Here is a 115343-nt window from a genome sequence, read left to right as displayed (position 1 = left end):
ATGGTTCAATGGATGGCGCTAGTAAGTTTGTGCGTGGTGATGCTGTCGCTGGACTGATTATTATGGTCATCAACATTGTCGGTGGATTGATCGTCGGTGTCGTGCAGCACGGAATGGCCGTAGGGCAGGCGGCGGAAAGCTATACGCTGCTTACTATTGGTGATGGCCTGGTTGCTCAGATCCCCGCTCTGATTATTTCTACCGCTGCGGGTGTTATTGTTACTCGCGTGAGTACCGATCAGGATGTTGGTCAACAGATGGTCACCCAACTCTTCAATAATCCGCGGGTTATGGTGCTGAGTGCGGCAGTGATTGGGCTTATTGGGTTGGTTCCCGGAATGCCTAATTTTGTCTTTCTGTTATTCACTGCATCTTTGCTGGGGCTTGCTTGGTGGATGCGTGGTGAACAGATAAAAGAGCCTGCGATGCAGTCTATACCGGCATCAATGGAGAAGCATCAGGTTATTGAAGCCAGTTGGTCTGATGTGCAGCTTGAAGATCCATTGGGCATGGAGGTCGGTTATCGATTGATCCCCATGGTTGACGCGCAGCAAGATGGCGAACTATTGGGTAGAATTCGTAGTATCAGAAAGAAATTTGCTCAGGAAATGGGATACTTGCCGCCAGTGGTTCATATCCGGGATAACCTGGAGCTTCAGCCTGCCAGTTACCGCATATTAATGAAGGGTGTTGAAGTGGGGAGCGGTGAGGCTCATCCTGGCCGTTGGATGGCTATTAATCCAGGGAATGCAGTTGGTTCTTTGTCTGGCGAGGCCACACAAGATCCTGCATTTGGGTTACCAGCGGTCTGGATTGATAATGCCCTGAAGGACCAGGCTCAAGTTCAGGGGTTCACTGTCGTAGAGGCAAGTACAGTGATTGCAACACATTTGAATCACTTAATCGCATTACATGCTAGTGAATTGTTTGGCCGACAAGAAGCCCAGCAATTGATGGAGCGTGTTGCTCAAGAAATGCCAAAGTTGACAGAAGACTTCATCCCAGGCGTTGTGACGTTAACCACCTTGCACAAAGTTTTGCAAAACCTGCTCAGCGAGAAGGTTTCTATCAGGGATATGCGTACTATCATGGAAACGTTGGCTGAGCATGCGCCCGTGCAACCAGACCCTTATGAACTCACCACGGTGGTGAGGGTTGCTCTGGGACGTGCTATCACTCAACAGTGGTTCCCAGGAGATAGCGAACTTCAGGTTATCGGTCTGGAAGGCTCGCTGGAACGCCTTCTTCTACAGGCTCTTCAGGGGGGCGGTGGCCTTGAACCGGGGCTTGCAGACCGACTGCTTGAACAGGCGAAGCAAGCACTACAGCGGCAGGAAATGTTGGGGGCTCCGCCTGTTCTGCTTGTGAACCATGCTTTACGAGCTTTACTTGCACGATTCCTGCATCGTAGTCTGCCAAACATGGCTGTACTTTCTAATTTGGAAATCAGCGATCATCGCCAAATTCGGATGACATCGGTCATAGGGGAAGCTCAATAATGAAAAAGGTGATAGGTTATCTGGCCGCAACAATAGTGTTAGCTCTTCCGCTTTGTGCCATTGCAACACCGGGTAGTTGGAATGGGAGTCAGCCGGGAATAAAACTTGATTACCGTGGTGAAATGATTACGACGTCGGCTTTTGCTCCTAACACAGTGCTTAAGCCGGACGAGACTATTACGACAATATATTGGCGATATGCAATTGATTCAGTGATACCTACTGGATTGGTTGTGAAACTTTGTTCACAATCGCCGCAGCGTTGCGTTGACTTAAATGGAAGTGGCGATGGACAAACTCGAGCATTTGATGGATTAGCTGCTAATAACGAGTTTCGTTTTGTATACTATATTGAGGGAAATGGGCGCATTAATCATACGTTCATTGTCCGCACAATCGATATTGCAGTAAACTATAAGTAATTTTTAATTAAATAGGTATTTGAAATAACTGACTATTTTTAATGGTGAGGAGTCTCTGCTAAATGGCAGAGACTTTTAGAAAGTGATTTTTCTCCCACCAACGGTCATGCCTTTCGACTGACCATCAGGACCATACAGCCCCTGACCATGGCGGGGTTTCAGTATATCAATCGCTTCGTTCGTATATGCAATATGTCGGCTGAGCAGAAGACCATTATGCTTATTCTGATCGTTTAAGCGTCTGGTGAGTTCTTGCACTTGCTGCCAGTAGGCAGATAGCTGAACGATACCATCATAAGGCGCCTGCAGTTTGAGAATGGACTCAGTTTCGTGGCGTCGATTTTCCAAATATTGCATCGTTGCCAGCAAAGACGTCTTATTCTCTGTCACCTGTTGCAGAGCAATATTATTAATATGGCCTGCACAAAGCAGCGTTTGCTCTTCAGACATAACAGTATCAAGATCATGCAGGTTATTCAGCAGTTGTTCTAGGATCGATTGTAGATTTTCCATAGTGTTAATTACCTGCTAAAAAATCCTGCGTTTCTTTAAGTAACGCATCCGCAATTTTTCCTGCATCAATTTTCAGTGAGCCATCACGAATTGCCTGTTTTAGGGTTTCAACGCGGGCCATGTCTATATCCTGCGTACCTGGTTGCATCAATTTTGCCTGTGCATCGCTCAGCTTTACCTGTGTTGCGCTGACTTCAGACTGAGTTTCAGCCTGTTTGCGTTTGGTTTTAGCAATATCGCCAGATTCGCGTTGTTGAATTTGACTGACCGGCTTCAGTGATTGTGTGCGATCAATACTCATAATACATCCCTCTAATTTGAGGATAAATAGTTAATCACCAACGTGTTACGGAATGTTTGTCACATTGGTGTTCAATTTTAAAACGTCGTCAGTAATGACTCTGTAGCTATCATCGGCAAACATGAGCAAATCTTTAATTAATTACTGTGAGATCAGAATAATCCCATCTTCGTTCGTAATTCCGCTGATTATTTGTCCATTTGCTGTTCTAACTCTGACGGCCTGTCCTGCTGCTGCGTTGTTCATGGCTTTCCCTTCGCCATTAATCGTGAAGCCTTCACCTTGGGCGATAATTTGTACAGACTGACCCGCCTTTACGACCCAGGCGCGTCTGATCATGGAGGCAGTAATAACCTGACCAGGTGTGAGATCGCGTAAAAGGACTGCGCCCTGTGCACCTTGTAACGTCAGTATAGGGCGCAACGGTAATAAATCGAGCCTACCTTTCGTCAAACCAATGTCATTTTCTGTCAGTGTTGTCCCACGATTTATAGGCCGTGAACTGGTGACATAGTTCCCTGTTACCTGAACTTCGGTTTGAATGAAACGGCGCTGCTGCTCACAACGTACAGACAGGCTCACATTTCCCCACGCTCTTGTATTCCCGGGCTGCGTGATTTGGGGCGCTTCGCACTGTGGCCATTGCGATTCCGGCGATTTTATCACAACGTTAACGGTATTCGTGCTTCCCTGAAAACGTGAGGCGAAAAATTGATTGATCTGTGCCGGAAGGTCGTTCGCATTGATAGGGGCGCACAAGATGAAAAAACAGAACGGCACCAGGCAGAGATAATAATGTATTGTTTTCATTCCAGTTCAGCTCTCCTGATTCCGATTATGTCGAGCATAAGTGTAACGATGTCAGTGTAAGGTTAAGGCAATAAATAGCACTGCATTTGGTGCCTATTCGTTCGATGGTATAGCCATAATGAGAATTATCCTACCCACTCCAAATTCTAACTTGCGGAGGGAGCATGCTTGATAAATTAGACGCCTCATTGCGGTTTCAGCAGGAAGCGTTGAACTTGCGTGCCCAGCGGCAGGAAATTCTGGCCGCGAATATTGCTAATGCGGATACGCCTGGCTATCAGGCCAGGGATATTGATTTTGCCAGCCAGCTCAGTAAAACGATGGAGCAAGGTCGGGTGAACGGTACGGGTATCGCGCTGAAAACCACATCTGTACGGCATATACCGGCACAGAATTTTCAGCCGCCAGAGCTTGATTTGCTCTATCGCGTACCGGATCAGCCTGCATTAGACGGTAATACGGTCGATATGGACCGGGAACGCACTAATTTTGCCGATAACAGCCTGAAATATCAAACCAGTCTGACCGTTCTGGGCGGGCAGATTAGAGGCATGATGTCAGTCTTGCAGTCAGGTTCATGATCGTAGCGCGATGAGAAGGTAAAGATTCATGTCGTTATTAAATATATTCGAAATTTCAGGCTCAGCGCTCTCTGCGCAATCTCAGCGTCTGAATGTGAGCGCCAGTAATCTGGCTAACGCAGACAGTGTAACGGGTCCAGATGGTGAGCCTTATCGCGCCAAACAGGTTGTATTCGAGGTGAATGCAGCACCTGGGCAGTCAACTGGCGGTGTGCGCGTTGCTAATGTTATCGAAGATCCATCGCCTGCCCGTCTGGTTTACGAACCGGGCAATCCACTGGCTGATGGGCAGGGATACGTTCGCATGCCGAATGTTGACCCAGTGGCAGAAATGGTGAACACCATTTCTGCATCGCGTAGTTATCAGGCGAACGTCGAAGTTTTGAATACGACAAAGTCGATGATGATGAAGACGTTAACGATCGGGCAATAATCGGGAGACGAAATAATGTCTATCACAACTAATGATACTTCCTCAGCAACTAGAACACAGAATACATCGTCGACAACGGCGGTAGAGAAGAATAGCAGCGCCGACCTTCAAAATCAGTTTTTGACGCTTCTTGTTGCTCAGTTGAAGAATCAAGACCCAACGAATCCGATGAGCAACGATCAACTGGTAAGCCAACTTGCTCAGCTCAATACGGTCAGTGGTATTGAAAAGTTGAACACCACTCTGGGCTCTATCTCCGGTCAGATTAATAACAATCAATCTATGCAAGCAACAACGCTGATTGGTCGCAGCGTCATGGTTCCAGGAAAAGAAATCCTTGTTGGTAAGGAAACGAGTACTCCTTTTGGTGTTGAACTGGAAAAAGCGGCTGAAGCTGTCACCGTCACCGTCAATGATGCGACAGGCAAAGCTGTTCGTACGATTGAACTGGGGACGCTTTCTGCTGGAGTTCACTCATTCAACTGGGATAGTAAACTTTCTGATGGTTCGGTTGCACCTGATGGCGCTTATACCTTCACGGTTGCTGCCAGCACCGGTGGGGCGCAGCAGGTTGTTCAGCCATTGAGCTATGCGGTTGTAAATAGTGTTGTTCGCGGTGATAGCGGTGCATTGCTGGATTTAGGTCTGCGCGGCAGAGCCACGATGGATAATGTCAGACAGATTCTGTAACGGTATAAATTTCATAGTATTCCAGTGATACTAACTATCTGGAATATGATTTAATCAATTTATCTGGAGAGCGACATGGGGTTTTCTCAGGCGGTCAGTGGTTTAAACGCTGCATCTAATAATCTGGATGTTATCGGTAATAACATCGCTAACTCAGCAACAGTGGGATTTAAATCCGGGGCTGTCACATTTGCCGACATGTTTGCCGGTTCTAAAGTCGGTATGGGTGTGAAGGTTGCATCGGTATTGCAGGATTTCGGTAATGGTACTGTGACGTCGTCCTCGCGGGATCTAGACATCGCGATTAGCGGCGGTGGTTTTTACCGTCTGCAAGACACCAATGGTTCTACTTATTACAGCCGTAATGGTCAGTTTATGCTGAACGGCCGTAATATCGTCAACGCACAAGGCATGCAGTTGACGGGTTACCCAGTCACGGGTACGCCGCCCGTTGTTCAAACGGGGGCCGATCCCGTACCGTTGACTGTTCCTGATGGTGATATGCTGTCGCGTGCGACAACAGCAGCTACCTTGAAAGCTAACCTGAAATCTTCCGATGCCGTCCCAACAGGCTCTTGGGCCACAACGCCTGGTGCCGAAGGCACCTATAACAGTAAAACAAATCTGACGACTTATGACAGCCAAGGGAACAAACATGATTTCACGTTGTATTTTGTCAAAACGGCAAATAATACGTGGCAAACATATGCCCGAGATGGCTCTATAACACCAGCGGTATATCAATCTGCTGGAACATTGAATTTTGAAGCGAATGGTGCTTTAAGTTCTACTGGTGCCACTGCACATACCCCTTTCACTATCAATCTTACGGGAACGAATGGTGCTGCGAATGGTACTTTCACTATTGATTTAACCGGTAGCGTGCAGCAAAACACGGAATATAGTTACAAAAGCCCGATTCAGAACGGTTATGCTCCAGGGGCACTGACCGGTTTTGCTATAAATGACGACGGCACGATCGAAGGCAACTACAGCAACGGTCAGAAACAACCTCTCGGTCAGATACTTCTTGCTAGTTTTGCTAACCCAGAAGGTTTGTCACCTGAAGGTGATAACGCATGGTCTGAAACGGCAAGTTCTGGTCAGGCTGTTGTTGGTCTTGCGGGCACGGGAAGTTTAGGTAAGCTGATCGGCAAATCCACCGAAAGTTCTAACGTTGACCTAAGTAAAGAACTGGTCAATATGATTGTGGCGCAGCGTAATTACCAGTCAAACGCGCAGACCATCAAAACGCAGGATTCCATTCTGCAAACGCTGGTTAGCCTGCGTTAATTATCCTAACGGGGACATTGCATGGATCACGCGATTTATACGGCAATGGGTGGCGCGAGCCAGTCATTGGAAAAGCAGGCGATTACTGCGAACAACTTGGCCAACGCTTCAACGCCAGGTTTCCGCGCACAACTTTCAGCACTGCGCGCTGTGCCGGTAAATGGGTTGACCCTGCCCACCCGCACGCTGGTTGTTGCTTCAACGCCTGGTGCGGATATGACCGAAGGCGTGATGAATTATACTGGTCGTGCAATGGATGTCGCTTTACCGAAAGAAAGTTGGCTGGCAGTGCAAACGGCTAATGGCGGTGAGGCGTACACCCGTAATGGTAATATGGAGATCAGTGCTGATGGGCAGTTGACTATCCAGGGGCGAGTGGTGATGGGCGACGGGGGACCGATTGATATTCCTCCGCAAGCTCAAATCAGCATTTCTCCTGATGGTACGATTTCTGCTCTTAATGCCGGGGACCCGCCAAATACCATTGCCCAATTAGGTCGTCTGAAGCTCGTCAAGGCTACCGGACAAGAAGTTGAGCGGTCTGATGATGGGCTATTTCGCTTGACGCAACAGGCTCAGCAACAACGTGGTAATGTGCTGCAAAACGATCCTACCGTGCGTATTATGCCGGGTGTGATTGAAGGCAGTAATGTGAACACAGTCGATACTATGGTCGATATGATTGCTAATGCTCGTCGCTTTGAAATGCAGATGAAAGTCATTAGCAGCGTCGATGATAATGCACAACGCGCTAATCAAATATTAGCAATGGGCTAAGCGCCGAGTGCGCACAGGAGTGAATAAATGATCCGTTCTTTGTGGATTGCCAAAACCGGTTTGAATGCTCAGCAAACCAATATGGACGTTATTTCCAATAACTTGGCAAACGTTAGTACCAACGGTTTCAAACGTCAGCGCGCGGTATTTGAAGACTTGATGTATCAAACTGTCCGTCAGCCCGGAGCTCAGTCTTCAGAGCAAACTATGCTGCCGTCCGGTTTGCAGTTAGGGACCGGGGTTCGTCCTGTGTCAACGGAGCGTATCCATACTCAAGGAACGTTTTCCGAGACGGGTAACTCGAAGGACGTTGCTATTAAAGGTCAGGGATTCTTTCAGGTTCAGTTGCCTGACGGTACAACTGCTTATACGCGTGACGGTGCCTTCCAGCTTGACGGTAACGGCCAGTTAGTGACGTCCAGCGGTTATCAGGTTCAGCCTGCCATCACCGTTCCAGCAAATGCGACTGAACTGAATATCGGTCGTGACGGTATTGTCAGCGTAAAATTGCAAGGGCAGGCGGCAACAAATCAGATTGGCCAGTTGACGCTGACGACCTTTATTAACGATAGCGGCCTTGAGAGTATGGGTGAAAACCTGTATCTGGAAACCGCAAGTTCGGGTGCGCCGAATGAATCAAACCCAGGTTTGAATGGCGCGGGTTTACTGTTCCAGAAATATGTTGAAACCTCTAACGTCAACGTGGCTGAAGAGTTGGTATCGATGATACAAACTCAGCGTGCCTACGAGATCAACAGTAAAGCGATTTCTTCTTCTGACCAGATGTTGCAGAAATTGACTCAACTGTAATGTTGTAACTCGTTAATTTCAGTCATGAGAGCGGCTGCTCTGATGGCTTGGTGTTGGCAACATAGACAGTGTTTAACGGGGTAATGAAGATCATAAGCAACCCAGTGAATGGGGTAAATATGGTTTTGATTTACCCCGTGAATATGTGAAATAGATTAATTTAAGGCGATATCCGCAGTGATAATGAATGCAAAGTCGGTTATCAAACCACTCCGCCGACCCCGTCTGTTGGCATTGATCGCGATGTTAGCACTTAACGGCTGCGCCTATATTCCGCATGATAAAGTTGTCACTGGACCTACGACGGCCCAGCCGGGATCGCCAGTATTAGCCGGTCCTAATGGTTCTATTTTTCAGACCGTGCAGCCGATGAATTATGGTTACCAACCGATGTTTGAAGATCGTCGGCCACGCAATATTGGCGACACATTGACGATCGTGTTGCAGGAAAATGTTAGCGCCAGTAAAAGCTCATCAGCGAATGCTGCCCGTAATGGGGCGTCAACATTTGGTGTAACGGTAACACCACGTTATCTCGAAGGGCCGCTAGGTAATAACCGCGCATCGCTGAATGCTACCGGGACGAATGATTTCACGGGACAAGGTGGTGCCAACGCGAATAACACGTTTAGCGGTACGATTACGGTCACGGTCGGTCAAGTACTCGCTAATGGTAACCTGAACGTCGTTGGCGAAAAGCAAATTGCGATTAATCAGGGGACTGAGTTTATCCGTTTTTCTGGGGTAGTAAATCCGAGAACGATTAGCGGTAACAACTCTGTACCATCTACCCAGGTTGCGGATGCGCGCATTGAATATGTCGGTAATGGCTATATCAACGAAGCACAAAACATGGGCTGGTTACAACGGTTCTTCCTCAATGTTTCTCCGTTCTAAGTTTAAGAGGCCTGCCATGCGGATTGGATCATTTTTCACAGTACTGCTGACGTTACTGGCACTGAATATTGCCCCTGTGTCAGCAGAGAGAATTCGCGATCTGGTTAATATCCAGGGGGTACGTGGTAATGCGTTGATTGGTTACGGTTTAGTTGTCGGCTTGGATGGTTCCGGTGACCAGACCATGCAGACACCGTTTACCACGCAAAGCTTAACTAATATGCTCTCCCAGTTGGGGATTACTGTACCTGCCGGCACCAACATGCAATTGAAAAACGTTGCGGCGGTGATGGTAACGGCGGAACTTCCAGCTTTCGGTAGATCAGGCCAGAATATTGATGTCGTTGTGTCTTCACTCGGTAATGCGAAGAGCTTGCGGGGCGGGACGCTGTTAATGACCCCATTAAAAGGGGTGGATAACCAAGTGTATGCCTTGGCTCAGGGAAACGTTTTGGTTGGCGGTGCTGGCGCTTCCGCTGGCGGAAGCAGTGTTCAGGTTAACCAGTTAGCCGGTGGACGAATCAGCAACGGTGCTGTTATTGAACGAGAGTTGCCCAGTACATTCGGCGCGTCAAATACGATTATGCTGCAACTGAAAAATGACGATTTCTCAATGGCGCAGAAAGTGAGTGATGCGATCAATCGCTCTGGATATGGCGGTACAGCGTCTCCGCTGGACTCTCGCACTATTCAGGTCCTCGCCCCACATGGCAATAGTTCTCAGGTTCGTTTCTTGGCCGATGTCCAGAATATTGAGGTCAACGTCGGTATTCAGGATGCCAAGGTCGTGATCAATTCTCGTACCGGTTCTGTCGTAATGAATCGTGATGTAACACTAGATAGCTGCGCTATCGCTCAGGGTAACCTCTCTGTGACGATTAACCAGCAGGCTAATGTCAGTCAGCCTAATACCCCATTTGGCGGCGGTCAGACGGTTGTGACCCCGCAAACAGAGATCTCTGTTCAGCAAGCGGGCGGTGCGTTACAGCGAGTTAATTCCAGCGCCAACCTCAACAACGTCGTGCGTGCACTGAATTCTCTGGGCGCGACGCCGATGGAGCTGATGTCTATTCTGCAGGCGATGCAAAGTGCTGGTTGTTTGCGTGCCAAACTGGAAATTATCTGATGAGTGATATGCAGACGCTGAATAATGCCGCCTATGATGCGCAGTCCCTGAATACGTTGAAGCGTGAAGTTTCAGGTAATCCTCAAAGTAAAGAGGGCATCAGGGCGGTTGCGCAACAGATGGAAGGCGTGTTTGTCCAATTGATGATGAAAAGCATGCGTTCTGCTATTCCGCAGGACGGGCTCTTCAGCAGCGATCAGACGCGTCTGTATACCTCAATGTATGACCAACAAATTGCTCAAGAGATTTCGACTAAGGGCAAGGGGCTTGGGCTCGCAGATGTCATGGTTGAACAGTTGAGCCGACAATCCACTGATGTTACGGCAGCTAAAGCTACTGTGCCCTCGGTTCCATTAACATTTGATGGTGATGTGCTCAAAAGTATGCCAACCATGGCAATGGAGCAGATGGTTCGCAAAGCGCTTCCTAAATTGCCAAGTGCCGGTTCAGCGTTACCATTATCTAATAGCAATTTTGTATCGCAGATTGCCTTGCCCGCCCAGATTGCCAGCCAGCATAGTGGTATACCTCATCACCTTATCATCGCCCAGGCTGCGCTTGAATCTGGCTGGGGGCAACGTGAAATTCCTACTGAAGATGGGCGGCCAAGCCACAATTTGTTCGGCATTAAGGCTGGCGGTAGTTGGAATGGGCCAACAACGGAGATAACCACGACAGAGTACGAGCAAGGCGTGGCCAAAAAAGTAAAAGCCAGCTTCAGAGTTTACGATTCCTATATTGAAGCCATTGGCGACTATGTGAAATTACTGACTAACAACCCACGCTATTCTGCAGTGATGAGTGCAGGAACGGCTGAGCAAGCCGCTCATGCGTTGCAAAAAGCGGGCTATGCAACAGATCCGCAATATGCTCAGAAACTGGTTAGTATGATTCAGCAAATGAAGAATTCAGGTGAGAAAGTAGCTAAAGCCTACACTCATGATTTGAGTCGGCTATTTTGATTTTTTTATTCAAGATTTGTGCTTCCTGACCGATAAAGTAATTAACTTATGTAGCAGATTTGCTGCTTTCAGCATTTAGTTAACTGCGCAAGGCGAGAGAGCCTGTGTAAAAGGAACAACACCCTATGTCCAATTTAATCAACACCGCGATGAGCGGCTTAAAAGGTGCTCAGGTTGCGCTGAGCACCGTGAGTAACAACATTAGTAACCAGGCTGTTATTGGATATAGTCGGCAAAATACGATAATTGAACAAGCGATTAGTAGCAGCACATCGGCTGGATATATAGGCAACGGTGTTAATGTTGTTAGCGTTGATCGCCAATATAATGAGTTTATCAGCAACCAGTTGCGCTCTGCGCAAACGACAAGTAGTTCAGTTTCTACCTACTACGAGCAGATATCTAAGATTGATAATCTGCTGGCCAGTAGTACCACCAGCCTTTCATCAACGATACAGGGCTTCTTTTCGAACCTGCAAAACCTCACCAGCAATTCGGGCGATTCCGCTACTCGCCAAACTGTACTGGGTAAAGCCGAAGGGCTGGTAAACCAATTTAAAGTCACGGATAAATATTTGCGCGACATGGATAGTGGTCTGAATACACAAATTCAAAGCACTGTTGGCCAGATTAATACGTATACCGATCAGATCGCATCGTTAAATAACGAAATCACGAAGCTAATGGGAGCAAATAGTGGCACCATGCCTAATGATTTGCTTGATCAACGCGATGTTTTGGTCAACCAACTGAATAAATTAGTGGGTGTTGATGTCGTTGTTCAGGATGGAACGGTTTATAACGTTGCATTGAAGAATGGCACGAGTCTGGTTCAGGCTGGAACTAGCAACCAATTGGTTGCAATAAGTTCGAGCAACGATCCGACCCGTCTTACGATTGGTTATAAAGACCAAACAGATGATGTCGTTACGTTGAATGAGGGCTCATTAACTGGCGGTTCATTAGGTGGATTGATCTCTTTCCGTTCGGAGACGCTTGATGGGACTCGTAATCAGTTAGGGCAGTTAGCACTGGCATTTGCTGATGCGTTTAATGCTCAACATCAGGAAGGTTATGACCGTGATGGTGTCAAAGGTGGTGATTTCTTCTCATTTGGAAAATCTGTTGTTCTGAATGATTCAAAAAATGGTGGCAATGCGGTACTAACGCCATCTTATACTGATACCAAAGACGTGCAGGCAACGAATTATACGGTTAAGTATGATGGTAGTAACTGGCAGGTTACCCGTTTGTCTGACAACTCGAAATTTACAGCAACGGTCGATACTTCTGATAACAGCCTGAATTTTGATGGCATCAAGGTGGTCATGACGGGGGCTCCCGCAACGAATGACAGTTTCCTACTTAAGCCAGTAAATGATGTCATTATTGATATGAAAGTGGCTATTTCCGATTCTAATAAAATCGCGGCAGCCGCTGCTTTTGATGCAGATGGTAATTCCATTCCTTTTGGTGGTGTGAGTGATAACACCAATGCCAAAGCGTTACTTGCGTTGCAAAATGAAAAAATTGTAGGTAATAAAGCTAGTATTTCCGGCGCATATGCAGGGCTAGCAGGCTCGATTGGCAACCAGACCAGCACGCTGAAGATAAATAACATATCGCAGCAAAACGTTGTTAAGCAACTAACGGCAGAACAGCAGTCTGTATCTGGTGTAAATCTGGATGAAGAATACGGCGATCTGATGCGTTATCAGCAATACTACATGGCAAATGCTCAGGTCATCAAAACAGCACAATCCATATTTGATGCGCTTTTAGCGGCTCGTGGCTAATCTACTGACCATTTGATAAAGAGGAATTGATACCATGCGCTTAAGTACCAGCATGATATACCAGCAAAATATGCAAGGCGTTACCAATGGTCTGGCTACATGGCAAAAAACGGGTGAGCAGTTGTCAACCGGTAAACGTGTCGTGAACCCATCGGATGATCCAATAGCCGCAGCGAATGTGATTATGCTTGGTCAGGCTCAGTCAGAGAATGGACAATACACGTTGGCGAGAACTTTTGCTAAGCAAAGTATGTCATTAGAAGATTCAATCTTGGATAAAAGTATTACTACCATTACCAGCGCATTGACGGAAGTTATTAACGGTGGCGGTATCAGGAGCGACGATGATCGAAAATCAAATGCGATTGCGCTGCGCGGAATGAAGGCTGAATTGTTGAATTTGGCGAACAGTACCGATGGTAATGGTAATTATATCTTTGCTGGTTATCAGACTGATAAGGTTCCCTTTACTGAAGATGCAACTGGCGTTAAATATGTAGGTGGAAACCAGGCTATCTCACAGCGCGTAGATGCGGCCCGAGATATGAATATTAGCCATATTGGTTCTGCGGTGTTCAATGGTGCAACTGGCGATGCGAAAAAAGAGCCAGATGGTAGTATTCAGTCTGATTTATTTGAAACGCTGGATATCGCAATTAAAGCACTCGAAACACCGCTTGCCGGTGCCGATGATGCAACAAAAGCTGATGTTGAGGCCAAATTGGCAACGGCCAATCGTGGTTTAAACAATGCTATAAATAATTTTTCTGCTGTCCGCTCGGAGTTGGGTATCCAACTTAACGAGATCGATAATCTAGACTTCATTGGTAAAGATCGTGATGTGGCCAACCGATCAACGTTGTCAGCATTGGAGGATACCAATTGGGTCGCAGCAATTTCATCTTATATGATGCAACGGGATTCTTTGCAGGCATCTTATACCGCGTTTCAGAGTATGCAGGGCATGTCATTGTTTCAGACGAACCGTTAATGGGGGAAGCTGAGTGATATTTTTTGCATTCAAATTTGGATACGCTTAAACCGGGCGTATTTTTTAGGCATGTTACTTTTTCATTATACTGAATGGTGACATGCCGTTTTTTATTCCCGATCACGCCGAGTTATCCTCTATATTCTCTTTTATACATATACTGTTCGTATGTATTTCTTCCTCACCCCATCTACTAAGATCTGGCATACCATTCATCACATGACGATAAAAACGGTGATCGTGATAAATCACATGTAAAGAAGGGGCGTATCAGAATTGATATGCGAAACGGTAGGTATGTCATTGATGTTACAAGGTAGCGTCGAGTGGAATGATTTTGTGGCCATCAATCTCTACTTCAAGTTCATGCTCGATGAGTAGTTATTTGTTGAACTTGCCTTACTATTAGGAACTTGATAATTGGCTAAGAATATCAGCAAGTAAATCAAATACCTCACTGAATAAATGTTCTGCGAATGGCGGAATTAGCGGGAGTAATAAACCTAATGTCATGATCCCGACGGTAAGGGTGATTGGGAAGCCAACAACAAATATTGATAGTTGAGGTGCCATACGGTTGAGCATGCCTAACGCCAGGTTAATAGTCAGCAACAGAGTTATGATGGGCAGCGCCAGCATCAATCCGTTAATAAAAATCAATCCGCCGGCGCGCGCAAGCGCAAGGAATGCATGGCTATTAATTGGACTGGTACTGATGGGTAGGGTATGGAAGCTATCTGCCAATAGCGAGATCAACCAGAGGTGCCCATCAAAGGTTAAGAACAGTAATATGGCGAGAATATTCAGGAAACGCGCTATTACTGGCATATTTGGACCGCCAGTCGGATCAAAGAAAGTCGCAAAGGCTAGGCCCATCTGTAGACCAATGAGTTCACCTGCATGGCGAATAGCGGCAAATGCCAACTGCATTGACAAGCCGAGTGTTATCCCGATGAGAATTTGCTGTATTAGCAGCCACACGCCTGCGACAGAAAAAATAGGTGTTGTATTGAGCGGTAAATAGGGCGCAACGAGCAGGGTAATCAGCACTCCCAAGCCTATCTTCACTCGGTTACCGATCGCTCTTTCGTTAAAAACAGGCGCAGTACTGATCAGTGCGAGAATTCTGACAAAAGGCCAGAAAAACTGGCTAACCCAATTCGCCATGTCCCAACTGTTAAACGTCAGCATGTTTACCCAATAATATTAGGTAACTGGCCGAATAGCGTACGCATATAGTCCAGCATGAGGTTTAACATCCAAGGCCCTGCGATCACTAAGGTGAAGAATACGGTTAGAATTTTAGGGATAAACGATAATGTCATTTCGTTTATTTGGGTGGCCGCCTGCAAAAGGCTAATAGTCAACCCGCTGAGCAGTGCTGCCAGCAGGGGAGGTGCCGCTAGTGCCAATGCGACTTTCATTGCTTCATAGCCCAGTGCCATCACCGATTCTGGTGTCATAGTCGCATTCCTCTAACTATAAAAACTTTGTGCTAATGAACCGAGTAGCAGTTGCCAACCATCGACTAATACGAAAAGCATGAGTTTAAAAGGCAAAGAAATAGTTGCCGGAGGAACCATCATCATCCCCAGAGCCATCAGTACACTGGCAACAACGAGGTCGATGATAAGAAAAGGAATAAAGACAGTGAAGCCAATCTGGAAAGCTGTTTTTAACTCACTTGTTACAAATGCGGGGAGAAGCACGCGCATAGGTACTGCTTCAGGCCCCTGAATCTCTGGAATTTCTGCCAGTCTGGTAAACAGTGCTAGATCGGTTTCCCGCGTCTGCCGCAGCATGAACTCACGCACTGGCTCCGCGCCGCGTTCAATGGCGACTTCCATACTGATTTGATCCTGACTGAATGGAAGGTAGGCTTCTTCATAAACGCGGTTTAATACTGGCGACATGACAAAAAATGTCAGGAACAGCGTCAATCCCAACAACACTTGGTTTGGTGGCGCAGTGGGTGTCCCCAAGGCATTACGTAACAAACTTAGTACGATGATGATTCGGGTGAAACTGGTCATCATCAGCAATGCGGCAGGGATAAACGTTAATGACGTGAGGAAAACCAACGTCTGTACTGGTAACGTCCAACTTTGTCCGCCATTAGGTAATGGTTGAGTCACAATTCCAGGAAGTTGTGCCCATACCGATGGCGCCATGAACAATAAACTGATGGCTAAACTGTAGCGCAATGCACGAAGCAAAGTAGTGATACGAAAATATTTAGGCAAAGCACTCATTCCGATTTTTCCGGACGCTTTAAAATTTTCTTTAACAGTTGGTTGAAATCTACCGGCGTGCTATCGCCTGCGGATGAACTGTCATTGATTGGTTGTACTGGGAGTGTATGCAGTGGTGTGATTTGCTGAGCCGTAACACCTAACACCAGCCAGGTATTATCAACTTCGACAATAACTACACGCTCACGTTGCCCAATAGGGCAACTGGATACGACTTTTAGCAACTTGTTTTGCTTAGCTTGCGGCACAAAACCGAGTTTACGGGCAAGCCAGGCAATCAATAAAATAAATAACAAAATACCGGCCAGCACGCTACCAACCTGTGTCAGTAGCATGCTGCCAGTAAGTGGTGGTTCGGTAGCAAGAGTCGACTGCTGGCTTGCTACTGAAGTAGGAGATGATACCGAAGCTGTTGCCATTAACGACTCAGGCGGCGCATACGTTCGGAAGGCGTCATGATATCGGTAATACGGACACCATATTTGTCAGAGACGACGACGACTTCACCCTGAGCGATCAAATAGCCATTGATCAGGATATCCAGTGGTTCACCCGCTAAGCCATCAAGTGCAACAACAGAGCCCTGGGTTAGACGTAGGAGCTCTTTTATCGTCATTTTGGTCCTGCCGAGCTCTACAGTGAGTTTGACCGGAATGTCCAATATCAGATCGATATCTTGTAGAGCACCCAGCGGATCATGACCGTCTAGCGATTTAAAAATACCTTCCGTTGTCGCGGCCGGTTTTTCTGCAGCCTGCTGCTCGTTAAATGCATCAGCCCACAGATCGTCCACTGATTCCTTGTCGTCGGACGGTTTCTTGGTGTCACTCATGGGGCTGTTCCTCGTTATCCAGAGAATTCAATATAGGGTTAATCAAATGTTCAACACGTAGAGCATATTGCCCGTTCAACGTACCATATTGGCTGGTCAGTACTGGCACGCCGTCAACATGGGCAACGATTTTTTCAGGTTTGTCGATCGGTAACACATCGCCGGGTTGTAACTTAAGAATTTTGGACAGCCTCAGCGGGATATCAACAAAATTTGCGACTAATTCCAGTTCGGAATGTTGTACCTGTTTAGCTAAGGTATCTCGCCAGCTCTGATCTTCCTGACGTGAATTTTCCAATGGCGGATTTGCGAGTAGCTCGCGCAGCGGCTCAATCATTGAAAAAGGAATACAGATATTAAATTCGCCAGTTAATGAACCGATTTCAACATGAAACGGTGTAGTTACGACAATATCATTAGGAGACGTTGTAATATTGGTAAACTTGACCTGCATTTCTGAACGTACGTATTCGATATCAAGTTTGTAAATCGCATTCCAAGCTTCACCGTAGGCCTCAAGAGCCAAGCGTAACATTCGCTTGACCACGCGCTGCTCAGTATGAGTAAACTCGCGGCCTTCGACCTTTGTCGGAAAACGGCCATCACCGCCGAAGAGGTTATCTACGGCGATAAACACCAAACTTGGCGAAAATACGAATAGCGCAGTGCCACGTAGTGGCTTTAAGTGAATCAAGTTCAGGTTTGTCGGGACCGGAAGGTTCCTGGCAAACTCGTGATAAGGCTGGATCTTGATCCCACCCACGGTGATATCCGGGCTACGGCGCAACAGGTTAAACAGCGCCATGCGGAACTGGCGTGCGAAACGTTCATTAATGATTTCTAATGCCTGTAAACGCTCACGGATAACGCGCCGTTGAGTATTCGGATCATAGGGTTTGACATCCCCATCCGTTTTTGACAACGCACTTGCGTCAGCGTCACTATCGCCGCTGTCGCCATTTAATAATGCATCAATTTCTGCTTGTGAAAGAATGCTATCGCCCATAATGGTTACCGCAGTATAAAGGCCGTGAACAGAACATCAGTAACGACCTGGTTAGGTTGACCAGGAACTAATGGCGGGCTTAGCACTTGCTTAATTTGCTCTATCAGCTTCTGTTTACCCTGCTCATTGGCAAGCGCGATGGCGTCCTGACGAGAAAGTAATAATAACAGTCTGCTGCGAACTTCAGGCAGGTAGTTCGTAAATCGCGTGCGCGTTGCCTCATCTGGCAAACGTAGCGTGAATCCAACATATAACACACGGTCAGGATCATTATCTGCATTGACGAGATTAACGGTAAAAGTATCCAGTGGCATGAAAACAGGCTCTGGCGGTGGCGGTGCTTCCTGCTCAGCCGTTGCCGCATTTTTCTGACTTAATAGCCACCAAGCGGTGCCCGCAGCAGCAGTCGAAGCGAGGGCAACGATAATCAGTAGTATTAGCCAAACAGACCGTTTACGTCCTGGTCGAACTTGCATATCAGACATAGCCAAAGATAGTTCCCGTTACTTATCGATATTTATTGCAGGATGAAATTAACAATAAATAAATGCGTAATGTCGATGATTATCCTGCCTATTGCAATCTTCAATACAGAGAATAGGCAGGGAAAACCGTGCTAACTTATTCGTTTACTTCACTTTCAAGCAAAGATATCAACGCCGTTGACTGATGATGCCATTGCTTTTAGCTGTTCTGGAACGTTTAATGATTCATTCGTACTTTCTGACGAATGATCAAATTGTTGCTGGTAAGACGGACCATGGTTATTGCCATCATTGTTATTATTAGCCATTTGCTGCTGCCAGGCTGATGAATCACTACCGACACTGCTTTGCCCAAGGTTAATGCCGCTTTCAGCCATCGCATTACGTAAGTGTGGTAGCGCAGCTTCCAACGCTGAACGAACCTGGCTGTTTGCTGATACCAAATGAATTTGCGCCTGGTTATCATCGATTTTTAGACTGATGTGCAGAGCGCCCAATTCTTGTGGGTTCAAACGTAATTCTGCTGTCTGCTGACCATTGCGGCTGAACATAACGATCTGTTGGCCCAGTGCGTCTTGCCACTGTGGTGAGCCAAACGGTGCATTCAGTTGTGCGCTTGTTGCTTGAGGTGCTGGGCCGGTGCTCCCCACTGTTGCCGGTTGAATGTGCATCGCCTGGGCTACTGGCGATGTTGCTTGAGACACCCCGTTGCCTACGGCAGAAACAGACTCAAGCGCATTGCGATCGCCAGCAAGGGAATGCGGTGTCGCCAGAGAAAATTTTGCAACATCATCCGCAGACTCGTTCGCAGTCGATGAGGCTTGCTTGGTTACATGTTGCAGATCGCGTGATATATCAGCGCCGTTATCCGGCATTATTGCTGTGCCGAACAGTTTTGCCAGTGTGTTTTTAGCGCTTTCACTCGAACTGCTTGGTACAGCAGATGCGGGAGAACCACTCTGGCGTTTAGCCTCAATGAGCCCCGGAATATTCGTGCCCGTTGTATTACCGGCAGTCGTTGAGATACTAGCGGCGGTTGTTTGCGCCGTCGGCAGTGGCGCTGTTTGCAACATAGCAAGCAGTGCCTGCATTGTGGTTACGTCGTCTGCAGTATTGTCGCTGTCTTTTTTATCCAGACCTTTTAACTTTGCCTGTTCTGTAATTTCTGGATTTTGCTCGCTTGCGCCAGTCAGAGAACTAAATGAAGAAAGTAGGGCGTTTAAATCATCGCGGCTGAGCGAAGCACTATCTTTCCCTAAAGCGTTTAGCAGAACATCTTCGTCCACTTTATCGAGCGTCTTTGTACTCGATGTATCGGCTACTTGTGATATACGTGCTCTCAACAGATCAACAAAATCTTTTGGCAGTTCACCCTGTGTCAGCAAAGAAATAGAAGAACTGCTCGTATCACTGGCAGTGGTAGCTATAGGTAATGCGGACAGATTCATGATTCTGTTTTCCTCTGTGAGGCCCGTTGGGCAAATTCATCCATTTGTTTTTGTTCTATTTTATTTTCTTTGGCAAGCTGCCTTACCAGTTCACGATCTTGCAGTTTTTCAAAGGCGTTCAATCGCTGCTGTTTTTCTTGCCAACTCTTCATTGCTAAATCTAAACGTGATGTCCACTGCGAGAGTTGTTGTCTGTGTTGCTCAATTGCACCGTCCAACGTTCGGATGAACTGCTGATAATTTTGCCAACTATTATTCGCCATACCTGCGGACATCGTCGAGTTCAATTTTTGACGATAGTCATCCAGATAGTTTAACAGCATATTGAGCTGCTGTTCGGCTTGTTGATGTGCTTGACGCACCTGACCTAACTGGCCTGCCGCTTTCTCAACGTCTTTCTGCGCCAGTTCGCGTAGTGTAACCAGCGGTGACTGGGTTTTCATCTGCTCTCCTACTCGTTACGAGGGAAAATAGTGTGCAATGCCTGGCAGGATTCATCATAGTTACTTTGTTCAAACATTCCCTGCTGCAAGAAGGCTTCCAGGTGAGGATAGAGCCGAATTGCCTTGTCAAGCATAGGGTCACTGCCTGCAGCGTAGGCTCCAACACTGACTAAATCACGGTTACGTTGGTAGCTGGATAATAACTGTTTAAACTGCCTTACAGAAGCATAGTGACCTTCATCAATCAGTGCTGTCATCGCACGGCTAATTGATGCTTCAATATCAATAGCTGGATAATGACCAGACTCAGCCAACTGGCGGGATAACACGATATGCCCGTCCAAGATAGCCCGAGCAGAGTCGGCGATAGGATCCTGCTGATCGTCACCTTCCGTCAGAACAGTATAGAAGGCGGTGACTGAGCCACCTCCGTGAATACCATTACCTGCGCGCTCTACCAGCGCGGGTAATTTTGCGAACACAGAAGGCGGATAACCCTTGGTTGCCGGCGGTTCGCCAATAGCTAATGCAATTTCACGCTGTGCCATGGCATAACGCGTGAGCGAGTCCATGATCAGCAGAACGTGATGCCCGCGATCGCGAAAATCTTCAGCAATACGCGTGGCATAGGCTGCCCCCTGCATTCTTAATAATGGAGAGACATCAGCGGGAGCGGCAATAACGACAGAACGCGCTCGTCCTTCTGTGCCAAGGATGTTCTCGATAAAATCTTTCACTTCTCGGCCACGTTCGCCGATAAGTCCAACGACAATGACGTCAGCCTGAGTATAGCGCGCCATCATACCCAATAACACACTTTTACCCACCCCCGAACCAGCAAACAAGCCCATTCGCTGTCCTCGACCCACCGTGAGCAAGGCATTAATGGCTCGAACTCCCACATCTAGAACACTTTCGATTGGTGTTCTCTGTAATGGGTTGAATGGTGGCGTAATCAACGGTGCGCGGTAGCCTGTATCCGGTGCGGGTAAACCATCCAGCGGTTTCGCGCTACCATCCAGCACTCGCCCCAATAATTCAGGGCCTAAGGGTAATTGCTTTCCTTGGCTACTACTGTCTTGGCCAACACGAGCGTAAACACGTGCCCCAGGAGTAATGCCTTCAACTTCTTCAAGCGGCATGAGAAAGAGTTTTTGCCCGTTGAAACCGACAACCTCGCTTTCGATTTCTTCAACCTGAGAACCGTTCTGCCGTTCAATGAGGCAGGTTGCGCCCAATGGCATATGCAACCCTGTTGCTTCCAACACCAAACCTGTTGCCCGAGTTAAGCGGCCGTAACGACGCACTGATGGTGTGTCATCAATGCGCTTCTCAAATGAATCGAGAGAAGAGAGCCAGCGTCCAAGGCGCGAAGTCATCATAGCTCTCCCGGTGCAGCCAAACGGCAAAGTTCGTGCCAACGTGTCGCTAGGCTGGCATCCAGATCGCCTTCTTCTGCACTGACCTTACAGCCACCAGGGTGGAGTTGACCATCAGCCAGCAATCTCCAGCCATGTAAGCTAAGTGTTGGACCCAAATATTGTTCAACGCGTTCTAAATCTGAAGGATGAACGCGCAATTGTGTCTTACCTGAAAACATAGGTTCTTGTTGGATCAACTGCTGTATCTGGCCAAGCAGGGCATTACCATCGCATACCGGAGGTTGCCCCAGAATCTGTTTGGCTGCAGTCAGTGCGAGTTGCATCAGGCGAGCAGGGATCACACTGTCAAGTGTATCCAGCGTCTGTTGGAATTCAGTGACCATATTTTGCATTTGTTCAATGATCGGTTGCTGCTGCTGTAAGGCATTTTGCAAACCCTGCTGTTGCCCTTTAGCTAAACCTTCCTGATAACCTGCGTCATACCCTTGTTGATGACCTTGTGCAAACCCTGTTTCTCTGGCCTGTTGCATTGTGCTTTCGCGCAGAGACGCCATCTCATTCTCTGCGGAAAAGAGGATATTCTCTTCACTGAAATGCTCCATTTCAGGCACATCAGGCTCATCATTGACCTGATAGGTTGGGGCGGACTTTGATGCTGGCTCAGCCAGATCGTTGAGTTGCCAGGGTTGCCAGGCCAGGTTTTTGGGGGCGTTAGACATAAGCATCCTCGCCACCACCGATAATCATCTCGCCGCTGTCTGCCAGTCGACGAACGATAAGCAGTATCGCTTTCTGTTCGTTTTCGACCTGCGACATACGTACAGGACCGCGAGTAGTGAGGTCGTCGCGAAGAATTTCCGCCGCACGTTGAGACATATTGCGCAAGAATTTTTCGCGCAAAGGCTCTTCGGCGCCCTTCAGTGCCAACAGCAGAGATTCGGATTCGACTTCCTGTAGAAGACGCTGAATACTGCGATCGTCCACTTCCACCAGATTTTCGAACAGGAACATTTCGTCGATGATTTTCTGCGCGAGTTCACCATCGAATTCACGTACTGCATCGATAACCGCTTCTTCTTGCTGGGTTTTCATCAGGTTGATAATCTCGGCCGCAGTACGAACACCACCCATCTTACTGCGTTTAAGGTTTTGACCATCCAACAAGCCATTCAGAACGTCTGTCAGTTCTGCCAGTGCGGAAGGCTGAACGCCGCCGAAGGTGGCGATACGCAGCATGACGTCATGGCGCAGACGTTCGTCAAACAGGGCTAGGATATCGGCAGCTTGCGCCCGCTTCAGATGCACCAAAATAGTGGCGATGATCTGTGGATGTTCGTCGCGAATGAGGTCTGCGGCAATCTGCGGTTCCATAAAGTTGAGTGTTTCCATTCCACTTGAGGTGTCGCGGCTTTCAAGAATATCTTCCAACAGGCTAGAGGCTCGTTCTTCACCGAGGGCTTTGACAAGTACGGAACGAAGATAGTCGCCAGCATTAACACTTAACGCCGCGTATTGCTCTGCATCAGCCTCAAATTCCTTAAGTATCTCTACCAACTGCTGGTGCGATACCTGGCGCATGTTGGCCATTGCCAAACTGAGGTGCTGTACCTCTTTGGCTGAAAGGTGGGTAAACACTTCGGCGGCACGATCTTCGCCAATAGTCATCAATAAGATGGCGCTTTTTTCTGTTCCTGTCAGGGTCATAGTTCAGTACTCATCCATTGACGAATTACCAGAGCGACAACGCGTGGGTCGTTCTCCGCCAGTTCACGTATGCGGTTACTTTGCATTTCTGCACTGACGCGTTGCTGAGATTTCCGCTGTTGTTCAATTTCAGAGGTACTGAGGTTAACAACAACATCATCATCATTGCCTTTATTCAGACTGGCTGCAGCCAGTGCTGCTTCTTGTTGCAGTTCTTTTTTCCGCAACTGTGGACGAACCAACTTACGCCACAGGATCCAGGCAACAATCAGAACAAGTAGCCAACGCCCGGCTTCCATCAGGAGATCGAAAAATGCCTGTTTTTGCCAGAAGGGGAGTTCACTAGAGCCTTCGGTATTGTCCATAAATGGCGTGTTAACGACATTTAAGGTATCACCACGTTCAGTTGAAAAGCCCATTGCTTCACGCGCGACCGTTTCAATCTGTTTAATCTGATCTTCCGTCAGCGCTACGGGTTTGCCATCCTCACCAGGAGGTTGGTAATTAACGATAACGGCTGCAGACAAGCGTTTTACACCACCAGTGCTGTGTTTGGTATGCAAAATCGTCTTGTCGACTTCATAATTTGTTGTCGCATCATTACGAACATTTGATGTCTGAATAACGGCATTAGCATTGGCTTGTGTGCCACCTGCATTGTTTTGATTTTGCTGGCCAGCCCCAGCCTGATTGTTTGCATTATTCGGCGGTGTCGCGATAGGGGCTGTTGGCGCTGGTGCGGGCTGATTGGTCAATGCACCAGGAACGCCTCCTACGTTCGGGCCTCCTTTCTGCTCGCTCTGGCTGGTTTGTTGAGAACGAACCGCAGCTTTATCCGGTGGCTGATTGGGTTGATACTGCTCGTCGGTTTGTTCACGAGCGGAAAAATCGATTTGCGCAGTGACCTGCGCATGCACGTTCCCCATACCGACCATTGGCGCAATAATGGATTCTATCCGACGCTGGTACATTGCCTCGACTTCATTGCTATATTTAAGCTGTGCCGCATTCATGTCGCGGCCGCTGCCACCAGCCTGAGTTAACAGGCGTCCGGTTTGATCGACGACAGTGACGTTATCCGGCGGCAGGCCAGCAACGCTGCTAGAGACCATGTAAACGATAGAATTTATCTGCCCTTCGTCTAATGCTCGGCCTGGTTGTAATGTCAGGGTGACAGAAGAAGAGGGCGATTTTTGCTCACGCACGAACAGTGACGGCTTAGGTATGGCAAGGTGAACTCGTGCATTCTGAACGGGACCGAGAGTTTCTATCGTTCTGGATAGTTCGCCTTCCAGCGCACGTTGGTAATTAATCTGCTCGCTGAATTGGCTGATGCCAAATTTTTCTTTATCAAGCAATTCAAAGCCAACCGCGCCCCCTTTTGGCAGCCCTAATTGGGCAAGTCGCAGGCGGGTCTCATAGACATTCGCGGCGGGAATCATGATAGCTCCGCCATTCTCCGCAAAGCGATAAGGAATATTCAGCTTTGTTAATTCGCTGACAATCGCACCGCCATCACGGTCATTTATATTGCTATAAAGAACCCGATAATCAGGGCCTTTAGCCCATAGAGTCAGCGCGACGACAATGGCAATTGTCGCAGCGGCTGCGATCAATAGCGGAATTTTCGGATTGGCGCGTAACCGGTTGAGTATTTCGCCAAAGCTGTTTTTACCGGTAGCGGAGCCGGTTAATGAGGCGTTCATACTCTATCTCTGCTTGGTTGTTGAACGATATACTGAACGTTGTGACGTGACAAAACAGAACTCCCTGATTGCGCAATCAATAAATATTTCGCCTAGGTTTACCGGCATGTCATTATTTTCCGTAAAAGAAAAATCGATGGGTCGATAAGGTGGCATTTTTCACGCTAATTACCTCATTTAGACTAAGTGGGGTATGGTAGGGTATCGCTGTCATAAATGTATATAAAAGCCTAATTAGTAGGGTTCAGCGAGGTAATATGTCGATTCAAGGTATTGATGGCGTTTTACAACAAATGCAGGTCAAAGCTCTACAAGCCTCGGGTACGCCAATAGCCAGGCCGTCGGTAGAACCTGGTTTTGCCAGTGAGTTGAAAGCGGCGATTGATAAGATCAGCGATACGCAACAGGTAGCTCGTGCGCAAGGCGAAAAATTCACCATGGGCGTGCCGGGTGTCGCATTGAATGATGTGATGGTGGATTTGCAAAAGTCATCCATTTCAATGCAGATGGGTATTCAGGTGCGTAATAAACTGGTGTCTGCGTATCAGGAAGTGATGAATATGTCTGTGTAAGATGATCAATTACTGGCAAAAGTATTATCAATATAAATGCCTGCACATGCAGGCATTTATATTATTGCTTTCTTAAACCGCGCTGGTAAGCGCTGTTACTCGGAAAACTCACCATAGGCAGTATTAATGTTTTGCTGTGCAAGCGAATTTTTCATTAGCAAACTGAGGTCATCCATTCTTTTACGTAACAGTTCCTTGATTTGAGATTCATTCTCAAGAATTTCACGTAAAATTCGGCGAAAATGTAGTTGCATGACACTGTCAAGATCGGTTGGGAGCGGTCTTTTAGTGAGATTTTCAACCAATTGGACGTAAACAATCTCCTGATCAACCAATTCATCCCATTGACCACCTGATGCTAATGCAAGAATTTTACGGCTGAGCGTTTGCAGTTGCTGATAATCTTTAAAAAGTTGATGGAGACTGCTCATGCTATTTTTCCTGAGACGGATGATAGTTAGGACCAATTTGACGCCAGGCACTGGCTATGTTTTCCAGTAAAGTTTCAACTTCCTCTATCACCTTCACATCATTGTGGAGGTTAGCGATCATCAGGCGTTGCGTCATATAGTCATACAGCGCTGATAAATTTTCCGACAGCTCGCCACCTTTCTCCATATCTAGCCCAACTTTTAGGCCATTGCTAATGATATTGATGGCTTTTGATAGGGCTGCTCCTTTACCTGGAATGTCACCTTGTTCCAGTAAAATACGGGCACGCACCATCGAACTTTTTGCGCCATCAAACAGCATAACAATAAGTTGGTGTGGGTTTGCACTCATTACCGCACTTTCTACACCAACTTGGGCATAGGCTTGCGTGCCGGTTTTGCTATACATCGCGAGCCCCCTTTTTATTGGCTTTTAGTTAACGCAGCAAATTGCTTGGTTAAAAAGTCGCCTGTGCTATTCAGGTCTGAAACCAGCTTATCTAATTTGGAGAACTGTGACTTGTAGCGAGCGATGGTGTCATCAATACTCAGTTGGGTGCGAACTCTCGTTTTTTCTATCGTTTTTAATGTATCTGCGATACTGTCTTTAGCGATTTGAATTGCGCCTTTTTTGTCGCCCGTACTTGTGTCTAAGACGCCATCCAGGTAGGTATTAACTTGAGTCGCAAACCCGGTTTTTTTGCCATCGCCGACGAAAAACTCTGTTACGCTACTTGATTTTTCAGCCAGTGAGGTTTGCAATTTGGTTGCGTCAATCTCCAACTTACCATCTTTAGGGTTTTGCTTAATACCCATTTCATTTAGCGTGCTGATACTCATTCCGCTTTGTGCGCTAGAGATTTGCGTTTTCAACGTGGTCTGAATACCACGTACCGTACTGTTGCCAAGTAGCACACCATTGCTACTGTCTGGCGTAGCGGTATTAGGATCTGCGGCTGTAAAATGTGTCACATTGCCAATAGTTGTCTGCAGTGAATTATAAGCATCGACCCATTCTTGAATCGCTTTCTTCATCGGAGCGGTGTCGGTGGCAATCGTAAGTTTTTCTGTTGTACCTGGCGCACTCTCAGCTTTTAGGTTCAATGATACGCCGTCAACGGCATCGGTGACGGTATTACTTTGGCGAGTAATAGTAATACCATTTAGTTTAACCACGGCATTTTCAGCAGCAGCTTGCTGTTTCATTGCGCCAGAGCCGGCACCGTCATCTGGGGTATAGTTCAGTTTACTATTTAATAGGGTATCGCCAGTGACGCTAACGGTCATTTTGGCTTGGGTCCCCGTATCTTTTGCAGTAAGCGCTAAATAATAAGTGTTGTCATCGGCTTTGATAATGCTAGCGCTTACGCTACCGTTTGTTTTGTTGATCGCATCACGGATACCCTCTAATGAGGTTTGTTTGTCCGTCAGTTGAATTTCCAACGGTTTTTCTTGACCTGGTTGGCTGATAGTGAGGGTGCGTGTGCCGCCGTCAGTGGTTGTACCAAGTGGGTCTTTGCTGCTGGAAAATTCGGATGAAAGTAAAGAATGTGCCGCTGCCAGATTTTCTACTTCAATGCTGTACGAGCCAGAAGAAGCACTGCTGGACGTGGTTGCGGTAAACGCTTTACTTTCGCCACTTGTTATTGACGTTTTATTAATGCTATTTGCTTTGGCCAAGGCTTCGTTAGCAGATTCCAGCTTGGTCAGCGCGGTTTTCAGCGTATCGAAAGCCGTATCACGGCTTTGATAGGTTTTTTTCTGGTTGTTAACCGGAGTAATGCGTGACTGTTCGAATGTGGTCAACTGATCCAGAACAGCGGTAAAACCGCTGGTGGAGCCTGTAAAGCTGATATTAGCCATAATAATTCCTTTGATGGGTTCCAGACGTCATTAACTCTATATCGGCAACCGTAGTAGAAAGTTTAGTATTACTGAGACAATACGATTCTCATGAAGAACGCAATATTTTTGCTTTGCTGCATGGTTTCATTCTACGAAGAAATTTCTAAAAATAATTAAAGCTTCTTTCAAGCACGCCGATACAGGTTAGGACGGTGATAAAAGCCGTGGGCAATAGCCCGAACTTTAAACCGACCCGAAATCGACTTAAATGCATAATAAGGAATATAATTATGGCAGTTATCAATACTAACAGCCTGTCTCTGACAGCTCAAAACAACCTGAATAAATCTCAGTCTGCACTGGGTACAGCTATCGAGCGTCTGTCTTCTGGCTTCCGTATCAACAGTGCTAAAGACGATGCTGCGGGTCAGGCTATCGCTAACCGCTTCACCGCTAACATCAAAGGTCTGACTCAGGCTGCTCGTAACGCTAACGATGGTATCTCTGTTGCACAGACTACTGAAGGCGCGTTGAACGAAATCAACAACAACTTGCAGCGTATCCGTGAACTGGCAGTGCAGGCCGCTAACGGTTCTAACCAAGATGTTGACCTGGATTCAGTTCAGAGTGAAATCCAGCAGCGTTTAGATGAAATTGACCGCGTATCTTCACAAACGCAGTTCAACGGCGTGAAAGTATTGGCTAGCGACCAAGGGTTGAAAATCCAGGTTGGTGCTAACGATAACGAAACTATCACTATTAACCTTAAAGAAATCAGTTCTAAATCTTTAGGTTTAGGTGGCTTCTCAGTATCTGATAACGCATTACCAGTTTCTGATGCATTGAAACAAGTCGCTGGTGCTGCTTCAACAGATCCTTTACAAAATGTGAATCTTTCTGGGGCCGCAAGCAAATTGGGAGTTAGTGATAACTCTCTGACTTTGCATGCAGTTACTGGTACTGATGGTAAACCTACTAATAATTATGTCGTTAAATCTGGCTCTGATTATTACGCTGCGTCTGTTAACGAAACTACTGGTGCGGTAACGTTGAACGTTGCTAAAGTCGCTTATCAAGATACAGATAACGGAGTTGCTACAGACGTTACGTTATCAAATCAGTTAGTGAAAGTCGGTGTAGATAGTGCCGGTACAGTCACAGGGTATTCTGAGATTCAGGGCCGTAATTTCGCGCTTGCAGCGGGAAGTTTGGCCAATGGTGGTTCGGCGGCTGCAACAGATTTTGATAACACCGGAACCGCGATTAATCTTAGCGGCGCTTCTAAGACTAATGAATTCGCTGGTGTTGCTAGTGTTAATCCTTTAGCGAAACTGGATAAAGCTTTATCTCAGGTTGACTCCTTACGTAGTGATCTGGGTGCGATTCAAAACCGTTTTGAATCTACAGTAACTAACCTGAACAATACGGTAAATAACCTGACCTCTGCTCGTAGCCGTATCCAGGATGCGGATATTGCGACTGAAGTCTCTAACATGAGCAAAAACCAGATCCTGCAACAGGCTGGTACTTCTGTGTTGGCACAGGCTAACCAGGTTCCACAGACCGTTCTGTCTCTGCTGCGTTAATTTCGCGATTAACTCGGTAAACTAAAAAACCTGGGTAGTAATACCCGGGTTTTTTTATTTAAAGAAAAGAGCTTACATGGCATAGTTATCCGGTGATTCGATGTGCGTGGAGTCTGATATAGTGCCAATTAGTCATTTTATCCTCTATTCGATAGGAGATGCACTTGAATACCCCAAACTCCCCAATGGATCCGCCTGACAATGCGATACCGCCCGTAAACAACATGACGGCTCTTATTTCTGACGATATGGCGCAGCACAATCAAGCGATTGCGCAGTCATATGATCGTCAGGTCTATGAATCAGGCGCCTTTTCTTTTTCTTCTCCCGGCCACCTGCGCGCTGCTGCACAGCTTTTTGGGTTGGAGAGTGTTCCGCTGGCTCAGGCCAGAGTGCTTGAGTTAGGGTGTGCAGGTGGGGGAAATCTGTTGCCGTTTGCGCTGGCCTATCCTCAAGCTCATGTAGTTGGCGTTGATTTGTCAACGATGCAAGTCGAGCAAGGGCAGGAATTAGTTGCCGCGCTTGGGATAAAAAATCTGCATTTGCAGGCTATGAGCCTAACCGATATTACCCCTGAATTCGGTGAATTTGATTATATTATTGCCCACGGCGTATTTAGCTGGATTCCGCCAGAAGTGCGTAACGGAATGTTGCGTGTTATGCGCGAGAATTTGTCCCCGAATGGGATCGCCTATATCAGTTACAACACTTATCCAGGATGGAAGGCGGGAGACATTGTTCGTGATGCTATGTTATTGCATAGTCATGGGTTGCAGGATGATGAAACGCGGTTAAATAGTGCCAAGGCGGTATTAAATTTATTATCTAAAGGGATCGCTAGCAATAACGCGATGTCAACAGCGTTAGTTAATGTTGTTAACCATCTCAGTGCACAGTCCGATCATTATATTACTCACGAATACCTTGAAACATTCAATTCTCCCTGCTATTTGCTCGAATTTGCTGATTTGCTACAGCAAAATGGGTTGGAACATGTAGGGGATGCTGAAATTCACACTGAATTAGCAATAATCTATGGGGAGCACGTCCAGCTAAACCACAGTTTGGTCGCTATGGGGCAACCGCGCGTCCTGCGCCAGCAATATCTGGATTTTGCTATTGGACGCAACTTTCGAAAGAGTATTGTTGTGCACCAGCAGCGAGCTGAGCAAGTACGGGTCAGTCCCGATCTTGAACAGTTGGCGGATTTACGTTGGGCTGGGTATTTTGAGGAAACATCACCAGCGGAGGCTACTCCTAAGGGGATGCGCCGCTTTGTTAACCACAATAATAACGATTTGCTCACTCGTAGTAAAACGATGCTGGCGGTGATCCAATCTCTGACGGAAGCATGGCCTGCTACCCTTGATGTCGATACGTTAGCTGCAAAAGTCAAGGTTACCCTGGGCAATAGTGATGATACCGAAATGCGTCAGGCGGTCTTGGCTGAGTTGCAGTTGTTGTTCCGCCTTGGTCGACTACGGTATACATTAGATACTGGCCCATACGATCATTATGATAAAACAGCGGCCATGGCTAAGCCGAAATTGGTAGCCTCTCTGGCTTATCTGGTTGCAAAGCGGCATGAGCAAGGTCTCGGTATCAAAATTCATAACCTCTGGCATGAAACTGTTAATCTAGCCTTGAATGATGCTGAGCGCTTCTTATTACCTAATTTGGATGGCAGTCGCTCAACGATGGAATTACGTACCTTATTACGTGATGCGCTGTATCAGGGATGGGTGCCAAACACTGACGGTATTTACCTTAAAGGGCAACGTAATTTGGATGCAATAGCGGGTGAAATACTCAATAAGTTACTAAAAGTTCTGCATAAAACCGCATTGCTTCTGTCATAACACTGGCTGTCCGCCCAGAGCGGACAGTATTTACACCTATCTGAATGTTTCAGCATATCCCAAATAGCCCCCGTTTTACCTCCCTATTCAGGCGATTGGCTACCCTACCTAAAAGCATAATAGTGTCGATAACACTATCATCGTAGGTATTTGTCACTGTGAGCGATTTGTATACCGCCGAAGGCACAATGGATAAGAATTCCCTTTGGAAGCGCTATGTTCCACTAGTGCGCCATGAAGCCTTGCGTTTACAGGTTCGTCTCCCCGCGAGCGTTGAACTTGACGATCTGCTACAGGCTGGCGGTATTGGCCTGCTCAGTGCGGTCGAACGCTATGATTCGTTGCAAGGTACGGCGTTTACCACTTATGCCGTTCAACGAATTCGTGGCTCGATGCTGGATGAATTACGCAGTCGTGATTGGGCTCCACGCAGCGTCCGGCGTAATGCGCGGGAAGTGGCACAAGCAATGCAACAGGCTGAACAACAACTCGGTCGTACTCCAACGGAGCAAGAAGTTGCGCAGACGTTGAACATCACGCTTGAGGATTATCGTCAGATATTGCTGGATACGAACAATACCCAACTTTTTTCTTACGATGAATGGCGTGAAGAACACGGTGATAGCGCAGAGGCGTTACTGGAAGGCAATGAAGATGCGAATCCATTGCATCAACTGATGGAAGGCAACTTGCGCCATCGTGTGATGGATGCAATTGAAAGTCTGCCAGAGCGTGAGAAGTTGGTGTTGACGCTCTACTATCAGGAAGAGTTGAACCTGAAAGAGATCGGTGCCGTTCTTGAAGTCGGAGAGTCGAGAGTCAGTCAGTTGCACAGTCAGGCGATAAAGCGCCTGCGCGTGAAATTAATGAATGATGTTTAATTGCGCCGCGTAGGAATATTGTTATCAACATATATCTTCAGTCACTGAAGCTACGGGATTATGGTAATTTTTGAATATTGATAAATCAGTATTTAAATGAGAAATGCTACCTGTTTTCATTACACCAGATTCTCTGTCGTAATGAAAAATGCCATCGCTTCACGTTGAGATTATGTATTGTCATGGAATGGATTCATGCACTCATCAATTCGGAAGAAACAGCTACTAAGCCGTTATCTGAAAGACTTCAAACATAGACAGACCAATTGTTCCCAGTGTGATAAAGCGCTCGATCGTGTTTCACTGGTATTTCGCAACCAGCTTATCAATAAAAAATCGATTGGCGGCATCGACAGGCTTATCGATGACGAAATATGGTCTGGCTTGCAACAGGAATTAATCCCACTTTGCCGCTTTTGTAGCGAAATATTATGCAATACCAATGCTAGCTATTTCGATATAAAGGCTTTCACACAATATCTTATCGAACAAACTGAAGTTCGTCATAGCACGATGCGCGAATATGTCATTCGTCTTCGGCGGTTGGATGAGCTGCTGGTCGCAAATAATTATCCTACAGAAACCTTTTCCGGGCACCGTGATGGGGTGCAGCAGCGGGTGTGTGATTACCTTCCTGATATCGAGCAAAATGTTTATCGCAGTGCGTTACGAAAATACGATCAATATCTGAACTGGCAGCGACATTTCTAACGCGCATAATGTGTCAGCTTTCAGGCTGACATTGTCAAACCACAGGATACTGATTATATCCTAAATAGTTTGAGTTTCTGGGTGTCTCTCATTTCATCCCGATGAGCTTACTCAGGTAGGTGATTCGGGTGACTGACAAATCTACAGTAGGCCGATTTGAGCGAAGCGTGTAGCGGCCCTAACGGAACGGGTGAGGCATACGCAAATGTGCTGAGTGGTGCGGCCAACGCACATGGCACTTGAAATATGACGGCTATATACGCAAATGTTATAATAGTGTAAAAAACACTTGCATTGCAGGGGGGAATTATTGCACTGTCATACTACTGAAATCATTCGGCACTAATTTTTAGATACTGGTTAGCGGTAGTTCTACGATGCGATCAATCATTATTCAGTGGAATAGTTGTTGTCACAGTGAGGAACGCGAATGGTAATGTCCTTTTTTGGGCTTTGTAGTCGATGTCAAGATTCTACGTTGCTGACTCGCCGATGCGAGGGATGTTCCTCCCACTTATTTCCAATACTACGCCACTCTCTTTTTATCCAAACTCTCCGTTTATTTTCTTTTTCCATCCATGAATGCTCGGCCCGTTTTTCACTCGGTTCGTGGATGGCCCGTGTGTATTATCTGTCCGCTATTGGCTTAATAAGGAAGCCTAACCTCGTTAGTGAGTTAAACGTCACGCGCTGCAAAGCAGTGCGGTAAGTGAAACAAACTGTAAGGTGCCACTATGGGAAGACAAAAAGCAGTGATCAAAGCGCGTCGTGAAGCAAAACGTGTTATCCGCCGTGATTCGCGTAGCCATCGTCAGCGTGAGGAAGAATCGGTCACTTCTCTGGTACAGATGGGGGGGATTGAAGCAATCGGAATGGCGCGTGAGAATCGTGATAATTCCGTGATTCAAGCTCGTACCGCCGCCCAGGAACATTACTTGTCTGCGATAGAAAACAAACAGTTGATTTTTGCCACAGGTGAAGCTGGCTGCGGTAAAACGTATCTGAGCGCTGCGAAAGCGGCGGAGGCACTAATCCATAAAGAGGTTGAGCGCATTATTGTCACGCGGCCAGTATTACAGGCCGACGAGGATCTTGGTTTTTTACCTGGAGATATCTCGGAGAAGTTTGCGCCTTATTTCCGCCCAGTTTACGACATACTCTTGCGACGGCTGGGATCGTCTTTTATGCAGTATTGCTTACGACCGGAAATCGGCAAAGTCGAAATCGCGCCTTTTGCCTATATGCGCGGGCGGACGTTTGAAAATGCGGTTGTGATTCTGGACGAAGCGCAAAACGTGACGGTGAACCAAATGAAAATGTTCCTGACGCGTTTAGGTGAGAATGTCACGGTTATCGTTAATGGCGATGTGACGCAGTGCGACTTGCCTGCTGGCGTTAAATCCGGCCTGCGAGACGCATTGGAGCGTTTTGTTGAGGATGACATGATTGGCGTGGTTTCTTTCGGTAAAGAGGACTGTGTGCGCTCGGCGCTGTGTCAGCGTACGCTCCATGCCTATGGTTGATGTCAGTGTGGCATGGGAATGAATGTTTCTGTGCTATCACCATAAAAGAAAACGCCCCTGACTTGCGTCAAGGGCGTTTTCTTTTATATGGCGGTGAGGAAGATGTTTTGGCAATCAAGGCCAGTGAGTTAAAGAACAAAAAATACTTTACACAGTAGCGTTCAACACTGGAAACCTATGCTTATCCGTTCATCACTCAAAAAGCCGTTAGCAAAATAACAAAAGCCGATCTTTTAGCGATACTGGAACCCATTTGGCTAACCAAAAATGAAGCAGCCAGCCGTGTCCGCAGTCGTATTTAAAATGTGTTGGATTACGCAAAAGCGAAAGAGTATTTCGATGGGGATAATTCTGTAGCGTGGAAAGGGGTGCTGAAACCACTTTTGCCGATGCCAAGTAAAGTGCAGAACAAAAAGCATCATACGGGTAGGAGCATATTCGGCGTGTTCTCACTGAGAACAGCACCGATTATATGCACTACATATTCCGCGCATTTTTCTGGTGCAGTTTATTGCCCCATATATAAATACAGTGTTAACTATTGGCGATGCGTAATCCTCTGGCTCCTTCCGACGCCATTACTTTTCCTGTTGCGGCTGTTTCCACAAATTCACCCCACCAGCACATCAATACCTTGCGCTGTTCCAGATAGGTGGAGCGGTTATAGGCGCGGCGCACTTCGTTGGTGTCAACGTGGGCGAGGGGGGCTTCGATCACATCTGGCGGAAAGCCTTCTTCATTGGCGGCGGTACTGAAAATGGCGCGTAAGCCGTGGGATACTAGTACGCCTTTGTAACCCATACGGCGCAATGCGGCGTTAGCGGTCTGGCTGTTCATCGGCTGCTTGGGATCTTTACTGGAAGGAAACAGGTATTCTCGGTGTCCGCTGATGGGCTTCATGGCGTCCAGAATGGCTAACGCCTGCGGGGGCAGGGGAATAATGTGATCACGGCGCATCTTCATGCGGCCAGCGGGGATCGTCCAGGTGTTATCTGTAAGGTTTATCTCGCTCCAGCGGGTTTCAGCGGCTTCGGCAGGGCGGGTAACGGTGAGTAGCTGCCATTCAATCAATAAGCGGGTCTGTAGCTCAATGCTGGCGACCGATAGCGTTTTCATCAAGCCAGGTAATGCCTCTGGCCGGATGGTCGGCATATGGGTTTTAACCGGTGTTTGAAACGCTTTGCGGATCTTGGCGGCGGGATTAGCAGTAACCAACCCAGAGTTAACCGCATAATCCATTACCTCGTTAATACGCTGGCTTACCCGTTTGACGGTTTCCAGTTTGCCGCTGGCTTGTATTGGTTCCAGAGCGGTGATGAAGCTGCGGGCGGTAAGCTGGCTGACTGGTGCCGTACCGATGAACGGGAACACGTACTTTTCCAGAGAACGCCAGATATCTTTAATGGTGTTCTCGGCTAACGGTTGAGACTTTTTTAATTCGTACCAATCAGCGGAGACTTTGGCAAAGGTGTTTAGGTTGATGGCTTGCTCTTGTTCGCGCTGCTGTTGCTGGTGGAATTGTGGATCGATGCCTTTACTTATCAGCGCTTTTGCCGCTTCACGCCGTTGTCGTGCTTCGGCCAAAGAAACCGCAGGGAATGAACCAAAGCTGATTAATGCACGTTTCTTCGTATCGGGGCGGTAATAATTAAAACGCCAGATTTTAGAACCGCTCGGTTTCACCAGCAGATACAACCCATCTCCGTCCTGTAGCGTGTATTCCTTCTCGGCAGGTTTGGCGGCTTTGATCTCGGTATTGGTGAGTGGGGTAGTTATACGAGCCATCGTAGTTATACGCTTTTGTAGTTATATGGGGCGGTATAACTAAGCGTATAACTAAACTATCCGGCTGGAAACGTAGCAAACCGATAGATAACAGGCAACAAAAAACCCGCAAACTCAGTGAGAATGCGGGTTTCTGTGGGGTTTCCGGTAGTAAACGATACTAACCGGATATGTATTTGGTCGGCACGAGAGGATTTGAACCTCCGACCCCCGACACCCCATGACGGTGCGCTACCAGGCTGCGCTACGTGCCGATGCTATGGGCATTTATACTACATTTTCCTGACTTTATTGCAATAGCCAGATGGAACGACTGCTTTAGATTTAGGCAGTTAGTTAGCAATAAAGCGCCTTTCGTTCGTTAGTACCTGCAAGAGTAGGGCAAGCTGCGGTTTTTCATCATTCAGCCGATTTCCCGCCATGTCATAAGCCCGATAGTTACCGTTGCTTTCCAACACGATGATCTGTTCCGGCGTCGTGATCAGTAGCGTGCCGGCGTTGCCGTTAATCAGCCACGGGTAGCGTCGCTGGGCAGAAAACAGGTCTTCGCCTTGTGAATAATCATCCGTGTTGTTTTTAACATGGAGTAGGCGCTGCATGAGCGTAGTCATGACGTCTTTGTTGTCCGTCATTTTCGTAATGGTTTGTGCTGGCGTATTCGGCCAGTGAATAATAAGCGGTGTTTGCCATTGTGTGCGAGTGAAACGTGCCGCGTTGTTGGTATTAGCATTCTGGTTTTGTGCGGTTGTCACGATGATGACCGTGTTATCCAGAATGTTCTTTTCCTGCAAAGTACGGATAATTTGACCAATCTGGCGATCAACATCCTGAATATTCATTCGGCTGTTTGGCTCGATGTCTTTGCTGGAAGCATTTTTCGGTGTACTGCTCAGCTCAACGTAAGAGAACCAAGGCGCAGGGTTATTATCACGATTGAGCCATTCTTGCCATTGCGCGATGATGGCATCGCCACTTTGCTGCTGCGGCGCGGGCAAGGAGAAATCAGAAAGTAGTGCCTGGCGATAAAGCGGGCTGTTGAAACCGTTCGCCGAAAATAACCCAAACTGATAACCCTGCTGGCTTAATGCGGCGATCAACGCAGAGGGTTTTCGTGCACTCAGGACGCCATCCATATAGGTCGTCGAGAGGCCGTAAAACAGATTAAACAAGGCGGCATCTGACTGAGAACCTGAGTCGTAATGATCGCTGAAACGCACGTTTTCTGAGGCGAAACGCGACAGATTCGGCATCCGGTCTTGTATGGCGTCGGGGTGCGTATCGTCGATCATCACCATTAGCAGGTTATAACCGCTGCCGCTATCGCGGAAAGTGATGTTATTGAGCGGATATTCGACCGTTATCGCTTCCGGATTACCCTGCTGCGTCAGCCTACGCTGGTATTCCTGCGCATCCAGCAGGCCATGTTTTTCCAGAAACCGTCGTGCCGTCATCGGATAAGATAGCGGTAGATTGGCGCGCTGCATGGTGATCGGGCGATAGAAATTCGCATCGGCCCAAATGTACATCAGGTGCGATGCGAAGAACGCCGAGATGAAAACGCCCGCCAGCGGTTTACCAAAGCTGCGGCGACTTAAACTGCGTAATTTTTGCCAGCACCAGGTGCCAAATAGCATCTCTGCCATAAAAATTAATGGAATGCCGATAAACATCCACTGCCAATCGCGGGCAATCTCCCCCTGTCCCGGATTGACGACGAGCTCCCAAACGGTGCTGTTAAGGTGCAGGTGAAAACGGGTAAAGACTTCAACATCGACTAGCAGTATCGTCAGCCCGGCCGTTGCCAGCGCCGCAGACAAGAACCGTAGCAGGCGCTGCGACATCACGATGAATGTAAGCGGGAAGATGACCAGCAGATAGGCGGCAAAGACGATAAAGCTAAAATGACCGAGCCAGCTAACCAGCGCATAAATTCGACCGAATAGGGAGGTCGGCCAATCGGCAACAAACAGGTAGCGACTACCCAGCCCCAAAGTGAGCAAAATGTTGAATAAGGCGAACCAGTGTCCCCAACTAATCATCTGGGAGACTTTTTCGCGGTAGCGCTGACGGTTGGTTACCATACGTTGGTCAAAACTTAGTGAGCTTTATCGGCTTTTTTAATCGAAGCCTGTAGGGCTTCAGCGAAAGAACGCGCCAGAACCTGACGTTGCGCCGGTGCGATGCTGGTGTTAATCAGGTTCGTCACCATATTACCGAGCACCATCAAAGCAAGATCGGTCGGGGCGTGGTGCTTTTCCAGAACATTGACCATCTCAGAAAGCAGTTGTTCAACGTGTTCGTCACTATAACGGGATGATTGTGGCATAAAATGGCGTATCTCAAGCAGGTAAAGTCGCTTATCTTACCGTATAGGCTTATGCTTTTCCGCACTTTTATCATTAATGCATTTTTATCACTGACGTGATTCCACCAATAACAACTAGTGTAGACGCTTAGCGCGTACAGATGTGACGGCCGCTTTATGTATTGCGGCCTGCTCGTATCAGTGTTTGAATACGCGCCTTGCTAAAAGGAGAGTTTATCATGAGTCTGGATATCGCCCAGATTGCCCTGCATCAGCTAATTAAACGTGACGAACAAGCGCTGGAAATGGTGTTGCGTGATTCCCTGCTGTCGACTAACGCGGCAGTCGAAGAAATGATGGCTGAGCTGCATCGTGTGTACAGCGCCAAGAGTAAGGCCTACGGGCTGTTTAATGAGCAAAGCGAGCTGGCCGATGCGCTGCGGGCTTGTCGCAAAGGGGATGAGGACTTTCTGAGTTTCTCACGCGCCGCGACCGGGCGACTGCGTGACGAACTGGCGAAGTACCCGTTTGCTGAAGGGGGTATCGTGCTGTTCTGCCAGTACCGCTATCTGGCGGTCGAATATTTATTGATATCGGTGCTTAATAGCTGCAACAGTATGCGGGTTAATGAGCAGTTGGATATCAGCACCACGCATTATCTGGATATCAATCATGCCGATATCGTTGCGCGTATCGATCTGACAGAATGGGAAACCAATCCTGAATCCGCGCGCTATCTGACGTTCCTGAAAGGACGCGTAGGGCGCAAAGTGTCTGACTTTTTCATGGATTTTCTGGCCGCGTCAGAAGGGTTGGACACCAAAGCACAAAACCGTGGCTTACTGAAAGCGGTCGATGAGTATTGTGATGAGGCACAACTGGATAAAAACGAGCGCCAGAATTATAGGCAGCAGGTGTATAGCTATTGCAATGAGCAGTTGCAGTCCGGCGAGGAAATCGAGTTGGCGTCGCTGTCGCAGGAACTGCCACCGCTGGGTGAGAAAACCTTTCAACAGTTTTCAGCCGATCAGGGTTACGAGCTGGAAGAGAGCTTCCCCGCCGATCGTGGGACACTGCGTCAGTTGACCAAATTTGCTGGCAGTGGCGGTGGCATCAGCCTGAATTTTGATGCGTTATTACTCGGTGAGCGGATTTTCTGGGATCCGGCGACGGATACGTTGACGATTAAAGGTACGCCACCGAATCTGCGCGATCAGTTACAGCGTCGGACGAGTGGTGGTAAGCAGTAGAAAGAGATCCAGCCCTTTTTTCATTACTCAGAAAAAGGGCTGTTGCTGATAACAATTAGAAATATTTAAGCCAGCGGATGTCTCGGCGACGGGATTTTAAGCGTGCAAACGCCTGAACGGGTGAAAACAGTACGGTCATCAGCACCAAAGTACACACCCACAGTTGCCAGACGGCGGAAAAGCCGAACCACTCCCCCTGATTCTTTCCCCAGATTGCTACCGCAGTTAAATACATACCTTTTAAAACATACAGATGCAGTAGATAGAAAAACATTGGCGCAGCGCCGAAGCTCGCTAACATAACAAGCCAACGCTGTTGCTGCTGACGTTCAAACACCGCAAGCAGGCACAACCCAATAGCGAGCGTCAGGCAGAGGAACAGCAGCGATGGCGGGTATTTCGTGATGCTGAAATAGCTCATAAGTGTCTGTGCGATGGTTTCATTCTGCTGCCACGGTTTATCACCATACAGATTGATGCTGCGCAGCACGAAGAACAGCGTTAGCGTGATTCCGGCCAGAGCGAAGAGGGTTTTCTGACGCTGAAGCGGAAAGACGTCTTTTCGGTATAGCGTGCCAGCCGCGTAGCCAAGTGAAATGACGCCAATCCAGGGAAGAACCGGATATGAGGTCCGCATACGCAATGTCTCGCCGATTTCTATCCAACCGCGATCGTGCAAAATAGCCCAAGGAATCGACCAGATGGAACCTGCGGAAGCATGCAGAGAGTCCAGTAAATTATGTCCTCCTACGATAATAATACCCAATATGAAAACCAGTCTGGCAGGTAGCCAGATCAGCGCGCTGAGGGCGAGCATGCTCATACCAATGGCCCAGATCACTTGCAAATAAATGACCTGCGGTGGGAATTGAAACGTCCACGCGAAGTTGATCAATGTGATCTCAAGGACGATGAGAATTAAGCCGCGTTGGAACAGGAAGAGGGCAGTTTGCCGACGATTTTGTACTTTCTGATGATACAGCGCCGCAGAGAGACCCGTTAAAAAGACAAACACGGGCGCGCACAGGTGAGCCAGCGTGCGGTTGATAAATAACATGGGATCGGTACTGGTGACATCAATGGGGTCGGCGAGCTGGAGGTGTAGATAAAAGGTTTCCCGCACATGGTCTAGTAGCATGAGTACCATCACCAGACCGCGCAGGGCATCGATAGCGATAAGCCGCTGAGATATCTCTCGAGACATGTTCACATTCCTTTGTGAATGAACAAATTTTTATAAAAAAAACGCCGCATAGGCGGCGTTCTTCTTTTCCGGCGTCCCGGAAAACGACTTCAGCGCAAACTAAACGCGAACGAAGTCGATATGAGTCAGTTTAGGCTTGTAAACGTGACGTTGTACAGCCTGAACTTTAACTTGAACTTCTTTGCCATCGATAGACAGGATCAGTGTTTCACCGTAGAAGCCATCTTTAACTTCTTGGTTTTTCACTGAATCGTGATCCAGTTCGATAGATACTGGTGCTTCTGAACCACCGTAAACGATGGCTGGGAATTTACCAGCGGAACGCAGGCGGCGGCTCGCACCCTTACCCTGACCTTGACGTGCTTCTGCTTTGATAGTAATCATTTTCTTCTCTACTTATATAAAGTAATCCTGCTACAGGCGACCCAGCAGCAGGTTGGGTTATTCAGCTTCTGCGAACAAAAGCGGGCTAAATTCTAGCGGAATATGGCTCTGCGGGCAAATGAATCCCAACATTACTCGTCATACTTCAAGTTTCATGTGCGTTGGCAGCGATACTCGGCACACTGGCGTGAGCCTCGCCCCGTTGGGGCCGCTGCAAGCAGCGTTCAAATCTGCTTTTAGCAGATTTGTCTGTCACCCGAATCACTTACCTGAGTAAGCTCATCGGGATTAAATGAGAGACATCCTGTCTCTCACCGGAGGCCAGCCGTTGGCTGGTCAAATTCGTTCCCGACGAATTTGTCCCTCACTTGCCGCCTGCCTGAAACTCGAATTATTTAGAGTATACATTAGCCGCGGAGTTCGTTGGCGCGGCGAAAGCGGCCCTGATAATCAAAGATCTTTTCGCGTATTTGCCAGAATTTCCCGTTTTTACGGGCGACGACAAAGTCGGGAGGGCGCAATAATATCTGCTGTGCGATGACATCGGCGGCATTCTGCCAGTTAAACGGCGTTCCCGGTGCGCGTTGGTGAACACGTAAAAACTGTTGCAGAAAAACGTGGCGCTGCGCGGTGGAGTGTAGGCGAAAACGTTCACTCACTTCGGCACCTTCTTCATCATGATAGGTGATTTTCAGCCATTCTCCTTTTGCATCCTGTCCCTGCTCGAAGCTCATGCCGCTACAGCGTAAAACCAACGCATCTTTCAACTTTAGCGCCGCTTTTAGCATGTCATCGGGGTCAACCAATACTTCATTACACTGGTGGCAGCGCCGTGCGGCAATATCGTTTTCCGCGCCGCAGTGCGGACAGACTTTAAACCGAAACCGAAAATCACACTGTTGGCGTTGCCCATTTTCCGCCATTTCCCAGCCCTGACAGCGCCGGCCATAGTGTTCGATGATATCGCCATCGGGAGTGGTTTTTCCCCAGAACAGATTGGCAAAACTACATTCAGGGCAGAAGACCTGCACTGGCTGGCTGCCAGCATGCGGCTTGCTGTTGCCGACTTCTGGCGTATAGAGATCGTGTGGGTTGCCTGCGTAATCCAGTATCAGGCAGTCCGTTTTTCCCGGGTACAAACGCAGACCGCGCCCGACAATTTGCTGATACAGACTCACAGACTCAGTCGGGCGGAGAATGGCAATAAGGTCGACATGCGGAGCGTCAAAGCCGGTTGTCAGTACCGCCACGTTGACCAGATAGCGAAGAGACTGTTGCTTAAAAGCGTCAATCAACGCATCACGCTCGGCAGGTGGCGTGTCGGCGCTGACCAGCGCAGCCTGACCCGCCGGTAACAGCATCGCAATCTCTTTGGCATGCTCGACGGTGGAGGCAAAAATCATCACGCCGCGCCGTGTTTGCGCATAATCGATGACCTGACTGATGATATGCGGCGTAATGCGCTGCTGGCGTTTGAGTTCGAGATTCAGGTCAGCTTCGCTGAATAGCCCGCTGCTACGGGCGACGAGCCGGCTAAAATCATATTGCACCACTGGCATATCCAACCGGTCAGGCGGCACCAGAAAGCCATGCTTGATCATATAGCGTAGCGGCAGCTCATAGATGCAGTCGCGGAACAAACACTGTTCGTCACCACGTATCATGCCGTGATAGTGATACTGATATATCCAGCCTTTGCCAAGCCGATAGGGCGTTGCGGTTAAGCCGAGTAGCCGTAACTGCGGATTGGTTTTTTGCAGATGCTGGATGATTTGTTGATATTGGCTGTTATCGTCGTCGCTGATGCGGTGGCATTCATCAATGATCAACAGTGAGAACGCATTATCGAACTGGTCGAGGTTACGAGCAACGGACTGCACGCTGCCAAAGACCACTTTTCCCTGGCTCTCTCGCTGTTGCAGCCCCGCAGCGAAGATATCCGCTTCCAAATCCCAGGCACAGTATTTGGCGTGATTTTGCGCCACCAGTTCTTTGACGTGAGCGAGCACCAAAACACGGCCGCGTGCAAGCCGTGCTAATTCGGCGATGACCAGACTCTTCCCTGCGCCAGTAGGCAAAACGATGACGGCTGGTTGGGTATGACGGCGAAAATAGTCGAGCGTGGCGGAAACCGCTTCACGCTGGTAAGGCCGTAGTGTGAATGACATCGCTAATGCTGGCAGATTTTACTGGCGCTGGTGGTGAACCCAGCATCCTGCGGGATAAACTTTCCGCGTTCAGACAGAAATTGCACCAGCATTGAAGCCGTCATGTTTTCGGCGGAACAGGTATGAAAACGCGCGGTGCTGCCGAAACGGGTTTCTATGGTGGTAATTAACTGTTCGGTGGTAAATGATTCACCAGACGCGAGCATCATTTGCAAAACTTCATGACCGTGAATAGATGACATGGGGTTGTCCTTAAAATGTAAGAAATTGCCCCTATTATGCCTGTTGAACATACCCAGCGCGAGGGACTCTCCGCCTGAAAATAGGCTAAAAAGAGCGGCGCACAGACGGTGAATAGCAGGACGAGCGGGCAAAGCCCCGTTATACTATCCGCTCACAATCTAGGGCCTCACGATTTGAGTCCGGCAGTTATTTGATATAGGTAGTCAGTTTTAATGCGATTGGACAAATTTTTATCCCAACAGTTGGAAATTAGCCGTTCACTGGTGGCGCGTGAGCTCCACGCACAGCGCGTTACCGTCGATGGTGAAGTGGTAAAAAGCGGCGCATTCAAGTTATCCCCAGAGCATAACGTTGAATTTGATGGCAACCCACTGAAACAGCAGAGCGGCCCACGTTATTTCATGTTGAATAAGCCTCAGGGCTACGTTTGTTCAACGGACGATCCCGATCATCCTACCATTCTGTATTTTATGGATGTGCCAGTAGCGTACAAACTGCATGCGGCAGGGCGGCTGGACATCGATACCACGGGGTTGGTGCTGTTAACTGACGATGGTCAATGGTCGCATCGTATTACCTCACCTAAACATGAGTGTGAAAAAACGTATTTGGTGACGCTGGAACAGCCGCTGGCCGAGGATACCGCTGCGCAATTTACGGCAGGCGTACAGTTGCATAGCGAGAAGAATCTCACTAAGCCTGCCTCGCTTGAGAAGGTAACGGATTATGTCGTGCGGTTGACGATTAGCGAAGGTCGCTATCATCAGGTGAAAAGGATGTTTGCTGCGGTGGGGAATCGCGTCGTTGAGCTGCATCGCGAGCGTATTGGCGGCATTTCTCTGGATAGCGAACTGGAACCGGGAGAATACCGCGAGTTGAGTGCTGAAGAGGTAGCCAGCGTAAAATAATACTATTCAGAACGACCTTCTTTCTTATCTGGAGTTATTAGTGCAATTACGCCGACCCTCTCATATCGGGCTGATTTTTATTCTTGGCCTGATTTCGATGCTAACGCCATTAGCTATCGATATGTATTTACCGGCGTTGCCGACCATTGCTAACGAGTTTGGCGTGGGAGATGGACATGTCCAAATGACGCTCAGCACCTACGTGCTGGGCTTTGCTATTGGGCAGATGTTTTACGGACCGATGGCAGATAGCCTAGGGCGCAAGCCTGTGATACTCGGCGGCACGCTGGTTTTTGCGTTCGCTGGTGTAGCCTGTGCGCTGGCGCAAACGGTGGAACAGTTGATCTACATGCGTTTCCTGCACGGAGTTTCCGCTGCGGCGTCTGCGGTAGTGATTAATGCACTGATGCGCGATATGTTCTCGCGAGATGATTTTTCCCGCATGATGTCGTTCGTCGTGTTGGTGATGACGGTTGCCCCCTTAATCGCACCGATTGCTGGTGGATGGCTGTTGCTGTGGTTTAGCTGGCATTCCATTTTTTGGGCGATCTCTGGCGCGGCTTTTCTCGCATCAGCGTTGATTTTCTTTTTTATCAAAGAAACGTTACCGCCGGAGAAACAGCAGAAATTTCATCTGCGCACCACCATCGGGAATTTCGCTATGCTGTTTCGCCACAAGCGGGTGTTTAGCTATATGGTGGCGAGTGGGCTTTCGTTTTGCGGCATGTTCTCTTTCCTGAGTGCCGGACCGTTTGTGTATATCAATCTGTATGGCGTTTCTCCTCAGAATTTTGGCTATTACTTTGCCCTGAACGTTGTTTTTCTGTTTGTGGTGACACTGTTTAACAGCCGTAATGTTCGACGGTTGGGTGCTATGGCGATGTTCCGCACGGGACTGGTCATTCAGTTTGCGATGGGGATATGGCTGGTGATTGTCTGCCTGTTCGATCTCGGTTTCTTACCGCTGGTGTTTGGTGTAGCGCTGTTTGTTGGCTGCATTGCGATGGTGGCGTCGAACGCGATGGCGGTCATTCTTGATGACTTCCCTCATATGGCAGGGACGGCATCATCGTTGGCTGGCACGCTACGCTTTGGCCTTGGCGCGATTGTGGGGGTTATTCTCTCACTGGCTTCGTTTAACAGCGCCTGGCCGATGGTGTTATCGATGGCACTTTGTTCTATCGGTGCATTCCTGCTGTATCTGTACGCACACCGTTCCGTTCCGTCCTGATTTTTCCCTTCTCTTCAGGGGCAGGTAAGGTATTCCTGCACCTGAATGTGTTCTCCTATTCTTGGTTTTCCTTCTGACGACGATAGTCTGGCATTCCCTTTTGTTTTGGTAATGTAAAATATTTGACTAAAAAGTGAATAAAGAGGCCAAAAAGGGTTGAGATATTAAATGGAAAAGGTTACATATAGCCGGAAAAGAAGAGCAATTCGTGATCGGCTTGGCATTAATAGCGCTTGCAATCAGGCCTGTTAGCCACTAACACGATATGTAAAACGTGTGTTTGTTGTTTTTTTGTTCACTAAAAGTGGCGAGATATGGTGCGAACACGCTACTATGATAAATATGTTACTATTTTGTGAATTATTACCTGAGGGAAACAGTAGTGGACAGTTTTCAACTTTCGGTAGTTCATCGTTTGCCGCAAAGTTATCGCTGGTTATCGGGTTTTGCAGGTATTAAGGTTGAACCGATTCCGCTGAGCGGCAGAGAAGAAGACAATAACCTGATTGGTCTCAAACTGTTGAGCCATGATGGTGATATCGCATGGGAAATCATGCGGCAGTTGAATCAATCCCTGTCTGAAATACAGGTTGAATGCGCCGTTCTGGAATGGGAAGGCGAACCGTGTCTGTTTTTACATCGTAACGATGAAAGTACTGCAATGTGCCGCTTGAAGAATGTCGGTGTTGCTATCGCAGAATCGGTATCGGCACAATATCCGTTTTAAACCGCAGCGTCAGTAAGGTGGCGCTGCGGTTTTCTCTCGTTTGTTTCCGCTGTTTTTCTGTCGTTCAGGATGAAAACTGTAACAGTTCCCGCGTGTACTGTTCGGCAGGGTGCGTAAATACCTGTTTACATTCGCCCTGTTCGACTACTTCGCCCTGTCGTAACACAATAACCTGATGGCACAGTGAGCGAATAATCTGCAAATCATGACTGATAAACAGGTAGGCGATTTTGTGCTTTTCCTGTAATGACTTCAGCAGTGTCAGTATTTGAGCCTGAACCGTCCTGTCTAGCGACGACGTCGGCTCATCGAGGATCAGCAGCTCCGGTTGCAGTATCAGTGCACGAGCGATAGCGATACGCTGACGCTGACCACCGGAAAATTCAGACGGATAGCGGTAGCGAGTGGTGGGGTCTAGCCCCACTTCCTGCATCACTGCCACCACGCGTTGTTCGCGTGCTTCTTTGCTCAATTTGTGATGGACAGTTAATCCCTCGGCAATAATTTGCTCCACATTTAGCCGCGGGTTCAGTGCGGAGTTAGGGTCCTGAAAAACGACCTGAATCCGGTGACGGAAGGGCAGCATTTGCTTACGGGTGAGTCCTTGTAAGGGCTGACCGTCAAACCCGATATCGCCACGCGATTGAATCAGACGCAGCAGCGCTAATCCGGTTGTGCTTTTTCCTGAACCGGACTCTCCCACCAGACCCAGGCTTTCACCGCGTCGTAAGGTAAAGCTGATATTGTTAACTACCTGCTTTTCATCAACGGTACGGCGCAAAAGGCCACGTTTGATGGGAAATGAAACGTGCAACTGTTCCACCCGCAGGAGCGGTTCATCGTCATTCGCTACCGGCAGCGGCTCACCTGATGGCTCTGCGTCCAGCAATTGGCGCGTGTAAGGATGTTGTGGCGCGCTGAAAAGCTGCTGACAGCTATTGTGCTCCACGGCTTTACCCGCTTTCATCACCGATACATTATCCGCTAACTGGCGGACGATGTTCAGGTCGTGGGTGATGAACAGTAAGCTCATCCCTAGTTCCTGTTTCAGCTCGTTCAGCAATTTCAGTATTTGCGCCTGAACGGTAACATCCAACGCTGTCGTTGGCTCATCGGCAATCAGTAAATCGGGCTGAGTCAGCAGCGCCATCGCAATCATGACGCGCTGACGCTCACCACCGGAAAGCTGGTGTGGGAAATCATTCAACCGATTTTTCGCCTGACGAATACCCACGCGATCCAGGCAGGAGATGACTTCGCTACGGGCTGGATCGGTGCGCATTCCCCGGTGTAATGAAAGCACTTCAATCAGTTGCTTCTCAATACTTTGCAAGGGATTGAGCGACACCATCGGTTCCTGAAAGATCATTGCGATCCGATTGCCGCGTATCTGACGTAGCGTTTTTTCATCGGCATGTAGTAGTGACTGCCCTGCGAAACGGATATCCCCTTGCGGATAAACCACGGGTGGGGAAGGGAGCAAGCGCAAAACTGACAGCGCGGTGACGCTTTTCCCCGAACCTGATTCACCGACCAGCGCCAGAGTCTCACCCGCGTTCACCGCCAGTGAAAGCTGGTCGACAACGCGCTGCTCTTGATCGCCTTTGCGGAAGGCAATACTGAGATTATCTATCTGCAATAAAGGTGAACTGGACATATTAATGCGCCTTGCTGGGGTCAAAGGCGTCGCGTACCGCTTCGCCGATAAAAATGAGTAAGGAAAGCACGATGGAAAGCACCATAAACACGGTAATGCCTAGCCACGGTGCCTGAAGATTATTTTTTCCTTCCAGCAATAAGGTGCCTAATGATGGCGAGCCCATAGGCAGACCAAAACCGAGAAAATCTAGTGACGTCAGTGTGGTAATCGAGCCGCAGAGAATAAAGGGCAGGTAAGTCAGCGTTGCGACCATCGCATTTGGCAGCATACAGCGGAACATAATGGCACGGTCGCTGACGCCCATTGCCTGCGCTGCGCGAATATAGTCAAAGTTTCGGGTACGCAGAAATTCTGCTCTGACCACACCAACCAGACTCATCCAGCCGAACAGCACGGTAATGCCTAATAGCCACCAGAAGTCCGGTTGGATCACGCTGGACAACAGGATGATGAGAAACAGCGTCGGCATGCCGGACCACACTTCGATAAAGCGCTGGCCCCATAGGTCGAGACGTCCGCCGTAATACCCCTGTGTTGCTCCGACGATAATACCAATCACGCTGGACAGGATCGTAAGCGCCAGGCCGAATAACAGTGAAATGCGGAAGCCATAAAGCACCTGTGCGACCACGTCTTTCCCCTGGCTGTCTGTTCCCAGCCAGTTCTGCCAGGAGGGAGCGGACGGGAAAGATGCCGTGGTGGCATAGTTTATGGTGTCGTAGCTGTAGTGGATCAGCGGCCAGATAGCCCAACCGTGGCTACTGATACGTTCGGTGATATAAGGATCGCGGAAATCAGCGGTGGTATCTAACTGCCCACCGAACGTTTTCTCGCTGTGGTCAATGAGCACAGGCGTATAGAGCTGGCTGCCATATTTCACCAGTAGCGGTTTGTCATTGGCAATCAGTTCGGAAAATAGACTGAGGATAAACAACACCATGAAAATCCACAGCGACCAGTAACCGCGACGATTACTTTTAAAACGCGCCCAGCGCGCCTGATTAATCGGGCTTAAGCGGCTCATTAGCGTCCCTCAAAATCGATACGTGGATCCACTAGCGTATAGGTTATGTCGCTGACGATATTCAGCAATAAGCCAATCAGCGTGAAGATATACAGCGTGCCGAACATGACGGGATAATCACGTTGCAGCGTCGCGTCATAACCCAACAGACCCAACCCGTTGAGAGAGAACATCACCTCAATCAACAATGAACCGGTGAAAAACATGCTGATAAAGGTGGCGGGGAATCCTGCAATCACTAGCAGCATGGCATTACGGAATACGTGGCGGTAGAGGATGCTCTTTTCATCAAGCCCTTTAGCGCGCGCGGTAACAACGTATTGCTTACGAATTTCATCCATAAAGGAGTTTTTGGTGAGCATGGTTAAGGTCGCAAAGCCGCCAATCACGGAAGCCACAACCGGCAGCGCGATATGCCACAAATAATCGGTAATCTTGCTATACCACGGTAAGGTATCAAAATTGCTGGAAACCAACCCTCGAAGCGGGAACCAGTCCAGATAACTGCCGCCTGCGAACAGCACAATCAAAATGATCGCAAACAAAAACGCGGGAATGGCATAGCCAATAATGATGAGCGTGCTGCTCCAGGTGTCGAACGGTGTCCCGTTCTTCACCGCCTTTTTGATGCCAAGTGGAATGGAAATCAGGTAGACAATCAGCGTACTCCACAGCCCCAGCGTAATCGAAACCGGCATGCTCTCCTTGATGAGCTGCATCACGGAAGAGCCGCGGAACAGGCTGTCACCGAAGTCAAAACGCACATAATCCCACAGTAGTTTAAAATAGCGCTCATGGATCGGTTTATCGAAGCCATAGCGTTTGGTGATCTCTTCGATGACTTCAGGGTCAAGCCCGCGTGAACCTCTATAAACGTTCTCGATATTGGGGGCACCGCCGGTGCCAGCGCGCGCCATTCCGGCATCCATTCCACTATTGGCGGTATAGCCACTGCCATGCCCCATTTCGATCGCGGCGATGGCCTGATCGACCGGACCACCGGGGGCAATTTGTACAATGAAGAAGTTAATCGTAATAATCGCCCACAGGGTTGGGATGACCAGCAAGAGGCGGCGTAACAGATACGTTCCCATTTTGATTCCTTAACGTCGCTCTGCGGGCAGCGTGGCCGCCTGTTTGGTATCGAACCACCAGCCATCAAAACCCAGCGAATAAGCCGGGCGTACCGCAGGCATAGCAAATTTGTTCCAATAGGCGAAGCGGTCATGGTTGGAATACCACATCGGAATCATAAACTGATTCCAGGTTAATACCCTGTCCAGTGCACGGCCTAATGACAGCAGGGGGGCTTTTTGTCCTTGATGCTTAACGATGTCTTCAATGAGCGAATCGATAGCGGGATCGCTGACGCCGGGTCTGTTATAGGTCGAGTCGATATATTGCGAGCTCCAGCGCATTTGCAGGTCGGCACTGGGGTAGAGGGACGCAGGGTACACCATAGCCGTCATATCATAATCTCGCTTGCGGATACGATTATTGAACTGGGTGCTGTCGATATTACGTACGTTCATGGTAATGCCCAGTTTTTTCAGGCTTTGCTGGAAGGGCAGGACATACTGCGAGTTACCTGCACTGGGTAGCAGCAGTTCAAACGTAAATGGCCTTCCAGTTTGGCGATTGACCAGCTTTTGATCTTTCAATTCCCAACCGGCTTCTTCCAGTAGTTTGAGCGCCTTAAGCCAGTTTTGTCGGTCATAGCCGCTGCCATCGGAGGAGGGCGGTTGATAGCTGGGGCCGAAGACTTCTGCTGGCACTTTGTCTTTGAGTGGCGTCAGCCAGGCCAATTCCTCGGTGCCAGGTTCACCTTTAGCGGCATATTCGGTGTTTTGGAAATAACTGTCGGTACGCTGATAGGTGTTGTAATACAGCGCCTTGTTCATCCAATTGAAATCAAATGCCAGCGCTAATGCCTGGCGTACGCGACGATCCTGAAACAGCGGTCGCTGGATATTGAATGTCAGCCAACGGGTATCCTGAGCGGATTGATTGACCTGATCCTGTTTGATGATATAGCCACGCGCAAAATTGCCGCCTTGATATTGGGCTGCCCAGTTTTTTGGCGATCCTTCCTCACGCAGATCGAAGGCACCCGCTTTAAAGGCTTCCAGCGCGACGCTGTCATCCAGATAATAGTCGTAGCGAATTTTATCGAAATTGTACTGGCCTTTATTTACCGGCAGATCGGCACCCCAGTAGTCTTTCACGCGTGAATAGGTGACATATTGCCCCGTTCGATAGGCGGTGATGCGGTAAGGACCACTAGCCGGAGGCGGATATGAGAGTGGTTCGCTGAATTTATGATGCTTCCAGAACTTCTCCGGCATGATGGGGAGCGTCAGCAGACTGAACATGCGGTTTTTGTCGGGCACGGGAAAATCGAAGCGTACGGTCAGCGGTGCAACGGCCTTGGCGGTAACATCTTTAAAATAGATGCGGAACTGCGGCACGCCCTGCGTCATAAACATGTTGTAGGTGAACGCCACGTCAGCGGCGGTGATCGGTGAGCCGTCATGAAAGCGGGCGTTGGGATTCATTTCTATTTCAATCCAGCGGAAATCCGCCGGGTGGCGTGTTGTCAGCGCGACTAACGGATAATAGCTGCCGGGCTCGTCATCAGAAGACGTAAAGAGCGAATCGTAGAGTCGTTCCGTACGTGCTGCCGCCACGCCACGTAGCGCGAAACGGTTGAAATTGTCAAAGGTACCCAGCGTACTGAGAGTGATGCTGCCGCCTTTGGGGGCATCAGGATTGACATAGTCAAAATGGCTGAAGTTCTCACCATATTTGGGTTCCCCCAACAGTGCGAAGCGGCTGCTGTTTTCAATCGTTTCGGCATGCAGCCCAAAATGGACTGTGCAAAGCAATACGGCAGCGATAACGCGTTTTAACATCTGACGGCAATCTCCTGCGAGTGAACGTTATCTGATTGGGCATCTGATAGAGATAGGCCATATCGTAACGCTGATGATGCCGATTTTATCGGCATAAAGTTCTTGAAATAATTAACATTCCCATTGGGAAGTTGCGTGTTTTCTTTTTATCATGAAATCAGGCAATAAACCTACCTTAATCACGACTCGTTAATGTTTCAGGTTGTTGAGTCAGTCATATTTTGCGCAGTATGCCGAGGGGGGGCGAGGTGATATGCGAGGGGTAGGGATAAAAAAAACGCCGCTTAGGTGCTAAGCGGCGTTAGTGTCGTCTCGTTTCGTTGGCTAATAACAGCACAATACCGCAGCAAGGGACGGGTATTGTTTAGCTGGTTTTTCCTTTATTCAGGACACGGCGTCCTTCTTGATAACGCTTATTCCAGTAGTCTTCCGTCATTTTGGAGATGATGACGCCACTGCTGGTGGAGGCGTGGACGAACTGATCGTTGCCGAGATAAATGCCAACGTGGCGTCCGGTTGAACCCGCACGGAACAGGACAAGATCGCCAACGCGCAGTTTGTTGCGCTGAATTTTCTGGCCTATCTCTTGCTGTTCATAGGTTGAACGCGGTAAATCCATACCAAACTGTTCGCGGAACGTGCGCTGAACGAAAGCTGAGCAGTCAATGCCACGGCGACTATCACCGCCTAAACGGTAAGTAACACCTTTCCAACTGGCATATTGGTTAAGTAATTTGGACTTGATATCCACGTTACGAACCAGTGCTTCAAATTCATCCTGAGAGGCTTGCAGTAAAAGACCATCTTTATCATTAACTGCATGCATATCAGTTTGAGCTTTATGGTTGTATGCACTATTACTTCCACACGCGGAGAGCATCATTGCGACCGCGACGGCAGGCACTGCCCGCCAGATATATCTCAGAATCGGTTGAGACTTGACCATTATTGTTATGTTCCCTTGCTGTCCTTAACGATAAAAATCGCTATGTAGTCTCCCCATTTCTCAGGGGGTATAAATGCCAAACGAAAACGAGACTCAGACTAAATCAGAGTTTCTTCTTAGCCAAACACTCATCAGCGAAAGTGTGCCAGAATGCACATTATTTCTCTTGCTGCGGGTAGTTCAGTGTGCGCTAAAAGGCAAACTTTAACGAGACTACCGCAACAGCAGGAGGATTGCGAGAAGTTTTAACTAATTTATTTATAAGATTTAATGATGTATTCAGCTAAAAAATGTCGATGTAAAAAATCTGAAATCATCTGAATTTATACTGTCGATTTTTTAGGTAATAGCCGGTTTAACAGGGCAATAACCGCATCGCTTGCTGGCGTTAATAACCACCAGCTTAGGCCAACCAGAACAACCGAGAGCGAACCGACAGCAATATCGGTAAACCAATGTGCACCGATCATGATGCGAGGTAATGAGAAAACCACCATGATGGTCAGGCCGATAGCGAAAGCGGTGCGGGTAAAATAGCGCAGCATAAAAGCGGCAAAGATCATCAGCATCATGCCGTGGTCGCCAGGGAAACTGTCCGATGAAGCATCTTTGGTTGGGATACCTGTTAAGTCTGAGACGCGGTTGACGTCGCTAAAGTAGAGCGTCGGGCTGGCATGTTGAACAGGAAGCAGATGTCCCGCCTGATTCAGTACCACGGCGGTTAACAGCATGATGAAGCCGATGATCAACAAACGGCGACGTTCAGCAGGGGTGGCTTTCAGATAAAACGATAAATACAGCACTCCCATCGCAATGAGTGCACAGCCATCAAAGGCGCGATTATTGGTAATAGCGACCAAGTGTAAAAATGCCGGGCTATCAACCAAAAGACGGTTGAAATAGAAAAATATATGGCTGTCGAGCGTGAGCCAGAAACCATGATTTTCTGGTAAATACCAGGAGAAAAACAGACCAATGCCCAAAACATTGAGCGCTAAAATAGAAGAAAGACGAGCAAATGACATAAGGTAAAGCATCCAAACAAAGACGAAAACTCCAGTTTAATCCACGTTAGCTAAACGAGCCTTTAACAGTGACGTTTGTAACGTATTCCATTCCGCTGGTGTTTCATTAATGATTTCGATCCGGCTATCTATCGGTGCCGCCGATCGGGTTTCTATATGAAGATCATGCCCCTGACGATTGACGACGAGCGTCCCTTCTTTTATTCGCATTACCCCTTTAACCCGGCTTACGGGGGAAAGGCGAACCCAGTCCAACAGGGCGGCGGTGTCAAAAGCAGTTTCGGGCTCGAATATCCAACCGCAGGCGTGATAGCCCTGTCCCTGATTGAGGGAACGTCGCCAGGATTGTCCATCCGGTAGCTTCAGCGCGGCCAAACCATTTGTGGGCTTATGCGCATGGTGGTGGGTGCCATCAGGTAGTTCGCGCACGTTGTGTCGCGCGTGATCGAGCTGCTGCCGGTCAACGTTTCCCTGACTGACTTCGATAATTTGCCGACCATCACCACTTGCCTGCTGCCACTGCTGTAATGCCGCGAGGTCGTCGGCGGTATAAGTGTCACGCTTGTTGGCGATAATCATGTCAGCGGCAGCGAGCTGATCGCGGAAATTTTCATTTTCCGTGTAGCGCGTGTCGCTTAACTGACGTGCATCCAGCAGGCACAGCGTCGCCTGCAACGTCAGCCAAGGCTGATAGATATCACTCGTCAGCAAGGAGAGAATTTGTTTCGGATGACCAAGCCCGGTAGGTTCGATAAGCAGCCGATGCGGTTTTTTCTGTTGCAGCAGCATATTCAGGCCAACCTGCATCGGCAAACCATTTACGCAGCACATACAACCGCCGGGAATCTCTTTCAGAACCGCACCGCTATCTGCCAGTAATGCACCGTCAATACCGACTTCGCCGAATTCATTGACCAGCACAGCCCAGACTTCGTCTTTAGGCTTTTGCGACAGAAGATGACGAATCGTAGTGGTTTTTCCACTACCCAGAAACCCGGTAATCACATTGACTTTCGTTAGCATGGCTGGCTCCTATGGGAATGGAAAGTTGAAATGTGCCGGATAGGTCATCCGGCAACACGCATCGTGCTGATGGCGCAGTTGATACTGTTAGTCTGCGCGGCCCATGTAGCGACGTTCTGGGATGTGAATACGGATTTTTTCACCTGCGCTCAGGTATTCCGGGACCGGGATGACCAAACCGGTACTCATGGTGGCGGGTTTGTTGCGTGAGCTTGCTGAGGCACCTTTAATGCCCGGGGCAGTCTCGATGATTTCCAGATCTACCGTTTGTGGCAGTTCCAGCGCGATGATTTGGCCGTCCCAGCTTAATACTTGAATCCCCGGCATGCCGCCTTCAGGGATAAACAGCAGCTCTTCCTCTATTTGATCTTTTTTGAAGAGGTAAGGGGCGTAATCTTCATCATCCATAAAGACGTATTCGTCGCCGTCAATATAGGAGAAGGTCACGGTGCGGCGGGTCAGCGTGATGGTGTCAATAATATCGTCGCCTTTAAAACGCTCTTCCACTTTCAAACCTGTGCGGACGTCCGAAAAACGCATTTTATACAATGTACTGGCACCGCGGGCGCTGGGGCTCTGGACGTCGATGTCCTTTACCAGCAATAACTTGTCATTATAGTTAACAACCATTCCGCGTTTAATTTCGTTCGCTCTTGCCATAAAAATTACCTGTTATAAGGAGTGTGATTTTTGTGGCGACACGTTACTCGCGCCGGAGAATTCAGGCAAGTGATAAGATGAAGGGGGCTTGTGTTGGTTTTTAGCTGCGGGGCTGTTATGGTGGCGATCTCTATCTCTCGTCAGCCCACCGGAGAGCTTACTGATGGACTGTCGCCCCCATTGCGGTGCTTGCTGCATCGCGGCATCGATTTCAACGCCTATGCCAGGCCTGCCTAACGGCAAGCCGGCAAATACACCCTGTATCCATCTTGATGACGCGATGCGCTGCGGGATATTTCATTCCCCTCTGCGGCCTGCGGTTTGCGCGGGGCTAAAGCCGCGTGCGGATATGTGTTTCAGCCATCGCGATGAGGCAATGATTTACCTGCTCAAACTGGAAGCTGACACCGCACCCTAACTTGTGGTGGTCAGACATCTTTGATGCGCCACATACAATAGATGGAGCCGACGATCATCAACAGGGCGAAGAAGAACACGGCATGATAGCTCCAGATTTCGGCAACGATCCCGGCCAGTGAACCGGAGATGATCCAGCCTACGCGCGTGGTGTTGGTAAATAGCGTTGTCGCCGCACCTGCCTGTCCGGGCATTAAATCCTGAAAATAGAGCATACCGATTCCGGCCAGAATACCGATGAAAATGGCGTTCAGCACCTGTAATGCCAGCAGCGCGACTTCGCCATTCAGAAACAGTAGGCCGCCGAAGAACAGTAAACCGGAGGCGACGGCAAGCCGCATCAGGAGTCGTTTACCGAAGCGTTTGGCAACGTAGCCTGCAATCAGCATCACCGGAATTTCCAACCCGGCAGCTACGCCCATCATGATACCCGCCAGTTTTTCCGGTAGATGCAGTTCATGCACCAGATACAGCGGCATATTAATGAGGTAAATCCCGTTGCAGGTCCACATCAAGGTACATGCCACGAACAACAGGAGCGTGTCCCGGCGGTTGCGACGCGGCGATTCCAGCGTGGAAGTCGTTTTCTCCACGGCTTTGGGCATGGACGGCAGAAAGAGTTTGACCAGGATGCCGCACAAGACAAAGACAACGGCGGCGGTCAAATACATCGTCGTGAAGCCGAATCCGAGTGCCAGCGCAAAGGCGATGGGGGGGCCGACAACCCAGGCAAGCGAAATTTGGGCGCGGAGGATGGAGCTGAACATCGCTGCTTCACGACCGGTTTTATCCGCGTGCTCCCGTGCCAGTGCAAAAAGTTGCGGGTTTGCCGTCGAGCCGAAGCTGCTCAATAAGACGCCGATAAAGAGTAAAATAAAGTAATTCCGGTTCCACGCAAACAGCATGCAGGCCAGTGCGCCGAGTAGGCAGCAGACGAATATCAGTGATTTGCGATCGCCCTGACGATCCGAGCGTGTGGCCAGTATTTGGCTGACGATAATGCCGATAACCGCGCTGCCGGTATAAAACATGCCCACCATAAAAGGACGAGCCTGTACTTCACTGGAAAGAAAAAGGCTGAGTGTGGGAAGTTGCAGGGCGCCTGCGGTTCCGGTCAGAAAGGCAATAACTAAAAATGCTGACGAGGTCAGATCAAGCGAACGTCGTGTTGTGTTTGCGGGAGTGAACATAAATTGATAGCGCTTGGAAAATAGGCAGAGACTGTCGAGCGCGACATATTACTCGCGTTTATAATGAAACCGAAATCTTGTTTCATTATTTTTCGTCAGCATGGCTTCAGCTATTTGAGTTTTTTGTTGGCGGGCTGCGCGTCATCCGCGTTAAAATGTGCGTTATGTCAAAATTTTGTTACGTCAGTAGTGTAGAAAGCTTGCATAAATGACGCAATAGAATGAGACTTTTGAAACGTTTCAGCGGGATTTTTTTGAAACGCCCTAATAATCGCCCCATTTTTTTTCTCATAAAAGCTGAAACGATTCAACTTTCAGCGGGAGAGGAGAGCCATGTTCCAGTTGTCACAGCAAGATATTCATTTGGGCGCAGCGGCCAGTAACAAGCAGGAAGCTATCCAGCTTGTTGCTTCAGCATTGACCGATGCCGGGTGCGTTAACGCAGGGTATGTCGACGGCATGCTACAGCGTGAACAGCAAACCTCTACCTATTTGGGAAGCGGCATTGCTATCCCTCACGGCACAACCGATACCCGCGATCTGGTATTGAAGACCGGGGTTCAAGTATTTCAGTTTCCTCAGGGTATCGCCTGGGGTGAAGATCAAACCGCCTATGTCGTGTTAGGTATTGCTGCCCGCTCTGACGAGCACTTGGCCTTGCTGCGTCAGTTGACTCACGTTTTGAGCGACGATCGCGTAGCGGCACGTCTGGCAAGCACCACCTCAGCGGAAGAACTGCGTAGCCTGCTGATGGGCGAGCAGCAGTTGGCGGAGTTCCGTTTTGACACCTCGCTGATTGCGTTGGATGTGGCGACCGATAATCTGTTGACGCTCCAGGCGCTGAACGCCGGTCGCCTTCAGCAGGTTGGTGCAGCAGACGCCAGTTTTGTCAGCACTACCGTCAGCAATAAACCGCTGAATCTGGGACAAGGCGTGTGGTTCAGCGATAGCGCTGTTGGTAACCTCAGCAGTGCGGCTGCGGTGGCACGTCCGGCTGCGCCTTTCAGCGTTGATGGTGAAAATGTGGCCCTGTTGGTAACGGTTGCGGCGGCTGACGATCAGGCTTTTGCATCGATTGACTACCTGAGCAACTTGCTGATTGCGCAAAAAGCGGAACGTCTGCTGACGGCGGATGCGCCGACGCTGCTGGCACTGTTGACCAGCGACGTACCGGAAGAGAGCGAAGTGCTGACGGCAGAATTTACTATCCGTAACGAACACGGCCTGCACGCTCGTCCGGGCACCATGCTGGTGAACGTGATCAAACAGTTCACCAGTGAGATTACGGTGACCAATCTGGATGGCACAGGCAAACCGGCAAACGGTCGCAGCCTGATGAAAGTGGTCGCGCTGGGCGTGAAAAAAGGTCACAAACTGCGTTTCACCGCCAGCGGTAGTGATGCAGAACAAGCGTTGGCCGCGATTGGCGAGGCGATTACGTCCGGTTTGGGCGAGGGGGCAGCATGAGCAGGAGAGTAGCCACAATCACCCTGAATCCAGCTTACGATCTGGTTGGCTATTGCCCGGAAGTTGAGAAAGGCGAAGTCAATCTGGTTCAGACAGCGGGTCTGCACGCCGCAGGTAAAGGTATCAACGTTGCCAAGGTGCTGAAAGATCTCGGGATTGATGTCACGGTAGGTGGCTTTCTGGGTAAAGACAATCAGGATGGTTTTCAGCAATTGTTCAGTGAGCTGGGCATTGCCAACCGTTTCCAGGTTGTGCCAGGACGTACGCGTATTAATGTCAAATTAACCGAAAAAGATGGCGACGTAACCGATTTCAACTTTTCCGGTTTTGAAGTCACACAGCAAGACTGGCAGCGTTTCGTCAATGATTCGCTGAGCTGGCTGGGGCAATTCGACATGGTCGCGGTGAGCGGCAGTTTGCCCGCTGGCGTCGATCCTGATGCGTTTACCGACTGGATGTCGCGTCTGCGCACGCAGTGTCCTTGCATTATTTTCGACAGCAGCCGTGAAGCGCTGGTGGCGGGACTGAAGGCCTCTCCTTGGTTGGTGAAACCAAACCGCCGGGAGCTGGAAATATGGGCTGGGCGTAAATTACCTACGCTGGCTGATGTGGTGGATGCCGCTCACGCGCTGCGTGAACAGGGTATCGCGCATGTTGTGATCTCACTGGGTGCGGAAGGTGCGCTGTGGGTGAATGCATCTGGCGCGTGGCGGGCGTTACCACCTGCCTGTGATGTGGTAAGTACGGTAGGGGCGGGCGACTCCATGGTTGGGGGGTTGATTTATGGCTTATTAATGCGTGAGTCCAGTGAGCACACTCTGCGTTTGGCTACGGCGGTTTCGGCTCTGGCCGTCAGCCAAAGTAATGTAGGTATTACCGATCGTCCTCAGTTGGCCGCGATGATGGCGCGTGTCGACCTGAAACCCTTTAACTGATACAGCAGGAGACAAACAATGAAAACGCTGCTGATTTTGGATAAATCACTGGGCCTGGCGAGAAGCCAACTGGTGAAGAACCTACTCGGCGCTGCCGCTGCGAAAGCAGGGGTGACGTTTACAGAACACGCTAACGACGCTGAACTGGCGATCGTTCTGGGTGCATCCGCTGCGGCGGACAGTGCTCTGAATGGCAAGCAGGTTTATGTCGGTGATATTGAACTGGCTGTTTCACAGCCGGAAGCCTTTTTAGCGAAAGCGCAAGTTGAAGCAACGGTATATCAGGCTGTCGCGTCAGCTTCCGTTCAGCAACCCACGGCGGCCAAGCGAATTGTTGCAATAACGGCGTGCCCGACGGGCGTTGCGCACACGTTTATGGCGGCAGAAGCGATTGAAAGTGAAGCCAAAAAACGCGGCTGGTGGGTTAAAGTGGAAACACGCGGCTCCGTTGGCGCAGGTAACGCAATTACCCCAGAAGAAGTGGAGCAGGCCGATCTGGTGATCGTTGCCGCTGATATTGAAGTCGATCTGGCGAAGTTTGCTGGTAAGAAGATGTATCGCACCTCGACGGGGCTGGCACTGAAAAAGACCGCACAGGAGTTAGATAAAGCGCAGGCTGAAGCCAAAGTCTATCAGCCATCCGGGCAAGCCAGCGCGGCAAGCGCGAGCGAATCTGGTCAGAAAGGCGGGGCAGGCCCGTATCGTCACCTGTTGACCGGCGTGTCTTACATGCTGCCGATGGTGGTAGCGGGTGGTTTGTGTATCGCACTGTCGTTTGTCTTTGGTATTGAAGCCTTTAAACAGGAAGGTACGCTGGCAGCGGCGCTGATGAAGATCGGTGGCGGTTCTGCCTTCGCGCTAATGGTGCCAGTGCTGGCGGGTTATATTGCTTTCTCCATTGCGGATCGTCCGGGGTTAACGCCGGGTTTGGTTGGCGGGATGTTGGCAGTCAGTACGGGAGCCGGCTTCCTTGGTGGGATTATTGCCGGTTTCCTGGCAGGTTATATTGCCAGAGCGATCAACAATAAACTGATTCTGCCGCAAAGTTTGACCGCGTTAAAACCGATCCTGATCATTCCGCTGTTCGCTACGTTGATCACCGGTCTTATCATGATTTACGTCGTCGGTACGCCGGTGGCGAAAATCCTGACGGGCCTGACAGGCTGGCTGCAATCTATGGGCACAGCGAATGCGGTGATTCTGGGTGCGATTCTGGGCGCGATGATGTGTACGGATATGGGCGGCCCGGTTAACAAAGTGGCTTATGTGTTCGGTACCACCTTGCTCAGTAGCCAGATTTACGCACCGATGGCCGCCGTCATGGCTGCGGGTATGGTGCCACCGCTGGCGATGGGTCTGGCAACCGTGCTGGCAAGCAAGAAATTTAACCCGACCGAGCGTGAAGGGGGCAAAGCGGCGTTTGTGTTGGGCCTGTGCTTTATCTCCGAAGGGGCAATTCCTTACGCCGCGCGTGATCCAATGCGTGTTCTGCCTTGCTGTATCGTCGGTGGTGCACTAACTGGCGCACTGTCTATGGCGGTAGGCGCTAAGTTAATGGCACCACATGGTGGTCTGTTCGTACTGTTGATTCCAGGTGCGATTACCCCGGTCATCGGCTATCTGTTAGCGATCATTGCGGGAACGGCGGTAGCTGGCGTGCTGTATGCCTTGCTGAAACGCTCTGATGAACAACTGGCGAAAGCCGCGTAAGCCGGATTGTCGTTACAAATTTCATGATGCAGGAGCGTGGCGGAAAAGTTAACCGTCACCCCTGCAAATTGAAGAAAGCGTAATGCCATAACACAGGGATGTGGATGAGATAGTGCCAGTTGGTATTCACCATCTGGCGCTTTTTTTAGCATTGGGCTTCAGATTTGAGCCAGGCGATTTCGTCGGCCCAGATATCGGGGTTGACTGTTTCCAGAATCATCGGGATACCGTCAAAACGGGGATCTTTCATGATGTAGCTGAAGGCGGTTTTGCCGATATTACCTTCCCCTAAGCTGTGGTGTCGGTCAACGCGGCTGCCGAACGTGCTTTTCGCATCATTCAAATGCATTCCGCGCAGATAGCGGAACCCAACAAGGCGATCGAACTCAGCAAAGGTCGCTTCACAATCCGCTTCTGTCCGCAGGTCATAGCCACCAGCGAAGGCGTGGCAGGTATCGATACAGACACCGACACGGCTTTTATCTTCCACGCCATCAATGATGGCTGCCAGATGTTCAAAGCGAAAGCCCAAGTTACTGCCTTGTCCGGCGGTATTTTCAATCACGGCGGTGACACCGTCGGTTTCCGCCAGCGCGATGTTGATGGATTCGGCAATACGTGCCAGACACGCCGCTTCCTCGATCTGTTTCAGATGGCTACCGGGGTGAAAGTTCAGCAGGCTCAGCCCAAGCTGCTGGCAGCGGGACATTTCATCAATAAACGCGATGCGTGATTTTTCCAACGCTTCCTCTTCTGGGTGGCCCAGGTTAATCAGGTAGCTGTCGTGGGGCAGAATCTGTGCTGGCGTGTAAGCATACTGTTCACAGGCGGTTTTAAAACGGTCAATGATCTCTGTGCTGAGCGGTGCAGCCTGCCATTGGCGCTGATTCTTGGTAAATAAAGCGAAAGCCGTCGCCTTTATCTCATGCGCGCGGATCACGGCCTGATCGACTCCGCCTGCTGCGCTAACGTGCGCCCCGATGTATTTCATGTTGGTCTCCTCTGATCTCGGGGACATTATGGCATCGTCGCGTAGGTTAATGAGACGTTAACAGGGAAATAATTTATCGCTAGCCGAATAAATGCTCGAAGAACAGATATGATTCCCATATCGTCGTTTTGCACCATCGGGTGGCGCTATCGTTTGTAATGTTGTAGGAAGAGCCATAGGTTTGGTGCCTATTCTGACAATATTGAATTGAGGTACTCGCTTATAATCCATGATATTAAAAGAGAAATTGATTATATATTTATAACCTATAAGTATTTTAGATAAAGAGCGCACTATGCATATCACGTTACGTCAGTTGGAAGTCTTTGCCGAAGTCCTGAAAAATGGTTCAACGACACAGGCCTCCGTTGTGCTTGCACTTTCTCAATCGGCTGTCAGTGCCGCTTTGGCAGATTTAGAAGGGCAATTGGGGGTTCAACTCTTCGATCGCGTGGGTAAACGTCTGGTTGTCAATGAGCATGGCCGCTTGCTTTATCCCAAGGCGCTGGCGTTGCTTGAACAATCGATGGAGATTGAACAACTCTTCCGGCGTGACAATGGGGCGTTGCGTATTTATGCCAGCAGCACTATCGGTAACTATTTATTGCCTGCGATGATTGCCCGCTATCGTCATGACTACCCCGACATTCCGCTGGAACTGCATGTTGGCAATACTAAAGATGTCATAACCCGCGTGTCCGAATTTAGTGTTGATTTGGGCTTGATTGAAGGGCCTTGCCATCACCCTGATTTAATTACGCAACCCTGGCTGGAAGATGAGTTAGTGGTGTTTTGCTCCCCGGAACACCTGCTTAGTCGGGGGGCGGTATCATTAGCCGCGCTGGCGGATGCGCATTGGATCTTGCGTGAACGCGGCTCAGGCACGCGCGAAGTGCTGGATCATTTGCTGCTGACGCACCTGTCGCATTTTCATCTGGTCATGGAGTTAGGCAATTCGGAAGCAATTAAGCATGCGGTTCGCCACGGAATTGGCATCAGTTGCCTGTCGCGGCATGTGATTGCCGAGCAGTTGGCGGCGGGCACGCTGGTGGAATTGAAGGTGCCATTGCCTAAGCTCACGCGCACCTTGTATCTGGTTCATCACCGACAGAAGCATCTTTCGAATGTATTGCGGCGTTTCCTGAGTTATTGCTGCGAAACGGTATAGCGGAGCTATTTTCTGCTGCTAATAATCGGACGTGAGTTATTAAGCTCTCTTATAACTCGACGATCTTAACTATCCAGAGCAAGTCTATTTGTTACAATCCCGCCTCGATTTTTAGCACGAGCACGCGGGATAACAATGGCTCAGCACGATATTCAACAAACTACACAGGGCGCACCGACCCTGCGCCGTGAACTGAAAGCACGGCATTTAACGATGATCGCGATTGGCGGATCGATTGGCACCGGGTTATTTGTCGCTTCGGGCGCAACGGTTTCACAAGCGGGCCCGGGTGGCGCACTCTTGTCCTATGCCCTGATTGGGCTGATGGTTTACTTCCTGATGACTAGTCTGGGCGAACTGGCAGCATTTATGCCGGTTTCTGGTTCGTTCTCTACCTACGGTTCCCGCTATGTTGAAGAAGGTTTCGGCTTTGCGTTGGGCTGGAACTATTGGTACAACTGGGCGGTAACCATCGCGGTCGATCTGGTTGCGGCGCAGTTGGTGATGGGGTATTGGTTCCCCGAGGTATCTGGCTGGATCTGGAGCGCCCTGTTTTTGGCACTGATGTTCCTGCTTAACTACATTTCTGTGAAAGGGTTTGGCGAAGCCGAGTACTGGTTCTCACTGATTAAAGTGACGACGGTCATTATTTTCATCGCGGTTGGCGTAATGATGATTACGGGCATTATGAGCGGTGCGGAAAATGCAGGGTTCCACAATTGGCAAATCGGTGATGCACCGTTTGCTGGGGGATTCTCTGCCATGATCGGTGTGGCGATGATTGTTGGCTTCTCTTTCCAAGGCACGGAACTGATTGGTGTCGCCGCGGGTGAATCTCAGGATCCGGGAAAAAATATACCGCGGGCGATCCGCCAGGTTTTCTGGCGCATCCTGTTGTTCTACATCTTTGCGATTCTGATTATCAGTTTAATCATCCCGTATACCGACCCGAACCTGCTGCGTAATGATGTAAAAGACATTACGGTAAGTCCGTTCACGCTGGTGTTTGAGAATGCGGGTTTGTTATCTGCGGCAGCGGTCATGAATGCGGTGATCCTGACGGCGGTGCTGTCGGCGGGTAACTCCGGGATGTATGCCTCTACGCGTATGCTGTTTACGCTGGCGTCGGAAGGTAAAGCGCCGCGCATTTTCGCTAAGCTGTCAAAAGGCGGCGTACCGCGTAATGCGTTGTACGCAACAACCGTGGTAGCGGCGTTGTGTTTCCTGTCTTCTCTGTATGGCAACCAAACGGTTTATTTGTGGCTGCTGAATACCTCCGGTATGACAGGCTTTATTGCCTGGCTAGGGATCGCGATCAGCCATTACCGTTTCCGCCGTGGCTATGTGATGCAAGGTCATGACCTGAATCGTTTGCCTTATCAATCGCGTTTCTTCCCATTGGGGCCGATCTTCGCGTTTGTGCTCTGCCTAATCATCACGTTGGGACAGAATTATCAGGCGTTCCTGGAAGATAACATCGACTGGTATGGTGTGACGGCGACGTACATCGGTATTCCGCTGTTCCTGCTGATTTGGCTCGGTTATAAGCTGTATCGTGGAACAGGCTTCATCAAGTATCAGGATATGACGTTCCCGGATCATAAAGACTAATCGTAAGAGCGCGGTTAACGGGCGACTCCCTGGCGGGCGTCGCTTTTTTTATTGGTTTTTTTCTGTTCTGAAATCATGCTTCACATCCTTCGTTAGGATTTTATTTTTATTTGAATCAAATTTATTCACCTTAATTTATTAAGGTAATCATTCATTAACGAGACCTAATGATTGGTGTTTTTGTTTAACTTGTTGTTTATTAATTGTTTTAAATCTATTTGTTTTGAAATTAATTGTTCATGCAAATGATTTTAATTTTCATTTACAATTAACTCCTGATCATTACAATGTGTTGGACAAAAAAACTCAATGTAATTATTCATTTTTGAGGACACAGAGGCATGGCAATAAATATAAGAAAATCGGTGGCATTGGCACTTGCTACAACCGTATCTACACCTGTTATCGCCGCACAGGACGATACGCTGGTTGTAACGGCTTCTGGCTATGAACAAAAAATCACTGAGGCGGCAGCGAGTATTTCTGTTGTCAACCAGGATGAACTGACGAAGCGTAAATATAACGATCTTGGCGAAGCGCTCAGCGACGTGGAAGGCGTGGATGTGCGTAGTTCAACGGGGAAAACGGGCGGTCTGGACATCAGCATTCGCGGTATGCCAAGTGATTACACGCTGATTCTGGTTGATGGTATTCGCCAGAATGGTTCATCGGATGTCACCCCGAACGGGTTTGGTACGATGAACACCAGCTTTATTCCCCCATTGGCGGCGATAGAGCGTATTGAGGTTATCCGCGGGCCGATGTCAACGCTATATGGCTCTGATGCGATGGGTGGTGTGGTCAATATCATCACCAAAAAAGCGTCGAAAGAGTGGGTTGGGAATATCACGCTGGATCATACCTTCCAGGAAGACAGAGACTATGGCGATGCTTCCAAGTTCTCGATTTATTCCAGCGGTGCGCTGATCGAAGACAAACTGGGACTCGCCCTGCGCGGCAATATTTTACGCCGTGATGCGTCAGAGGTGAAATCTTCAGAGGGCGCTTTACTGAATCAGCGAGGCGCTAACCCTGTAAAATCAGATAACTATTTGCTAGGCGGCAAGTTAACTTGGCTCCTGAATGATAATAACTCTCTATGGCTGGATGGGGAAGTTGCCAACCAGCAATATGATAACAAGGAAAATCAGTTAGGAACGATTGGTGCTACCGGGGGCTATGAGGGCTCCTTGCATTATCAACGTCGCAAGTTAACGTTGGGGAGTGATAATCAACTGAGTTTTGGTTCATGGAACTCTAGCTTGTCTTATAGCGAGACGGATAACAAAGGCCGCCTCATTACAACCGATTCTGTTCCCGCGGGTTCAGCAGCGGCAGGTCAGAAACGTCGTCTGGAAAATACCAACGTTATTCTTGACTCGAAGCTGGTGGCTCCAGTAGGTGAAAGCCACTTGGTTACTATTGGCGGCCAGTATTGGAATGCAACGATGAAAGATGGCGTCGTTTTGGCTAACGATGGGAATAAGTTTAAGCAAGATTCATGGGCGCTGTTTAGCGAAGATGAATGGCGCTTGCTGGATTCATTAGCTTTAACCTATGGCGCACGCTATGAGTATCATGAAACCTTCGGTGGCCATGTTAGCCCACGTGCTTATCTCGTTTGGAATGCATTGGATGACTTGACGATAAAAGGCGGTGTAAGTACGGGTTATAAAACCCCGTCACTGGCGCAACTCCATAACGGCGTTAGCGGGGTAACAAATCAAGGAACGGATACTGTCATTGGGAATCCAAACCTGAAGCCTGAAGAGAGTACGAATACTGAACTGGGCGTTTATTATGAGAACTATACTGGCTTCGCGGCGAATGCAACGCTGTTCAATAATCATTTCCGCAATAAAATTGACAGTTATAGTGTGTCAACTAACCCTGCGATTAGTACCTACCGAAACATTGGCAAGGCAGTGACTCAAGGGGTAGAGCTGGGCTCGAAAATTCCATTGTGGTCAGAGGATTGGACGCTGAATGTAAACTATACCTTTACGGATAGTGAGCAAAAAGGTGGCTTAAACCCAGGAGCGCCTCTTACCAACACGCCGAAGCATATGGCTAATGCCCGTCTTAACTGGAACGTTAATGACAATCTCTCAACGTGGTTGAAAGCAGAATATCGCGACAAAACTGCACGCTATACGCAGAATTATAGTAACTTGCCTGCTTCTCAGAAGGCTGCATATGATGATAAAGGCGCTTACTTTAAATCTTTCACGGTGCTTAATTGGGGTGGTTCCTACAAGGTTTCAAAAGATGTGACCTTGAATGGAGCAGTAAACAACCTGTTGGATAAAGATTTCACCAGTGGTGTGCGCACTTACGGTTCAGGAAGAGGTGCATTTACTACCGCGGATTATTACTCTTTCAACCGAGTTACTTCAGGTTCCGTACTGCCAGGCCGTAACTACTGGGTGTCAGTCAACGTCAACTTCTGATTGCCATCTTTCCCCGAAACGGGTTTCTATCCGTTTCGGGGTGTTAGCATGTCCCACCTATCGACCTACTCATCTACATTTCTGATTCATTCCGCTGACGCTAATTCTGCTTACGTTTCACTGTACGTTTATCTTTTCTATTTTGATTATGACTTGCGGCCCTATTTTTTGTGATATTTCTGAATATCGCCGATAACAATGTCGATGAGTGAAATTCATTATATTAGGTATTGTTAATTGCTTTAATGCTGACTACGCTTCACGTTACGGAGTGATGGATTCCCGATGAGGCAGGAAGTGTAACGTTATTAATGCGTTCGTTGTTCTGCGTCACACAGGGAATTTAATTCATTAGTTTTGTATGAGAATACCTGTCGTGATTGCCGGTTGTGGAGAACCTTGATATCTGCAATCGAAAATCAGTGTATGAATAGCAACCAGGGCGCGATGATGTTAAAAATTACATTTTTGGATAAAGGCTCTCTGCCTGAAACCATTTTCCTGAAAAAGACAAATTTTAGGCGTCCACAATGCCGCCATGAATGGATTGAATATAGCTATACTTTGCCCGATCAAGTTATCGATCGAGCAAAAGACACCCACGTTATCGTCACAAATAAAACCCTACTAACGCGAGATACTTTGGCGGCGTTACCTGCGCTGAAGTTGATTGCGGTGACGGCAACGGGAACTGACAATATCGATCTTGCCGCCGCCAAAGAATTGGGTATCACGGTCAAAAATGTACCGGGCTATTCTACGCAAGCGGTGTCTGAGCACGTTATTGCCATGATGTTCGCGCTAAAACACAGCCTTATGGCGTGGTATCGCGATCAACTGAGCGATCGCTGGGCTAGCCAATCGCAATTTGCTTACTTCGATCATCCGGTTAAGGATATCGCGGGCTCCACGTTGGGCATCATCGGTGCGGGTACGATTGGGCAGGAAGTGGCACGCCTGGCGCAGGCGCTGGGAATGAAGGTGATTTTTTCCGAGCACAGGGGGGCCTCGGTGTGTCGTGCGGGATATTTGCCGTTTGAGGATGTTCTGCGACTGGCGGATGTGATTTCACTCAACTGTCCGCTAAAGGCGAGCACGCAGCATCTGATCAATGCGGAGACGCTCGCATTGTGTAAGCCAACCGCGTTTATTATCAATACCGCCAGAGGGGGACTGATTGATGAGAGTGCACTGGCTGTAGCATTGCACGAGCGCAGTGTTGCTGGAGCTGCGCTGGATTGCCTGACGCAGGAACCGCCGGAGAAAGACAACCCGCTGATGGTGGCGGCGAAAATCCTGCCTAATCTTCTGATTACGCCACATATCTCCTGGACGTCTGCTTCATCGCTGCAACTGTTGATGGAAAAGACGATTGAAAATATTGATGAGTATGCCCAGCAGAACGGACATCGATAATAATGTGTAATTTGATTCAGTCGGGTATTTGGGGATATTGCCGGTAGTGAAAATATGATATTCATCAATTTTAACTGATTATCAAAATTTATTGTTCCATCGCGTGTGTCATTCGCGCTACACCATAAAAAACGAAAGTAGTACATACCGACGTAAAGCAAAACGCTATTATTCTCGTTACACTTCAAGCGACCTGCACATTGGCTACGTTCAGTCACCCGAATCACTGACCTACATCGGTGGTTCGGGATTAAATGAGAAACATTCGAACGCTTATCTTAGTTTTTCATCTTCCTGAAAATGGAATTACTTAGGATGTTTCTGTGATTATTCTTATTTCTGGTGGAAACCTTTATTTATTAATAATAACGACCGTATATATACCCTAAATAATTCGAATTTCAGGTCAGCGGCAAGCTACAGTCCTTTAGGGCGAAACCCACGACGGGCCGAGTATTTGAGTGCAGTCAACACACATGCAACTTGAAGTATGGCGGATATAACGTAATAAGCTGAGTTCGATGATATGTCCTGTGGAAAAGCTGAGCAGATGAGAGACGGCGATCCGCCCCAAACTCGGATGAAAGGGGCGGACGTGAGAAGTATCAGCGTTTCTGGATATACGTCATTGCCAGCGCGAGTGCCAGAACCAGACCTTTGATGATATCCATGGCGTAATAAGGTACGGAGAGCATTACCAGTCCATTCTGCAAGACGCCGAGTATGACGGCCCCGAGCAGCGTACCCAGTGCGTTCGGCTTGCCGGAACCTGCCAGCGAGAAACCGATGTAGGCTGCGGCAACCGCATCCATTAAATAGCCGCCGCCAGCATTGACCTGTGAAGAGCCGATGCGTGATGCGAGTAAGATGCCGCCCAGAGCCGCGAGTAGTGAAGAGAACACATAGGCCTGTACTCGATAACGCGCCGTGCGAATGCCCGCTAGTCGGGCTGCTTCCGGGTTGCCGCCAATCGCGTACATCCGGCGACCGTGCTTGGTAAGGGACAGATATAGCTGCACCAGCACCGTCACTGCCAGCATGATGACAACAATCACTGGCACTTGGCCCAGCGTGGCAAAGAATTCGGGAATGATGCCTTCCGCCATTTCGCCACTGGGCAACACCATGTTCTGCGTGATGGAGCCGCCATAGCTATACGTCATTGCCACGCCCTGAATGACGAACAGGCTGGCGAGTGTCGCCAGCATATCGGGGATCTTCAGCACGACGATGAGAAAAGCGTTGAATAGCCCGACCAGTGTACACAGCAGAAGCGTCAGAACAATCGTGCCAGTGGTGCCGAATCCATGCCAGACAAAGAGGGAGATCACTAACGCATTCGCTAATGAGGCTGTTGATCCCACGGAAAGGTCAAACCCGCCCACGGACAGTGAAATGGAGACGCCAATCGCAATCACCGTAACAATGGCGATAGAACGCAGGATATTAATGATGTTATACGGGTCGAGAAAATTGTCTGATGCCAGTCCGAAGAGGGCAATCAATGCAACAACCGTGATCAGCATGCCCCACTTATAGAGAAACTCGAAAACGTGGTGACGGAAGGGGATCGCCCCGTTAGATGGAAGTGGGTGACTCACGCGGGAGTTCCTCCAGTTGAATATAAAAGTAGGGTTTCTTCGTCAATGTCAGCGGCGTTCAATTCTGCGACAATTCGGCCATCCCATAGCACGCAGACACGATCGCAGAGTCCGACAAGTTCGGAGAACTCGCCTGACGCATAAATAATGCCTTTGCCCTGACGGGCTAGGTTGTCAATCAGCGTGAACAGATCTTGTTTGGCCTTGATATCCACGCCTTTGGTGGGTTCATCAAAAATCAGAACCTGTGCTTCGCTCCGTAGCCACTTGCCGATGGCGACTTTTTGCTGGTTGCCACCCGATAGGCGCGCCAGCTTTTGCGCCGGACCGGTGGTGCGAACCGCAAGCTGTTCAACGATCTGTTTCGCCCAGCGCAGCGCTTTGCCTCGGCTGAATAGGCCCCAACGAGAAAAGCTGTCGGTGGCGGTGATGCTGAGATTCATGGTGACGGATTCATCAATAAAAATACCTTCCTTGCGCCGCTCTTCAGGAACCAGCGCCAGGCCTTGCTCGACGGACTGATGAGGTGAATGCGGCTTCCAGGGTTTACCGCGATATTCCGCCTGCGCGATCTGGCAGGGTTCTGCGCCGAACAGCGCTTTACACAACTCGGTTTTGCCCGCACCAGCCAGTCCGGCAATGCCCAGAATCTCCCCTTTGCGCAGCGTGAGTGAAATATTGTGTAGCAGCGTCTCGTCGTGCAAACCGGTGACCTGAAGCAGTGTCTCTTCTGAATATGCGGTTCGGCGTGGTGGAAAGATATCATCAAGCCGATGCCCCAACATTCTTTCTACAATTTCCTCGCCGCTCAGCCCCTGCATCGCGCCGCTGCTGATAAATTCACCGTCTCGCAGAACGGTCAACGTATCGCAAATTTCGCTCAACTCATGAATACGGTGGGAAATAAACACGATCCCGATGCCCCCGGCCTGTAACCGACGAACCACTTGGAAGAGACGCGCGCTTTCAGCCTGATCTAATGGTGCGGTAGGCTCATCTAAAATCAGGAAGCGGCATTCATGGGATAATGCGCGGGCGAGCAAAATTTGCTGTTTCTCAGCCAGTGAGCAGGTATCCAGCCGTTGACGAACATTAAGGTGAACGCCAAGCTGATCGAGCAGCACCTGCGCCTGACGATATATCTGCGGCCAATTCAGCAGATGTCCGTCCTGTGCCAGCGTGTCCAGCATAATGTTTTCCGCCACGGACAGCGTGGGAACCAGCGCGACATCGACTTCCTGCTGCACCAGATGGATGCCATATCGCTTGGCATCACGCGGCGAATGGACATCGGCCTGCTTGCCATTAATCAGAATGTCGCCCTGATAGTGATCGTAAGCACCCGATAAGATCGTCATGAGCGTGGATTTACCCGCACCGTTTGCGCCAGTCAGGGCATGAATCGAGCCCCCTTCCAGAGTGAAATTAACCTGCTTGAGGGCGTGGAAACCAGAAAAGGAGATGGAAATGTTGCGCATTTCCAGTCGGCTTTGGGAGGTAGGGATCATGGTCGGTAACGCTCTTGGCGATCAAGGTCATGAAATAACGGAAAAGAAAGGTAGCATATATCCCAGAGAATTTAATACAGCTTCATGTCTTTGAAAGACGTTGGCTATGAACGAAAAAGCATAAATTAAATAAAAAAGTTCTTAATCTGCCGTAAGCAAGTGAATAAAATGGAATTATCAATAGGGTAGCGTAGCAGATTCATCTGCCAGACAAACATTAGATAAGATCCGTGCCGCAAACGCGGGGACGGCGAGGAATATTCAAACATGCACACAACGACAGTTCGCGTACAGGTTGGTCCCGCCAACTATTTCTCTTTTCCCGGCGCTATCGATAAGCTACTGGAGTTTTACCCGCCGGACGTGCTGAAAAATGCGCTATGGATCTACGGTGAACGTGCGATCGCAGCGGCTCGGCCTTATTTACCGGTCGAGTTCGATGCGCCGTCAGCCCGACGCGTCCAGTTTGGTGCACATTGCAGCGAGGGGGAAGTCGCAAAACTGGTGGCGCAAGCGGGTGAGGCATGTCAGGTCGTCATTGGCGTCGGTGGCGGGGCGGTACTGGATACTGCGAAGGTCGCCGCGCGCCATATTGGCGTGCCGCTGGTGGCGATTCCGACCATTGCGGCCACCTGTGCGGCCTGGACGCCGCTGTCCGTCTGGTATAACGATGCCGGGCAGGCATTACGCTTTGAAATTTTCACCGATGCTAACCATTTGGTACTGGTTGAGCCGCGGATTATGCTAGCTGCTCCGGTAGAATATCTGCTAGCAGGGGTAGGGGATACGCTGGCGAAGTGGTATGAGGCTGTTGTTCTCAGTCCCCAGCCTGAAACGTTGCCTCTTTCTGTCCGTCTTGGTTTACAGACTGCGCTGGATATTCGCAATGTATTATTGCAACAAAGCGCAGCGGCATTAGCCGCCGTCAAGCGTGGCGAGCTAACACAGGATTTTCTGGATGTCGTGGATGCGATCATTGCCGGAGGCGGGATGGTTGGCGGGCTAGGCGAACGATATACCCGCGTAGCGGCGGCGCATGCAGTTCATAACGGCTTGACGGTGTTGCCGCAAACCGAACGTTTCCTGCACGGCACTAAAGTGGCCTATGGCATTCTGGTGCAGACTGCCTTGTTGGGCGATAGCCAAACGCTGCGTCAGTTGAAGGCGGCGTTTAAGGTGTTTGGTTTGCCGACATCGCTGGCTGAGTTGGATGTGGATATTCGCGATCACGCGGCACTTCAGGCTGTGATTGCCCGTACCTTGCAGGCCGGAGAGTCCATCCACTATCTACCGTTAGTGCTAGATAAAGAGATCTTGCTGGCGGCGTTGACCACCGTTGAGTCTACCGAAGAATAAATGGGTGGGAAGAGGCGGAGAGTTATCTCCGCTCTTGAATATTATTGTGTTTTTTCGTAGGGGAATGAATTTTTGATATAACTGGCGTAGTAACGGTACTTCGTCTTGCTTGCCAGCAGTTCTTCATAAATCATGCGTGCTACGCCGCTATAGAGATAGATGCTTCCATTGAGTAATTCGACTTCCAACTGACTTTTTTCTGCATCGTATCCGACTGAAAACAATTCTGTTGATGACACACGTTTTCTCTGCAAAATTAATCACTCCCAACATATCAATGCCGCATCCTGACGCTATACTCTCCTTTCGAATGCCATAACTATATCGTGTTATAACTCGAAGTCTATCGGAGTAAATTGCAGCATACCGTTATTAGATCGTGAATAACCAGTAAACGCTCACAGAATTTCTGCTCCGCCGCTCATTGAACAATTTGTTATTCATTGTCGATGAAGCGATGTTTTGACCGCACCGTTAATCCTGAGCCAGAGCCCGTTGAAAACTTGGCTGGTTTTCTATCCGCTCAATGTATTGTTGGATATGGGGATAACGGCTGAAGTCCAGACGCGTCTTCGCCAAAATCAACGGAACTGCCATTTGTATATCGGCCCCGCTGAGCGACTCTCCTGCAAACCAACCTTGTGTACTCAAATGTTGTTCGATGAACTGAAGTTGCGTCGTCAGGCGAGGAACAATAAAGGCTTGCTCGATACTTTGCACAATTTTGCGGGCTATGGGGCGGATGAAAAACGGCATCGGCGCGGACTCTGTCTTCGCTAACACCAGGCGCATCACCAGGAGCGGCATGAGCGAACCTTCAGCAAAATGCAGCCAGAAGCGATAATCCAGCAGCGCTTGCCCGCTCTGTGGACGGAGCTTGCCCTTGCCGTAAGTCTCAATAAGGTATTCCACAATGGCCCCAGATTCGGCAATCGTCAGTTCACCATCGGTAATGACGGGGGACTTCCCTAACGGGTGAATCTGTTTGAGCGAGGCGGGCGCGCTAAACGTTTTTGGGTCACGCGCGTAGCGAACAATTTCATAGTCAATGCCCAACTCTTCTAGCAACCAGGTCACGCGAGTCGAACGGGATTTTTCGAGGTGATGAATCTGTATCATCAATATTTCCTTTTTTTGTCTTGGTTCTGTCATTCAGCACGAGCAAGCGCAATCGTTTTTACTGCGAATTACTGTAACAGGGAAGGGAGATAGCACTCGGGAATGTTTGTACCCCGAGTGCGGTTATCAACTAGACGAGCATAGCACCTTTATTCGTATCGCTATTATGCGTACAAATAGTGGGCGTGGAAGCGCAGGTGATCTTCGATGAAACTGGCGATGAAGAAATAACTGTGATCATAGCCGGACTGTGTCCGCAGCGTCAGCGGCCACGCGTGTTGGCTTGCCAATTCTTCCAGTTTCGCCGGTTGCAATTGGTCGGGCAGGAACTGATCGCAATCGCCCTGATCGACCAATAGTGGCAGTTTCTTCTGACTATTGGCCAGCAGATGACAACTGTCATACTGTAACCACTGCGTTTCATCCTCGCCAAGGTAAGCGGTAAGCGCTTTGCGCCCCCACGGAACCTGGCTTGGGTTTACGATCGGTGCGAATGCCGAGGCCGACAGGTATTTCTCTGGGTTACGCAGCGCCAGCATCAGCGCACCGTGTCCACCCATCGAATGCCCACTGATGGACTGACGGTTATTGACGTTAAAATGCTGCTGGATCAACGCCGGTAACTCGCTGCTAACGTAGTCATACATCCGATAATGTGCCGCCCAGGGAGCCTGGGTGGCATTCACATAGAACCCGGCACCCTGACCCAGATCGTACCCGGCATCGTCTGCTACACCATCACCGCGCGGGCTGGTATCCGGCATCACCAGCACCAGACCCAGCTCGGAGGCAACGCGTTGTGCGCCCGCTTTCGTTGTAAAGTTTTCGTCGTTACAGGTTAATCCAGACAGCCAGTAAAGCACAGGCGGTGGGGTGTCATCCTGTGGCGGCGGCAGATAAATGCTGAACGTCATGGCGGTATTCAGCGTTGCTGACACATGGCGGTAGCGTTGTTGCCAGCCGCCAAACATACGGTGTTCTTCCAGCAGTTCCAGTGATGAGTTCATCGCTGTACAGCCTCCTTTTTATTCCTGACCGTGGCGCAATTAACCGAAATGAATCACAGAGCGAATCGATTTGCCTTCGTGCATTAAATCGAATGCCGTGTTGATGTCGTCCAGCCCCATGGTGTGGGTGATGAAGTCATTCAGCGGGAACTCGCCTTTCAGGTAACGATCGACAATGCCTGGCAGTTCGCTGCGGCCCTTCACACCACCGAAAGCAGAACCGCGCCATACGCGACCCGTTACCAGTTGGAACGGACGGGTTGCGATCTCTTCGCCTGCACCCGCCACGCCGATGATGATGGATTCACCCCAGCCTTTATGACAGCACTCTAGCGCGGAACGCATGACATTAACGTTACCAATGCACTCGAAGGAGAAGTCCACGCCGCCATCGGTCAACTCAACAATGACATCCTGAATCGGCTTATCATAATCTTTCGGGTTGATCAGATCGGTGGCACCCAATTTGCGCGCCAGATCGAATTTGCTGGTATTGAGATCGATACCGATGATGCGTCCGGCACCTGCCATTTGCGCGCCGATAATCGCTGATAAGCCAATGCCGCCGAGTCCAAAAATCGCAACCGTATCGCCAGCTTTAACTTTGGCGGTATTCAATACCGCCCCCATACCGGTGGTGACACCACAGCCCAATAGGCAGATTTCTTCCAGCGGCGCGTCTTTATTGACTTTCGCCAGCGAAATTTCAGGCACGACGGTGTGCTCTGCGAAAGTGGAGGTTCCCATGTAGTGGAAAATGGGTTGGCCATTTTTGGAGAAGCGGGTGGTGCCATCCGGCATCAGGCCTTTGCCCTGCGTGGCGCGAATGGCCTGGCATAGATTGGTTTTACCGGAGCGGCAGAATTTACATTCGCCGCATTCTGCGGTGTAAAGCGGAATGACGTGATCGCCAACGGCGACGCTGGTTACGCCTTCGCCAATGGCTTCCACAATCCCGCCACCTTCATGACCCAGGATTGCCGGGAATATGCCTTCAGGATCTTTGCCGGACAGCGTATAGGCATCCGTGTGGCATACGCCAGTGGCGACGATGCGCACCAACACTTCACCTTTCTGCGGTGGCATCAGGTCGACTTCTTCAACCGACAGTGGTTGGTTTGGGCCCCAGGCGATGGCGGCGCGGGTTTTAATCATTTGCATGGTGGTGACTCCTACTCGCATATGGTTATGGGTTGTAAATTGAATGATAGGACGCGCTGGTTCATTACGGTGTCGTCCCTCTTGAACATGGTCGCCAGAGAAAATAAGGCGTTATTCCTGCTGAGAGGATTGCTCAATAATGAGCTTTTTTAATGCCTCAACATTGGGGCCGAAAGCATCGCGCCGCCATACCAACCAGGTGGAAACGATCGCGATGTCGGGAGGTAATTCATGCACCTGAACGCGTGTACCCGCGGGCAGCGATTCAAGGACGGCATGGGGGAGCATGGCTAGCCCGGCTCCGCTGCTTACACAGGCAAGCATGGCGTGGTATGAGTGAATTTCCATGATAGTACCGGGCACGATGCCATCTTGTCTGAACCAATTTTCGAGGCGCTTTCTATAAGAGCTGCCAGGACGAAAGGCAAACAATGTATCCTGGCTGGCATCCCGCGCATGGGTAATCGGCGAGTGTGCAGGGTCGGATATCAACACTAATCGTTCCGCAAAACATGAACACCCATTTAGCTCATCATAGACAACAGGGCCATCGACGAGTGCTGCTGCCAGCGTTCCCGCCCGCACGCGCTCGATAATTTCCCCTGATGTTCCAGTATTCAGGGACAAAGAGACATTGGGGTAACGTTGATGATAAGCCGCTAATAACGTAGGCAAGCGGGTCGCCGCCGTACTTTCTGTCGAACCTAGCGCGAAATTACCCGCGGGCTCGCCAGTGCGCGTCATGCTGATGGCTTCCTCGCTGAGCGCCAGAATGCGTTGTGCATAGCATAAGAAATTGTGCCCAATCGGGGACAAACGCAGACGCTGTTTCTCACGGATAAACAGATCGGTGCCCAACTCCAGCTCTAACTGGCGTAGCCGTGTGGTCAGATTTGAGGGCACCCGATGAAGCTGCTCTGCGGCACGCGCGACGGAGCCCGTTTCGGCGACGAGACAGAACATGCGGAGCTGGGTCAAATCCATAACTTTCTCTTTTTGTAATGAACTATTATCTGATTATTCACTTTTTGTGAAGTGTAGCGGTAAGGCATACATTTCGCAACTGGCTTAGCCCATGTTGATGCTAAGGCAGCGTAAACCCAGCGGAAGGAAATGTGTTCTGGAGGATGAAAATGACGGGCGTAATTATCATCAGGATTAATATCTGGGCGTAGAAAGAGAAGAAAGCGATAAATGATCGCGGCCTAAATTAATAGCACGGAAATCAACGCTTGCAGCCAATAGGAACATATTTTCTAAGAAAGAGGGCCGAATGAAAAAATAAGAATAATCACAGAAAAATAAATTCGGATTTACTGCCGATGAAATAGCGGAGGAAAGAAAATAAATAGATAATTAAAATAAATAGTTAAATGCATAAGTAAATACTTGTAACCAAGCAATAGCCAAAAACTATCATCATTCTTTTTTTTGATCGCATTTGTTGATGGGAAAGCGTAAAGTGCCCGCCCAAAGTGCCGATAATGATAATGTATGGTAAGAATCTCTTATCGTTATTGTAAGGAAATGTATCTTTCTGTCATTAAAGGAAAATAACTCTAACTAATGAGAGCCTCTGCTCTTCATTAAATGACGTAACACCCGGCGTATTTCCAATTAAAAATGTGCAGCCATGTTGCAGAAAGCGCAGAGGAAAATCGCCAGATAATTTATAGGAGTTTTCTGTGAACTTTTTAAAAAATATCACCATCAGGGCAATGCTTTTAACAATATTGGGGCTGTTTCTGATTGTATGGGGTGGAGCATCTTTCTTTACTTCCACTTCATTAAACAGTATGACCAAACTATTGGAATCCAGTGAAACTCAGCGTAAGAACGTTGAGATGCTGGTAAAAGGCAATGACCAGTATTTTCGTACGGTTACTCGCTTGTTGCGCTCGATGGATTTCCAGCAAACGGGCGAAACGGCGGATGCAGAAAAAGTATTTACGTCAGCGACAACGGCGTTAAAAAATACTTCAGATCAACTGAACGCGTTTAAAGCAGTTGGGCATGACGGTGTTGATAAAGAAACGGCGAACAACATGATCGCTGCGTGGACTCAACTGCTGGATAACGGGTTGACGCCGATGCTGAACGCCGCGCGTGATAATCGCCAGGAGGAGTTTCGTCAACTTTTCCGCACCGTGTATCCGCCTCTGAGTGTCGCGTTTGGCAATAACATGGATAAATATCAGACCGCGATTATGTCATCGTCAGAAACGTCAATGAGCGAGGTCTACGGTCTGGTTAACTGGAGTAATTATATCCTGCTGTGCGCGGTGGTTCTTGGATTGTTGATTCTGCTGGTGACGGATCGCTATCTGGTTCACTATCTGGTCAAGCCGTTGAATATGATTAAAGGGTATTTTCAGGTGTTGGCTGCCGGGCAACTTGGCCATCCACTTGACGAATTTGGTCGTAACTGTGCTGGGCAACTGATTCCTTACCTGAAAGAAATGCAGGGAAGTCTGGTTAATACCGTTTCCATCATCCGCGACAGTTCTGCATCGATTCATCAGGGTTCGAGTGAAATCAAAAGCGGCAATAACGATCTGTCTGCGCGCACTGAGCAGCAGGCCGCTGCGTTGGAACAGACGGCTGCCAGTATGGAAGAACTGAGTGCGACGGTGAAACAGAATGCCGATAACGTTCATCAAGCCACGAAGTTGGCGCAGGATGCCTCTGTTGCGGCGAAGAAGGGCGGTGACGTTACGGCAGATGTGATGGCAACGATGGCGAGTATTACGACGAGCTCGAAGAAAATTGCCGATATCACGAGTGTGATTAACGGTATTGCCTTCCAGACCAATATTCTGGCGCTGAATGCGGCGGTAGAAGCTGCTAGAGCCGGTGAGCAAGGCCGAGGTTTTGCGGTGGTCGCGGGCGAAGTTCGCAATCTGGCACAGCGCAGTGCTCAGGCGGCGAAAGAAATCGAAAGCCTGATTACGGAGTCGGTTCAACGCATCAACGTAGGGTCAAGTCAGGTCACACAAACTGGCGAAGCGATGGATTCCATTATTTCCGCGATTACCCGTGTGAACGATCTGATGGGGGAAATTGCATCCGCATCGGACGAACAGAGTCGCGGTATTACCCAGATCGGTCAGGCGGTTACCGAGATGGATGGTGTCACACAGCAGAACGCCTCGTTGGTACAGGAGTCTGCGGCGGCGGCGGCATCGCTGGAAGATCAGGCTCGTCAGTTAACTGAGGCGATATCGGTGTTCCAACTGTCAGGCTCAGAGGCGCATCGTCGTCCACAGCAGCGTCTGGCGGAGAAAACGCCAACTGCACAGAAGCCGATGTTATTAGCGGCCGCTAGCGGTAAGAAAGGCAATGCCAACGATAACTGGGAAACCTTCTGATCATTACATGACAAGCGGCGTCGGGACACCGATGGCCGCAAAAAATTAGGTGATTTATCGTTAAAAGCACTGGGTTTTTCTCCCGGTGCTTTTTTTTATCGCTGAATATTTATTACTGTGCGCTTATTGACGACTGAATGGTGGTTTTTCTGTCTGCCTCGTGACTGCGTACAGGCACGCCTTCTGAGCTTGATCACTTGAATCTATTTCAACAATCATGACATACAATCGCTGGATAATCGTTACTCTCTCAACTAGAGTGTTGACGGCGCTAGGGTCTGACCAAGACCGTGATAGCGCGATAGGCATAGTTACACCTGCAGGAGAATAATAATGTCATTATTAAGTAAAGAAGCCGTTATGGTGCACGAAGCGCTGCTGGCACGCGGTCTGGAAACGCCGCTGCGCGGGGCGTTGTTGGATCGGGATACACGTAAGCAACGTATTGCTGAGCATATGACGGAAATTATGAATTTGTTGAGTCTCGATCTGAGCGATGACAGTCTGGCTGAAACGCCGACGCGTATCGCCAAAATGTACGTTGATGAAATATTCTCCGGTTTGGACTACGCCAACTTTCCCAAAATCACCATCATTGAAAACAAAATGAAGGTCGATGAAATGGTCACCGTGCGGGATATCACGCTGACCAGCACCTGCGAACACCATTTCGTGACGATCGATGGGAAAGCCACGGTCGCGTATATTCCGAAAGATGGCGTCATTGGTTTATCGAAACTTAACCGCATCGTCCAGTTTTTCTCCCAGCGTCCCCAGGTGCAGGAGCGCTTAACGCAGCAGATTTTGGTCGCGTTGCAAACGCTGTTGGGAACGAACAACGTTGCCGTCTCGATTGATGCTGTGCACTACTGCGTGAAGGCACGTGGTATTCGCGATGCAACCAGTGCCACGACCACGACATCGCTCGGCGGGCTGTTTAAATCCAGCCAGAATACGCGTCAGGAATTCTTGCGCGCGGTTCGCCACCATAATTAAGCTCACCCATATTGGCGATGATGAAGCAAATACATGCTGTCATCGCCAAATGGGTCGCTGCCAAATCAGCAAGTCTCTTCGCTTTTTCTCTATTTGTGCATACAATCGCTACTTCGATGATTTTAAAATGTAATTTGTATGCCTTCTCATTCACTATCGTCATCACATTCCGCTTCTTCACGGATCGTTACGCTGGATTTTGCACGCGGCGTCGCCATTTTAGGCATTTTACTGCTGAATATTACGGCGTTTGGCTTGCCCCATGCCGCATACCTAAACCCCGCCTGGCATGGAGAGCCTGCGTTATCTGACGCTTTGGCATGGGCAGCGATGGATTTGCTTGCTCAGGTGAAATTTCTGACGCTGTTTTCTCTTCTTTTTGGTGCCGGGTTGCAACTGCTGTTATCTAGGGGATGCCGTTGGATACACGCACGGCTATTTTGGTTGCTAGTCATCGGTTTTATTCATGCCATTTTTCTGTGGGATGGCGATATTCTGTTTGACTATGCCCTGATCGGGCTGGTGTGTTACCACATCATTAGTCATGCGACGAGCAGTCGACAGCTCATTATCATGGGCTCGCTTCTCTATATGGTGGAGATCGTCGTCCTGTTTGTGTTGAACCATATCTTGACGCTGCAGCCGGGGCGATTCTGGTTGCCGAGCGTGGCGGATATCACCTATGAAACTTACTGGCGGACATTAGGTGGATTCGAAGCATGGAAAAATCGTTTTGATCTCTTAACGGAAAGCCTTTTATCGTTGGGGGTGCAATATGCTTGGGTATTAGCGGGAACGATGTTGTTGGGGGCCGGATTGATGCGCAGTGGCTGGTTGAAAGGTGAGTTCAGTACCGCCCACTATCGCAAGGTTGCCCTATGGCTGATTCCGCTGGGCGTGGCAATTAATAGTATTGGCATAGTAGGTCAGTGGCTGGTGGGTTGGGAATATCGTTGGAGCGGCTTGTTATTGCAGATTCCACGTGAACTGAGTTCACCAGTACAGGCGGTAGGGTATCTTGCGCTGTGTTATGGCTTTTGGGCCACGCTGTGCCAATGGCGAATCACGTATTGGATTACGGACATCGGGCGTATGGCGTTAACCAACTATTTGTTGCAGACGCTGATTTGCGTGATGTTGTTTAACCAGTTTGGCCTGTTTATGGCCTTCAGCCGCCTGCAACTGCTGGCACTGGTCCCTGCCATTTGGGTCGTCAATTTGGTCTTTTCCCACTACTGGCTGCGCTATTTCCGCCAAGGGCCGCTTGAATGGTTATGGCGCAAACTCACCAATGCAGTAGGGAAAACGGCGTAAGAAGGCAGGCTAGGGTGCGGCTTGCTCGCTTTGTGGTGCGGGTTCCGGTGTTATACCCGTTGGTTGGCCAGCTTTAGGCTGATTAACTGGCGAGGTCAGTACCTGTTCCGGCAGGACGGCAGGGTAATCTGGCGCATCTTCGGGAATAGTATGCTCTGCTGGAATCGGCACCTGCGGTCCTAAAAAACGTGGCTCGCGTTTGAGAACATACAGATCGAATAGTGCACCCAAACGAGCGCCAAATTCACGAATCCGCACGATCATCATATTTTTGGGGGAAGGCACCGCGTAACACTGTGCCTGAATACCGAGGTGCAGCGCGATGAATAACGCGCGCTCACAGTGAAAGCGCTGGGTGATGATGGTGAAATCGTTGGTATCGAACACCTTGCGCGTTCTGACGATGGAATCCAGCGTGCGGAAGCCAGCATAGTCCAACACGATATCTGAAGGTGGTACGCCTGCGGCGATCAAATCGCGGCGCATCGTCATCGGCTCATTGTAGCTTTGCAGCGCGTTATCACCGCTTAATAGCAGATAGCTGACTTTACCGCTGTTATAAGCGTTAATTGTCCCCTGCATACGAAACTGGTAATACTGATTAAGCATACCGGTACGGTAGTACTTTGCCGTTCCCAATACCACGCCGACCTGACGTTTCGGCAAAGTTTGAAGCTCATCGTAAATGAATGGTGCCGTTTTCCAACTAATCCAGCGATCGAGCGCAAAAGCGGAAAGCAGCAGCACGCTAATGAGAGCTAACAAACCAAATATCAGGCGTTTCCACATGCTTATGCCTCGGATAAGGCGAATAGATTCATCATGCTTCAAGGCTACTTTACCTGACAGGGGGACGCAAGGCTCAGGCGAAGAATGGGCGGTTTATTGATTGAATTTTCAGCATTCAGGCTGGGGTGAGGTGAAAATAAACGCCAGCTTTTCGGATAGAAAAGCTGGCGGGTGAGAACATTAAACGCGGCTACCCCATAGATCGTATTCGTCTGCGTGCTCGATTTTCACTTTGACGATATCACCGACCTTAACGCCCGTTTCGCCGTTCAGATAAACCGCGCCGTCAATTTCGGGGGCGTCAGCCATACTGCGGCCAATCGCGCCTTCTTCGTCGATTTCATCGATCAGCACCAGCACTTCTCGGCCAATTTTATCCTGCAAACGCTGGGTAGAGATCGCCTGCTGCAATTGCATGAAGCGGTGGAAGCGTTCTTCTTTAACCTCTTCCGGCACCTGATCGGGCAACGCATTTGCCGATGCACCTTCGACAGGACTGAATTTGAAACAGCCTACGCGGTCGAGTTTGGCTTCCTGTAGGAAATCGAGCAGCATCTGAAAGTCTTCTTCCGTCTCGCCGGGGAAGCCAACAATAAAGGTTGAACGCAGCGTTAAGTCCGGGCAGATTTCGCGCCAGCGCTTAATGCGCTCCAGCGTTCTTTCTACTGCGCCGGGGCGCTTCATCAGTTTGAGGATCTTCGGGCTGGCGTGCTGGAGCGGAATATCCAGATACGGCAGAATTTTGCCTTCCGCCATTAATGGGATCACATCGTCTACGTGCGGATAAGGGTAGACATAGTGCAGACGCACCCACACGCCCAGCGACGCCAGTTGTTCACACAGGCTGGCCATGCTGGTTTTGACCGGCTGCCCGTTCCAAAAGCCGGTTCGCTGCTTCACATCCGCACCGTAAGCCGAGGTGTCCTGAGAGATCACCAGCAGCTCTTTTACGCCAGCATCGACCAGACGCTTCGCTTCATCCAGCACCGAGCCGATCGGACGGCTATCCAAATCGCCACGCATGGAAGGAATGATGCAGAACGTGCAGCGGTGGTTACAACCTTCTGAAATTTTCAGATACGCGTAATGGCGCGGCGTGAGTTTTACGCCCTGCTCGGGGACCAGGCTGGTAAACGGGTTGTGCGTTGGTTTGGGGACGTATTGATGTACGTGCGACAGCACCTGCTCGTAGCTGTGTGGGCCAGTAATTTCCAGAACTTTGGGGTGCACTTCGCGTATTTGATTTTCTTTGGCACCCAGACAGCCCGTTACGATAACTTTACCGTTCTCATTCAGCGCTTCGCCGATGGCTTCCAGCGACTCTTGTACGGCGCTGTCAATAAAACCACAGGTATTGACGATCACCAGTTCAGCGTCGTCATAACGTGGCACGACCTGATAACCTTCAGTACGCAGTTCGGTCAGAATCCTCTCGGAGTCGACGAGGTTTTTCGGGCAGCCGAGGGAAACAAAGCCGATACGGGGTTGTTGCATATTATTCGCTCACAAAATAGACAGAAAATAAAAACCGGAGGATTCTACACCATAGTTGATTATCCTTACAGTCAGTGGTGTAGAACTCAGCATTTTATCGCTGTGACGGTAGATGTCTTTAATGACGGATTTCTTCAATAAATGTAAACCTTGCCTCGCTTTTTTGCACAAACACCGCCTGCCGCCTAAATTTACAGAACTTTTGTTGGATGGAGACAACGCGATGTCCTCTTGCCTGATGCTTAGCAATTCTGCTTCACACACTGTGTTACGACGATTTTCTACTGCGCCACATTGGTTGCTGCTTAGCGCAACGTTGCTGTTTTCCAGCCAGCTATTGGCGGTGGAACCGAAGGTGACGGAATTACAAGATAAGCTGGATCACCCGTGGTCATTAGCGTTCTTACCGGAAGAACAGGGGATTCTGATTACGGAACGCGCCGGGAATCTACGCTTATGGAAAGCGGGCAGTGCGCTGTCTGCACCGATAACGGGAGTACCGGAAGTTTTCGCGAAATCACAGGGGGGATTACTGGAAGTCGCACTATCACCGGATTTTGCGCAGAATCGACGCATCTACCTGAGCTTTGCTGAAGAGGGGAACGATGGTAAAGCGGGAACCGCTGTCGGTTATGGCAAACTTTCTGAGGATAATAAACGGTTAGAGAATTTCACAGTCTTCTTCCGTCAGGAACCGAAACTGTCGACGGGTAACCATTTCGGCGGCAAGCTGGTTTTTGACCGAGAAGGGCATCTGTTTATTGCGCTGGGTGAAAACAATGAACGCCCGACCGCACAGGATCTGGATAAGTTACAGGGAAAAATTGTTCGCCTGACGGCAGAAGGCAAAGTGCCGTCCGATAATCCGTTTGTGAACACGCCTAACGCGCGGCCGGAAATCTGGTCTTACGGGCACCGTAATCCACAGGGGTTAGCGATTAATCCGTGGTCTGGCGTACTGTGGGAAAATGAGCATGGCCCGAAAGGCGGCGATGAAATTAACATCCCTAAAGCAGGCGCAAATTACGGCTGGCCAATTGCGACACACGGCATTAACTATTCCGGGCTGAAAATTCCAGAAGCAAAAGGAAAAGAGATCGCAGGGATGGTGAATCCTGATTTCTACTGGGAGAAATCACCGGGCATCAGCGGCATGGCCTTCTATAACAGCGATCGTTTCCCGCAGTGGAAAAACTCAGTCTTTATCGGTGCGCTGGCAGAGAAGAATCTGATTCGGTTGACGCTTGATGGTGACAAGGTCGCCTCACAAGAACGTTTGCTGGGCGAGCGTGGTGAACGTATCCGTGACGTAAGGCTGGGGCCGGACGGCTACCTCTATCTGCTGACCGATCATGATAACGGCAAATTGCTGAAAGTCGGACTGGAGTAAAAAATCAGGCACCTTACGGTGCCTGAATTCACTTAAGACAGCGGGATCATAACGTGTTTCTGATACGCCGAACGCTCGGTGAGTTGCTGATACCAGCGTTCCAGATGAGGATGTGCCTGCCGTTCAATTGGCATATTCAGCCAGCCGTAGACAACGCAGCCTAACGGAATATCGCCAATGCCAAACCGATCGCCGGATAGCCACGGCTGATTAGCCAGAACGGTATCGACAATACCGAACAGTCGTTCACATTCAACGATGCCTTTCTGTACCAACGTCATATCACGTTTTTCTGGTGCGATGCGTACCATATTAATGAACACTGGACCGAAAGAGGCCGCAAGCGAGCTAGTCCAGTCCATCCACTTTTCAGCATTTGCACGCTTACCGGCATCGGTGAGATACAGCGAGTTTTGGCCGTACTGCGCCGCCAGATAACGCACGATGGTATTGGATTCCCACAGCACCAGATCGTCGTCCTGCAAACAGGGGATAAGGCCATTAGGGTTCATCGCCAGATAATCGGCATCATGGTTACGGCCGAATTGCCCGCCAACCGCAATATGTTGATAAGGCAGCGCGAGTTCCTCCGCACACCACAGGACTTTCTTGACGTTGGTCGAATTATCACGACCCCAAATCGTTATCATACCTACCTCTTTCTTGGTTAAGCCATTCTCGGTTATCCGCGACAGCCGATGAGAAATAATGATATGCCTTTTTAGTCTTTATGATTTAACTTGTCATTCTTAATAATGACAGCAAGTTACATTCAGACAGGAAAGTTACACAATGAAATTGACGCATTCTGTTCGCGCCGTTCTGGGCATCACTCTGCTTGCCGCCGGTATGCAACTTGCTGTGGCGAGCAGCGATCCGCAGACGATCACGTTTGGCGTGGCACCAGGGCCTTATGGTGACATGGTAAACCTGGCGATCAAACCTGAGCTGGTGAAAAAAGGCTATAAGGTCGTGGTGCGTGAATTCAGCGATTACGTTCAGCCCAATCTGGCACTGGCCAACGGCAGCATCGATGCTAACCTTTTCCAGCATACGCTCTATTTAGAAAAATTTGCCGCCGATAAAGGGTTAAAAATTTCTCCGCTGATTATCGTACCGACGGCCAGCATGGGTTTCTATTCGAAGAAAATCACATCGCTGGATGCGCTGAAAAAAGGGGATGTGGTCACGCTCTCTAACGATGCCACCAATCTGGCGCGCGGCCTGCGTTTCCTGCAATCGATAGGGCTGGTTACGATTAAGGCCGATATCGATCCGACCAAGGCTTCTGAAAAAGATATTCTTGAAAATCCACGCGGGCTGGTCTTCAAACCGATGGAAGCGGCGCAATTGCCGCGTACTCTGGATAGCGTGACGGCATCGCTGGTGAACGGTAATTTCGCACTGGCATCCGGCATGAAACTGTCGTCGGCCATCAAGCTGGAAACGCTGGACGAGAACCTGAAAAACATTATTGCCGTGCGCACCGACGATCTCGATAAACCATTCGTTAAAGACACCAAAGCGATTGTGGAGTCACCCGCGTATGCTGCGGTGATCAACGATCCTGCATTGATGTATAGCCAATTCCAGAAGCCTGAGTGGATGCAGGCGAAAACGCCAGCGCCCGCCCAGTAAAGCTTCAGGTTGTACAACATACCATTTGGCCGGTCGATGACCGGCTTTCTTCTTGTGCGCCGAGCATGGTGCTGTCTGTTGACCGTGGTGATTAATAGAGGACTTGGAGGTGCAAGTCCTCTACACATCCGCTGAGGGGAAGTGTTAGCTAAACGGCAAGGATATTCATCGAGAGGTGAAATCTGAAGGTAGATAACCTTGGCGTACTGGCGTTAAAACCGTGGCTGAAAGAAAACTGGATAAGCATCAAAAGTGCATTGATGACAGGACATTATCTGCCCCGCGCGATACGCAAAATGGATATCCAAAAGCCAGATGGCGGCGTGAGAACATTAGGTATCCCGACGGTATCTGTTTGGCACGGTATTGGTGAATATCATTCGTTCTATTCCTTTCGTTATTCTGCTGGTGTTGCTGTTGCCGCTTACGCAGATTTTGTTGGGCAATACCATTGGTCCCGTGATTGCGCTGGTTATTCTGGTGCAGGTAGTACAGACCTTAGGTGACTGGTTATCGAAACGTGCAGATAAGCGCGAACGCCGCTGAGGGTATTTTCATGCGAGGCATGAGGAAACGTTGAACTGTTATCGCTCCTCGTGCCATTTGCTATTTTTTGGTGACCTTGCCGACTGCATTTTCAGATATTCCTTACTTCTCTCTAAGTCCTTTTTTTATCAGCATTTTTTTAGACGCTTTCATTTCTTTGACTATCTTTACAGAAGGAACGGTTTTCATCCCAGAGATGACGCGTTACCTTTACATGTTACTAAAGTTTTCAAAACATATTGAAAATTAAGATTTTTTAACGACTGATGGACATTGCGGCGAACTCATGAAAACAACCCCTTTCCTGACCAGACTCACGTCTTTTTCTGTAGGTACGGTATTGCTTGTTGGTGTGGTGCCATTTACCTCTGCGGAACAGTTGCCTGCGGTGCCGCAGATTGACGCCAAAGCCTTTATCCTGATGGATCACGCCAGCGGTAAAGTGTTGGCGGAGAGCAACGCCGACGAGCGCCTTGATCCTGCCAGTCTGACCAAAATTATGGCGAGCTATGTGATTGGGCAGGCGATAAAATCCGGTAAAATTCGCCCGACGGATGAAGTGACCGTCGGAAAAGATGCCTGGGCAACGGGTAACCCAGCGCTGCGTGGTTCGTCGCTGATGTTCCTTAAGCCGGGCGATCGCATCCCCGTTTCTGAGTTAAATAAAGGCATTGTCATTCAGTCAGGTAATGATGCCAGCATCGCGCTAGCGGATTACGTGGCGGGCAGTCAGGATGCGTTTGTCAGCCTGATGAACAATTATGCGAAAGCGCTTAACCTGACGAATACGCATTTCCTTACCGTACATGGCCTCGACGCGGCAGGGCAGTACAGCACCGCGCGCGACATGGCGCTGTTAGGACAGGCGCTGATTCGAGACGTACCAGAAGAGTACGCGCTGCACAAAGAAAAAGAGTTCACCTTTAATAACATTCGCCAGCCTAACCGTAACCGTCTGCTGTGGAGCACTAATCTGAATGTGGATGGTGTAAAAACCGGCCATACCAACGGAGCGGGACACAATCTGGTGGCCTCGGCAACGGAAGGCAATATGCGCTTGATTTCCGTGGTGCTGGGGGCGCAAACGGATGCCATTCGTTTTCGTGAAAGCGAAAAACTGCTTACATGGGGCTTTCGCTTTTTTGAAACGGTAACACCTATCAAGGCGGATGCGCCTTTTACTACACAACGGGTGTGGTTTGGCACGGAGAAAGAGGCACGGCTTGGCGTGGCGCAGGACGCCGCGCTGACCATCCCAAAAGGGCAGATGAAGAATCTGAAAGCCAGCTTCACGTTGAACCAACCGCAGCTTTCTGCACCACTTACCAAGAATCAGGTGGTCGGCACCATCGATTTCCAATTGGATGGCAAAAGTATCGGCCAGCGTCATCTGGTGGCGATGGATGATATCCCCGAGGCGGGTTTCTTTAGTCGCCTCTGGGATACGGTGATGATGAAGGTGCAGCAGTGGTTCGGTGGGTTATTCGGTTAATCCCCTGAGTGGATTAACTGAATGCCGTTGTTGGAGAAGTGGCGTAAGTACTGCTCGTCCGGGGCGCTGTTGGAAATGACTGTATCAAACAGCGTCATCGGGCCAATACAGGCGCGTTTTATCTGACCGAACTTACTGCTATCTGCCACAAGAATGATTCGCTGTGCGGTCGCCATGGCGCGTTGTTTCATGCCCAGCTCGGCAAAGTTAAAACAGGTTGCTCCTGCGTTAAGTTCGATACCCGCCGCAGAAATAAACGCTTTATTCGGACAGATGTTGTCCAGCTCGCAGCGTTGGTTAAGCGGAGTAAAAATCGCGTTATCGGGGTGATATTCCCCACCGCATAAAATCACTCTACATGCCTTTTTTTCCTGTAGCGCCAAAAAGGTGTTCAGAGAATAGCAAATTGCGGTAAAAGGCAACTCATCAGGAATCGCATCGATGATGAAGGGAATGGTGGTGCCACAATCGAAAAAAACGGTATCGTTTGCCTCCACCAGATGAGAAGCGGCGACACCGATGGCCTGTTTTTCTTTTACGTGCTTGGTCTGTTGGTCGGAGACAAAATAGTGAGTGGCACCGTTATTCTTCAGATCGCTAACGACGTAGCCGCCGAGCAGTATGACGCTGGTGGCATCTGCATTCAGATCGCGGCGCACGGTCATCTCCGATACGCCGAGTAGCTGCGCGGCGTCTTTAAGATGGAGTTTATCGGTTTTCTTTAATGCCTGAGCCAGTCTGCCGATTCGTTCGTCGCGCCGCGTTTCCATAAAATTCCCTGCTAATAAGCTATTTTTGTTGTTAGTAGTTTCCTGCTGCGGCAGCGTCACCTGAAACGATAGCAACGCCCGAACTCGTGCCGATACGTGTGGCACCAGCTTCAATCATTCGTTGTGCCGTTTGGCGATCGCGAACCGCGCCGGAGGCTTTTACCCCCATCTCGCTGCCGACCGTGTTGCGCATCAGTCGAACATGTTCTTCGCGCGCGCCGCCGGTGCTGAAACCGGTAGACGTTTTGACGAATGCGACATTCAACTGACGGCACATTTCACACACCAGCACGATTTGTTCGTCATCAAGCAGACAGGTTTCCAATATTACCTTCAACGGTATAGCGGCGCAAACCTCACGCACGGCCTGAATATCTGCTTTGACGGCGTCAATCTTTCCGCTTTTCAGCCAGCCGACGTTAATCACCATGTCTATTTCCTGAGCGCCAGCGTCAATAGCTGCTTTGGCCTCAAAAGCCTTGCTAGAGGTCAGTCCTGCGCCGAGAGGGAAACCGATCACGGAGCACACTTGTACCTCTGAATCTTTCAGTTTCTCAGCGACTAAGGGAACGTAACCGGAATTAACACAGACGGCATAAAAACGGTGCGCTATCGCTTCTTCGCACAGCGTGATGATTTGCTGTTCGGTGGCATTTGCTGCCAGCAGTGTGTGGTCGATATAGCGTGCATAGTCAGTCATGGCGAATCCTTGGTGGTGTCGATAAAAAATCGGATGCAATGATTATGACACTCAATGATTTTAATGTCGCAAAAATAACAAAGAAATTAATTTTTGTTATTTTAATAACAAAAAATGAAGTGAATGTGATAGCGGATGTGTGGATATCGGGAAATAGGTAAGAGGTATACTCTAAATAATTCAAATTTCAGGAAGGCGGCAAGCGAAGGTCAAATTCGTCGGGAACGAATTTGACCAGCCAAAGGCTGGCCTCCGGTGAGAGGCAGGATGTCTCTCATTTCATCCCGATGAGCTTACACAGGTAAGTGATTCGGGTGACAAATCTGCCGGGAGCAAATTTGAACGTAGCCAACGCACATGCAATTTGCAGTATGACGAGTATAAGGCAGAAAAGAAAACGCCCATCGTTCTTGAACCTCAAAGGCGGGAACGATGGGCTTCCTCAATAAGGGGAATCAAAGAAAAGCAGTGGCACTTATTCAGACTATAGGCCAAATAAAAAGTTCTGACCCTTCTCGAAAAAATTCACAATTTTTTACCTGTTTTTAGCCGGGTAATTCAGGCCAGATAACCACGATAAGTGAGCCTGCTAATGTGAGTAGCACGTTAGCGATGGCATAGGTACCCGCATAGCCGAGCGCAGGAATATTACTGCGTGCCGTATCGCTGATGATCTCCATGGCTGGCGCGCAGGTGCGAGCGCCCATCATGGCACCAAACAGCAGCGCACGGTTCATTTTCAGTACATACGCGCCGAACAGAAAACAAATTACCACCGGCACCAGGCTGACAATCAGCCCTGAAGCCAGCATCTGGATGCCGACTTCTCCCAGGCTGCTGTTGATGGTGCTACCGGCGCTTAGACCAACCCCCGCCATAAAGACCATCAAGCCAAATTCTTTGACCATATTGAGGGCACCCTGCGGAATATAGCCAAAGGTAGGGTGGTTGGCGCGCAGGAACCCCAACATAATACCCGCGAAAAGCAACCCGGCAGCGTTACCGATGCCGAATGTGAAATTGCTGAATTGGATGGTGATCAGCCCGACCATCACGCCGATAACGAAAAAAGCGCAGAAGGCCAAGAGATCGGTGACCTGACTGTGGATAGAAATAAAGCCGATTCTGTCGGCAATACTTTTCACCCGGCGGGCGTCACCGCTGACCTGCAAGACATCACCTTTATTCAGCACGACGTTATCGTCGATCGGCATTTCGATCTGGCTGCGGACGATACGGTTAAGGAAACAGCCGTGATCGGTCAGCTTCAACTGGCTCAGGCGCTTGCCGACGGCATTGTGATTCTTGACGACGACCTCTTCCGTCACGATGCGCATGTCCAGCAAATCGCGGTCGAAAACCTCCTTACCATCGCGGAAATTGGAGTTCAGACGAGAGTGTGCATCGGGGTAACCGACCAGCGCGATCTCGTCGCTGATTTGCAAGACGGCATCACCGTCGGGGTTTGCCAGGATTCCGTTGCGTCGAATGCGCTCGATGTAGCAACCGGTCTGACGATAGATCCCCAGTTCGCGCAAATTTTTGCCCGCCGCCCAGTCAACCAGTTCTGGCCCGACGCGATAGGCGCGAATGACTGGCAAATACACTTTTCTTTGGCTGTCTACATCCAGCCCGCGCTCGCGTGCAATTTGCTGCGCACTGGTCGGGAGATCCTGATGCTGGAGTTTAGGTAGATAGCGTGCACCAAAAATGAGACTGACCAGCCCAACCAGATACGTTAGCGCATAGCCTAGGCTTAAGTGATCTTGTTCAACACCGAGTTGACCACCCAGACTGGCGGTATTGCGCAACGTGTCACCCGCACCGACCAATACTGGCGTTGATGTCATGGAGCCGGCCAGCATCCCTGCTGTCAGGCCGATTCCCCAGCCGAAGAGTTTGCCTAAGCCTAATGCCAGTAACATGGCGCTGCCGACCATCACCAGCGCCAGCATGAAATAATTTTTTCCGTCGCGGAAGAAAATGGAAAAGAAATTCGGCCCGGCTTCCACTCCGACACAAAAAATAAATAACATAAAACCGAGACTCAGCGCTTCGGTATTAATCGAGAAATGTTGTTGCCCGAGTAATAAAGAAACCACTAAAACGCCAATAGAATTACCGAGTTGTACTGGGCCGAAGCGCAACTTCCCTAGACAGAGTCCTAATGAAAGAACCACGAATAAAAGCAGGATGTAATTACCGTTTAACAAATCAGCGACGTTTATATTCATGGAGTGTAACTTGTTGTTTACCAGTAAGTTCTTGATGTTATTCATTATAGCGGCTAGATTTAGCCATGAAATACATGAATTCCCGTGACGGTATGCAATACACGTCTGCTGAAAGGAATCAGCCTCACCAAGTATAATTTATCCGATAAAAATTGTTCAGTGTAATTATTGTTTAATTTAATGATTGTGGTGTCGCTGTTGATGAAATACGGCGGGTTATCGTCTTTTTCTGCGAGCAACCTGAGCGTCGAATAAATCGTAGCGAAGCCTCATGTTTTTCATATCGGGGAATAGATACACCCTAAATAATTCGAGTTTCAGGCAACCAACGCACATGCAATTTGAAGTATGACGGGTATACCAATCATTTTTACCATACCGCATGTTCTTGGTATCGGGTTGATGCAGGTTGGGAGGCATATTGATAGGGGCGGTTTATGACACGAAATAAAGGTTGGATCAGCGCGATCTGCTGTTTTCTATTATTCACCATAGTGTTTCTCAGTCAAAAAATTGACGTATCGGATGTCGCGGTGAACGACGGATTGCGCGGTAGTCCGGGTATGCTGCTCTTCCTGCTGCCGGGTATGGTTGCCTGTCTTCTTTCTGCACGTGGCCGCTTGCTTTACCCGCTGTTTGGTGCACTGGCGGCGATGCCCGTGTGCTTATTGGTACTTCACCTGTGGAATACGCCGATGCGTTCTTTCTGGCAAGAACTGGCTTATGTGATGAGTGCGGCCTTTTGGTGCGTATTGGGTTCACTGGGCGCACTGTGTTTGCGTAGCCTATATCGACGTTATCTTCGTTGAGTAGGGATTGTAGACGATCCCATAAAATAAAAAAGCGCGGACATTCGCCGCGCTCTTGTCCGGTCAGTCTGATGATTATGACTGGAACAGGGACAGGTGTTCTTTGGCATAGGCTTCAAAATCGGTGCAGCCGCCAATATGTTTTTCATCCAGGAAAATCTGCGGTACGGTTTCAACCGGCTTGCCTACCGTCTTGGATAAATCTTCTTTTGAGATGCCTTCTGCGTGGATGTCTACATAGCGGAAGCTGAAGTCATCACGTTGTTCGGTCAGTTTCTCTGCCAGTTCTTTCGCACGTACACAATAAGGGCAAGCTGGGCGCCCGAAAATTACAGCGAACATGTAAACTCCTTTGTAAAATAAAAAATGTTCTCATTCTGGAAACGCATAGCGTGACGCTGCTTATACATAAGGTCACGGCCAAAAGTGTTACGGTTAATGAGGATACTGTGAATGGCGCTACTATGCCCGCAATCATCGATGAAAAAAAGTAGTCATTGCCTGTTACAACGATTTGTTCAATCTATTAGGTTACACCCAACGAACCAAATAGATGTACTTTACCGACCCAAGGATACCAGTGTGACACCGACCATTGATTTGCTACAACGCCACCGTTCTATTCGTGCGTTTACGTCTCAGACCGTGACGGATGAACAACGCCACGCCATCATTACTTCCGCACAGAGCGCGTCCAGCTCCAGCTTTTTACAATGCAGTACGATTATCCGCATTACCGACCCTGTCGTGCGCGAAAAGCTGGTTCACTATACTGGCGAGCAAGGTTATGTGGCTCAGGCCGCGGAGTTTTGGGTCTTCTGTGCCGATTTTCATCGGCATGTGGAGATCTTCCCACAGGCAGAAGCCGGGCTGGCCGAGCAATTGCTGATTGGCTGTGTCGATACCGCTATTATGGCGCAGAATGCACTGGTCGCTGCTGAATCGCTAGGGCTCGGTGGCGTTTTTATCGGTGGGATCCGCAATCGCATTGCTGACGTGACGCAGTTACTGCAATTGCCGACGCAGGTGATACCGCTGTTTGGCTTGTGTCTGGGGCACCCGGATGCCGAACCGTTGCTGAAACCGCGCATGCCAACAGCCATGATGCTGCATGAGAATGCTTATCAGCCGCTCGATCGCGATGTGTTGGCACAATACGATAAGCAAATGGTGGAATATTACCTGCAGCGCACCGGTCGCCGTCGTGAAAGCTGGAGTGAACACGTTGAACTGACGCTGAAAAAAGAGTTACGCCCATTCATGCTGGACTACTTACATCAACAAGGATGGGCGATACGCTAGTATCGGTAGGATATTTATGAAGATAGCCATTCTGTCTCGTGATGGAGCGTTATATTCCTGCAAACGCCTGCGTGAAGCCGCTGAGGCGCGTAAGCATAGCGTTGAGATTATCGATCCGCTTTCCTGCTATATGAATATTAATCCGGCGGCACCGTCGGTGCATTACCGTGGACGCCGGCTGGATAAATACGATGCGATTATTCCGCGTATTGGTTCACAGATTACATTTTATGGCACGGCGGTATTGCGCCAGTTTGAAATGCTGGGGAGTTACCCGCTGAATAATTCTGTTGCGGTGATTCGCGCCCGTGACAAACTTCATTCACTACAATTGCTTGCCCGCGAAGGGATTGGCCTGCCGATTACCGGATTTGCTCATTCGCCGGATGATACTGGCGATCTGATCGCGATGGTGGGTGGTGCACCACTGGTCGTAAAGCTGGTCGAGGGTACGCAGGGGATTGGCGTGGTATTGGCGGAGACGCGTCAGGCGGCGGAAAGTGTAATTGACGCCTTTCGCGGGCTGAATGCACATATTCTGGTGCAGGAATACGTGAGTGAAGCGCAGGGTAAAGATATCCGCTGCCTTGTGATCGGTAATCGGGTGGTTGCGGCGATAGAACGGCAGGCGAAAGCGGGGGAGTTTCGTTCAAACCTGCATCGCGGCGGGTCGGCGAATAACGTGAAAATTACCGCGCAGGAGCGTGCGATTGCTATCAAGGCGACGAAAACGCTGGGGTTGGATGTAGCGGGGGTCGATATTTTACGCGCAGAACGCGGGCCACTGGTAATGGAAGTGAATGCTTCGCCTGGGCTGGAAGGGATTGAAACGACGACTGGGTTCGATATTGCTGGCATGATGATTGAGTTTATTGAGCAAAATACTCAGAGGCGTGTCGCAACATCGACAACAATAAATAAAAGTTAGCTTTCTGAAACCGAGACTGCGCCGTAAAATACGGCGCTTTCCATTGGTGCGTGGGCATTGGCAGCGGTCACGATTGCGTTCCGCCGTGCGGCGGAACGAGGAAAACGGGTCGTGGTGCGCTTTTATCATGGCATCGTTGCACAATATTCCGTAAGCTATGTGCCGTTTTTAAGATGGTTTCTGTTTTGAGACTGTTTCTGTTTTAACATCGCTTCTGCGCGAGTGATGTTCTCTTTTCAACAATGCTGTCTTTACGGTGGCAAGTATGAGGCAAACATGATGGATTCACTCATCGTCCCGGATTTGGCTATGCTACGGCGGTGGCTGGATCAACTAAACATACTGTATTTCGAGTGTGATTCCTGTCAGGCACTTCATCTTCCTCATATGCAAAATTTTGATGGCGTGTTCGATGCGAAAGTTGATCTGGTGGACAACGTGATCTTGTTTTCCGCACTTGCCGAAGTGAAGCCCAGCGCACTTATCCCTTTGGTTGGCGATCTAAGCCAAATCAACGCCAGCTCTTTGACCGTCAAGGCGTTTATCGACGTTCAGGACGATAACCTGCCGAAGCTGATTGTTTGCCAGTCGGTTAGCGTTGCCGCAGGTATGGCATTGGAACAATTCAGACATTTTATGCAGCAATCAGAAGAACAAATCTCAATGGTGATCCTTGAGGCTAGCGCTAATAATCTGCTGTTTATCGGCGAAGAAGAAGAGGGCTCTGCTGCCAGAGTTACGACCTCACATTTGCATTGATACGGTTGCTGCCAACGGCAGCAATTGGTTTTACTTATTTTCCTTTCACCGCCATTTATTCTGGCTATTTCACATTATTGCCAGACATTTCTCTTTGTTTTTCGCTAAACGCCCTCATCACATCGATAAAATGTGAATAAATAATCGTTAAAACCCATTTTTTACGTTCGAGTATGGTGTGCATGATGTTGTGGGGTTATGCTTTATTCCTGTAAGCGACAGACTGTCGAATCAGGGCTATGTCTGTGTCTGAGCGAATAAAAATCGGTGCATATTCATTCACCGGTTTGATAGCGCGGCAGGCTATAGTTTGTATCGGAACGATACATATACACTCCCATGAATCACCCCCTTGAATGGAGGAAGGAACGGATGTTCACCCAACGTAAAAAATGGCTATCGGGTGTTGTTACCGGCTTGCTGATGGCCGCGTCCGTCACCGCATCTGCGGAAGAGAAAACGCTGCATGTTTATAACTGGTCCGACTATATCGCACCAAACACGTTAGCCAATTTCCAGAAAGAAACCGGTATTAAGGTCGTCTATGACGTGTTTGACTCCAACGAAGTGTTGGAAGGCAAGCTTATGGCGGGCAGCACGGGTTTTGATCTGGTGGTGCCTTCTGCCAGTTTCCTTGAGCGCCAGCTCTCAGCGGGAGTTTTTCAGCCATTAGACAAAAGTAAGCTACCGAATTACAAAAATTTGGACCCTGAGCTGATGAAGTTGATTGCTCAGCACGATCCCGATAACAAATATGCTTTACCTTACCTGTGGGCGACCACGGGTATTGGCTATAACGTCGAGAAAGTCAAAGCGGCGCTGGGTGCCGATGCGCCTGTTGATAGCTGGGATCTGGTGCTGAAGCCAGAGAATCTGGAAAAGCTGAAAAGCTGCGGGGTTTCTTTCCTGGATGCGCCGGAGGAGATCTTCGCCACCGTATTAAACTATCAGGGTAAAGATCCGAATAGCACCAAACCGGGTGATTACAGCACATCAGCGACCGATCTGCTGCTGAAACTGCGTCCGAGCATTCGTTATTTCCATTCGTCGCAATATATCAACGATCTGGCGAACGGCGACATCTGCGTTGCTGTTGGCTGGGCTGGCGATATCATGCAGGCAGGGAATCGTGCGAAAGAAGCGAAGAACGGCGTCAATATCCAATACAGTATTCCGAAGGAAGGGGCGTTGGCATTCTTTGATGTCCTCGCTATCCCGAAAGATGCTAAAAATCTGGATGAAGCCTATGCGTTTCTGGATTACCTGATGAAGCCGGAAGTGATGGCTGAGATCAGTAATCACACCTATTACGCCAGCGGTAACCTGGCATCCTTGCCTTTGGTGAACGAAGAAATTCGTAACAACCCAGGTGTCTACCCGCCTGCGGATGTGCGTGCCAAAATGTTTACGCTCAAGGTGCAATCTCCTCAGATCGACCGTACACGTACTCGTGCATGGACCAAGGTTAAGAGCGGCAAATAGCCTTTTGGGTCTGACTGCTTTTTGGATCCGAATAGTTACCCAAGAGCTTGATGATTGCTGCTTTCGGCAACCAAAGAATGGATGGGTATAAAATACTCTAAATAATTCAAGTTTCAGGCAGGCAGCAAGCGAGGCCCACGATGGGCCGAGTATTTAAGAGAAGCCAACGCACATGCAACTTGAAGTATGACGAGTATTAATGTGGCAAAGAACAGGCGGAGATACCGCCTGTTCGCGCTCTATATTGTGTCACACGGCTAGACGCAAAAACGCCTAATCGCGGCGTCAGCGGTGTGACTTGTTCTGCTTTTGCCGGAGAGCAATGCGAAGTGAATGACGCGATCCCACGCCCTCAATCAAAACCTCAAAAAGCGGCTACGCCGCTGCTGGAAGTGCGTAACCTGACGAAGTCGTTCGATGGTCAGGCCGCTGTCGATGATGTCAGCCTGACGATTTATAAAGGCGAAATTTTTGCTCTGCTGGGCGCATCTGGCTGTGGGAAATCCACGCTGTTGCGTATGTTGGCCGGTTTTGAGCTCCCTACGCAGGGGCAGATTTTTCTGGATGGTCAGGATTTGTCATTGGTGCCGCCTTACCAGCGTCCCATCAATATGATGTTCCAGTCTTATGCGCTATTCCCACACATGACGGTGGAAAAGAATATTGCGTTTGGTTTGAAACAGGACAAGCTACCGCGTGCTGAAATCAAAGATCGTGTCGAAGAGATGCTGTCGCTGGTGCATATGCAGGAGTTTGCCAATCGTAAACCACATCAACTTTCCGGCGGTCAGCGCCAACGTGTTGCGCTGGCACGTAGTCTGGCGAAGCGTCCAAAACTGCTGTTGCTGGATGAACCGATGGGGGCGCTGGACAAGAAACTGCGCGACCGCATGCAGCTTGAAGTAGTCGATATTCTGGAACGCGTAGGGGCGACCTGTGTGATGGTGACGCACGATCAGGAAGAAGCCATGACCATGGCAGGGCGTATTGCCATCATGAATCGCGGTAAGTTCGTACAGATTGGCGAGCCCGAAGAGATTTATGAGCACCCGAATACACGTTTCAGTGCGGAATTTATCGGCTCGGTCAATATGTTTGAAGGGATATTGCAGGAGCGTCAGGACGAGGCACTGATCATCAAAAGTCCTGGATTGGTGCATCCGCTGAAGGTGGATTCGGATGTCTCGGTAGTGGATGGCGTTCCGGTTTACATCGCGTTGCGCCCTGAAAAAATCATGCTGTGCGAAGAGGTTCCGGCTGACGGCTGTAATTTCGCGGTGGGCGAAGTTGTGCACATCGCTTATCTGGGCGATTTGTCGATTTACCACGTCAGGCTCAACAGTGGGCAAACTATCAGCGCACAGTTACAAAATGCCTACCGCTATCGCAAAGGTACACCGACCTGGGGAGATGAGGTTCGGCTGTGTTGGGATGCGGATAGCTGTGTGGTTCTGACGGTGTAACGAGGAAGAATGTCATGACTTTATTTCCCGAACGCCACACGGCGGAACCACCGGGCAAGGCTAAACTCTGGCTGCGTGTGCTGATGGCGCGTTGGCGTCAAAAACACGGGCGCAAGCTGGTTATCGCGCTGCCGTATGTGTGGCTGTTGCTGCTGTTTATGTTGCCGTTCCTGATCGTGTTCAAAATCAGTTTCGCAGAGATGGCGCGTGCAATTCCGCCTTATACCGATCTGGTTTCCTGGATGGATGGCAGGCTGGATATTTCCCTGAATCTTGGGAATTACCTGCACTTGTTGGACGATCCGCTGTATTTCGATGCCTATATGCAATCGCTTCAGGTTGCGGCTGTATCAACGCTGTGCTGCCTGTTTATTGGTTATCCATTGGCCTGGGCTGTCGCGCACAGTAAACCTTCAACGCGTAATATCCTGCTATTACTGGTTATTCTGCCGTCATGGACGTCATTTCTGATCCGCGTCTACGCTTGGATGGGGATTCTGAAAAGTAACGGTATCCTGGGTATCCTGAATAACTTCCTACTGTGGCTGGGTGTGATTGATGAACCGTTGGTTATTTTGCACACCAATCTGGCAGTTTACATTGGCGTTGTGTATTCCTATTTGCCGTTTATGGTGTTGCCTATCTATACCGCGCTGACGCGGCTGGACTACTCACTCGTGGAAGCGTCATTAGATCTGGGCGCTAGGCCACTGAGAACCTTTTTCAGCGTGATCGTCCCGCTAACGAAAGGCGGAATTATTGCAGGATCGATGCTGGTGTTCATCCCGTCGGTGGGAGAATACGTGATTCCCGAACTGCTCGGTGGTCCAGATAGCATCATGATTGGCCGTATTCTGTGGCAGGAATTCTTCAATAACCGCGATTGGCCGGTGGCATCCGCTGTCGCGATCGTCATGCTGTTTTTGTTGATTATGCCGATTATCTGGTTCCATAAACATCAGAGCAAAACCGCGGAGGGTGACGCGTGAATAATTTACCTGTTGTTCGCTCGCCGTGGCGTATTGTGATTTTAGTGCTGTGCTTTACCTTCCTCTATGCGCCGATGCTGATGCTGGTGATCTATTCGTTCAACAGCTCCAAGCTGGTTACCGTATGGGCTGGGTGGTCGACGCGCTGGTATATCGAGCTGTTTCACAATACGGCGATGATCAGTGCAGTGCTCTTGAGCCTGACGATTGCTGCCGCTTCGGCAACAATGGCTGTGATCCTTGGGACTATCGCCTCTGTCGTGATGGTGCGTTTTGGTCGTTTCCGTGGGGCTAATGGTTTTGCGTTTATGCTGACGGCACCGCTGGTGATGCCGGATGTGATTACTGGTCTGTCGCTGCTATTGCTCTTTGTTGCCTTAGGCCATGCGATTGGGTGGCCAGCGGAAAGGGGGATGTTCACTATCTGGCTGGCGCATGTGACGTTCTGTACCGCGTATGTCACCGTGGTGATCAGCGCGCGCCTGCGGGAACTGGATCGCTCGATCGAAGAAGCCGCGATGGATTTGGGTGCGAACCCGCTCAAAGTCTTCTTCATTATCACGGTGCCGATGATTGCTCCTGCGCTGCTTTCCGGCTGGCTGCTGGCGTTTACGCTGTCGCTGGACGATCTGGTTATCTCCAGCTTCGTGGCGGGGCCGGGTTCGACAACGTTGCCTATGCTGGTGTTCTCCAGCGTAAGAATGGGCGTTAATCCACAAATTAACGCATTGGCTTCTCTGATATTGTTAGTCGTTGGTATTATTGGATTTATCGCCTGGTGGTTTATGGCAAGAGCGGAGAAGCAGCGTTATCGTGATATGCAAAAAGCGAGACGTGGCTGATTCGATTTCACTCCATAATTTGCTAGCCTAGCGAAAATTTCCAGCAACGCCGCCAGAGGATGGGGGCGTTGTTGTTTTATATGGCTATCACGTTTTACATCCGTACCACGTTTTATATTGGCATCGACGTTTATATTGGTGCTGTATTTTTGGCCGTTCAATGGCCGCATGAAGGGAGATCGTTGAAATTCTGTATACGAAGAAGGAAATGACGCAACGCAAAGTTTATGCCCCGGTGCCAGTGATGGTAGCGGGGATTGCGATTATTGCTACCCGTCTTTTGGGGATTGTGTTGTTGGTATGGGAGTTAGGCCTAAGTGATTTAAGCGGCTGGATTGGCAGCACCTCGGAGGCCTGGGATTCGACGCTGGTAGTATTGTTAGCGCTCGTTATCGTCGGCGTTGAAATTCGCTGTGGCTTTGCCGTTTTGGCCGGTGCGAACTGGGGACGATGGGGTTATGTCGCCTGTCAGGGGCTGGTGGTGTGCTATCTGCTTCTCGCATCCCTGAGCGAATTTATGCCAGCGATATTCCATATTTCAGGGGAAAATAACGCTGCTGTGCTACATCAACTCCTGCTACAAAAGATCCCGGATCTTCTGGTGATGGCTTTACTGTTTCTGCCACGACGCAGTAAGCGATTTTTCCTGCGCCAGAAATAGAGATGTCTCTCCTGAGCCAGTCGGCTGCTGGCGTCGCCCATAAGAGAACGAAAAGGTCGCAGGGTGATGCCGTCAGGGTGGTATAATCCTTCCATTCTGTATTTCTTCTTATAGTTAGATTGTCTATGCATTGTGCCCGCTACAGCACGGGAACCTGTCGTTCCTGCCAATGGCTGGAAAAAGCCTACCCACAGCAATTGTCTGATAAGCAGCAGCACCTTGAAGGCTTGTTACAATCACATGCCGTACAGCGCTGGCTACCCGTGCAGCCTTCTGTGCAGTCTGCATTTCGTAATAAAGCCAAAATGGTGGTGAGTGGTAGCGTGGAGCGCCCGCTGTTGGGGATGTTACACCGTGATGGAACCGCAGTGGATCTCTGTGATTGCCCGCTTTATCCGTCCAGTTTCTTGCCTGCTTTCGACGTGCTTAAAGCCTTCATTGCCCGTGCGGGGCTGACGCCTTATAACGTGGCGCGCCGACGTGGAGAACTGAAATACCTGCTGCTGACGGAAAGTACGCAGCGCGGTACGTTCATGCTACGCTTCGTCTTACGCTCGGAAACCAAGCTGGCACAGCTACGTGCCGCATTGCCCTGGCTACAGCAGCAGTTACCCCAGCTTGAGGTGATATCCGTCAATATCCAGCCAGTGCATCAGGCGATTATGGAAGGGAAAACGGAGATTATCCTGAGTGACGCTGCCGCGCTGGCCGAACAGTTTAATCAGGTGCCGCTATATATTCGTCCGCAAAGCTTTTTCCAGACGAACCCGCAGGTAGCGGCTACTCTGTATGCGACGGCACGTGACTGGGTCGCTGAGTTGAATATTACCAGTATGTGGGATCTGTTTTGCGGAGTAGGGGGTTTTGGTCTGCACTGTGCATCACCCGAGATGCGTTTAACTGGCATTGAAATCAGCGCCGAGGCGATAGCCTGCGCTCGTCGCTCTGCGGAACAGTTAGGGCTGAAGCAAGTGGAGTTCCAGGCGTTGGATTCCACGCAGTTCGCGACGGCTAAAGCGGAAATACCTGAGCTGGTGCTGGTTAACCCGCCGCGCCGTGGTATCGGCAGCGAACTGTGCGCCTACCTGAGCCGGATGGCACCGGACTACATTCTCTATTCCAGTTGTAACGCGGAAAGCATGGCAAAAGACATGACGGAACTGGCGAATTACCGCGCGTTGCGCGTACAGTTGTTCGATATGTTCCCGCACACGGCGCACTATGAGGTGCTGACGTTACTGAAGCGTGCTTGATGAGCGATAACTATATGTAATAAAAAATATCTTGGTGGCAATTTACTACGTTGTTGTATCCATGTTCGACAGTATGAAAGTTTCGGGCGTGTCAATTCTGGTGCCTTTCTATGATTTCATCACACGCCCGACAAGGAGCGCTCAATTGCCGCAGCTCCTTGACCATTGGCTTTTGGCGTGAATTGCGCCGCTGCGCGGTGCCTTCGGCGATCGTTCCCGCTTTTCGAGCCGCCAGTGACGTGTTTACTCGCCCCATAAATAATGGGGCTCACCCTTCGGGCCAGCACAAGTGCTGTTCAAAAACGTCTCTGACGTTTTTGTCCGACGCGGCACTGTCTTTCGCGGCGTCCTGCCGCTCACTCGACGGTAACGATCACCTCAGCGCAATTTTTACGCCCGGACGACAAAAAGCGGCGTTATATGCATGATTTCATATGATACTACACCGCGCAGATCGAACCTTATTGCGGGAACCATTTGTCATTGATGGTTTTGTACGTGCCGTCCGCTTTGATTGCGTCCAACGCGTTATTCAGTTTCTCCAGCAGCGCCTTGTCATCGGGACGAACAGCGATGCCCAATCCAGTGCCGAAGTATTCGGCGTCAGTCACGTGTTCGCCCACCGTCGTTAACTCAGGGCTCGTCTTAATCCACTCGTTGACGACGGCGGTATCGCCGAATACGCCGTCGATACGGCCATTTTTCAGATCCAGTACCGCGTTTTGGTAGCTGTCATAAGAGACAGTCTGCACTTCTGGGTGCTTATCGTGCATGTATTTCTGGTGCGTTGTACCGTTTTCCATACCAATACGTTTGCCTTTCATCGCGGCAAAGTCGCTGAATTTTCCTTTTTGCGCGATAACCACGGCAGAGTTGGCATAGTAAGGCTGGGTGAAAGTGACCTGCTTGCTGCGCTCCGGCGTGATATCCATACCGGAAATCACCGCGTCATAGCGACGGAATTTCAGCGCAGGGATTAGGCTGTCAAACGCCTGATTGGTGAACGTACAGGTGGCTTGCATTTGCTTGCACAGCGCTTTCGCCAAGTCCATATCGAAACCGACAATTTCGTTGCTGGCATCCAGTGACTCAAAGGGGGGATAGGTGGCTGATGACGCAAAACGGATGGTGTCTGCGGCGGTGGCGCTGAAGGCGATTCCTGCCAGTAACGTGGCGAGCACTAATTTTTTCATTACCTACTCCTGTCGGTTTTTCTTATAGTGTATACCCATCATATTTCAAGTTGCATGTGCGTTGGTTGCGCTTACATACTCGGCCCGTCCTGGCCTCACCCCTTCGGGGTCAGCGCAAGCGCTGTTCAAAACGCTAACGTTTTGTCCTGAAACTCGAATTATTTAGGGTATATAGTTGCGCGGAAGGATTCCGGCGTTATGGTAATTACCATGCCATTTATTGAATTTATATGCAATTAAAATGATTATTAAATCGATTTATTGCATGTCTTTACATCAGCACGCCATAAAAAAGCAGGCTATTAAAGCCTGCTTTTGAAGAGGGTAAGGGTCAGTTACGACGTTCGAATGCCAGTGAGCGGCGTTCAACCCAGCGCATCAATAATGTCAGTAACCCATTGACACAAAGGTAGATAATTCCGGCTGCGCCAAACACCATCACATCATATGTGCGGCCATACATCAGTTGGCTGTAACCCATGACTTCCATCAGTGTGATGGTATAAGCCAGCGATGTACTCTTAAATACCAGAACGACTTCATTTGAATAAGAAGACAGCGCACGTTTAAATGCGAACGGCAGTAAAATACGTAATGTCTGCTTCTGATCCATTCCCAAGGCTGCGCAGGATTGCCACTGTCCGGCGGGAATGGCTTTTACCGCCCCATAGAACAGTTGCGTAGTATAAGCGGCACTATTGAGCGCCAGCGCCACCATCGCGCACAGCCACGGCTGTGAAAGTAGGTTCCACAGCCAGGGAATTTGCTGAATAGCGGTAAATTGCCCTGGGCCGTAGTAAATCAGGAAAATTTGTACCAGCAGCGGCGTACCGGTAAACAGCGTAATGTAGACCTTTGCCAACAGCGATACGACAGGGGTTTTGAGCGTCAGCACGACGGTCAGCAGCAGTGATAACACCAACGCGACGACAATGGAGACGGCGGTTAACGTCAGGCTGGTATGCAGGCCTTTTAATAGCTCAGGTAAATAAGCGAGCATCAGGACGGTCTCCGCTCAAAACGCGTGGTGTGTAGGTCAATGCGTTTCAGCACATACTGACTTAACAGCGTAATCACCAAATAGATAGCCGCTGCGACGACGTACCAGGTAAAGGGTTCCTGCGTTCGTGTAGCAATGCTTTTGGTTTGCAGCATCAGATCGTTAACGCTAATCAGCGAAACCAGAGCGGTATCTTTCAGCAATACCAGCCACTGATTACCTAATCCCGGCAGGGCGTGACGCCACATCTGCGGCATGATCAAACGGAAAAAGATCGCGGCTTTACTAAGCCCCAGTGCCTGACCCGATTCCCATTGTCCTTGTGGTACCGCTTTTAGCGCACCGCGTAGCGTTTGGGATGCGTAGGCCGCATACAGCAACGCCAGCGCAATCACGCCACACAGAAATGGGCTGATCTCAAACATGCCGATATCCAGCTTTACCGGAATCTGCACAATCAAAAGGTTCAGGGTAAAGCCATCCGCCAGCATCATCAGCAGTTGGGAAGAACCGAAATAGATAAACAGCACCACCAGAATTTCGGGCAGGCCGCGCAATAATGTGACTACCGCTGTGCCCGTCCAGCTAACGGCTTTCCAGCGTACGGTTTCCCAAACGGCAAACAGCATCGCCAGCACAAGACCGAGCACCAGTGCACAAACGGCAAGGCCGACGGTCATCCCGGCGGCGCTTGCAAGAGGTTGAAATTCAATCATTGAGTGTCAGATTACTGCTGAAACCATTTTTTGTAGATGGTCTCGTAAGTCCCATCCTGCTTGATTTTGTTGAGCGCATCGTTGAATTTTTTCAGCAGCTCATCGTTATTCTGACGCACGGCGATACCCAGGCCGATACCGAAGTAACCTTTATCCGTCACGCTTTCACCGACGGAGGCCAGCGTATCGTTCTGCTTCAGCCATTCGTTAACCACGGCAGTGTCACCGAATACTGCGTCCAGACGGCCATTTTTCAGATCCAGTACTGCATTCTGGTAGCTATCGTAAGGCACAGTTTTAATGTCGCTGTGTTTTTCCATCAGGTATTTCTGGTGGGTTGTGCCATTTTGCACGCCAACGCGCTTGCCTGTCAGCGCCGCGACATCGGCAACTTTCCCTTTCTGAGCGATAAACAGGGCGGCATTATCATAGTAAGGCTGAGAGAATGACACTTGCTGCTGACGTTCAGGGGTAATATCCATCCCTGCGATAACGGCTTCAAAACGACGGAACTTGAGGCCTGGAATCAGGCTGTCGAAAGCCTGATTGCTGAACGTGCAGTTTGCCTGCATTTCTTTGCACAGTGCATTAGCCAGATCGATATCAAAACCCTGAATCTGGTTATTGGCATCGACAAACTCGAACGGAGGGTAGGACGCTTCGGTTGCAAAACGAATAGTGTCTGCGGCGTTAGCGGAGACAGCACCAGCGGCGAATAAGGCTGCGACAATCAATTTTTTCATTATCATTTTCCTGATAGTAATCAATGTGACAAATAACCAGCGAATTCAGGCGTCTGCGGCTGCGTAAAGTGCGTTGCATCCCCTTGTTCAACGATGCGGCCATTTTCCATATAAACGACTCGACTGGCCGTCTTACGAGCAAATTCGACTTCGTGGGTCACGATCACCTGCGTAATACCGGTTTGCGTCAATTCACGGATGATGTTGACGACCTGCGCGGTAATTTCTGGATCCAAAGCGGCAGTGGGTTCATCAAATAACAGAACCTGAGGTTCCATCATCAGTGCGCGCGCAATCGCGACACGCTGCTGCTGTCCGCCAGAAAGATGAAGAGGAAAGCGATCGGCAAAGTCATTAAGGCGCAGGCGCGTCAGCAGTTTGTCTGCTCGCGCTTTGGCTTCTTCTTTACTCAGCCCCAGCACGCGGCAGGGGGCTTCAATCAGGTTCTGCACCACGGTCAGATGTGGCCATAAATTATATTGCTGGAACACCATGCCGACGTTCTGACGCAATTCACGGATCGCACCGTCGGACGGCGTGTGCTGAAAATCAAACTGATTACCGGCGATAGAAAGCGTGCCAGAGCGTGGCATCTCCAACAGATTAAGAACGCGTATCAACGAGCTTTTGCCCGCTCCGCTAGGACCGAGAAGAACCAGCGTCTCACCCGCAGGACACTCTAGGGTGATATCAAATAGCGCCTGGTATGTGCCGTAGAAACAGTTAATGCCGTTTAGTTGAATACTCATGCGTAAGAATTGAATAGACATTGATGCGGCGAATGTTAACGTTGGCAGAATAGTTATGCAATCACCGTGGGTTAAAATTTGCCAATAAGCGATTTATTGGTTAAATAATAGCACAAAATAATGGCTTACGGCTTGGTGGCACGGTTTCCCATTGCGGGTTTCGCAGAGCCGTACTGATATGCAGTAATAAAGGAGACAACATGCAATTATCCACTACCCCGAATCTGGAAGGTTTCACGATTACTGAATATTGTGGCGTCGTGACTGGCGAGGCCATTCTGGGGGCGAACATCTTTCGTGACTTTTTCGCCAGTATTCGTGATGTCGTCGGTGGCCGTTCCGGTGCCTATGAGAAAGAGTTGCGTAAGGCAAGGCAGATTGCGTTCAAAGAGTTGCAGGAACAAGCCGAGGATTTAGGCGCAAATGCGATTGTGGGTATTGATCTCGACTATGAAACTGTTGGGAAGGATAGCAGCATGTTGATGGTGACGGTCAGCGGTACGGCAGTGAAGGTTCGCCGCTAGCAGGTGAAAGGATAACGCGAGGTGGCGAAAAATAAACACAATGGTGAAATCACAATGTTGAAATGGGCGAGTTGCATCGTGTTGGGGCTGTTGGCGGGATGCCAATCACTCCCTTCCTCGTTGCAGGAACAGAATAATTATGTACTGGAGACCGCATTGCAGTCGCGGGCTCAGGAGTCCCGTATCCGTTTTTTGGTGATTCACTACACGGCAGAAGATTTTGCCACTTCGCTGAATATTCTGACTGATGAGCACGTCAGCGCCCATTATCTTATCCCCGCACACCCGCCGTTGCAGCACGGCAAGCCGCTTGCGTGGCAATTGGTGCCTGAATCTCAGGCTGCCTGGCATGCGGGAGCCAGTAGCTGGCGCGGGTTTAGCCGGTTGAATCATTCTTCTATCGGTATTGAGATCGAAAACGCAGGTTATCAGCGCACGCTGACAGGCTATACGTGGGCGCCGTTCACCGCTTCGCAGATTCAGCTCGTAACCGCGCTCGCCCACGATATTGTCGAACGTTACCAGATTGCGCCGCAGAACGTGGTGGCGCACAGTGATATTGCGCCACAGCGGAAACAAGACCCTGGGCCGCTTTTTCCCTGGCAGATGCTAGCGCAAGCGGGCGTGGGGGCCTGGCCGGATGTGCATCGTGTCACTTTCTATTTAAATGGACGACCGCCGATGCAACCGGTGGATGAAGCTATTTTGCTGGAAAAGCTGGGGCGCTATGGTTATTCGGTGCCGGAAACGATGACGGCGCGTGAGAAGCGACAGGTGATCGCCGCTTTCCAAATGCATTTCCGACCTGATAACTATCAAGGTCAGCCAGATGCGCAGAGCGAAGCGATCGCTGATGCATTGCTGGAAAAATACGGCAGCCGCTAAACCGCATCTTTCTCCGCCAGTTTTGCAATACGCGCCGCCATGCCACGGAAGATAAACAGGTGAGCGGGCATCATCAAAAACCAGTAGACCAGCCCGTTAAACCCAGAGGGATGCCAGCGGGCGCGAACATCCACTGTTCGATGAGTACCTTTATCCGTGATAGTAAAATTGAGTTTACCCAGCCCCGGTGCTTTCATGCCGAATAACAGTATCAACTGACGCTGTGGCTTGATCGAGATAACCTTCCAGCCGTCAATCTTGTCGCCGACTTCCAGCGTCGGGCGATCGGGGCGTCCGTAAGTCACGCCGTTGCCACAAAGATCGTCCAGTCGGGCCCGAATATTCCACAGCGTATTCGCGTAAAAATAGCCTTCCTTGCCACCGACCTGCTGGATGATCCGCCAGAGTGCCTGACTGGATGCGGACGTCTCAAGCGTATGGCCCGCCTGTTTGGGGTAAAAACCGTAATTCGGTTTCCAGCGTGCGCGGACTTCGGTGTCATCGCCCCAGTCGGCCTGCTGTACGCTCTCCATTTCGCTTTGTAGCGTGAGGCGCACGGCGTCATCAAAGCTCATCAGTTTTTGTGGAATCAACGCCTGTAGTGCGTGGCCATCGGCCTGTAAATCGTGTTTTAACCCTTGAATCAAGGCGCGGGCGATGGATGGGGGAACCGATGTCACCAGATGCAAGAACCAGACAGACACCAGATGCGTTGGCATGGGAACGGGGATCAGCAATCTGCGTTTGCCACTGATCTGAATGAAGCGCTCGAACATGGTTTGATAGCTGATGTATTCGGGGCCTGCGGCATCCATGATGCGATTCTCTGTCGCCGGGTGATGCACGATATCGATCAGATAAACCAGCAGGTTTTCCAGCGCAATCGGCGATGATTTAGAGCGTACCCAGCGCGGCGGCGTCAGCACTGGCAGGTTGTAGACCATATCGCGCATGATTTCGAACGCTGCCGACCCGACACCGATAATAATGCCTGCGCGTAGCTCCGTGACAGGAATGCCGCTACTGCGTAATACATCACCGGTGATCTGGCGCGCCAACATGTGCGGTGAGGTGTCATCCTTCGCCTGAAGCGAGCCCAGATAGATAATCTGTTTTACGCTGCTGGAGGCCAGCGCCAGCAGCAGATTCATGGCAGCCATGCGCTCTCTGGCGACGAAATCTGCGCCGTCGCCCATGCTGTGCACTAGATAATAGAGCGTCTCTGCGCCCCACAGACCATCAGGCAGGCTTTCTGGCTTGGTGAGGTCAACCTGTTGACAGTCGACGCCTGGCCAGTTCCGTGAGGAGAGGGACTCGGTATTCCGACCGGCAGCAATCACTCGTTTGCCCTGTTTGCTCAATCGCTCGGTTAAATGGCGGCCAATGTAGCCAGTTGCGCCCAGGATCAGGATCGGGGCTGATGGGGATGTCATGCGGCAGTGGCTCCATAGCAAAATATAACCATGGCTTACTATAACGGGGAAAAAGAAGAAAGTGAGGAAAAGTGTGTGACAACAGGGGGATATTTAACATGACCTACCTGCCCGATAGCAGGTGCTATCAGGCAGAAGGGGGTAAAACGAGGAGGGTATCAGGCCAGAACGGTGTCGCCTTGCAACTGGCAACTACAGGCCAAAACATAACCTTGTTCGATCTCGGCTGGTGTTAGCGTCATAGTACTGCTGGTGGTGTAATTGCCGGACAGCACGCGGGTTTTACAGCTCCCGCAAACACCGGCACGGCAAGCGGCAAGAACCTGCACCTTATTGGCCTCCAGCGCGGCTAGCAGGCTGATGCCCACTGGCACACGCAGATTCTTCAGCGGACGACTGATGGTCAGCGTGAGCTGATCGGCATCCTCATCTACGATTTCATCTGCCGGGCGGAACTGCTCTTTAAAGATGCGGTTTGACGCTACGCCAAGCTGTTGACTCAGGGTTTCAATCTGGTTCATGTACGGCGCGGGGCCACAGGTCATCACGGTGCGGCTGGTGATATCCGGCACGCGTTCGACAAGTAGATCGCCGCTGACGCGTCCGGCGAGGAAACCGGGTGCCGCGTCAAATTCTGCCATCAATGTAAGATGCAGTTGCTGCGGGTAACGCTGCACCAGATCTTGCCATTCGTTGGCAAAAATCACCTGCTGCGGGTTGCGCACGTTGAAGATAACGTGGATATCGGTTTGCGGTTTGTTTGCCAGCAGCCAGCGGCACATCGACATAATCGGTGTGACGCCGCAGCCTGCTGCGGCCATCAGGTAACGATCGCTGACTGCGTTGGCGCAGGTAAATTCGCCCTGAGCATCGGACAGCCACAGATAATCACCGACTTTTAGCGTTTGAGTCAGCCAGCGGGAACCGACGCCGTCATCCAATCTTCTCACCGTCAAGGTAATGAAACGGCTGAGGCCCGGCGAAGAAGAGATCGTATAAGCGCGTAACGTCTCCTCGCTGTTAGCGATGCTGACGAGTGCATACTGACCCGGTTGATACGGATAAAAATCATGATTAACCAGTGATATCGTCCAGACATCCGGCGTTTCCTGGGTAATCGAGTGCACCTGCATGCGGTTAGAACAAAGCGGTGTCGGCCCAGCGTGTGGTACTGGCATCGTCATAGTCAATCTCCATAACAAACGGATACGGTGAAGCGTGTAAAGATAGCGGCCCATAAGACGGTGGGCTTAGCGTGAGGCATCAGTGCTGATACCTCACGCCGCGTGACGAGGAACGCGCTCCTCCGTCCGCGTTGATTCATCAAGCGGCCAGAATGGTGTTCATGTCTTGTTCAACGGTGGTAATCGCCCGCATACCGAATTTGTCGTTCAGAATGGCAAGCAGATTGTCCGTCAGGAAGCCCGGTGCAGTTGGCCCGGTGTAAATGTTCTTCACGCCGAGAGACAGCAGGGTTAGCAGGATGACAATGGCTTTCTGTTCAAACCACGACAGTACCAGACTCAGCGGCAGGTCGTTGACGCCGCAGCCCAGTTTTTCCGCCAGTTTGACGGCTAGAATAATGGCCGCGTAGGCATCGTTACATTGGCCGACATCCAGCAGACGTGGCAGGCCTTCCAGCGTACCGAAGTCCAGTTTGTTGAAACGGTATTTACCGCATGCCAGTGTCATGATCAGGCAGTCTTGTGGAACGTTCAGCGTAAAGTCGGTGAAGTAACTACGCTCTTCACGGCTGCCATCACATCCACCAACGAGGAAGACGTGGCGCAGTTTTTTCTGTGCAACCAGGTCGATCACGGTATCGGCGGCGCTCAGTAAGGTTTCACGACCAAAGCCGACGGTGATCATGTGCTCAATTTCGCTGTACGGGAAGCCAGCCAGACCTTGTGCCTGTTTGATCACCGGGCTGAAATCGTCGCCTTCCAAATGGTTCACGCCCGGCCAGCCGACGATGCTGCGCGTCCAGATACGATCGCCGTAGTTGCCTACGTTAGGATCGATAATGCAGTTAGATGTCATGACGATCGCGCCAGGGAATTTGGCAAACTCAGTCTGTTGGTTCTGCCAGCCGCTGCCGTAGTTGCCTGCCAGATGCTTGAATTTTTTCAGCTCTGGGTAACCGTGTGCAGGCAGCATCTCGCCGTGCGTATAAATATTCACGCCAGTGCCTTCGGTTTGCTCCAGCAGCATACGCAGGTCTTTCAGGTCATGACCTGAAATCAGAATGGCTTTGCCGGCAATCGGGCGCACGTTAACAGAGGTCGGCTGTGGGTGGCCGTAAGCATCGGTTTCGCCACGGTCGAGGATTGCCATGACGTTGAAGTTCATTTTACCGATGCCCATTGCGTTGTTCAGCAGGGTATCGACATCGGCTGGGTGTGTGCCCAACCACGCCATGAAAGCATGATATTCGGCATAGAGTGCGTTGTCATACTGACCAAGAACGTGGGCGTGCTCCATATAGGCTGCTGCCCCTTTCAGGCCGTAGAGGTTCAGCATGCGTAAGCCGTGAACGTCATCACCGATGCTGGCTTTATCGCTATCCAGCGCAAAGTCTTCTGCCTGTTGCAGTAAGGTCGGAATATCGTTGCCAGCGAGTTGCAGTGCCGCCATTGGGTGATCAACGGTCACCGTTGCGTCGTGTAGGCGGCAGCGAACTGCCAGCGATTCACGCAGCGTGATGGCTTCCTGTGCGTAGCCAATAATACGTTGGGAATCGAAATTAACGTTGGTCAACGTAGAGAAGAAGGCGCGTGGCGCAAAACTGTCGACATCATGATCGATAATATCCAGCTCGCGTGCTTTCAGCGCCCAGGCAGAAAGCCCTTGCAACACAGCGACCAACAGGTCTTGCAGGTCGGAGGTTTCTGCGGTTTTACCGCACATGCCCTGCGCGTAAGAGCAGCCGTTTCCAACAGGGGTACGAATCGTTTGTTCACATTGCACACAAAACATAATGACTTCCTTTTTTTAAGTTGCATTTAAAATGCTTGTTTAAAGCATAGTGTCAGCCGAGGCAGGTAAAAAGGCTTTTTTACTGCAACTTTAGGTAAATTTGATTTAGCGCAAGTTTGGCGATGGGCAATGAAAATCACTCTCAATCACAGCCGATAAACGAGGAGGAAAACGATGATGCGAGAGCGCTTAGGAGGTAAAGAATGCCATCAATATGGGGGCTGCGAGGCTTAATAAAAAACCGTGCACGATGGCAGCCGGTACGATATCGACACCCGCGCTGCGCTGCAATACGGGCAACGTGAAATCCATCGACGTCGCGCCGCAAAGGCCTAATGCACATGAGCGGTTGCACTGCGCCAATGCCGGAACCAGCATAATGGCCAGCAGTTCGCGAATCAGGTCGTTGAAAAACGCCGCGCTGCCGATGACAGGCCCGAGGGCGTCGGTCAGCAGAATACCTGATAGCGAATACCACCCATAGCCGGATGCCATCGCCAGACCGGTTTTCAGCGGAAGTCCCAGCATCCACGCGGCAAGCAGGCCGCCGCCGAGTGCGCTGATTCCGACGATGAGCGCAATGACCAACCCGCGACGGTTTAATACGATCTGACGCAGCGTCATCCCGCTGTTACGCAATTGAATACCGACCAGAAATAGCAGAAAAATCAGCGCGTATTCGCTGCCTTGGCTGGCGTAAGTGAATCCTGACCATTGTGTTAATCCCAGCAAAAATCCACCGAAGACCACGCCGCAGAGAGTGAACGATTCAAGGA

General features: G+C 49.7%; 109 protein-coding genes, 1 tRNA gene and 2 pseudogenes (2 of these 112 running past the window's edge). 52 read left to right on the top strand and 60 right to left on the bottom strand.

Annotated elements, in window-relative coordinates; translation table 11 throughout:
* Positions 1–1499, top strand: the 3' portion of a protein-coding gene (gene flhA / locus A8F97_RS09530) for a flagellar biosynthesis protein FlhA (RefSeq protein WP_033071337.1). 583 nt of this gene lie to the left of the window's left edge; only the last 1499 of its 2082 coding nucleotides appear in the window; its start codon lies off the left edge, out of view; it ends in the stop codon at positions 1497–1499.
* Positions 1499–1921: a flagellar protein FlhE gene (locus A8F97_RS09525; protein WP_025918915.1), complete on the top strand. Its 423-nt coding sequence runs from the start codon at positions 1499–1501 to the stop codon at positions 1919–1921. The genes flhA and A8F97_RS09525 overlap by 1 nt, the downstream gene beginning before the upstream one ends.
* Before the next feature lie 75 nt (positions 1922–1996).
* Here A8F97_RS09525 and A8F97_RS09520 read toward each other — a convergent pair whose 3' ends face one another.
* The 3 genes from A8F97_RS09520 to flgA form a co-directional block, all read right to left on the bottom strand.
* Entirely contained in the window at positions 1997–2434 is a 438-nt protein-coding gene (locus A8F97_RS09520) for a flagella synthesis protein FlgN (protein ID WP_014699514.1), read from the bottom strand.
* A gap of 4 nt (positions 2435–2438) precedes the next feature.
* Positions 2439–2735: a flagellar biosynthesis anti-sigma factor FlgM gene (gene flgM / locus A8F97_RS09515; protein ID WP_014699515.1), complete on the bottom strand. Its 297-nt coding sequence runs from the start codon at positions 2733–2735 to the stop codon at positions 2439–2441.
* Positions 2736–2876: 141 nt separating this feature from the next.
* Complete coding sequence (gene flgA / locus A8F97_RS09510) at positions 2877–3545, bottom strand: flagellar basal body P-ring formation chaperone FlgA (RefSeq protein ID WP_014699516.1); 669 nt, start codon at positions 3543–3545, stop codon at positions 2877–2879.
* 164 nt (positions 3546–3709) lie between these two features.
* Between flgA and flgB the strand changes: the two genes are divergently transcribed.
* From flgB to flgL, 11 genes are all read left to right on the top strand, one after another.
* Complete coding sequence (flgB, locus tag A8F97_RS09505) at positions 3710–4126, top strand: flagellar basal body rod protein FlgB (RefSeq protein WP_014699517.1); 417 nt, start codon at positions 3710–3712, stop codon at positions 4124–4126.
* Positions 4127–4154: 28 nt separating this feature from the next.
* Positions 4155–4559 carry a flagellar basal body rod protein FlgC gene (gene flgC, locus A8F97_RS09500; RefSeq protein WP_005970694.1) on the top strand — a complete coding sequence of 135 codons (405 nt, stop codon included), beginning with the start codon at positions 4155–4157 and terminating at the stop codon, positions 4557–4559.
* Positions 4560–4574: 15 nt separating this feature from the next.
* Complete coding sequence (flgD, locus tag A8F97_RS09495; RefSeq protein WP_014699518.1) at positions 4575–5249, top strand: flagellar hook assembly protein FlgD; 675 nt, start codon at positions 4575–4577, stop codon at positions 5247–5249.
* 75 nt (positions 5250–5324) lie between these two features.
* Positions 5325–6542: a flagellar hook protein FlgE gene (gene flgE / locus A8F97_RS09490; protein ID WP_014699519.1), complete on the top strand. Its 1218-nt coding sequence runs from the start codon at positions 5325–5327 to the stop codon at positions 6540–6542.
* Positions 6543–6563: 21 nt separating this feature from the next.
* Positions 6564–7319, top strand: a complete 756-nt coding sequence (locus tag A8F97_RS09485) for a flagellar basal body rod protein FlgF (protein WP_005970689.1) — start codon at positions 6564–6566, stop codon at positions 7317–7319.
* A gap of 27 nt (positions 7320–7346) precedes the next feature.
* Positions 7347–8129, top strand: coding sequence for a flagellar basal-body rod protein FlgG (gene flgG / locus A8F97_RS09480; protein WP_014699520.1), 783 nt, complete (start codon positions 7347–7349; stop codon positions 8127–8129).
* A gap of 183 nt (positions 8130–8312) precedes the next feature.
* Positions 8313–9026: a flagellar basal body L-ring protein FlgH gene (locus A8F97_RS09475; protein ID WP_014699521.1), complete on the top strand. Its 714-nt coding sequence runs from the start codon at positions 8313–8315 to the stop codon at positions 9024–9026.
* A gap of 16 nt (positions 9027–9042) precedes the next feature.
* Positions 9043–10152, top strand: a complete 1110-nt coding sequence (locus A8F97_RS09470; RefSeq protein WP_025918917.1) for a flagellar basal body P-ring protein FlgI — start codon at positions 9043–9045, stop codon at positions 10150–10152.
* Positions 10152–11114 (top strand): flagellar assembly peptidoglycan hydrolase FlgJ, encoded by a 963-nt coding sequence (gene flgJ / locus A8F97_RS09465; RefSeq protein ID WP_015730274.1) that lies wholly within the window; start codon positions 10152–10154, stop codon positions 11112–11114. The genes A8F97_RS09470 and flgJ overlap by 1 nt, the downstream gene beginning before the upstream one ends.
* A 125-nt stretch (positions 11115–11239) precedes the next feature.
* Positions 11240–12910: a flagellar hook-associated protein FlgK gene (gene flgK / locus A8F97_RS09460; RefSeq protein ID WP_033071338.1), complete on the top strand. Its 1671-nt coding sequence runs from the start codon at positions 11240–11242 to the stop codon at positions 12908–12910.
* Positions 12911–12944: 34 nt separating this feature from the next.
* Positions 12945–13901: a flagellar hook-associated protein FlgL gene (flgL, locus tag A8F97_RS09455; protein WP_014699525.1), complete on the top strand. Its 957-nt coding sequence runs from the start codon at positions 12945–12947 to the stop codon at positions 13899–13901.
* 405 nt (positions 13902–14306) lie between these two features.
* On the opposite strand, the gene fliR is transcribed toward flgL, so the two are convergent.
* The 13 genes from fliR to fliF form a co-directional block, all read right to left on the bottom strand.
* Positions 14307–15092 (bottom strand): flagellar biosynthetic protein FliR, encoded by a 786-nt coding sequence (fliR, locus tag A8F97_RS09450; protein WP_014699526.1) that lies wholly within the window; start codon positions 15090–15092, stop codon positions 14307–14309.
* A gap of 2 nt (positions 15093–15094) precedes the next feature.
* On the bottom strand, positions 15095–15364 hold the full coding sequence (fliQ, locus tag A8F97_RS09445) for a flagellar biosynthesis protein FliQ (RefSeq protein ID WP_005970673.1): 270 nt from the start codon (positions 15362–15364) through the stop codon (positions 15095–15097).
* A 12-nt stretch (positions 15365–15376) separates the two neighbouring features.
* The gene (gene fliP, locus A8F97_RS09440; protein ID WP_181021283.1) at positions 15377–16072 is read right to left on the bottom strand and encodes a flagellar type III secretion system pore protein FliP; all 696 of its coding nucleotides are present in this window, start codon (positions 16070–16072) and stop codon (positions 15377–15379) included.
* Positions 16073–16149: 77 nt separating this feature from the next.
* Positions 16150–16572, bottom strand: a complete 423-nt coding sequence (fliO, locus tag A8F97_RS09435; protein WP_014699528.1) for a flagellar biosynthetic protein FliO — start codon at positions 16570–16572, stop codon at positions 16150–16152.
* Positions 16572–16985 carry a flagellar motor switch protein FliN gene (gene fliN / locus A8F97_RS09430; RefSeq protein WP_005970667.1) on the bottom strand — a complete coding sequence of 138 codons (414 nt, stop codon included), beginning with the start codon at positions 16983–16985 and terminating at the stop codon, positions 16572–16574. Before fliN ends, fliO begins: the two co-directional genes overlap by 1 nt.
* The gene (fliM, locus tag A8F97_RS09425) at positions 16978–17991 is read right to left on the bottom strand and encodes a flagellar motor switch protein FliM (protein ID WP_014699529.1); all 1014 of its coding nucleotides are present in this window, start codon (positions 17989–17991) and stop codon (positions 16978–16980) included. The genes fliN and fliM overlap by 8 nt, the downstream gene beginning before the upstream one ends.
* Positions 17992–17996: 5 nt before the next feature.
* Positions 17997–18476 (bottom strand): flagellar basal body-associated protein FliL, encoded by a 480-nt coding sequence (gene fliL / locus A8F97_RS09420; RefSeq protein ID WP_005970662.1) that lies wholly within the window; start codon positions 18474–18476, stop codon positions 17997–17999.
* Between the two features lie 155 nt (positions 18477–18631).
* Positions 18632–19924: a flagellar hook-length control protein FliK gene (locus A8F97_RS09415; RefSeq protein ID WP_033071339.1), complete on the bottom strand. Its 1293-nt coding sequence runs from the start codon at positions 19922–19924 to the stop codon at positions 18632–18634.
* Positions 19921–20367 (bottom strand): flagellar export protein FliJ, encoded by a 447-nt coding sequence (gene fliJ, locus A8F97_RS09410; protein ID WP_014699531.1) that lies wholly within the window; start codon positions 20365–20367, stop codon positions 19921–19923. The genes A8F97_RS09415 and fliJ overlap by 4 nt, the downstream gene beginning before the upstream one ends.
* A gap of 8 nt (positions 20368–20375) precedes the next feature.
* Positions 20376–21746: a flagellar protein export ATPase FliI gene (gene fliI, locus A8F97_RS09405; protein ID WP_005970656.1), complete on the bottom strand. Its 1371-nt coding sequence runs from the start codon at positions 21744–21746 to the stop codon at positions 20376–20378.
* On the bottom strand, positions 21746–22468 hold the full coding sequence (fliH, locus tag A8F97_RS09400) for a flagellar assembly protein FliH (protein WP_033071340.1): 723 nt from the start codon (positions 22466–22468) through the stop codon (positions 21746–21748). The genes fliI and fliH overlap by 1 nt, the downstream gene beginning before the upstream one ends.
* Positions 22461–23453 carry a flagellar motor switch protein FliG gene (fliG, locus tag A8F97_RS09395; RefSeq protein WP_005970652.1) on the bottom strand — a complete coding sequence of 331 codons (993 nt, stop codon included), beginning with the start codon at positions 23451–23453 and terminating at the stop codon, positions 22461–22463. Before fliG ends, fliH begins: the two co-directional genes overlap by 8 nt.
* Positions 23450–25159 (bottom strand): flagellar basal-body MS-ring/collar protein FliF, encoded by a 1710-nt coding sequence (fliF, locus tag A8F97_RS09390; protein ID WP_014699533.1) that lies wholly within the window; start codon positions 25157–25159, stop codon positions 23450–23452. Before fliF ends, fliG begins: the two co-directional genes overlap by 4 nt.
* A 257-nt stretch (positions 25160–25416) precedes the next feature.
* Here fliF and fliE point away from each other — a divergent pair, with 257 nt between their 5' ends.
* A complete protein-coding gene (fliE, locus tag A8F97_RS09385) occupies positions 25417–25731 on the top strand; it encodes a flagellar hook-basal body complex protein FliE (protein WP_014699534.1) in 315 nt (104 codons plus the stop codon).
* A gap of 95 nt (positions 25732–25826) precedes the next feature.
* Here fliE and fliT read toward each other — a convergent pair whose 3' ends face one another.
* From fliT to fliD, 3 genes are read right to left on the bottom strand one after another with little or no spacing between them, the layout of a single operon-like run.
* Positions 25827–26162: a flagella biosynthesis regulatory protein FliT gene (gene fliT / locus A8F97_RS09380; protein ID WP_005970647.1), complete on the bottom strand. Its 336-nt coding sequence runs from the start codon at positions 26160–26162 to the stop codon at positions 25827–25829.
* Between the two features lies 1 nt (position 26163).
* The gene (gene fliS, locus A8F97_RS09375; protein WP_014699535.1) at positions 26164–26571 is read right to left on the bottom strand and encodes a flagellar export chaperone FliS; all 408 of its coding nucleotides are present in this window, start codon (positions 26569–26571) and stop codon (positions 26164–26166) included.
* A gap of 14 nt (positions 26572–26585) precedes the next feature.
* Positions 26586–28025, bottom strand: coding sequence for a flagellar filament capping protein FliD (gene fliD / locus A8F97_RS09370; protein WP_025918922.1), 1440 nt, complete (start codon positions 28023–28025; stop codon positions 26586–26588).
* A gap of 269 nt (positions 28026–28294) precedes the next feature.
* On the opposite strand from fliD, the gene A8F97_RS09365 reads away from it, so the two are divergent.
* The 6 genes and pseudogenes from A8F97_RS09365 to A8F97_RS24615 form a co-directional block, all read left to right on the top strand.
* Entirely contained in the window at positions 28295–29593 is a 1299-nt protein-coding gene (locus A8F97_RS09365) for a FliC/FljB family flagellin (RefSeq protein WP_162939897.1), read from the top strand.
* Positions 29594–29757: 164 nt separating this feature from the next.
* On the top strand, positions 29758–31452 hold the full coding sequence (locus A8F97_RS09360) for a class I SAM-dependent methyltransferase (protein WP_025918924.1): 1695 nt from the start codon (positions 29758–29760) through the stop codon (positions 31450–31452).
* A 158-nt stretch (positions 31453–31610) separates the two neighbouring features.
* Entirely contained in the window at positions 31611–32333 is a 723-nt protein-coding gene (locus A8F97_RS09355) for an RNA polymerase sigma factor FliA (protein WP_005970637.1), read from the top strand.
* A gap of 195 nt (positions 32334–32528) precedes the next feature.
* Positions 32529–33044 carry a flagella biosynthesis regulatory protein FliZ gene (fliZ, locus tag A8F97_RS09350; RefSeq protein ID WP_014699539.1) on the top strand — a complete coding sequence of 172 codons (516 nt, stop codon included), beginning with the start codon at positions 32529–32531 and terminating at the stop codon, positions 33042–33044.
* 734 nt (positions 33045–33778) lie between these two features.
* On the top strand, positions 33779–34567 hold the full coding sequence (gene phoH, locus A8F97_RS09345) for a phosphate starvation-inducible protein PhoH (RefSeq protein ID WP_005970633.1): 789 nt from the start codon (positions 33779–33781) through the stop codon (positions 34565–34567).
* A gap of 98 nt (positions 34568–34665) precedes the next feature.
* Positions 34666–34989 (top strand): annotated as a pseudogene (locus A8F97_RS24615) (phage integrase central domain-containing protein); the annotation flags it as partial.
* A 112-nt stretch (positions 34990–35101) separates the two neighbouring features.
* Here the strand turns inward: A8F97_RS24615 and A8F97_RS09340 are convergent.
* The 4 genes from A8F97_RS09340 to A8F97_RS09325 all read right to left on the bottom strand — a co-directional run bounded on the left by A8F97_RS09340 (position 35102) and on the right by A8F97_RS09325 (position 38678).
* Entirely contained in the window at positions 35102–36352 is a 1251-nt protein-coding gene (locus tag A8F97_RS09340) for an integrase domain-containing protein (protein WP_033071341.1), read from the bottom strand.
* 177 nt (positions 36353–36529) lie between these two features.
* A tRNA-Pro gene (locus A8F97_RS09335) sits at positions 36530–36606 on the bottom strand.
* A 78-nt stretch (positions 36607–36684) separates the two neighbouring features.
* On the bottom strand, positions 36685–38433 hold the full coding sequence (gene yejM, locus A8F97_RS09330; protein WP_033071342.1) for an LPS biosynthesis-modulating metalloenzyme YejM: 1749 nt from the start codon (positions 38431–38433) through the stop codon (positions 36685–36687).
* Positions 38434–38447: 14 nt separating this feature from the next.
* Positions 38448–38678: a YejL family protein gene (locus tag A8F97_RS09325; protein ID WP_005967239.1), complete on the bottom strand. Its 231-nt coding sequence runs from the start codon at positions 38676–38678 to the stop codon at positions 38448–38450.
* A 218-nt stretch (positions 38679–38896) separates the two neighbouring features.
* Between A8F97_RS09325 and yejK the strand changes: the two genes are divergently transcribed.
* Positions 38897–39907, top strand: coding sequence for a nucleoid-associated protein YejK (gene yejK, locus A8F97_RS09320; RefSeq protein ID WP_025918935.1), 1011 nt, complete (start codon positions 38897–38899; stop codon positions 39905–39907).
* A gap of 55 nt (positions 39908–39962) precedes the next feature.
* On the opposite strand, the gene A8F97_RS09315 is transcribed toward yejK, so the two are convergent.
* The 4 genes from A8F97_RS09315 to A8F97_RS09300 form a co-directional block, all read right to left on the bottom strand.
* Positions 39963–41111 carry an acetyltransferase domain-containing protein gene (locus A8F97_RS09315; RefSeq protein ID WP_033071343.1) on the bottom strand — a complete coding sequence of 383 codons (1149 nt, stop codon included), beginning with the start codon at positions 41109–41111 and terminating at the stop codon, positions 39963–39965.
* Between the two features lie 99 nt (positions 41112–41210).
* Entirely contained in the window at positions 41211–41495 is a 285-nt protein-coding gene (gene rplY / locus A8F97_RS09310) for a 50S ribosomal protein L25 (RefSeq protein ID WP_005967246.1), read from the bottom strand.
* Positions 41496–41902: 407 nt separating this feature from the next.
* On the bottom strand, positions 41903–43663 hold the full coding sequence (locus A8F97_RS09305) for a DNA repair helicase RadD (RefSeq protein WP_033071344.1): 1761 nt from the start codon (positions 43661–43663) through the stop codon (positions 41903–41905).
* Between the two features lie 2 nt (positions 43664–43665).
* Positions 43666–43905 (bottom strand): YecH family metal-binding protein, encoded by a 240-nt coding sequence (locus tag A8F97_RS09300; protein ID WP_015730287.1) that lies wholly within the window; start codon positions 43903–43905, stop codon positions 43666–43668.
* A gap of 213 nt (positions 43906–44118) precedes the next feature.
* Between A8F97_RS09300 and rsuA the strand changes: the two genes are divergently transcribed.
* The 3 genes from rsuA (at position 44119) to A8F97_RS09285 (ending at position 46772) form a co-directional block, all read left to right on the top strand.
* Positions 44119–44814, top strand: a complete 696-nt coding sequence (rsuA, locus tag A8F97_RS09295) for a 16S rRNA pseudouridine(516) synthase RsuA (RefSeq protein ID WP_014699581.1) — start codon at positions 44119–44121, stop codon at positions 44812–44814.
* Positions 44815–44854: 40 nt separating this feature from the next.
* Positions 44855–46045: a Bcr/CflA family multidrug efflux MFS transporter gene (locus A8F97_RS09290; protein ID WP_015730288.1), complete on the top strand. Its 1191-nt coding sequence runs from the start codon at positions 44855–44857 to the stop codon at positions 46043–46045.
* Positions 46046–46427: 382 nt separating this feature from the next.
* Positions 46428–46772, top strand: a complete 345-nt coding sequence (locus tag A8F97_RS09285) for a YejG family protein (protein WP_005967255.1) — start codon at positions 46428–46430, stop codon at positions 46770–46772.
* Between the two features lie 64 nt (positions 46773–46836).
* On the opposite strand, the gene yejF is transcribed toward A8F97_RS09285, so the two are convergent.
* The 8 genes from yejF to yeiP form a co-directional block, all read right to left on the bottom strand.
* On the bottom strand, positions 46837–48429 hold the full coding sequence (yejF, locus tag A8F97_RS09280) for a microcin C ABC transporter ATP-binding protein YejF (protein ID WP_033071345.1): 1593 nt from the start codon (positions 48427–48429) through the stop codon (positions 46837–46839).
* Between the two features lies 1 nt (position 48430).
* A complete protein-coding gene (locus A8F97_RS09275; protein WP_025918939.1) occupies positions 48431–49456 on the bottom strand; it encodes an ABC transporter permease in 1026 nt (341 codons plus the stop codon).
* A complete protein-coding gene (locus tag A8F97_RS09270; RefSeq protein WP_015730291.1) occupies positions 49456–50550 on the bottom strand; it encodes a microcin C ABC transporter permease YejB in 1095 nt (364 codons plus the stop codon). The genes A8F97_RS09275 and A8F97_RS09270 overlap by 1 nt, the downstream gene beginning before the upstream one ends.
* Before the next feature lie 9 nt (positions 50551–50559).
* Entirely contained in the window at positions 50560–52368 is a 1809-nt protein-coding gene (locus tag A8F97_RS09265; RefSeq protein ID WP_033071346.1) for an extracellular solute-binding protein, read from the bottom strand.
* 364 nt (positions 52369–52732) lie between these two features.
* Positions 52733–53314 (bottom strand): bifunctional murein DD-endopeptidase/murein LD-carboxypeptidase, encoded by a 582-nt coding sequence (gene mepS / locus A8F97_RS09260; protein WP_015730293.1) that lies wholly within the window; start codon positions 53312–53314, stop codon positions 52733–52735.
* 323 nt (positions 53315–53637) lie between these two features.
* Positions 53638–54339 (bottom strand): phosphatase PAP2 family protein, encoded by a 702-nt coding sequence (locus tag A8F97_RS09255; RefSeq protein ID WP_025918941.1) that lies wholly within the window; start codon positions 54337–54339, stop codon positions 53638–53640.
* A gap of 36 nt (positions 54340–54375) precedes the next feature.
* The gene (locus tag A8F97_RS09250) at positions 54376–55362 is read right to left on the bottom strand and encodes a CobW family GTP-binding protein (protein ID WP_033071347.1); all 987 of its coding nucleotides are present in this window, start codon (positions 55360–55362) and stop codon (positions 54376–54378) included.
* A gap of 87 nt (positions 55363–55449) precedes the next feature.
* The gene (gene yeiP / locus A8F97_RS09245; RefSeq protein ID WP_005967274.1) at positions 55450–56022 is read right to left on the bottom strand and encodes an elongation factor P-like protein YeiP; all 573 of its coding nucleotides are present in this window, start codon (positions 56020–56022) and stop codon (positions 55450–55452) included.
* Between the two features lie 163 nt (positions 56023–56185).
* On the opposite strand from yeiP, the gene A8F97_RS09240 reads away from it, so the two are divergent.
* Complete coding sequence (locus A8F97_RS09240) at positions 56186–56440, top strand: YkgJ family cysteine cluster protein (RefSeq protein WP_014699591.1); 255 nt, start codon at positions 56186–56188, stop codon at positions 56438–56440.
* Positions 56441–56450: 10 nt separating this feature from the next.
* On the opposite strand, the gene setB is transcribed toward A8F97_RS09240, so the two are convergent.
* On the bottom strand, positions 56451–57629 hold the full coding sequence (setB, locus tag A8F97_RS09235) for a sugar efflux transporter SetB (RefSeq protein WP_014699592.1): 1179 nt from the start codon (positions 57627–57629) through the stop codon (positions 56451–56453).
* A 333-nt stretch (positions 57630–57962) separates the two neighbouring features.
* On the opposite strand from setB, the gene fruB reads away from it, so the two are divergent.
* Genes fruB through fruA form a run of 3 tightly spaced genes read left to right on the top strand, consistent with a single transcriptional unit; the run spans position 57963 to position 61741 of the window.
* Positions 57963–59096, top strand: coding sequence for a fused PTS fructose transporter subunit IIA/HPr protein (gene fruB / locus A8F97_RS09230; RefSeq protein ID WP_014699593.1), 1134 nt, complete (start codon positions 57963–57965; stop codon positions 59094–59096).
* Positions 59093–60031, top strand: coding sequence for a 1-phosphofructokinase (gene fruK / locus A8F97_RS09225; protein WP_014699594.1), 939 nt, complete (start codon positions 59093–59095; stop codon positions 60029–60031). Before fruB ends, fruK begins: the two co-directional genes overlap by 4 nt.
* A gap of 18 nt (positions 60032–60049) precedes the next feature.
* Positions 60050–61741: a PTS fructose transporter subunit IIBC gene (fruA, locus tag A8F97_RS09220; RefSeq protein ID WP_033071348.1), complete on the top strand. Its 1692-nt coding sequence runs from the start codon at positions 60050–60052 to the stop codon at positions 61739–61741.
* Between the two features lie 145 nt (positions 61742–61886).
* On the opposite strand, the gene nfo is transcribed toward fruA, so the two are convergent.
* Entirely contained in the window at positions 61887–62732 is an 846-nt protein-coding gene (gene nfo, locus A8F97_RS09215; protein ID WP_033071349.1) for a deoxyribonuclease IV, read from the bottom strand.
* Positions 62733–63027: 295 nt separating this feature from the next.
* Between nfo and yieE the strand changes: the two genes are divergently transcribed.
* From yieE to A8F97_RS09195, 4 genes are all read left to right on the top strand, one after another.
* Positions 63028–63900 (top strand): DNA-binding transcriptional regulator YeiE, encoded by an 873-nt coding sequence (gene yieE, locus A8F97_RS09210; RefSeq protein ID WP_033071350.1) that lies wholly within the window; start codon positions 63028–63030, stop codon positions 63898–63900.
* A gap of 135 nt (positions 63901–64035) precedes the next feature.
* Positions 64036–65511 carry an amino acid permease gene (locus A8F97_RS09205; RefSeq protein WP_015730299.1) on the top strand — a complete coding sequence of 492 codons (1476 nt, stop codon included), beginning with the start codon at positions 64036–64038 and terminating at the stop codon, positions 65509–65511.
* A 341-nt stretch (positions 65512–65852) separates the two neighbouring features.
* Positions 65853–67961, top strand: coding sequence for a TonB-dependent receptor domain-containing protein (locus tag A8F97_RS09200; RefSeq protein WP_033071351.1), 2109 nt, complete (start codon positions 65853–65855; stop codon positions 67959–67961).
* Positions 67962–68387: 426 nt separating this feature from the next.
* The gene (locus tag A8F97_RS09195) at positions 68388–69377 is read left to right on the top strand and encodes a 2-hydroxyacid dehydrogenase (protein WP_025918944.1); all 990 of its coding nucleotides are present in this window, start codon (positions 68388–68390) and stop codon (positions 69375–69377) included.
* Between the two features lie 605 nt (positions 69378–69982).
* Here A8F97_RS09195 and A8F97_RS09190 read toward each other — a convergent pair.
* Positions 69983–70903, bottom strand: coding sequence for an ABC transporter permease (locus A8F97_RS09190; RefSeq protein ID WP_227001618.1), 921 nt, complete (start codon positions 70901–70903; stop codon positions 69983–69985).
* A gap of 71 nt (positions 70904–70974) precedes the next feature.
* Positions 70975–72486, bottom strand: coding sequence for a sugar ABC transporter ATP-binding protein (locus A8F97_RS09185; protein ID WP_014699602.1), 1512 nt, complete (start codon positions 72484–72486; stop codon positions 70975–70977).
* Between the two features lie 267 nt (positions 72487–72753).
* On the opposite strand from A8F97_RS09185, the gene A8F97_RS09180 reads away from it, so the two are divergent.
* Positions 72754–73842 (top strand): oxidoreductase, encoded by a 1089-nt coding sequence (locus A8F97_RS09180; protein WP_014699603.1) that lies wholly within the window; start codon positions 72754–72756, stop codon positions 73840–73842.
* A gap of 41 nt (positions 73843–73883) precedes the next feature.
* On the opposite strand, the gene A8F97_RS09175 is transcribed toward A8F97_RS09180, so the two are convergent.
* The 5 genes from A8F97_RS09175 to ptrR all read right to left on the bottom strand — a co-directional run bounded on the left by A8F97_RS09175 (position 73884) and on the right by ptrR (position 78113).
* Positions 73884–74096 (bottom strand): KTSC domain-containing protein, encoded by a 213-nt coding sequence (locus tag A8F97_RS09175; RefSeq protein ID WP_014699604.1) that lies wholly within the window; start codon positions 74094–74096, stop codon positions 73884–73886.
* 220 nt (positions 74097–74316) lie between these two features.
* Positions 74317–74961: a glutathione S-transferase family protein gene (locus A8F97_RS09170; RefSeq protein ID WP_025918947.1), complete on the bottom strand. Its 645-nt coding sequence runs from the start codon at positions 74959–74961 to the stop codon at positions 74317–74319.
* 164 nt (positions 74962–75125) lie between these two features.
* Entirely contained in the window at positions 75126–75968 is an 843-nt protein-coding gene (gene fghA, locus A8F97_RS09165) for an S-formylglutathione hydrolase (RefSeq protein WP_025918948.1), read from the bottom strand.
* Between the two features lie 39 nt (positions 75969–76007).
* Complete coding sequence (locus A8F97_RS09160; RefSeq protein ID WP_005967307.1) at positions 76008–77129, bottom strand: S-(hydroxymethyl)glutathione dehydrogenase/class III alcohol dehydrogenase; 1122 nt, start codon at positions 77127–77129, stop codon at positions 76008–76010.
* Between the two features lie 111 nt (positions 77130–77240).
* Positions 77241–78113, bottom strand: coding sequence for a putrescine utilization regulator PtrR (ptrR, locus tag A8F97_RS09155; RefSeq protein WP_014699607.1), 873 nt, complete (start codon positions 78111–78113; stop codon positions 77241–77243).
* A gap of 701 nt (positions 78114–78814) precedes the next feature.
* Between ptrR and A8F97_RS09150 the strand changes: the two genes are divergently transcribed.
* The 3 genes from A8F97_RS09150 (at position 78815) to yeiB (ending at position 82807) form a co-directional block, all read left to right on the top strand.
* A complete protein-coding gene (locus A8F97_RS09150) occupies positions 78815–80497 on the top strand; it encodes a methyl-accepting chemotaxis protein (RefSeq protein ID WP_015730304.1) in 1683 nt (560 codons plus the stop codon).
* Between the two features lie 333 nt (positions 80498–80830).
* Entirely contained in the window at positions 80831–81493 is a 663-nt protein-coding gene (folE, locus tag A8F97_RS09145) for a GTP cyclohydrolase I FolE (RefSeq protein ID WP_014699609.1), read from the top strand.
* Positions 81494–81631: 138 nt separating this feature from the next.
* Positions 81632–82807 (top strand): DUF418 domain-containing protein YeiB, encoded by a 1176-nt coding sequence (gene yeiB / locus A8F97_RS09140; protein ID WP_014699610.1) that lies wholly within the window; start codon positions 81632–81634, stop codon positions 82805–82807.
* 9 nt (positions 82808–82816) lie between these two features.
* Here yeiB and sanA read toward each other — a convergent pair whose 3' ends face one another.
* Together sanA and rimO are read right to left on the bottom strand one after the other, a co-directional pair.
* Positions 82817–83596 carry an outer membrane permeability protein SanA gene (sanA, locus tag A8F97_RS09135; RefSeq protein ID WP_033071353.1) on the bottom strand — a complete coding sequence of 260 codons (780 nt, stop codon included), beginning with the start codon at positions 83594–83596 and terminating at the stop codon, positions 82817–82819.
* Between the two features lie 180 nt (positions 83597–83776).
* Positions 83777–85090 (bottom strand): 30S ribosomal protein S12 methylthiotransferase RimO, encoded by a 1314-nt coding sequence (gene rimO / locus A8F97_RS09130; RefSeq protein WP_014699612.1) that lies wholly within the window; start codon positions 85088–85090, stop codon positions 83777–83779.
* Positions 85091–85313: 223 nt separating this feature from the next.
* On the opposite strand from rimO, the gene A8F97_RS09125 reads away from it, so the two are divergent.
* Positions 85314–86480, top strand: a complete 1167-nt coding sequence (locus A8F97_RS09125) for a PQQ-dependent sugar dehydrogenase (RefSeq protein ID WP_025918952.1) — start codon at positions 85314–85316, stop codon at positions 86478–86480.
* A gap of 32 nt (positions 86481–86512) precedes the next feature.
* On the opposite strand, the gene A8F97_RS09120 is transcribed toward A8F97_RS09125, so the two are convergent.
* Positions 86513–87130, bottom strand: coding sequence for a glutathione S-transferase family protein (locus A8F97_RS09120; RefSeq protein WP_014699614.1), 618 nt, complete (start codon positions 87128–87130; stop codon positions 86513–86515).
* Positions 87131–87272: 142 nt separating this feature from the next.
* On the opposite strand from A8F97_RS09120, the gene A8F97_RS09115 reads away from it, so the two are divergent.
* The 3 genes and pseudogenes from A8F97_RS09115 (at position 87273) to A8F97_RS09110 (ending at position 90156) form a co-directional block, all read left to right on the top strand.
* Positions 87273–88118: a MetQ/NlpA family ABC transporter substrate-binding protein gene (locus tag A8F97_RS09115; protein ID WP_014699615.1), complete on the top strand. Its 846-nt coding sequence runs from the start codon at positions 87273–87275 to the stop codon at positions 88116–88118.
* A 348-nt stretch (positions 88119–88466) separates the two neighbouring features.
* Positions 88467–88598, top strand: a pseudogene (locus A8F97_RS23860) (methionine ABC transporter permease); the annotation flags it as partial.
* A gap of 352 nt (positions 88599–88950) precedes the next feature.
* Positions 88951–90156: a serine hydrolase gene (locus A8F97_RS09110; RefSeq protein WP_014699616.1), complete on the top strand. Its 1206-nt coding sequence runs from the start codon at positions 88951–88953 to the stop codon at positions 90154–90156.
* Here the strand turns inward: A8F97_RS09110 and deoR are convergent.
* The 3 genes from deoR to A8F97_RS09095 all read right to left on the bottom strand — a co-directional run bounded on the left by deoR (position 90153) and on the right by A8F97_RS09095 (position 93860).
* Entirely contained in the window at positions 90153–90926 is a 774-nt protein-coding gene (gene deoR / locus A8F97_RS09105) for a DNA-binding transcriptional repressor DeoR (protein ID WP_033071354.1), read from the bottom strand. The two genes, A8F97_RS09110 and deoR, sit on opposite strands and share 4 nt — an antisense overlap.
* 31 nt (positions 90927–90957) lie before the next feature.
* On the bottom strand, positions 90958–91626 hold the full coding sequence (gene deoC / locus A8F97_RS09100) for a deoxyribose-phosphate aldolase (RefSeq protein WP_014699618.1): 669 nt from the start codon (positions 91624–91626) through the stop codon (positions 90958–90960).
* A gap of 545 nt (positions 91627–92171) precedes the next feature.
* A complete protein-coding gene (locus A8F97_RS09095) occupies positions 92172–93860 on the bottom strand; it encodes an aspartate:alanine antiporter (RefSeq protein ID WP_015730310.1) in 1689 nt (562 codons plus the stop codon).
* 437 nt (positions 93861–94297) lie between these two features.
* Here A8F97_RS09095 and A8F97_RS09090 point away from each other — a divergent pair, with 437 nt between their 5' ends.
* Positions 94298–94669, top strand: a complete 372-nt coding sequence (locus tag A8F97_RS09090) for an inner membrane protein YbjM (protein WP_015730311.1) — start codon at positions 94298–94300, stop codon at positions 94667–94669.
* Between the two features lie 75 nt (positions 94670–94744).
* Here A8F97_RS09090 and A8F97_RS09085 read toward each other — a convergent pair whose 3' ends face one another.
* Positions 94745–95011, bottom strand: a complete 267-nt coding sequence (locus A8F97_RS09085) for a GrxA family glutaredoxin (RefSeq protein WP_005967344.1) — start codon at positions 95009–95011, stop codon at positions 94745–94747.
* Positions 95012–95251: 240 nt separating this feature from the next.
* On the opposite strand from A8F97_RS09085, the gene nfsA reads away from it, so the two are divergent.
* The 9 genes from nfsA (at position 95252) to rlmC (ending at position 104348) form a co-directional block, all read left to right on the top strand.
* Entirely contained in the window at positions 95252–95971 is a 720-nt protein-coding gene (nfsA, locus tag A8F97_RS09080) for an oxygen-insensitive NADPH nitroreductase (RefSeq protein ID WP_033071355.1), read from the top strand.
* Between the two features lie 16 nt (positions 95972–95987).
* The gene (gene rimK, locus A8F97_RS09075) at positions 95988–96899 is read left to right on the top strand and encodes a 30S ribosomal protein S6--L-glutamate ligase (RefSeq protein ID WP_014699622.1); all 912 of its coding nucleotides are present in this window, start codon (positions 95988–95990) and stop codon (positions 96897–96899) included.
* Between the two features lie 279 nt (positions 96900–97178).
* On the top strand, positions 97179–97658 hold the full coding sequence (locus A8F97_RS09070; protein WP_025918955.1) for a type III secretion system chaperone family protein: 480 nt from the start codon (positions 97179–97181) through the stop codon (positions 97656–97658).
* A gap of 372 nt (positions 97659–98030) precedes the next feature.
* Positions 98031–99140, top strand: coding sequence for a spermidine/putrescine ABC transporter substrate-binding protein PotF (potF, locus tag A8F97_RS09065; protein ID WP_014699624.1), 1110 nt, complete (start codon positions 98031–98033; stop codon positions 99138–99140).
* Positions 99141–99469: 329 nt separating this feature from the next.
* Positions 99470–100603 carry a putrescine ABC transporter ATP-binding subunit PotG gene (gene potG / locus A8F97_RS09060; RefSeq protein WP_005967349.1) on the top strand — a complete coding sequence of 378 codons (1134 nt, stop codon included), beginning with the start codon at positions 99470–99472 and terminating at the stop codon, positions 100601–100603.
* 14 nt (positions 100604–100617) lie between these two features.
* Positions 100618–101592 carry a putrescine ABC transporter permease PotH gene (gene potH / locus A8F97_RS09055; RefSeq protein WP_014699625.1) on the top strand — a complete coding sequence of 325 codons (975 nt, stop codon included), beginning with the start codon at positions 100618–100620 and terminating at the stop codon, positions 101590–101592.
* On the top strand, positions 101589–102434 hold the full coding sequence (gene potI / locus A8F97_RS09050; RefSeq protein WP_014699626.1) for a putrescine ABC transporter permease PotI: 846 nt from the start codon (positions 101589–101591) through the stop codon (positions 102432–102434). Before potH ends, potI begins: the two co-directional genes overlap by 4 nt.
* A gap of 208 nt (positions 102435–102642) precedes the next feature.
* Positions 102643–103095, top strand: a complete 453-nt coding sequence (locus tag A8F97_RS09045) for a YbjO family protein (RefSeq protein WP_014699627.1) — start codon at positions 102643–102645, stop codon at positions 103093–103095.
* Positions 103096–103220: 125 nt separating this feature from the next.
* The gene (rlmC, locus tag A8F97_RS09040) at positions 103221–104348 is read left to right on the top strand and encodes a 23S rRNA (uracil(747)-C(5))-methyltransferase RlmC (RefSeq protein WP_033071356.1); all 1128 of its coding nucleotides are present in this window, start codon (positions 103221–103223) and stop codon (positions 104346–104348) included.
* Positions 104349–104809: 461 nt separating this feature from the next.
* Here rlmC and artJ (A8F97_RS09035) read toward each other — a convergent pair whose 3' ends face one another.
* The 5 genes from artJ (A8F97_RS09035) to artP all read right to left on the bottom strand — a co-directional run bounded on the left by artJ (A8F97_RS09035) (position 104810) and on the right by artP (position 108749).
* Complete coding sequence (gene artJ / locus A8F97_RS09035; RefSeq protein ID WP_025918957.1) at positions 104810–105541, bottom strand: arginine ABC transporter substrate-binding protein; 732 nt, start codon at positions 105539–105541, stop codon at positions 104810–104812.
* Positions 105542–105872: 331 nt separating this feature from the next.
* On the bottom strand, positions 105873–106541 hold the full coding sequence (gene artM, locus A8F97_RS09030; RefSeq protein WP_014699630.1) for an arginine ABC transporter permease ArtM: 669 nt from the start codon (positions 106539–106541) through the stop codon (positions 105873–105875).
* Positions 106541–107257, bottom strand: a complete 717-nt coding sequence (artQ, locus tag A8F97_RS09025; protein ID WP_014699631.1) for an arginine ABC transporter permease ArtQ — start codon at positions 107255–107257, stop codon at positions 106541–106543. The genes artM and artQ overlap by 1 nt, the downstream gene beginning before the upstream one ends.
* 11 nt (positions 107258–107268) lie before the next feature.
* Positions 107269–108000 (bottom strand): arginine ABC transporter substrate-binding protein, encoded by a 732-nt coding sequence (artJ, locus tag A8F97_RS09020; RefSeq protein ID WP_014699632.1) that lies wholly within the window; start codon positions 107998–108000, stop codon positions 107269–107271.
* Positions 108001–108020: 20 nt separating this feature from the next.
* On the bottom strand, positions 108021–108749 hold the full coding sequence (gene artP, locus A8F97_RS09015) for an arginine ABC transporter ATP-binding protein ArtP (protein ID WP_309136479.1): 729 nt from the start codon (positions 108747–108749) through the stop codon (positions 108021–108023).
* Between the two features lie 200 nt (positions 108750–108949).
* On the opposite strand from artP, the gene A8F97_RS09010 reads away from it, so the two are divergent.
* Together A8F97_RS09010 and A8F97_RS09005 are read left to right on the top strand one after the other, a co-directional pair.
* Entirely contained in the window at positions 108950–109273 is a 324-nt protein-coding gene (locus A8F97_RS09010) for a heavy metal-binding domain-containing protein (protein WP_014699634.1), read from the top strand.
* A 54-nt stretch (positions 109274–109327) separates the two neighbouring features.
* Positions 109328–110158 (top strand): N-acetylmuramoyl-L-alanine amidase, encoded by an 831-nt coding sequence (locus tag A8F97_RS09005; protein WP_014699635.1) that lies wholly within the window; start codon positions 109328–109330, stop codon positions 110156–110158.
* Here the strand turns inward: A8F97_RS09005 and A8F97_RS09000 are convergent.
* The 4 genes from A8F97_RS09000 to A8F97_RS08985 all read right to left on the bottom strand — a co-directional run.
* Positions 110155–111591 carry a DUF2867 domain-containing protein gene (locus A8F97_RS09000; protein ID WP_033071358.1) on the bottom strand — a complete coding sequence of 479 codons (1437 nt, stop codon included), beginning with the start codon at positions 111589–111591 and terminating at the stop codon, positions 110155–110157. The genes A8F97_RS09005 and A8F97_RS09000 overlap by 4 nt on opposite strands.
* Before the next feature lie 158 nt (positions 111592–111749).
* On the bottom strand, positions 111750–112775 hold the full coding sequence (gene hcr, locus A8F97_RS08995; RefSeq protein ID WP_015730320.1) for an NADH oxidoreductase: 1026 nt from the start codon (positions 112773–112775) through the stop codon (positions 111750–111752).
* Positions 112776–112914: 139 nt separating this feature from the next.
* The gene (hcp, locus tag A8F97_RS08990; protein ID WP_014699638.1) at positions 112915–114567 is read right to left on the bottom strand and encodes a hydroxylamine reductase; all 1653 of its coding nucleotides are present in this window, start codon (positions 114565–114567) and stop codon (positions 112915–112917) included.
* Between the two features lie 189 nt (positions 114568–114756).
* Positions 114757–115343 carry the 3' portion of a LysO family transporter gene (locus A8F97_RS08985; protein ID WP_033071359.1) on the bottom strand. 313 nt of this gene lie beyond the right edge of the window, so the window shows 587 of its 900 coding nt (coding positions 314–900); the start codon falls outside the window, past its right edge; the stop codon is at positions 114757–114759.

The sequence above is a fragment of the Pectobacterium parmentieri genome (assembly GCF_001742145.1).
Taxonomy (GTDB): Bacteria; Pseudomonadota; Gammaproteobacteria; order Enterobacterales; family Enterobacteriaceae; genus Pectobacterium; species Pectobacterium parmentieri.
The sequence above is the reverse complement of the archived record's forward strand: the minus strand, read 5'-3'. Positions and strand labels throughout refer to the sequence as shown.

Coding starts and splice junctions, on each gene's coding strand:
- A8F97_RS09485 (WP_005970689.1), top strand. CDS start 6,564: ATGGATCACGCGATTTATACGGCAATGGGTGGCGCGAGCCAGTCATTG.
- fliT (WP_005970647.1), bottom strand. CDS start 26,162: ATGAGCAGTCTCCATCAACTTTTTAAAGATTATCAGCAACTGCAAACG.
- A8F97_RS09305 (WP_033071344.1), bottom strand. CDS start 43,663: ATGTCATTCACACTACGGCCTTACCAGCGTGAAGCGGTTTCCGCCACG.
- sanA (WP_033071353.1), bottom strand. CDS start 83,596: ATGTGGAAACGCCTGATATTTGGTTTGTTAGCTCTCATTAGCGTGCTG.
- A8F97_RS09270 (WP_015730291.1), bottom strand. CDS start 50,550: ATGGGAACGTATCTGTTACGCCGCCTCTTGCTGGTCATCCCAACCCTG.
- A8F97_RS09275 (WP_025918939.1), bottom strand. CDS start 49,456: ATGAGCCGCTTAAGCCCGATTAATCAGGCGCGCTGGGCGCGTTTTAAA.
- yeiB (WP_014699610.1), top strand. CDS start 81,632: ATGCCTTCTCATTCACTATCGTCATCACATTCCGCTTCTTCACGGATC.
- rsuA (WP_014699581.1), top strand. CDS start 44,119: ATGCGATTGGACAAATTTTTATCCCAACAGTTGGAAATTAGCCGTTCA.
- fruK (WP_014699594.1), top strand. CDS start 59,093: ATGAGCAGGAGAGTAGCCACAATCACCCTGAATCCAGCTTACGATCTG.
- fliM (WP_014699529.1), bottom strand. CDS start 17,991: ATGGGCGATAGCATTCTTTCACAAGCAGAAATTGATGCATTATTAAAT.
- nfo (WP_033071349.1), bottom strand. CDS start 62,732: ATGAAATACATCGGGGCGCACGTTAGCGCAGCAGGCGGAGTCGATCAG.
- rimO (WP_014699612.1), bottom strand. CDS start 85,090: ATGCAACAACCCCGTATCGGCTTTGTTTCCCTCGGCTGCCCGAAAAAC.
- fliO (WP_014699528.1), bottom strand. CDS start 16,572: ATGGCAACAGCTTCGGTATCATCTCCTACTTCAGTAGCAAGCCAGCAG.
- artJ (WP_025918957.1), bottom strand. CDS start 105,541: ATGAAAAAATTAGTGCTCGCCACGTTACTGGCAGGAATCGCCTTCAGC.
- hcr (WP_015730320.1), bottom strand. CDS start 112,775: ATGACGATGCCAGTACCACACGCTGGGCCGACACCGCTTTGTTCTAAC.
- flgC (WP_005970694.1), top strand. CDS start 4,155: ATGTCGTTATTAAATATATTCGAAATTTCAGGCTCAGCGCTCTCTGCG.
- artJ (WP_014699632.1), bottom strand. CDS start 108,000: ATGAAAAAATTGATTGTCGCAGCCTTATTCGCCGCTGGTGCTGTCTCC.
- A8F97_RS09520 (WP_014699514.1), bottom strand. CDS start 2,434: ATGGAAAATCTACAATCGATCCTAGAACAACTGCTGAATAACCTGCAT.
- A8F97_RS09000 (WP_033071358.1), bottom strand. CDS start 111,591: ATGACATCCCCATCAGCCCCGATCCTGATCCTGGGCGCAACTGGCTAC.
- A8F97_RS09185 (WP_014699602.1), bottom strand. CDS start 72,486: ATGATCCCTACCTCCCAAAGCCGACTGGAAATGCGCAACATTTCCATC.
- rlmC (WP_033071356.1), top strand. CDS start 103,221: ATGCATTGTGCCCGCTACAGCACGGGAACCTGTCGTTCCTGCCAATGG.
- artQ (WP_014699631.1), bottom strand. CDS start 107,257: ATGATTGAATTTCAACCTCTTGCAAGCGCCGCCGGGATGACCGTCGGC.
- yejM (WP_033071342.1), bottom strand. CDS start 38,433: ATGGTAACCAACCGTCAGCGCTACCGCGAAAAAGTCTCCCAGATGATT.
- A8F97_RS09095 (WP_015730310.1), bottom strand. CDS start 93,860: ATGAATATAAACGTCGCTGATTTGTTAAACGGTAATTACATCCTGCTT.
- A8F97_RS09125 (WP_025918952.1), top strand. CDS start 85,314: ATGTCCTCTTGCCTGATGCTTAGCAATTCTGCTTCACACACTGTGTTA.
- phoH (WP_005970633.1), top strand. CDS start 33,779: ATGGGAAGACAAAAAGCAGTGATCAAAGCGCGTCGTGAAGCAAAACGT.
- A8F97_RS09325 (WP_005967239.1), bottom strand. CDS start 38,678: ATGCCACAATCATCCCGTTATAGTGACGAACACGTTGAACAACTGCTT.
- A8F97_RS09110 (WP_014699616.1), top strand. CDS start 88,951: ATGAAAACAACCCCTTTCCTGACCAGACTCACGTCTTTTTCTGTAGGT.
- deoR (WP_033071354.1), bottom strand. CDS start 90,926: ATGGAAACGCGGCGCGACGAACGAATCGGCAGACTGGCTCAGGCATTA.
- ptrR (WP_014699607.1), bottom strand. CDS start 78,113: ATGGATTTGACCCAGCTCCGCATGTTCTGTCTCGTCGCCGAAACGGGC.
- A8F97_RS09300 (WP_015730287.1), bottom strand. CDS start 43,905: ATGTCATCTATTCACGGTCATGAAGTTTTGCAAATGATGCTCGCGTCT.
- setB (WP_014699592.1), bottom strand. CDS start 57,629: ATGTTCACTCCCGCAAACACAACACGACGTTCGCTTGATCTGACCTCG.
- hcp (WP_014699638.1), bottom strand. CDS start 114,567: ATGTTTTGTGTGCAATGTGAACAAACGATTCGTACCCCTGTTGGAAAC.
- flgL (WP_014699525.1), top strand. CDS start 12,945: ATGCGCTTAAGTACCAGCATGATATACCAGCAAAATATGCAAGGCGTT.
- fliQ (WP_005970673.1), bottom strand. CDS start 15,364: ATGACACCAGAATCGGTGATGGCACTGGGCTATGAAGCAATGAAAGTC.
- fliJ (WP_014699531.1), bottom strand. CDS start 20,367: ATGAAAACCCAGTCACCGCTGGTTACACTACGCGAACTGGCGCAGAAA.
- A8F97_RS09205 (WP_015730299.1), top strand. CDS start 64,036: ATGGCTCAGCACGATATTCAACAAACTACACAGGGCGCACCGACCCTG.
- artM (WP_014699630.1), bottom strand. CDS start 106,541: ATGCTCGCTTATTTACCTGAGCTATTAAAAGGCCTGCATACCAGCCTG.
- potF (WP_014699624.1), top strand. CDS start 98,031: ATGTTCACCCAACGTAAAAAATGGCTATCGGGTGTTGTTACCGGCTTG.
- flgA (WP_014699516.1), bottom strand. CDS start 3,545: ATGAAAACAATACATTATTATCTCTGCCTGGTGCCGTTCTGTTTTTTC.
- artP (WP_309136479.1), bottom strand. CDS start 108,749: ATGAGTATTCAACTAAACGGCATTAACTGTTTCTACGGCACATACCAG.
- A8F97_RS09255 (WP_025918941.1), bottom strand. CDS start 54,339: ATGTCATTTGCTCGTCTTTCTTCTATTTTAGCGCTCAATGTTTTGGGC.
- fliZ (WP_014699539.1), top strand. CDS start 32,529: ATGCACTCATCAATTCGGAAGAAACAGCTACTAAGCCGTTATCTGAAA.
- fghA (WP_025918948.1), bottom strand. CDS start 75,968: ATGAACTCATCACTGGAACTGCTGGAAGAACACCGTATGTTTGGCGGC.
- folE (WP_014699609.1), top strand. CDS start 80,831: ATGTCATTATTAAGTAAAGAAGCCGTTATGGTGCACGAAGCGCTGCTG.
- A8F97_RS09160 (WP_005967307.1), bottom strand. CDS start 77,129: ATGCAAATGATTAAAACCCGCGCCGCCATCGCCTGGGGCCCAAACCAA.
- potH (WP_014699625.1), top strand. CDS start 100,618: ATGACTTTATTTCCCGAACGCCACACGGCGGAACCACCGGGCAAGGCT.
- fruA (WP_033071348.1), top strand. CDS start 60,050: ATGAAAACGCTGCTGATTTTGGATAAATCACTGGGCCTGGCGAGAAGC.
- rplY (WP_005967246.1), bottom strand. CDS start 41,495: ATGATTACTATCAAAGCAGAAGCACGTCAAGGTCAGGGTAAGGGTGCG.
- A8F97_RS09045 (WP_014699627.1), top strand. CDS start 102,643: ATGACGCAACGCAAAGTTTATGCCCCGGTGCCAGTGATGGTAGCGGGG.
- fliS (WP_014699535.1), bottom strand. CDS start 26,571: ATGTATAGCAAAACCGGCACGCAAGCCTATGCCCAAGTTGGTGTAGAA.
- flgD (WP_014699518.1), top strand. CDS start 4,575: ATGTCTATCACAACTAATGATACTTCCTCAGCAACTAGAACACAGAAT.
- fruB (WP_014699593.1), top strand. CDS start 57,963: ATGTTCCAGTTGTCACAGCAAGATATTCATTTGGGCGCAGCGGCCAGT.
- fliF (WP_014699533.1), bottom strand. CDS start 25,159: ATGAACGCCTCATTAACCGGCTCCGCTACCGGTAAAAACAGCTTTGGC.
- flgJ (WP_015730274.1), top strand. CDS start 10,152: ATGAGTGATATGCAGACGCTGAATAATGCCGCCTATGATGCGCAGTCC.
- A8F97_RS09070 (WP_025918955.1), top strand. CDS start 97,179: ATGGATTCACTCATCGTCCCGGATTTGGCTATGCTACGGCGGTGGCTG.
- fliN (WP_005970667.1), bottom strand. CDS start 16,985: ATGAGTGACACCAAGAAACCGTCCGACGACAAGGAATCAGTGGACGAT.
- flgB (WP_014699517.1), top strand. CDS start 3,710: ATGCTTGATAAATTAGACGCCTCATTGCGGTTTCAGCAGGAAGCGTTG.
- A8F97_RS09340 (WP_033071341.1), bottom strand. CDS start 36,352: ATGGCTCGTATAACTACCCCACTCACCAATACCGAGATCAAAGCCGCC.
- A8F97_RS09180 (WP_014699603.1), top strand. CDS start 72,754: ATGCACACAACGACAGTTCGCGTACAGGTTGGTCCCGCCAACTATTTC.
- fliL (WP_005970662.1), bottom strand. CDS start 18,476: ATGTCTGATATGCAAGTTCGACCAGGACGTAAACGGTCTGTTTGGCTA.
- A8F97_RS09090 (WP_015730311.1), top strand. CDS start 94,298: ATGACACGAAATAAAGGTTGGATCAGCGCGATCTGCTGTTTTCTATTA.
- A8F97_RS09200 (WP_033071351.1), top strand. CDS start 65,853: ATGGCAATAAATATAAGAAAATCGGTGGCATTGGCACTTGCTACAACC.
- deoC (WP_014699618.1), bottom strand. CDS start 91,626: ATGACTGACTATGCACGCTATATCGACCACACACTGCTGGCAGCAAAT.
- A8F97_RS09195 (WP_025918944.1), top strand. CDS start 68,388: ATGAATAGCAACCAGGGCGCGATGATGTTAAAAATTACATTTTTGGAT.
- yejF (WP_033071345.1), bottom strand. CDS start 48,429: ATGTCCAGTTCACCTTTATTGCAGATAGATAATCTCAGTATTGCCTTC.
- A8F97_RS09265 (WP_033071346.1), bottom strand. CDS start 52,368: ATGTTAAAACGCGTTATCGCTGCCGTATTGCTTTGCACAGTCCATTTT.
- rimK (WP_014699622.1), top strand. CDS start 95,988: ATGAAGATAGCCATTCTGTCTCGTGATGGAGCGTTATATTCCTGCAAA.
- A8F97_RS09250 (WP_033071347.1), bottom strand. CDS start 55,362: ATGCTAACGAAAGTCAATGTGATTACCGGGTTTCTGGGTAGTGGAAAA.
- fliG (WP_005970652.1), bottom strand. CDS start 23,453: ATGACCCTGACAGGAACAGAAAAAAGCGCCATCTTATTGATGACTATT.
- flgM (WP_014699515.1), bottom strand. CDS start 2,735: ATGAGTATTGATCGCACACAATCACTGAAGCCGGTCAGTCAAATTCAA.
- yeiP (WP_005967274.1), bottom strand. CDS start 56,022: ATGGCAAGAGCGAACGAAATTAAACGCGGAATGGTTGTTAACTATAAT.
- fliE (WP_014699534.1), top strand. CDS start 25,417: ATGTCGATTCAAGGTATTGATGGCGTTTTACAACAAATGCAGGTCAAA.
- A8F97_RS09475 (WP_014699521.1), top strand. CDS start 8,313: ATGAATGCAAAGTCGGTTATCAAACCACTCCGCCGACCCCGTCTGTTG.
- mepS (WP_015730293.1), bottom strand. CDS start 53,314: ATGGTCAAGTCTCAACCGATTCTGAGATATATCTGGCGGGCAGTGCCT.
- A8F97_RS09525 (WP_025918915.1), top strand. CDS start 1,499: ATGAAAAAGGTGATAGGTTATCTGGCCGCAACAATAGTGTTAGCTCTT.
- A8F97_RS09170 (WP_025918947.1), bottom strand. CDS start 74,961: ATGATACAGATTCATCACCTCGAAAAATCCCGTTCGACTCGCGTGACC.
- A8F97_RS09120 (WP_014699614.1), bottom strand. CDS start 87,130: ATGATAACGATTTGGGGTCGTGATAATTCGACCAACGTCAAGAAAGTC.
- yieE (WP_033071350.1), top strand. CDS start 63,028: ATGCATATCACGTTACGTCAGTTGGAAGTCTTTGCCGAAGTCCTGAAA.
- flgK (WP_033071338.1), top strand. CDS start 11,240: ATGTCCAATTTAATCAACACCGCGATGAGCGGCTTAAAAGGTGCTCAG.
- A8F97_RS09085 (WP_005967344.1), bottom strand. CDS start 95,011: ATGTTCGCTGTAATTTTCGGGCGCCCAGCTTGCCCTTATTGTGTACGT.
- A8F97_RS09005 (WP_014699635.1), top strand. CDS start 109,328: ATGTTGAAATGGGCGAGTTGCATCGTGTTGGGGCTGTTGGCGGGATGC.
- fliD (WP_025918922.1), bottom strand. CDS start 28,025: ATGGCTAATATCAGCTTTACAGGCTCCACCAGCGGTTTTACCGCTGTT.
- A8F97_RS09115 (WP_014699615.1), top strand. CDS start 87,273: ATGAAATTGACGCATTCTGTTCGCGCCGTTCTGGGCATCACTCTGCTT.
- flgE (WP_014699519.1), top strand. CDS start 5,325: ATGGGGTTTTCTCAGGCGGTCAGTGGTTTAAACGCTGCATCTAATAAT.
- A8F97_RS09190 (WP_227001618.1), bottom strand. CDS start 70,903: ATGCTGATCACGGTTGTTGCATTGATTGCCCTCTTCGGACTGGCATCA.
- fliI (WP_005970656.1), bottom strand. CDS start 21,746: ATGACTTCGCGCCTTGGACGCTGGCTCTCTTCTCTCGATTCATTTGAG.
- A8F97_RS09415 (WP_033071339.1), bottom strand. CDS start 19,924: ATGAATCTGTCCGCATTACCTATAGCTACCACTGCCAGTGATACGAGC.
- A8F97_RS09240 (WP_014699591.1), top strand. CDS start 56,186: ATGGACTGTCGCCCCCATTGCGGTGCTTGCTGCATCGCGGCATCGATT.
- fliR (WP_014699526.1), bottom strand. CDS start 15,092: ATGCTGACGTTTAACAGTTGGGACATGGCGAATTGGGTTAGCCAGTTT.
- fliP (WP_181021283.1), bottom strand. CDS start 16,072: ATGGCGCCATCGGTATGGGCACAACTTCCTGGAATTGTGACTCAACCA.
- fliH (WP_033071340.1), bottom strand. CDS start 22,468: ATGTCTAACGCCCCCAAAAACCTGGCCTGGCAACCCTGGCAACTCAAC.
- A8F97_RS09315 (WP_033071343.1), bottom strand. CDS start 41,111: ATGTCTCGAGAGATATCTCAGCGGCTTATCGCTATCGATGCCCTGCGC.
- A8F97_RS09010 (WP_014699634.1), top strand. CDS start 108,950: ATGCAATTATCCACTACCCCGAATCTGGAAGGTTTCACGATTACTGAA.
- A8F97_RS09470 (WP_025918917.1), top strand. CDS start 9,043: ATGCGGATTGGATCATTTTTCACAGTACTGCTGACGTTACTGGCACTG.
- flgG (WP_014699520.1), top strand. CDS start 7,347: ATGATCCGTTCTTTGTGGATTGCCAAAACCGGTTTGAATGCTCAGCAA.
- yejK (WP_025918935.1), top strand. CDS start 38,897: ATGAGTCTGGATATCGCCCAGATTGCCCTGCATCAGCTAATTAAACGT.